General features: G+C 35.6%; 108 protein-coding genes, 2 pseudogenes and 1 riboswitch (1 of these 111 only partly in view). Of the genes and pseudogenes, 48 read left to right on the top strand and 62 right to left on the bottom strand.

What is annotated here, in order from left to right; translation table 11 throughout:
* Nucleotides 1-13, top strand: partial view of an AI-2E family transporter gene (locus tag DFR57_RS03255; protein ID WP_114351715.1) — the 3' portion only. Its footprint begins 1061 nt before the window's first position; only the last 13 of its 1074 coding nucleotides appear in the window; its start codon lies beyond the left edge, outside the window; it ends in the stop codon at nucleotides 11-13.
* Nucleotides 14-334: 321 nt separating this feature from the next.
* Here DFR57_RS03255 and DFR57_RS03250 read toward each other — a convergent pair whose 3' ends face one another.
* The 5 genes from DFR57_RS03250 to glgB are packed head-to-tail and all read right to left on the bottom strand — an operon-like array spanning nucleotide 335 to nucleotide 8408.
* Nucleotides 335-2749, bottom strand: a complete 2415-nt coding sequence (locus DFR57_RS03250) for a glycogen/starch/alpha-glucan phosphorylase (RefSeq protein ID WP_114351714.1) — start codon at nucleotides 2747-2749, stop codon at nucleotides 335-337.
* 45 nt (nucleotides 2750-2794) lie between these two features.
* Nucleotides 2795-4216, bottom strand: coding sequence for a glycogen synthase (locus tag DFR57_RS03245; protein ID WP_114351823.1), 1422 nt, complete (start codon nucleotides 4214-4216; stop codon nucleotides 2795-2797).
* 16 nt (nucleotides 4217-4232) lie between these two features.
* A complete protein-coding gene (gene glgD / locus DFR57_RS03240; protein WP_114351713.1) occupies nucleotides 4233-5339 on the bottom strand; it encodes a glucose-1-phosphate adenylyltransferase subunit GlgD in 1107 nt (368 codons plus the stop codon).
* Between the two features lies 1 nt (nucleotide 5340).
* The gene (locus DFR57_RS03235; RefSeq protein WP_114351712.1) at nucleotides 5341-6492 is read right to left on the bottom strand and encodes a glucose-1-phosphate adenylyltransferase; all 1152 of its coding nucleotides are present in this window, start codon (nucleotides 6490-6492) and stop codon (nucleotides 5341-5343) included.
* Nucleotides 6489-8408: a 1,4-alpha-glucan branching protein GlgB gene (gene glgB / locus DFR57_RS03230; protein ID WP_114351711.1), complete on the bottom strand. Its 1920-nt coding sequence runs from the start codon at nucleotides 8406-8408 to the stop codon at nucleotides 6489-6491. Before glgB ends, DFR57_RS03235 begins: the two co-directional genes overlap by 4 nt.
* Before the next feature lie 161 nt (nucleotides 8409-8569).
* Here glgB and pulA point away from each other — a divergent pair, with 161 nt between their 5' ends.
* Entirely contained in the window at nucleotides 8570-10678 is a 2109-nt protein-coding gene (gene pulA / locus DFR57_RS03225) for a type I pullulanase (protein ID WP_114351710.1), read from the top strand.
* 887 nt (nucleotides 10679-11565) lie between these two features.
* Here the strand turns inward: pulA and DFR57_RS03215 are convergent.
* The 8 genes from DFR57_RS03215 to DFR57_RS03180 form a co-directional block, all read right to left on the bottom strand.
* The gene (locus DFR57_RS03215; RefSeq protein ID WP_114351708.1) at nucleotides 11566-11994 is read right to left on the bottom strand and encodes a hypothetical protein; all 429 of its coding nucleotides are present in this window, start codon (nucleotides 11992-11994) and stop codon (nucleotides 11566-11568) included.
* Nucleotides 11995-12077: 83 nt separating this feature from the next.
* A complete protein-coding gene (locus DFR57_RS03210; protein ID WP_114351707.1) occupies nucleotides 12078-12362 on the bottom strand; it encodes a YesK family protein in 285 nt (94 codons plus the stop codon).
* Between the two features lie 145 nt (nucleotides 12363-12507).
* Nucleotides 12508-12921, bottom strand: coding sequence for a DUF1648 domain-containing protein (locus DFR57_RS03205; RefSeq protein ID WP_170132892.1), 414 nt, complete (start codon nucleotides 12919-12921; stop codon nucleotides 12508-12510).
* Between the two features lie 347 nt (nucleotides 12922-13268).
* Nucleotides 13269-13766 carry a P-loop nucleotide/nucleoside kinase family protein gene (locus DFR57_RS03200; RefSeq protein ID WP_114351705.1) on the bottom strand — a complete coding sequence of 166 codons (498 nt, stop codon included), beginning with the start codon at nucleotides 13764-13766 and terminating at the stop codon, nucleotides 13269-13271.
* Between the two features lie 454 nt (nucleotides 13767-14220).
* Nucleotides 14221-14709 carry a hypothetical protein gene (locus tag DFR57_RS03195; RefSeq protein WP_114351704.1) on the bottom strand — a complete coding sequence of 163 codons (489 nt, stop codon included), beginning with the start codon at nucleotides 14707-14709 and terminating at the stop codon, nucleotides 14221-14223.
* A gap of 96 nt (nucleotides 14710-14805) precedes the next feature.
* Nucleotides 14806-15519: an alpha/beta fold hydrolase gene (locus DFR57_RS03190; RefSeq protein ID WP_114351703.1), complete on the bottom strand. Its 714-nt coding sequence runs from the start codon at nucleotides 15517-15519 to the stop codon at nucleotides 14806-14808.
* A 154-nt stretch (nucleotides 15520-15673) separates the two neighbouring features.
* Nucleotides 15674-16075 (bottom strand): GNAT family N-acetyltransferase, encoded by a 402-nt coding sequence (locus DFR57_RS03185; RefSeq protein WP_245937371.1) that lies wholly within the window; start codon nucleotides 16073-16075, stop codon nucleotides 15674-15676.
* 728 nt (nucleotides 16076-16803) lie between these two features.
* On the bottom strand, nucleotides 16804-17103 hold the full coding sequence (locus tag DFR57_RS03180; protein WP_114351702.1) for a DNA-binding protein: 300 nt from the start codon (nucleotides 17101-17103) through the stop codon (nucleotides 16804-16806).
* A 259-nt stretch (nucleotides 17104-17362) separates the two neighbouring features.
* On the opposite strand from DFR57_RS03180, the gene DFR57_RS03175 reads away from it, so the two are divergent.
* The 5 genes from DFR57_RS03175 (at nucleotide 17363) to DFR57_RS03155 (ending at nucleotide 21940) form a co-directional block, all read left to right on the top strand.
* Nucleotides 17363-17629, top strand: a complete 267-nt coding sequence (locus DFR57_RS03175; protein ID WP_114351701.1) for a type II toxin-antitoxin system Phd/YefM family antitoxin — start codon at nucleotides 17363-17365, stop codon at nucleotides 17627-17629.
* A complete protein-coding gene (locus DFR57_RS03170; RefSeq protein ID WP_114351700.1) occupies nucleotides 17616-17933 on the top strand; it encodes a type II toxin-antitoxin system RelE/ParE family toxin in 318 nt (105 codons plus the stop codon). Before DFR57_RS03175 ends, DFR57_RS03170 begins: the two co-directional genes overlap by 14 nt.
* Nucleotides 17934-18526: 593 nt before the next feature.
* Entirely contained in the window at nucleotides 18527-19285 is a 759-nt protein-coding gene (locus tag DFR57_RS03165; protein ID WP_114351699.1) for a tetratricopeptide repeat protein, read from the top strand.
* Nucleotides 19286-19610: 325 nt separating this feature from the next.
* Nucleotides 19611-20630: an NAD-dependent epimerase/dehydratase family protein gene (locus tag DFR57_RS03160; RefSeq protein ID WP_114351698.1), complete on the top strand. Its 1020-nt coding sequence runs from the start codon at nucleotides 19611-19613 to the stop codon at nucleotides 20628-20630.
* Between the two features lie 77 nt (nucleotides 20631-20707).
* Nucleotides 20708-21940 (top strand): molybdopterin-dependent oxidoreductase, encoded by a 1233-nt coding sequence (locus DFR57_RS03155; protein ID WP_114351697.1) that lies wholly within the window; start codon nucleotides 20708-20710, stop codon nucleotides 21938-21940.
* A 340-nt stretch (nucleotides 21941-22280) separates the two neighbouring features.
* On the opposite strand, the gene DFR57_RS03150 is transcribed toward DFR57_RS03155, so the two are convergent.
* The gene (locus DFR57_RS03150; RefSeq protein WP_114351696.1) at nucleotides 22281-23066 is read right to left on the bottom strand and encodes an SDR family oxidoreductase; all 786 of its coding nucleotides are present in this window, start codon (nucleotides 23064-23066) and stop codon (nucleotides 22281-22283) included.
* Between the two features lie 338 nt (nucleotides 23067-23404).
* On the opposite strand from DFR57_RS03150, the gene DFR57_RS03145 reads away from it, so the two are divergent.
* From DFR57_RS03145 to DFR57_RS03125, 4 genes are all read left to right on the top strand, one after another.
* The gene (locus DFR57_RS03145; RefSeq protein WP_114351695.1) at nucleotides 23405-23707 is read left to right on the top strand and encodes a phasin family protein; all 303 of its coding nucleotides are present in this window, start codon (nucleotides 23405-23407) and stop codon (nucleotides 23705-23707) included.
* Between the two features lie 56 nt (nucleotides 23708-23763).
* On the top strand, nucleotides 23764-25419 hold the full coding sequence (locus DFR57_RS03140) for an ABC1 kinase family protein (protein WP_114351694.1): 1656 nt from the start codon (nucleotides 23764-23766) through the stop codon (nucleotides 25417-25419).
* Between the two features lie 400 nt (nucleotides 25420-25819).
* Nucleotides 25820-27871, top strand: a complete 2052-nt coding sequence (locus DFR57_RS03135) for a catalase (protein ID WP_114351693.1) — start codon at nucleotides 25820-25822, stop codon at nucleotides 27869-27871.
* 998 nt (nucleotides 27872-28869) lie between these two features.
* On the top strand, nucleotides 28870-30414 hold the full coding sequence (locus DFR57_RS03125) for a sensor domain-containing diguanylate cyclase (RefSeq protein WP_114351691.1): 1545 nt from the start codon (nucleotides 28870-28872) through the stop codon (nucleotides 30412-30414).
* A 91-nt stretch (nucleotides 30415-30505) separates the two neighbouring features.
* Here the strand turns inward: DFR57_RS03125 and DFR57_RS03120 are convergent, their stop codons facing one another.
* The 4 genes from DFR57_RS03120 to DFR57_RS03105 form a co-directional block, all read right to left on the bottom strand.
* The gene (locus tag DFR57_RS03120) at nucleotides 30506-31372 is read right to left on the bottom strand and encodes an SDR family oxidoreductase (protein WP_114351690.1); all 867 of its coding nucleotides are present in this window, start codon (nucleotides 31370-31372) and stop codon (nucleotides 30506-30508) included.
* A 27-nt stretch (nucleotides 31373-31399) separates the two neighbouring features.
* Nucleotides 31400-31582: an H-type small acid-soluble spore protein gene (locus DFR57_RS03115; RefSeq protein ID WP_114351689.1), complete on the bottom strand. Its 183-nt coding sequence runs from the start codon at nucleotides 31580-31582 to the stop codon at nucleotides 31400-31402.
* Nucleotides 31583-31760: 178 nt separating this feature from the next.
* Nucleotides 31761-32159: a hypothetical protein gene (locus DFR57_RS03110; protein WP_114351688.1), complete on the bottom strand. Its 399-nt coding sequence runs from the start codon at nucleotides 32157-32159 to the stop codon at nucleotides 31761-31763.
* Between the two features lie 100 nt (nucleotides 32160-32259).
* Nucleotides 32260-32856 carry a TetR/AcrR family transcriptional regulator gene (locus DFR57_RS03105; protein ID WP_170132891.1) on the bottom strand — a complete coding sequence of 199 codons (597 nt, stop codon included), beginning with the start codon at nucleotides 32854-32856 and terminating at the stop codon, nucleotides 32260-32262.
* Nucleotides 32857-33054: 198 nt separating this feature from the next.
* On the opposite strand from DFR57_RS03105, the gene DFR57_RS03100 reads away from it, so the two are divergent.
* Together DFR57_RS03100 and DFR57_RS03095 are read left to right on the top strand one after the other, a co-directional pair.
* Nucleotides 33055-34674 (top strand): FAD-dependent monooxygenase, encoded by a 1620-nt coding sequence (locus DFR57_RS03100; RefSeq protein WP_114351686.1) that lies wholly within the window; start codon nucleotides 33055-33057, stop codon nucleotides 34672-34674.
* Nucleotides 34675-34835: 161 nt separating this feature from the next.
* Nucleotides 34836-35552, top strand: a complete 717-nt coding sequence (locus tag DFR57_RS03095; RefSeq protein WP_114351685.1) for a sulfite exporter TauE/SafE family protein — start codon at nucleotides 34836-34838, stop codon at nucleotides 35550-35552.
* Between the two features lie 154 nt (nucleotides 35553-35706).
* Here DFR57_RS03095 and DFR57_RS03090 read toward each other — a convergent pair whose 3' ends face one another.
* The 5 genes from DFR57_RS03090 to DFR57_RS03070 form a co-directional block, all read right to left on the bottom strand.
* Nucleotides 35707-36090 carry a VOC family protein gene (locus DFR57_RS03090; protein WP_114351684.1) on the bottom strand — a complete coding sequence of 128 codons (384 nt, stop codon included), beginning with the start codon at nucleotides 36088-36090 and terminating at the stop codon, nucleotides 35707-35709.
* An 86-nt stretch (nucleotides 36091-36176) separates the two neighbouring features.
* The gene (locus DFR57_RS03085; protein ID WP_114351683.1) at nucleotides 36177-36551 is read right to left on the bottom strand and encodes a DoxX family protein; all 375 of its coding nucleotides are present in this window, start codon (nucleotides 36549-36551) and stop codon (nucleotides 36177-36179) included.
* A 79-nt stretch (nucleotides 36552-36630) separates the two neighbouring features.
* Complete coding sequence (locus tag DFR57_RS03080; protein ID WP_114351682.1) at nucleotides 36631-37095, bottom strand: GNAT family N-acetyltransferase; 465 nt, start codon at nucleotides 37093-37095, stop codon at nucleotides 36631-36633.
* 80 nt (nucleotides 37096-37175) lie between these two features.
* Nucleotides 37176-37715 (bottom strand): ClbS/DfsB family four-helix bundle protein, encoded by a 540-nt coding sequence (locus DFR57_RS03075; protein WP_114351681.1) that lies wholly within the window; start codon nucleotides 37713-37715, stop codon nucleotides 37176-37178.
* A gap of 206 nt (nucleotides 37716-37921) precedes the next feature.
* Nucleotides 37922-38269 carry a DUF4260 domain-containing protein gene (locus DFR57_RS03070; protein WP_114351680.1) on the bottom strand — a complete coding sequence of 116 codons (348 nt, stop codon included), beginning with the start codon at nucleotides 38267-38269 and terminating at the stop codon, nucleotides 37922-37924.
* A gap of 328 nt (nucleotides 38270-38597) precedes the next feature.
* Here DFR57_RS03070 and DFR57_RS03065 point away from each other — a divergent pair, with 328 nt between their 5' ends.
* Nucleotides 38598-39443 carry a methyl-accepting chemotaxis protein gene (locus DFR57_RS03065; protein ID WP_245937370.1) on the top strand — a complete coding sequence of 282 codons (846 nt, stop codon included), beginning with the start codon at nucleotides 38598-38600 and terminating at the stop codon, nucleotides 39441-39443.
* A 134-nt stretch (nucleotides 39444-39577) separates the two neighbouring features.
* Here the strand turns inward: DFR57_RS03065 and DFR57_RS03060 are convergent, their stop codons facing one another.
* The 5 genes from DFR57_RS03060 to DFR57_RS03040 all read right to left on the bottom strand — a co-directional run bounded on the left by DFR57_RS03060 (nucleotide 39578) and on the right by DFR57_RS03040 (nucleotide 45607).
* Entirely contained in the window at nucleotides 39578-40048 is a 471-nt protein-coding gene (locus DFR57_RS03060; RefSeq protein WP_211315336.1) for a hypothetical protein, read from the bottom strand.
* A gap of 180 nt (nucleotides 40049-40228) precedes the next feature.
* Nucleotides 40229-41380: a mannitol-1-phosphate 5-dehydrogenase gene (locus DFR57_RS03055; protein ID WP_114351679.1), complete on the bottom strand. Its 1152-nt coding sequence runs from the start codon at nucleotides 41378-41380 to the stop codon at nucleotides 40229-40231.
* Nucleotides 41381-41815, bottom strand: coding sequence for a PTS mannitol transporter subunit IIA (locus tag DFR57_RS03050; protein ID WP_114351678.1), 435 nt, complete (start codon nucleotides 41813-41815; stop codon nucleotides 41381-41383). It abuts the gene before it with no gap.
* A 15-nt stretch (nucleotides 41816-41830) separates the two neighbouring features.
* Nucleotides 41831-43936 carry a BglG family transcription antiterminator gene (locus DFR57_RS03045; protein WP_170132890.1) on the bottom strand — a complete coding sequence of 702 codons (2106 nt, stop codon included), beginning with the start codon at nucleotides 43934-43936 and terminating at the stop codon, nucleotides 41831-41833.
* A gap of 264 nt (nucleotides 43937-44200) precedes the next feature.
* Entirely contained in the window at nucleotides 44201-45607 is a 1407-nt protein-coding gene (locus tag DFR57_RS03040; protein WP_114351676.1) for a PTS mannitol transporter subunit IIBC, read from the bottom strand.
* A 211-nt stretch (nucleotides 45608-45818) separates the two neighbouring features.
* Between DFR57_RS03040 and DFR57_RS03035 the strand changes: the two genes are divergently transcribed.
* Nucleotides 45819-46487: a YdeI/OmpD-associated family protein gene (locus DFR57_RS03035; RefSeq protein ID WP_114351675.1), complete on the top strand. Its 669-nt coding sequence runs from the start codon at nucleotides 45819-45821 to the stop codon at nucleotides 46485-46487.
* 39 nt (nucleotides 46488-46526) lie between these two features.
* Nucleotides 46527-47747: a hemolysin family protein gene (locus tag DFR57_RS03030; RefSeq protein WP_114351674.1), complete on the top strand. Its 1221-nt coding sequence runs from the start codon at nucleotides 46527-46529 to the stop codon at nucleotides 47745-47747.
* Between the two features lie 37 nt (nucleotides 47748-47784).
* On the opposite strand, the gene DFR57_RS03025 is transcribed toward DFR57_RS03030, so the two are convergent.
* Together DFR57_RS03025 and DFR57_RS03020 are read right to left on the bottom strand one after the other, a co-directional pair.
* Complete coding sequence (locus tag DFR57_RS03025; protein ID WP_114351673.1) at nucleotides 47785-48939, bottom strand: MFS transporter; 1155 nt, start codon at nucleotides 48937-48939, stop codon at nucleotides 47785-47787.
* A 120-nt stretch (nucleotides 48940-49059) separates the two neighbouring features.
* Nucleotides 49060-49791 (bottom strand): MerR family transcriptional regulator, encoded by a 732-nt coding sequence (locus DFR57_RS03020; protein WP_114351672.1) that lies wholly within the window; start codon nucleotides 49789-49791, stop codon nucleotides 49060-49062.
* Between the two features lie 128 nt (nucleotides 49792-49919).
* Here DFR57_RS03020 and DFR57_RS03015 point away from each other — a divergent pair, with 128 nt between their 5' ends.
* Complete coding sequence (locus DFR57_RS03015) at nucleotides 49920-50660, top strand: EcsC family protein (RefSeq protein ID WP_114351671.1); 741 nt, start codon at nucleotides 49920-49922, stop codon at nucleotides 50658-50660.
* Nucleotides 50661-50700: 40 nt separating this feature from the next.
* Here DFR57_RS03015 and DFR57_RS03010 read toward each other — a convergent pair whose 3' ends face one another.
* Both DFR57_RS03010 and DFR57_RS03005 read right to left on the bottom strand, forming a co-directional pair.
* Entirely contained in the window at nucleotides 50701-52158 is a 1458-nt protein-coding gene (locus tag DFR57_RS03010; RefSeq protein ID WP_114351670.1) for a phospholipase D family protein, read from the bottom strand.
* 98 nt (nucleotides 52159-52256) lie between these two features.
* The gene (locus DFR57_RS03005) at nucleotides 52257-52955 is read right to left on the bottom strand and encodes an HAD family hydrolase (protein ID WP_245937369.1); all 699 of its coding nucleotides are present in this window, start codon (nucleotides 52953-52955) and stop codon (nucleotides 52257-52259) included.
* A gap of 154 nt (nucleotides 52956-53109) precedes the next feature.
* Here DFR57_RS03005 and DFR57_RS03000 point away from each other — a divergent pair, with 154 nt between their 5' ends.
* The 4 genes from DFR57_RS03000 (at nucleotide 53110) to DFR57_RS02980 (ending at nucleotide 57080) form a co-directional block, all read left to right on the top strand.
* On the top strand, nucleotides 53110-54081 hold the full coding sequence (locus tag DFR57_RS03000) for an NAD(P)/FAD-dependent oxidoreductase (RefSeq protein ID WP_170132889.1): 972 nt from the start codon (nucleotides 53110-53112) through the stop codon (nucleotides 54079-54081).
* Nucleotides 54082-54218: 137 nt separating this feature from the next.
* Nucleotides 54219-54572, top strand: a complete 354-nt coding sequence (locus tag DFR57_RS02995; protein WP_170132888.1) for a DUF4181 domain-containing protein — start codon at nucleotides 54219-54221, stop codon at nucleotides 54570-54572.
* A 549-nt stretch (nucleotides 54573-55121) separates the two neighbouring features.
* A riboswitch (ZMP/ZTP riboswitch) is annotated at nucleotides 55122-55201 on the top strand.
* Between the two features lie 56 nt (nucleotides 55202-55257).
* A complete protein-coding gene (gene serC, locus DFR57_RS02985; RefSeq protein WP_114351666.1) occupies nucleotides 55258-56340 on the top strand; it encodes a 3-phosphoserine/phosphohydroxythreonine transaminase in 1083 nt (360 codons plus the stop codon).
* A gap of 266 nt (nucleotides 56341-56606) precedes the next feature.
* Nucleotides 56607-57080, top strand: a complete 474-nt coding sequence (locus DFR57_RS02980) for a DUF7878 domain-containing protein (RefSeq protein ID WP_114351665.1) — start codon at nucleotides 56607-56609, stop codon at nucleotides 57078-57080.
* Between the two features lie 229 nt (nucleotides 57081-57309).
* Here the strand turns inward: DFR57_RS02980 and DFR57_RS02975 are convergent, their stop codons facing one another.
* The 6 genes from DFR57_RS02975 to DFR57_RS02950 all read right to left on the bottom strand — a co-directional run bounded on the left by DFR57_RS02975 (nucleotide 57310) and on the right by DFR57_RS02950 (nucleotide 63162).
* Nucleotides 57310-58350 (bottom strand): sulfate/molybdate ABC transporter ATP-binding protein, encoded by a 1041-nt coding sequence (locus DFR57_RS02975; RefSeq protein WP_114351664.1) that lies wholly within the window; start codon nucleotides 58348-58350, stop codon nucleotides 57310-57312.
* Nucleotides 58351-59031 (bottom strand): molybdate ABC transporter permease subunit, encoded by a 681-nt coding sequence (gene modB / locus DFR57_RS02970; RefSeq protein WP_245937368.1) that lies wholly within the window; start codon nucleotides 59029-59031, stop codon nucleotides 58351-58353. It abuts the gene before it with no gap.
* The gene (modA, locus tag DFR57_RS02965; protein WP_114351662.1) at nucleotides 59021-59824 is read right to left on the bottom strand and encodes a molybdate ABC transporter substrate-binding protein; all 804 of its coding nucleotides are present in this window, start codon (nucleotides 59822-59824) and stop codon (nucleotides 59021-59023) included. The genes modB and modA overlap by 11 nt, the downstream gene beginning before the upstream one ends.
* Before the next feature lie 272 nt (nucleotides 59825-60096).
* The gene (gucD, locus tag DFR57_RS02960; RefSeq protein ID WP_114351661.1) at nucleotides 60097-61542 is read right to left on the bottom strand and encodes an alpha-ketoglutaric semialdehyde dehydrogenase GucD; all 1446 of its coding nucleotides are present in this window, start codon (nucleotides 61540-61542) and stop codon (nucleotides 60097-60099) included.
* A gap of 17 nt (nucleotides 61543-61559) precedes the next feature.
* Nucleotides 61560-62459 (bottom strand): hypothetical protein, encoded by a 900-nt coding sequence (locus tag DFR57_RS02955; RefSeq protein WP_114351660.1) that lies wholly within the window; start codon nucleotides 62457-62459, stop codon nucleotides 61560-61562.
* A 25-nt stretch (nucleotides 62460-62484) separates the two neighbouring features.
* The gene (locus DFR57_RS02950) at nucleotides 62485-63162 is read right to left on the bottom strand and encodes a FadR/GntR family transcriptional regulator (RefSeq protein ID WP_114351659.1); all 678 of its coding nucleotides are present in this window, start codon (nucleotides 63160-63162) and stop codon (nucleotides 62485-62487) included.
* 159 nt (nucleotides 63163-63321) lie between these two features.
* Between DFR57_RS02950 and DFR57_RS02945 the strand changes: the two genes are divergently transcribed.
* Together DFR57_RS02945 and DFR57_RS02940 are read left to right on the top strand one after the other, a co-directional pair.
* Nucleotides 63322-64479: a mandelate racemase/muconate lactonizing enzyme family protein gene (locus tag DFR57_RS02945; RefSeq protein WP_114351658.1), complete on the top strand. Its 1158-nt coding sequence runs from the start codon at nucleotides 63322-63324 to the stop codon at nucleotides 64477-64479.
* Between the two features lie 95 nt (nucleotides 64480-64574).
* Nucleotides 64575-65942 (top strand): ABC transporter substrate-binding protein, encoded by a 1368-nt coding sequence (locus DFR57_RS02940; RefSeq protein ID WP_114351657.1) that lies wholly within the window; start codon nucleotides 64575-64577, stop codon nucleotides 65940-65942.
* 139 nt (nucleotides 65943-66081) lie between these two features.
* Here DFR57_RS02940 and DFR57_RS02935 read toward each other — a convergent pair whose 3' ends face one another.
* On the bottom strand, nucleotides 66082-66705 hold the full coding sequence (locus tag DFR57_RS02935) for a YesL family protein (protein WP_114351656.1): 624 nt from the start codon (nucleotides 66703-66705) through the stop codon (nucleotides 66082-66084).
* Nucleotides 66706-66912: 207 nt separating this feature from the next.
* Here DFR57_RS02935 and DFR57_RS02930 point away from each other — a divergent pair, with 207 nt between their 5' ends.
* The 10 genes from DFR57_RS02930 to DFR57_RS02885 all read left to right on the top strand — a co-directional run bounded on the left by DFR57_RS02930 (nucleotide 66913) and on the right by DFR57_RS02885 (nucleotide 80136).
* Entirely contained in the window at nucleotides 66913-68673 is a 1761-nt protein-coding gene (locus tag DFR57_RS02930; protein ID WP_114351655.1) for a cache domain-containing sensor histidine kinase, read from the top strand.
* 2 nt (nucleotides 68674-68675) lie between these two features.
* A complete protein-coding gene (locus tag DFR57_RS02925) occupies nucleotides 68676-70202 on the top strand; it encodes a response regulator transcription factor (protein ID WP_114351654.1) in 1527 nt (508 codons plus the stop codon).
* A gap of 163 nt (nucleotides 70203-70365) precedes the next feature.
* Complete coding sequence (locus tag DFR57_RS02920; RefSeq protein ID WP_114351653.1) at nucleotides 70366-71328, top strand: ABC transporter permease; 963 nt, start codon at nucleotides 70366-70368, stop codon at nucleotides 71326-71328.
* A 17-nt stretch (nucleotides 71329-71345) separates the two neighbouring features.
* Nucleotides 71346-72254 (top strand): carbohydrate ABC transporter permease, encoded by a 909-nt coding sequence (locus DFR57_RS02915; RefSeq protein ID WP_114351819.1) that lies wholly within the window; start codon nucleotides 71346-71348, stop codon nucleotides 72252-72254.
* Between the two features lie 66 nt (nucleotides 72255-72320).
* A complete protein-coding gene (locus tag DFR57_RS02910) occupies nucleotides 72321-73988 on the top strand; it encodes an ABC transporter substrate-binding protein (protein WP_114351652.1) in 1668 nt (555 codons plus the stop codon).
* A 76-nt stretch (nucleotides 73989-74064) separates the two neighbouring features.
* Nucleotides 74065-75447 carry a glycosyl hydrolase gene (locus tag DFR57_RS02905; protein ID WP_114351651.1) on the top strand — a complete coding sequence of 461 codons (1383 nt, stop codon included), beginning with the start codon at nucleotides 74065-74067 and terminating at the stop codon, nucleotides 75445-75447.
* A gap of 70 nt (nucleotides 75448-75517) precedes the next feature.
* Nucleotides 75518-77248, top strand: a complete 1731-nt coding sequence (locus DFR57_RS02900) for a glycosyl hydrolase (RefSeq protein WP_114351650.1) — start codon at nucleotides 75518-75520, stop codon at nucleotides 77246-77248.
* Nucleotides 77249-77644: 396 nt separating this feature from the next.
* Nucleotides 77645-78220, top strand: coding sequence for an RNA polymerase sigma factor (locus DFR57_RS02895; RefSeq protein WP_114351649.1), 576 nt, complete (start codon nucleotides 77645-77647; stop codon nucleotides 78218-78220).
* The gene (locus DFR57_RS02890) at nucleotides 78201-78986 is read left to right on the top strand and encodes an anti-sigma factor (protein ID WP_114351648.1); all 786 of its coding nucleotides are present in this window, start codon (nucleotides 78201-78203) and stop codon (nucleotides 78984-78986) included. The genes DFR57_RS02895 and DFR57_RS02890 overlap by 20 nt, the downstream gene beginning before the upstream one ends.
* A gap of 280 nt (nucleotides 78987-79266) precedes the next feature.
* Entirely contained in the window at nucleotides 79267-80136 is an 870-nt protein-coding gene (locus tag DFR57_RS02885; RefSeq protein ID WP_114351647.1) for a DMT family transporter, read from the top strand.
* Nucleotides 80137-80526: 390 nt separating this feature from the next.
* Here the strand turns inward: DFR57_RS02885 and DFR57_RS02880 are convergent, their stop codons facing one another.
* From DFR57_RS02880 to DFR57_RS02865, 4 genes are all read right to left on the bottom strand, one after another.
* Nucleotides 80527-80982: a DUF3278 domain-containing protein gene (locus DFR57_RS02880; protein ID WP_114351646.1), complete on the bottom strand. Its 456-nt coding sequence runs from the start codon at nucleotides 80980-80982 to the stop codon at nucleotides 80527-80529.
* Between the two features lie 2 nt (nucleotides 80983-80984).
* On the bottom strand, nucleotides 80985-81179 hold the full coding sequence (locus DFR57_RS02875; protein ID WP_114351645.1) for a helix-turn-helix transcriptional regulator: 195 nt from the start codon (nucleotides 81177-81179) through the stop codon (nucleotides 80985-80987).
* A 358-nt stretch (nucleotides 81180-81537) separates the two neighbouring features.
* A complete protein-coding gene (locus DFR57_RS02870; protein ID WP_114351644.1) occupies nucleotides 81538-82416 on the bottom strand; it encodes an LCP family glycopolymer transferase in 879 nt (292 codons plus the stop codon).
* Nucleotides 82409-82933 carry a sigma-70 family RNA polymerase sigma factor gene (locus tag DFR57_RS02865; RefSeq protein ID WP_114351643.1) on the bottom strand — a complete coding sequence of 175 codons (525 nt, stop codon included), beginning with the start codon at nucleotides 82931-82933 and terminating at the stop codon, nucleotides 82409-82411. Before DFR57_RS02865 ends, DFR57_RS02870 begins: the two co-directional genes overlap by 8 nt.
* A gap of 343 nt (nucleotides 82934-83276) precedes the next feature.
* Between DFR57_RS02865 and DFR57_RS02860 the strand changes: the two genes are divergently transcribed.
* Complete coding sequence (locus DFR57_RS02860; RefSeq protein ID WP_114351642.1) at nucleotides 83277-84623, top strand: copper amine oxidase; 1347 nt, start codon at nucleotides 83277-83279, stop codon at nucleotides 84621-84623.
* Between the two features lie 64 nt (nucleotides 84624-84687).
* A complete protein-coding gene (locus tag DFR57_RS02855) occupies nucleotides 84688-85401 on the top strand; it encodes a class F sortase (protein ID WP_114351641.1) in 714 nt (237 codons plus the stop codon).
* 87 nt (nucleotides 85402-85488) lie between these two features.
* On the opposite strand, the gene DFR57_RS02850 is transcribed toward DFR57_RS02855, so the two are convergent.
* The 9 genes and pseudogenes from DFR57_RS02850 to DFR57_RS02810 all read right to left on the bottom strand — a co-directional run bounded on the left by DFR57_RS02850 (nucleotide 85489) and on the right by DFR57_RS02810 (nucleotide 92075).
* Nucleotides 85489-85998, bottom strand: a complete 510-nt coding sequence (locus DFR57_RS02850) for a GrpB family protein (protein WP_114351640.1) — start codon at nucleotides 85996-85998, stop codon at nucleotides 85489-85491.
* Between the two features lie 2 nt (nucleotides 85999-86000).
* On the bottom strand, nucleotides 86001-86306 hold the full coding sequence (locus DFR57_RS02845) for a hypothetical protein (RefSeq protein WP_114351639.1): 306 nt from the start codon (nucleotides 86304-86306) through the stop codon (nucleotides 86001-86003).
* 228 nt (nucleotides 86307-86534) lie between these two features.
* Nucleotides 86535-87275, bottom strand: coding sequence for a tetratricopeptide repeat protein (locus tag DFR57_RS02840; RefSeq protein WP_170132887.1), 741 nt, complete (start codon nucleotides 87273-87275; stop codon nucleotides 86535-86537).
* 1 nt (nucleotide 87276) lies between these two features.
* Complete coding sequence (locus DFR57_RS02835) at nucleotides 87277-88050, bottom strand: ABC transporter permease (protein WP_114351637.1); 774 nt, start codon at nucleotides 88048-88050, stop codon at nucleotides 87277-87279.
* 20 nt (nucleotides 88051-88070) lie between these two features.
* The gene (locus DFR57_RS02830; RefSeq protein WP_114351636.1) at nucleotides 88071-88937 is read right to left on the bottom strand and encodes an ABC transporter ATP-binding protein; all 867 of its coding nucleotides are present in this window, start codon (nucleotides 88935-88937) and stop codon (nucleotides 88071-88073) included.
* A gap of 763 nt (nucleotides 88938-89700) precedes the next feature.
* Nucleotides 89701-89988 (bottom strand): annotated as a pseudogene (locus DFR57_RS18430) (GNAT family N-acetyltransferase); the annotation flags it as partial.
* Nucleotides 89989-90009: 21 nt separating this feature from the next.
* Nucleotides 90010-90150 (bottom strand): hypothetical protein, encoded by a 141-nt coding sequence (locus DFR57_RS18425; protein ID WP_245937366.1) that lies wholly within the window; start codon nucleotides 90148-90150, stop codon nucleotides 90010-90012.
* Nucleotides 90151-90261: 111 nt separating this feature from the next.
* Nucleotides 90262-91160: pseudogene (locus DFR57_RS02820) on the bottom strand (PhzF family phenazine biosynthesis isomerase).
* Between the two features lie 531 nt (nucleotides 91161-91691).
* On the bottom strand, nucleotides 91692-92075 hold the full coding sequence (locus DFR57_RS02810; RefSeq protein WP_114351634.1) for a VOC family protein: 384 nt from the start codon (nucleotides 92073-92075) through the stop codon (nucleotides 91692-91694).
* A 352-nt stretch (nucleotides 92076-92427) separates the two neighbouring features.
* Between DFR57_RS02810 and DFR57_RS02805 the strand changes: the two genes are divergently transcribed.
* The 10 genes from DFR57_RS02805 (at nucleotide 92428) to DFR57_RS02760 (ending at nucleotide 102650) form a co-directional block, all read left to right on the top strand.
* Nucleotides 92428-93447, top strand: coding sequence for an ABC transporter substrate-binding protein (locus DFR57_RS02805; RefSeq protein ID WP_114351633.1), 1020 nt, complete (start codon nucleotides 92428-92430; stop codon nucleotides 93445-93447).
* Nucleotides 93448-93537: 90 nt separating this feature from the next.
* Entirely contained in the window at nucleotides 93538-94539 is a 1002-nt protein-coding gene (locus DFR57_RS02800; protein ID WP_245937365.1) for a FecCD family ABC transporter permease, read from the top strand.
* A 3-nt stretch (nucleotides 94540-94542) separates the two neighbouring features.
* Nucleotides 94543-95568: a FecCD family ABC transporter permease gene (locus tag DFR57_RS02795; RefSeq protein WP_114351632.1), complete on the top strand. Its 1026-nt coding sequence runs from the start codon at nucleotides 94543-94545 to the stop codon at nucleotides 95566-95568.
* Between the two features lie 10 nt (nucleotides 95569-95578).
* Complete coding sequence (locus DFR57_RS02790; RefSeq protein WP_114351631.1) at nucleotides 95579-96313, top strand: IucA/IucC family C-terminal-domain containing protein; 735 nt, start codon at nucleotides 95579-95581, stop codon at nucleotides 96311-96313.
* A 183-nt stretch (nucleotides 96314-96496) separates the two neighbouring features.
* Nucleotides 96497-98095 (top strand): ABC transporter substrate-binding protein, encoded by a 1599-nt coding sequence (locus DFR57_RS02785; RefSeq protein ID WP_114351630.1) that lies wholly within the window; start codon nucleotides 96497-96499, stop codon nucleotides 98093-98095.
* Nucleotides 98096-98253: 158 nt separating this feature from the next.
* Nucleotides 98254-99204, top strand: a complete 951-nt coding sequence (locus DFR57_RS02780; RefSeq protein WP_114351629.1) for an ABC transporter permease — start codon at nucleotides 98254-98256, stop codon at nucleotides 99202-99204.
* Between the two features lie 17 nt (nucleotides 99205-99221).
* Complete coding sequence (locus tag DFR57_RS02775; protein WP_114351628.1) at nucleotides 99222-100121, top strand: ABC transporter permease; 900 nt, start codon at nucleotides 99222-99224, stop codon at nucleotides 100119-100121.
* An 18-nt stretch (nucleotides 100122-100139) separates the two neighbouring features.
* On the top strand, nucleotides 100140-101120 hold the full coding sequence (locus DFR57_RS02770; protein WP_114351627.1) for an ABC transporter ATP-binding protein: 981 nt from the start codon (nucleotides 100140-100142) through the stop codon (nucleotides 101118-101120).
* Nucleotides 101121-101132: 12 nt separating this feature from the next.
* Nucleotides 101133-102134 carry an ABC transporter ATP-binding protein gene (locus DFR57_RS02765; RefSeq protein WP_114351626.1) on the top strand — a complete coding sequence of 334 codons (1002 nt, stop codon included), beginning with the start codon at nucleotides 101133-101135 and terminating at the stop codon, nucleotides 102132-102134.
* A gap of 21 nt (nucleotides 102135-102155) precedes the next feature.
* Nucleotides 102156-102650: a hypothetical protein gene (locus DFR57_RS02760; protein ID WP_114351625.1), complete on the top strand. Its 495-nt coding sequence runs from the start codon at nucleotides 102156-102158 to the stop codon at nucleotides 102648-102650.
* Between the two features lie 46 nt (nucleotides 102651-102696).
* On the opposite strand, the gene DFR57_RS02755 is transcribed toward DFR57_RS02760, so the two are convergent.
* The 3 genes from DFR57_RS02755 to DFR57_RS02745 form a co-directional block, all read right to left on the bottom strand.
* Nucleotides 102697-103773: an alanine/ornithine racemase family PLP-dependent enzyme gene (locus tag DFR57_RS02755; RefSeq protein WP_114351624.1), complete on the bottom strand. Its 1077-nt coding sequence runs from the start codon at nucleotides 103771-103773 to the stop codon at nucleotides 102697-102699.
* Complete coding sequence (locus DFR57_RS02750; protein ID WP_114351623.1) at nucleotides 103770-104858, bottom strand: N-acetyltransferase DgcN family protein; 1089 nt, start codon at nucleotides 104856-104858, stop codon at nucleotides 103770-103772. The genes DFR57_RS02755 and DFR57_RS02750 overlap by 4 nt, the downstream gene beginning before the upstream one ends.
* A 320-nt stretch (nucleotides 104859-105178) precedes the next feature.
* Nucleotides 105179-106531, bottom strand: coding sequence for a hypothetical protein (locus tag DFR57_RS02745; RefSeq protein ID WP_114351622.1), 1353 nt, complete (start codon nucleotides 106529-106531; stop codon nucleotides 105179-105181).
* A 183-nt stretch (nucleotides 106532-106714) separates the two neighbouring features.
* Between DFR57_RS02745 and DFR57_RS02740 the strand changes: the two genes are divergently transcribed.
* Genes DFR57_RS02740 through DFR57_RS02730 form a run of 3 tightly spaced genes read left to right on the top strand, consistent with a single transcriptional unit; the run spans nucleotide 106715 to nucleotide 110261 of the window.
* The gene (locus DFR57_RS02740) at nucleotides 106715-107461 is read left to right on the top strand and encodes a DeoR/GlpR family DNA-binding transcription regulator (protein WP_114351621.1); all 747 of its coding nucleotides are present in this window, start codon (nucleotides 106715-106717) and stop codon (nucleotides 107459-107461) included.
* A 1-nt stretch (nucleotide 107462) separates the two neighbouring features.
* Nucleotides 107463-108380 (top strand): 1-phosphofructokinase, encoded by a 918-nt coding sequence (pfkB, locus tag DFR57_RS02735; protein ID WP_114351620.1) that lies wholly within the window; start codon nucleotides 107463-107465, stop codon nucleotides 108378-108380.
* A 15-nt stretch (nucleotides 108381-108395) separates the two neighbouring features.
* Nucleotides 108396-110261 carry a PTS fructose transporter subunit IIABC gene (locus DFR57_RS02730; protein WP_114351619.1) on the top strand — a complete coding sequence of 622 codons (1866 nt, stop codon included), beginning with the start codon at nucleotides 108396-108398 and terminating at the stop codon, nucleotides 110259-110261.
* A gap of 49 nt (nucleotides 110262-110310) precedes the next feature.
* Here the strand turns inward: DFR57_RS02730 and DFR57_RS02725 are convergent, their stop codons facing one another.
* The 7 genes from DFR57_RS02725 to DFR57_RS18195 form a co-directional block, all read right to left on the bottom strand.
* On the bottom strand, nucleotides 110311-110787 hold the full coding sequence (locus DFR57_RS02725; RefSeq protein WP_114351618.1) for a glutathione peroxidase: 477 nt from the start codon (nucleotides 110785-110787) through the stop codon (nucleotides 110311-110313).
* 87 nt (nucleotides 110788-110874) lie between these two features.
* Nucleotides 110875-111312 (bottom strand): MarR family winged helix-turn-helix transcriptional regulator, encoded by a 438-nt coding sequence (locus DFR57_RS02720; protein WP_114351617.1) that lies wholly within the window; start codon nucleotides 111310-111312, stop codon nucleotides 110875-110877.
* Nucleotides 111313-111476: 164 nt separating this feature from the next.
* Nucleotides 111477-112418, bottom strand: a complete 942-nt coding sequence (locus tag DFR57_RS02715) for a nuclease-related domain-containing protein (RefSeq protein ID WP_114351616.1) — start codon at nucleotides 112416-112418, stop codon at nucleotides 111477-111479.
* A gap of 224 nt (nucleotides 112419-112642) precedes the next feature.
* Complete coding sequence (gene fosM / locus DFR57_RS02710; protein ID WP_114351615.1) at nucleotides 112643-113065, bottom strand: FosM family fosfomycin resistance protein; 423 nt, start codon at nucleotides 113063-113065, stop codon at nucleotides 112643-112645.
* A 129-nt stretch (nucleotides 113066-113194) separates the two neighbouring features.
* Nucleotides 113195-113944, bottom strand: coding sequence for a class I SAM-dependent methyltransferase (locus DFR57_RS02705; protein ID WP_114351614.1), 750 nt, complete (start codon nucleotides 113942-113944; stop codon nucleotides 113195-113197).
* 363 nt (nucleotides 113945-114307) lie between these two features.
* Complete coding sequence (locus DFR57_RS02700) at nucleotides 114308-114820, bottom strand: D-glycero-alpha-D-manno-heptose-1,7-bisphosphate 7-phosphatase (protein WP_114351613.1); 513 nt, start codon at nucleotides 114818-114820, stop codon at nucleotides 114308-114310.
* A gap of 231 nt (nucleotides 114821-115051) precedes the next feature.
* On the bottom strand, nucleotides 115052-115210 hold the full coding sequence (locus DFR57_RS18195; protein ID WP_170132886.1) for a hypothetical protein: 159 nt from the start codon (nucleotides 115208-115210) through the stop codon (nucleotides 115052-115054).
* Nucleotides 115211-115343 lie beyond the last annotated feature (133 nt).

The raw sequence follows: 115343 nt of genomic DNA, 5'->3' as shown, positions 1-115343 counted from the left end.
GATTCGGCCTTAAAAGAAGTGGGATGGGAAATAGTTTAACTCAAAAAATCATCCAAAGTAGATGGTCTACTTTTGGATGATTTCTGCTTGTGAGACAAAAAATAAAAAATCGTTAATATTACAGTATTCTACTTAGCGTAGGCGTCCACTTCGACTCCTGGTGGATTAGCATGTTCTGAAGATCCACTTTGAAAAGTGCTTTTCTTTTCGAAGTTAGCTGAAGAGCATGCCCACAGGAAAGCGAAGTGGGCATGCCGTAGCGTTTATATTCTACATAAGATTCTAGGTGTGGATTAACTAGGTGATGGCTAACTCCGAAGATTTCCATTTATTCTTACATCTTTTTTATCTTCCAAATACCAGTCGCATATTCCTGAATGGTATGGTCACTGGAAAACTTACCCGAATGGGCAATGTTAATAAGGCTTTTAGCAAGCCATTTTTTGCGATTTCGATAGGCTTGATCTACTAGTTGTTGAGTTTCGACATACGCATCAAAATCCTTCAGGGTAAAGTACGGATCATTGGTCGAGAGGATATGAAAACAGATATCCTTAAATTCCTGATTGCCAACTAGCCCGTCTTTTAATTGATCTAGGATCTGGTGAATTCTTTCATCATTTTGATAGACCTCATTGGCACGATACTCGCCATTATGATAATAATCATAGACCTCTTCTGCTTTTAAACCAAAAATAAAGATATTGGATCTGTTGATCAGGTTTTTAATTTCGATATTTGCTCCGTCTAAAGTGCCGATAGTTAAGGCACCATTCATCATCATCTTCATATTACCTGTACCTGATGCTTCTTTTCCCGCCGTTGATATTTGTTCACTTAGATCGGCTGCTGGAATGATTTTTTCTGCTAGGCTTACATTATAATTTTCAAGGAAGACTACCTTTAACTTTCCCTGTAAACTTTTATCGCCATTTACAACGGTAGCAACAGTATTAATTAATTTAATCACTTCTTTAGCAAAATAGTAGCTAGGTGCTGCTTTAGCGGCAAATATAAAGGTTCTTGGAGTAATATCTAAGTGTGGATTATCCTTTAGTTCATTGTATAAATAGATAACATGGAAGATATTGAGTAGCTGCCGCTTATATTCGTGCAGTCTTTTGATTTGGACATCGAAAATTGATTTTTCATCGACAAGAATACCAGTCAACTTATGGATGAAATTTGCTAATTCTTCTTTATTCTGTTGTTTAATTTGATCGAGTTTTTCTAGTATGGATGGCTCGTTTGTGTGACGAAGTAAATGGGTTAACTCTCTTGGCCGGTTGATCCAAAGTGGACTAATCGTTTCGGAAATCAAGTTTGAAAGACGCGGATTAATCATAACAAGCCAGCGACGGTGCGATATACCGTTTGTTTTATTGTTAAAGCGATGAGGATAAAGGGAACAAAAGTCTTTCATTTCCCGTGTTTTTAAAATTTCGGTGTGTAATTTAGCGACTCCATTTACACTAAAGCTGCCAATGATCGCAAGTCTTGCCATATGAATTTGATTGTCAGCAATCACTGCCATGTCGGGAATTTTCCCGCGGAGCTCTGGGTGGTCGAACCAGATCCCCTGACAGAAGCGCTCATTTATTTCCTCTATAATCATATAAAGGCGAGGCAGGAATTTTTTTATCATATCGACTGGCCATTTTTCTAGAGCCTCACTCATAATGGTGTGATTCGTATAAGCGAAGACCCTAGTGGTGATTCTCCAGGCCTCATTCCAACCGAAGCCTTCTTCATCGACTAAAATCCGCACTAGTTCCGGAATGGCTAAACTAGGATGGGTATCATTGATTTGAATGACAACCTGTTCAGGAAGAAATTTCAAGGAATGACGGATCGTTTTTTTATAATCCCGAATAATATTCTTAAGACTGGCGGCAACGAGAAAATATTGTTGCTTCAAGCGCAATTGCTTTCCTTCTATACTTGAGTCATCGGGATACAAAAACCCAGAAATTTGTTCAAAAGAATGCTGGTGCTCGAGTTGATAGTAGTATGCTTCAGATTTTAATTCATCCTCTGTCGTCGTTGGCTCTGCACTCCACAAACGAAGCGTGTTTACCACCTTATTTTGATAACCGACAACAGGTATATCATACGGGACTGCCAATATTTTTTCGGTATTTGTGTAGGTGAATTCGAGTTTTCCATTGGTTCGTTTATGCATATGGACCTCGCCACCAAATGCGATTTCAATTGCTTCCTCTTTTTTTCTCGTTTCCCAGGGGTACGGGTTTTCTAGCCAATAATCCGGTAATTCTGTTTGGTACCCATTAATCATGCGTTGTTCAAATAATCCATAGCGATAACGAATGCCGTAACCGTGCCCCGGATAGCGCAAGGATGCCATCGAATCTAAGAAACAAGCAGCAAGTCTGCCTAAGCCACCATTACCTAATCCGGGGTCATGCTCCTGTCGGTAGATTTCATCCGGATCAAAACCAAGCTGCATAATTGCCTCATTAGATATATCCAGTAGATTGTGATGCAATAAATTACTTTTTAATAAGGTTCCTATTAGAAACTCCATCGATAAATAGTAGATTTGTTTCGGCTTTTTTCTCGCATAGCTTTCCTTTGTTTTGCTCCAGTTTTGACTGATTTCCTGGTTCACCACTGCGCTGATCGCCTCATAGAGCTCGCGCGCAGTGGTGTTTTCTAATCTTTCATCCGATTGGGCTTTTCGCACTTCCATAATCGCCTCTATAAACGTATCCACGGTCCATGCCTTCATGCTGATGCCCTCCTTTTAAAAGTGGTTCATACCCAATTGAATCTCTCATGCTTGATGTAATTCGTGGTAAAGGTCTGCATAAGCATGAGCAGAGTCATCCCAGCTATAGTAGCTTTTATTGACATTTTTAAGGAGTGCTTGCCATTTTTCTTCGTTTTGATAGATAGAGAGCGAATATTTTAATTGTTCTAGCAGTTCGTGTGCGTTGTAATTTTTAAAGCTGAAGCCATTTCCTTCTAAGCTATACTCGTTAAAAGGGGTCACAGTATCCTTAAGTCCACCTGTTTCTCTTACGATCGGAACAGTTTTATACTGGAGGGCAATGAGTTGCGATAACCCACAAGGTTCAAACAACGAAGGCATTACAAAGAAATCGCCTGATGCATAGATTTGTCTTGCTAATGCTTCGTCAAAACCTAAATAGCTCACTAATTTTTCTTTGTTTCGCTTTTCTGCATGATAAAAGAAGTTTTCAAATTCGTAATCGCCTGTTCCTAATAGGACAAATTGGACATTTTCGTTTAAAAATTCATCTAGAATGGCTTGAACTAGGTGGAGTCCTTTTTGTTCGACCAGGCGTGTAATCATTACATACATCGGTATTTCTGGATCTACTTTTAAACCGAGCTTCTTTTGGAGAATTTCTTTGTTTTCTTTCTTTTTTATCCTGGAGTAGCTGTATTTTGTATTTAGGTGTGGGTCTGTATTTGGATTGTAGTCATTTAGATCAATGCCATTTAAAATGCCGATGACGTCATTTTTCCGCTCTCGGATAATGGAGTCTAACCCTTCCCCGTAAAAAGGGAAAGTGATTTCTTCCGCATAAGTGGGGCTTACAGTTGTGATTTTGTCGGCGTGAAAAATCCCGCTTTTCATACAATTTAAAAGCCCATCCCATTCTAAGCCACCAATATGTTCATCGGAAATATTAAATAAATCCGCATAAGCATCTTTCAATAAAATCCCCTGGTACTTGATATTGTGGATTGTAAAGACAGTTTTCAGTTGTTTAGTTGGTGGCGTGATGTTCGCAAATGCAATAGCTAATCCTGCTTGCCAATCATGGGCATGGAGGATGTCCGCTTCAAAATCGATTACCTTTAATGCCTCCATGACGGCCTGACAAAAAAAGAGATAACGCTCTCCGTCATCCTCATAGCCGTAAACGCCGTGTCTAGAAAAATAATAATCATTTTTTATAAAATAAAAGGGAATCCCCTGATGTGTGGTGTGATAAATAGTTGCGTCATGCTTTCGCCATCCTACGTTAAGTGGAAGGCTGTTAATTTTAGTTAACTGGTTTTGCCAGTTATCCCAAATCTCCTGGTAGAGTGGAAGCATGACGCTGACATCAATATTTTCAGTTTGTTGTAAGGCTTGTGGCAAGGAGCCAATTACGTCTGCAAGACCTCCTGTTTTTACAAATGGTGTGCACTCAGAGGCTACAAATAAAACTTTCTTCCCCATATACAATTTATCCCCTTTATACTGTTTTTCTTTTTGCAATAACAAATGGTTGCTCCTTCGCTCCTTTTAGCACTTGATCCTTGGTCACCGTGACATCCTTATCCAAGATGACATTTTCAAGATGAGCCCCTGCTTCAATTTTGCAATGGGGCATGATGATTGAATTCTTTACAACGGCATCTGTGCTAACATGGACGCCTCGGAATAGAATACTTTTTTCCACGTCACCTTCAATCACACCACCGGTTGCGATCAGGGACTTAGCAACCTTTGCGGTGCCTTTATATTGAGTCGGTGCTTGATTACTGATCTTGGTGAAGACAGGGTCTCCGGTCGGAAAAAGCTGTTGATAGTTTTTATTCTCAAGTAAAGCCAGGTTCTCACGGTAATAGCTATCGATCGAGTTAACGACGGCACTGTAGCCCTGATAATTGTAGGAATGAACGTTTAGTCTCGCTAGATTTGCTTTAATCCCATCTAAAAAGAAATGTGTTTTATGATTGGCAATACAGTCCTCTATCAATTCTAAGAGTAGAGCTTTTCGCAAAACATATACCCCGGAAAAAACATGAGGGTTTTTTAAGTCATTCGTGATGTCTTCTACAACACCCGCTTCGTCTACTTCGACCTTCAGACAGCTATCATGCTCAGGAAGTAAGCGATCATATTTCGTCGTCAGCATGGTGACATCTGCGCCTGACTTTAGGTGGTGGTGGAATAAGTCACGATATAACATATTCGAGATAAACTGACTGCCGCTAATTAAGACATAATTGGATTTACTTCTGTCAAAGTAGTCCCAGTTGTTACGAAAATGTCTGAGATCACCTTTAGAAATATCAGTAGGATCCTCCCAGTGAGGCGGCAGAATAAATAAGCCGCCATGGCGTTTATTTAAATCCCAGTCTGCCCCGGAACCTAAATGTTCGATAAGGGAGCGATACTTACTTTTCGTGAAAATAGCAATCTCACTAATACTCGATTTTGCCATGTTGGAAATCGTAAAATCGATTAATCGATACCGACCTGCAAAAGGTGTTGCTGCCCCGCATCTGAAATAGGTTAATTCCTTCAAAAAATCGTGTTCATGCTCTAAATTAATTAGCCCCATCATTGTCGTCATCTTAATCCTCCTCCCCTAATGAAACATAAGCGATATTGTCGTTTGAAAGGACAACAGGGTCCTCGTCGGGGTGAGCGACAATTCTTGTATTATTGGGGATAGTCACATTTTCTTGCACAATAACCCTTTCTAGCAACACATTATCGCCCACTCGAGCCCCTGGAAGGAGGATGGATTTAATAATGACACTGCCATCACCTATATGCACATTTTCAAATAAGACAGAATGATCAATATTGCCTGAAATAATACAACCATTATTGATTAAGGAATGATGAATAACTGCATTTTCTCCAATAAGCTGTGGGGCAAAATTTGAATCATGTGAATACGTTCGCCAGTTCCGATTGTTTAAGGATAAATGTAGGTTTTCTCGTAGTAAATCCATGTGTGCTTCCCAGTAGCTTTCAATTGTACCAACGTCTTTCCAGTACCCTTCAAATTTATAAGCGTAAAGCTTTCTATGATCTAAAATCATCGCTGGTAGAATATCCTGGCCAAAGTCATGATTAGAGGATTCATTCGTGCTGTCAGCCTCTAAATATTGCTTTAAAATGTCCCAATTAAATATATAAATGCCCATCGAGGCAAGATTGTTTTTTGCGCTAGTTGGTTTTTCCTCAAATTCATAGATTCTTAAATCATCGGTTGTATTCAATATCCCAAAACGAGAGGTCTCTTTCCAAGGAACCTCCAGAGCTGAAATCGTAACATCTGCCTGTTTTTCCTTGTGTTGGTTGAGGAGCTCGTTGTAATCCATGTGATAAATATGGTCACCGGAAAGAACGATTAAATAATTAGGATCGTACTGTTCAATAAAATTGATATTCTTTGTTATGGAATCAGCGGTGCCGAGATACCAATTGCCACCGCTTGTTTCTGTATAAGGGGATAAAATCGTCAGACCATCCTCCATCCGATCTAAATCCCAAGGCTTTCCCACGCCGATATGCTGATGCAGTTTAAGTGGGGAGTATTGGGTTAGCACCCCTACCGTGTACATGTGTGAATTCAAACAATTACTTAATGCAAAATCAATAATGCGATACCTTCCACCAAAGGGTACTGCTGGTTTTGCTAGATTACGAGTTAATAAACCAAGACGCTTTCCAGCACCACCTGCTAGAAGCATCGTCACACATTCTTTTTTCATCGCTGATCCTCCTCTTCGGTTGATTCTTGCAACTGCTTGAAGATACAGATTGCTAGAGGTGGTACCTTTATTTTTAAGTGCTGCGGCTTTCCATGGAAGCTCTCAGAAAAGCTGTAATGGAGACCGCTATTAATTTGATCAGATCCACCAAAGTAGGCAGTGTCCGAGTTAAATATCTCTTGATACGTTCCAGGCCTGCTCACTCCAACTTTGAAATCGTAGTAAACATGTGGGGTAAAGTTACATAAAACAAGCAAATCGTTTTCAGGCTCCGTGCTTTTTCGGTGAAAAATAAGAATGCTTTGCTCGGTATTATCTGCATCAACCCATTCAAATCCAGCCGGATCGTGATCAAGCTGAAATAATGCCGGTTGGTTATGATAAAAATGATTTAATGCTGTAACATACTGATGCACGCCATAATGCATTGGATAATCAAGTAGCAACCAGTCTAATTCGTGCTGGTCACGCCACTCGATGTACTGACCGAATTCTCCGCCCATAAATAAAAGCTTTTTACCCGGATGCGTCATTAAATAGCCATAAAGCAGCCTGAGGTTTGCAAATTGCTGCCACATATCACCTGGCATTTTATCGAGTAAGGATTTTTTTCCGTGCACAACCTCATCATGGGAAAAGGGAAGAACAAAATTTTCGCTATACGCATACATAAGAGAGAAGGTAAGTAGATTATGATGATATTTACGATGGATTGGTTCGTATTTCATATAGCGAAGCACATCATTCATCCAGCCCATATTCCATTTGAAATTAAAGCCTAAGCCGCCCATCCAAGTCGGTTTACTGATGAAAGGCAAATCAGAGCTATCCTCCGCCATCATTAAGGTTGTGGGATAAAGCTTAAAAACAACCTCATTTAATTTTTTTAAAAAGGCGATAGCTTCCAGATTTTCACTGCCACCCAGCCCGTTTACGCGAAGAGGTTCCCCGTCCGGGAGATCAAAATTGAGCGACGTCATACTAGCAACAGCATCGACACGAATCCCATCAAGATGGTACGCTTCTAGCCAAAAAATTGCGTTAGAGATAAGGAAGCTCTGTACTTCCGGTCGTCCGAAATCAAAGGTTAACGTGCCCCATGATCTTTTTTCTGCCTTAGTTGGATCGCTGTATTCATATAAAGGCTCCCCATCAAAAAGGCGCAATCCCTGTTCATCTTTACAAAAGTGACCGGGAACCCAGTCCAAAATCACACCGATGTGATGCTGATGGCATTGATCGATAAAGTACTTGAAGTCGTTTGGCGTTCCATATCTGCTCGTTGGAGCGTAATAGCCTGTGATTTGGTAGCCCCAAGATAGATCAAATGGATGCTCAGTGACAGGAAGTAATTCAATATGGGTATAGCCGAGCCCTTTCACATAGGGGATTAATTCTTTAGCTAGTTCACGGTACGTATAATAGCTGCCATCCTTTTTTTGTTTCCACGTCCCAACATGCATTTCATAAATCAGAATAGGGGAGGTGTATGGATCAAATTCTTTTCTTTTGGCTTCCCATTCTTGATCGTTCCACGTATAGGAAGCAGAGGAAGGTGTCAGAGAAGCGGTCAATGGCCGAAGCTCTGTTTGAAAGGCATATGGATCAGCTTTTAAAAAGTCAGGTCCATTTGCAGGCGTTATCCGGTATTTATAAGGAGAATTTTCTTTGATTGTTGTAAAAAAACCGACCCATAAGCCGGCTTGATTTACGCGCTCTAAGGGAAAATCCTTCCCCGTCCAGTTATTAAAATCACCGCACACTTCTACTGCTTTGGCATGTGGAGCCCACACAGCAAAACGCATACCTGTTTTATTTTCATCTGAAATATAATGGCAACCAAGAAATTGGTAGCTATGATAGTGCGTGCCTTGGTGGAAAAGGTAGATATCATCTTCTGCAATCAGTTTAGACATAGAGACTCCTTTCGGCTTTTAAGAGATATAAAGAACTCTTGTTATTCTATGACCAGCAAAACGTAATATAACCCCGAATTTATGAATAGATTGGTAAGAGTTGAAAAGTTTGATCTTGGCTCAAAAAAAGATTTGATAGGAAAGAAAAGAGGGATCCATCTGTGAAAAAGCGTGTCGCTTGGTTAGATGAAAAAGATACCATCACGATAGAAGTACCAAAAAGCGAATCGTTAGAAGCTTCCTTACCACATGTATATGTGGGAAATAGCCCTTGCATGATAAAATCGGTCGGTTTTTTAGATGAAAACACCGCTCAAATTACTTTAGAAGATCCTTTTTCATTAGAATGTGTAGCTTCTCTTTCTTGGGGGGGAGATGAATGGCAGATCTATCTTCGGAAAGTCGTTCGCAGTGCTTGGTTTGATCAAACCTATGATTGTACGGATGAAAAATTAGGCTGTAGCTATTTTGCAGATAGAAGTGAATTTGCTGTATGGGCACCAACAGCAAGAAAAGTAGAATTAGTTATCGAAACTGAAACTTTTCAAATGGAAAGAAAAGCGAACGGTGTCTGGTATATAGCAGTGGAAGGTGACTGGAAAAATATGCCGTACCACTTTGTCGTGGCGATAAACGGAGAGGTGCAAAAGGTTAATGATCCTTATGCTAAAAGTATGACGGCAAATAGCGAAAGAGGTGTGGTCATCGATCTTCCTGCTACAGATCCGGATAGCTTCCGTGCGGGTTCTTATCCAAAAGTCGAAAAGCAGGATGCTATCATTTACGAACTTCATATCAGGGATGCAACTATTTCTTTGGACAGTGGAGTGAGCCAGAAGGGAAAGTTTCTTGGATTAACCGAAGAGCATACGAAAAATACAGCAGGATATTCTACTGCTTTAAGCTATATAAAAGAACTGGGTTGTACGCATGTTCAACTGCTTCCACTCCAGGATTTTGCGAGAGTAGATGAGCTTAAACCTGAAGACAGCTATAACTGGGGATATGATCCGTTGTATTATCTAACACCGGAAGGCAGTTACGCTACAGATGCGAATAATCCTGAAGTCCGCATCCGAGAGTGCAAACAAATGATTGAGGCAATTCATAAAAACGGGATGTCGGTTATTTTAGATGTGGTGTATAACCATGTATTTGATCAGGCTAATTCCGCATTTGAAAAGTTAGTGCCAGGTTATTATTTCAGATATAGAGAAGATGGCAGTTTAAGTGATGGAAGCGGGACAGGAAATGATATGGCAACGGAGAGAAAAATGGTGAGAAAATTTATTCTCGACGCGATCGATTATTGGTTGGATGAGTATCATGTCGACGGTTTTCGGTTTGATTTAATGGGCTTAATCGATCTCGAAACGATGCAGCAAATCCAGCAGCGTTGTCTAAAAGCGGATCGACCTATTCTTCTTTTAGGGGAAGGATGGGAGCTAGATACAGAACTGGACGCAAAAGAGAGAGCAACAGCTGCTCAATCGATGAAACTCGAAGGAGTTAGCTTTTTTAATGATGTCTTTCGTGATCACATCAAAGGGAAAGTGTTCCTTTCAAGTGATGCAGGGTATATTAATGGATCTGGTAAGTTTTTGGAGCTTTTGCCACAATTGGTGACAGGCTCCTGTGACGAGAGATATGGTCATCCACTTTTTTCTACGCCACTGCAATCAGTCAATTTCGTGGAGTGTCATGATAACCATACATTATGGGACCGTCTCGTGTTATCGAACCATGAGTTAACGGAAGAGAGTCGTAAGAAGGTGCACCAGCTTGCAACAGGACTCACTATTTTGAGTCAAGGTATACCTTTTTTACATGCAGGTCAAGAATTTTTCCGGACAAAAAAAGATGATGGAAATAGTTATATTTCGGCTGACGAGGTAAATCAGTTGGATTGGACATCTCGGGGAAGGGAAGAGGAGAGCATACAGTGGGTGCGGATATTGCTCGGTATTCGCAAAAAATATCGCGTTTTCCGTCTCGATTCCAAAAAAGAAATTCAGAAGCGGGTGCATATCATTCCAGCACCACATCCAGTGTTCGGATACATGTTAATGGGAACCAGTTTGGATTTTGCAATCTTCATTAATCCTACCGCTTCTGTGATGAATATAACGATGCCTAACCAAGGCAGATGGGAAAAGCTAAGCAGCAATCATGCTTGTTCTTTATCTCCCATATCTTGTTTGTTAAGTGCAACAACAGAAATTGGAGCCTATGAATTCAGTGTTTGGAGAAGAAGTAGGGTGAAATTATAAGTAGTTCCGGTACCGTAGAGAAAATCTAAAATAACATACCAAAACACAATATGTATGGAACCATAATAAACAAACAAAAACGCTTGATTTTTTAATACTCAAGCGTTATTTTTATTTTTTTTTATCAATTAAAGCTACCCGTACGCAAGAGCAAACCTTTAATCAGATTTCCTAATAAAATGGAAAGTCAAACTGGATAAGACAAATGAAAGTATAATTATTATAGGTGAAACAAAAATAAGTCCTATTAAATTTGTTTTATAATTCAACGGAACAAATTCTTCCCAAACTTTTCCTGTAATTTTCCAAAACACTATAAAAATTAAAATTGTAAACACAACATAAATTATTTTTTCTATGAATTTCCTCATTTTACCTCCCCATCAAACTAACGCACATCTAAATTTTAAAGAATTTAACTAATGCCCTATAAACAGAAATTTTTCCTATTTCACTAAACTGCTCTCTTGCTTCAATAAGCCTTATCGTGTTAAAAGCCAAATCAGAAAAAGCATTACAGCAATCAGAGCCCAAATAATGGCTTGCCTGTATTTTTTCAAAAGCTTAACCTCCTGATTATTCAAAACCATTTAACTCTTGTGCTAACCAGCGGATGGTTTAGTTGAATAAGAATACAACTCCTTATTAAAGGAAAACGCCCGTTAGTTCAACAGTAAAATCTACTTTTTACTGTTTTCTTTCAATTGATCACGTATTTTTTTAAGTTCCTCGGTCTACTCAAGGATATTATTATTAATTTTCCTTCTTGCATCATATACTCCAAAAATACCAGCAAAAATTAAAATTAAAAACAGTATTTTCATTTCGTTTCCTTCTTTCTATTATTAAAAATTTTACTAACACTCTCGTTAGTAAATAGCATCCTTTTACTCTATTATCTCCCTATCAACTTCAAATATGGTTTCTTCGTTCATTTCTTCATTCCAAATAATATTTATGTCTATTTTGCTCGGCTTTTCTTTGACGGAATAAATGGTTTCCATTCCTAAACTTTTATCAGGTGTTAATTTATTGGTTGATATAGTCGTATTAAAAGATTCATTAGCATTAATTTGCATACTTGCATCTGCAATTGCTTGTTCACCTGTATAAATTGCTTCAAACATATAACCCAAGCCAAATTCACTGTTCTCAACTAATTTCATTGTTACTTTCCAATATTCTAATTCTTTTTCAGCTGAATTTAGTATTAACGCCTTTTCTTCTTGCAGTTCATTAGATGTATTTATATTATTTTGTATGCAGCCACTCAGAATAATAAATAGGAGGACAAGGCCGAATCTTCTTAAAGTCACCTACTTCTCAACTCCTCTAAACTTTTTTCATTTTTTAAACATAAGCACCCCTTTCCTTTAAGTGAATATCTTCACGGTGGTCTTTAAATATCATTTTCTTTGTTATTCTTAATAAACGGGCTAATAGCTGTTCCAATGGCTGTTCCAATAATAGCTGAGAAGGAATAGAAACCAATTGCCATTCCCTCCCAACGACCAATCCCAAATATACTGTATATAAAAGTTCCAACAAGTAATACAAAAAAAGTAGCAGAGACAAAATACAAAACTATTCGTTTTACAAACTTTGCTAATAAACAAATTATTGTAATAACAAAAATACAAACTAATATGATTGGTAACCAACCTTCTAAATAAAGTACATCCATGACAATCTCCTCCTAATTATTGAATTATCTTATTCTAGTAAAGCTAACCGTTTATTGAACAAGGAATATAACACAAATATTCTTAACTAATATTTCAAGGATGCCGCCCAGAACAATAAGTAGAATGGTGCAATAAAACAAATAGCTAAAAGGACAAGTGCAATTGAAAAAGGTAAAATCGACTCCCCATTTCAACCGAATTTCTTAGAAGTGCTTCATTAGCAAATATAAAGGCTATAGAGCCCAGGTATTGAATTAGTAAAGTCACTTTTTCAGCTTTAGAATATTGTATTTCTTTGTTTTCTTCTGTGAGATTGATATAATTCAACTTCTCTGGATTTTTGACTAATAACCCCATAAGATACCAAATTAAAACACTTACAGCGGGCATTATAAATAAAATAAATTTCGAACCCCAATTATCAGGCTTTCCACTACTAAAATGAATAGCTATTTGATTTGGAATATCTGACCAAAGATAAAGTAAATGGAAAGCATGATATAAGAAAATAGCAGTTGAGATTATTATAAGTGTTGATTTTAAAGATTTAGTTTTCATTTTAACCTCCACTTTTTTTATATCATAAAGAATACCTCCCAGAACAGAAGGTACTTTATACAAAAGAATCATCTCATTTTATTTTTTCTAACTAGTAGTGAAAAACACTCAACAAGTGTTCTGGCTGTGGAGTGATACTTAACTGCTTAATTATTTTGCTCATGCTAAGTGTTTTTTGTTGGGAAAGGGGGTCATGGATTTAACCATTTGAAAAAATAATCTATCCTTAAAATATAAGGTTTAAGTCTTTGGAGTTGATAGAATGAAAAGGCTTATTTAGAAGGTGGATTTCTCCGTTGCAAATGAGTTTTTCTTCTGGTTTTTATATCGCTGTGTTGAACTATTTGTTATTCTTTTCCACTAAATTCTAAAATATTTAAACCTTCGGATGCTTTTGGTTCTTCAAAGTATTTAGTAACATGAATAAATACCGCTTCCGTGTCAAAAGCTGCTCTTTCTGGCTGTTCGTTACGTCTTTGTGCAATTTGACGCAAGCATTGCTCATTATTTAGATTAAGGAAAATTAGTTGATGGCTTGCATTGACTTCTGAAGCGATATCCAAAAACCACTTTCGTAGTTTTTGAGTGTTAGCTGGAAAATCCATCACTACATCTGTACCGATACTTAATATATTTTGAACATGGTTTTTCACCAACGGCTTGAGCTGCGCTGAGAATTTTAGATAGTCCTCAAATGATGCGATCTGATTGGGGTAAAGATATGAAAGCCATTCATCCTCAGACAACAGTACCGCATGATTATCTAACGCCAATTGTTTTGATTTAATTGATTTTCCTGCGCCCATTTTTCCACAAAAAAAGTATAGTGTCCCCGATTGTTTCATATCTTTTAACCCCTGCGCTTATTTTAGTGGTTGTTGCCCTTATTTAATTTTAACATAAAAATACTCGAAACATTCGCTAATCTGCTCGTTAACAGTATAAATTCTAGAAAAAAAGCACTTCTCTTTCTTTAAGAATAACCTATTACCTTTTTTTATTTAGTCTTATCTTTTTTAAATAACCCTATTAAAATAATCACAAAACCAATTACTAAGATAAAGGACTCTTTATCTCGTTTTAATATTCCTTCGACTTTTGCTATATTCACAATATCTATCTTTTTGTTTAACTCAAACTCCGGTAAAAGTCATTTATTAAACTTTACCTTCAAATTTTATCAATTCCTCCACTAATTTTTACTTCTCATTATTATATTTTCAATTTAAATAATTACTTCTACATTTACTATATTGAAGATAAGCACACGTCACTTTAAGTACAATAATTCACAAAGGATTATGTTGCAAAAATTAAGTCTCCTAAATCATTAGGTTCCTCTTCTGTAATTTTCATTTCTATAACTGCTCCCGCTTTAATAGAAATGCACAAGTCATCAAGTTCTAGAACAAAGGAGGATAAAGTCATCTCATTGTTACTATTCTTAAAACCGTATCCACTTACCTTTTTTATTAAATTGGGTTCAACTGAAAAACTGGAACCCATAATGATATGTTTCTGATAGGGGGCATCTATTAGTTCGTATTTAATTGGTTCAGGAGTTTTCTGTTCTTTCAGTAACAGAATGTCATCACCTGTGTCGTCTTCAATCCAGTCCAATTTCCAATACTTTATGTCAGATGAATTGGTTTTTCTAATGTACAGTAAAGGTTGATACGAATGCAGTATAAGTTCCTTATTTACTCGGTATGTATCAAGCTGATTCGTAAAAATCCCTTCTAAAAGGGACCCTTTAACTGTCTTAAATCTTTCCCATACTTGTTTCAATTTAGCCTGCTCCTTTCTTTTATAATCCTCCCCGTTAACGCCACAACAGTAGCAATAGCTTATTCCACTAACTACCCTTTAGTTCAACAAAAAGTTTTAATTGTTAACCTTGTTAATAAACTTTTCTAATATTTTCGTATATATATCTGGTTGTTCAGAATGCACTAAGTGTGATGCGAAAGGAATGATAGAAACGTGGACATCATCTTTTATTGAAGGGTAAAATAATGCACCTTTAGTTTCAGTTTTATTACCCTCACCCACCATAAATAGAATAGGAGAAGTAATATCTTCCAAATCTTTTGTGATTTCAAATGGATACCAATTTTCATCTTTTGCAATCTCAAGGGATTCTTTCCAATTTGACTTATGTAAATTATTAAAAAAACCAACAATTTCATCATTCTTCATTAACTGCTCTTGACGTTCCATATCCTGCTTGTGTAGTTCTAACCAATTATTTGGTTTTTCGAACATAACACCGGAAATAGTCAGACTCTTAGTTTTCTTAGTGAATCTTTTTGCAAAAGACAAACCCACTAAAGCCCCTAATGAACATCCTACAATATGGGCAGAATCCACTTCTAAATTGTTAAGAGTATCTGCTATATCTTTTGCTGAATCTTCAAAGAAGTTGGTCAGGTCATCTGTTATTGACTCTCCATGTCCACGTAAATCAGGCAGAATAACTTTATATTTATCTTTAAAATAATCTCTCTGACTTTCAAAATCAGTTAAACCAGTTTGTAATCCAGTATGAAGAAATACAATTGGTTCTCCATCCCCCAAAACTTCAGTATGTAAAATCATTTAATCCCTCCTCTCTTGTTTTCTTTTGCAGAATATTCAATTCTCTTCTTTCATTAACTTGCGTCGTTAGTTTAATAAAAATGCTTACTGTTTCTTCAACAATTGCACCCTTTACTTTAAGTGTAATTGTTCACATTAATTAATTTTTCACAGTTTATTTATTTTCTAGTTCTTTTACTCTTTTTTCCAATTGTTCTATTTTTGAAAATGCAAACAATGCAATGCTTAAAGCTCCTGCCGCAACAGAAAACGCAAAAATTACCACAGTATCCATAACCATTTCACCTCGTATTCTTCCAATTGTGTTTTCCTTTTCTACATCCATATAAAATTCTCTTATGCCATCTATACGTCGATTGCCTTCTTTTAACAAGGCTGTTCCTATTCCCTTACGATAGTTTGAATAAAGATATATTGCTCTTAATTCTACTTCTCCATGGCTATATGGTGAGAAGTTAGCAAAACCTACAATATTATTGTGTGTTTCTGCAACAAATAGAAAAGATCCACACAGACGTTTTTTAATTATCTCATCGCTGTATGCTACGTTTAACATTTTTTTGTATCCCTTTTGGAATTATTCCTTCATACGTTTCATTCCAGCTTTTTTAGCTACATCTTGAACCTGCTCAGTATCTTCTTTTACCATTTCACGGATTTCAAAACTCATATATACCATGCCTCCAGCAAATACATTAATTTAGTATCGAATTATCTAATTAAACTTTTCTGTTGCGTTAGCTTGTTAGCTTAATAGTAATCCTCCACAAACTCTACAATAATTTTAACATAAAATTACAATTACCTATTTGGTCTTTTAAAAATCAAGATAGTAAATATCATACAAATTACATCGTAATTAGAAGTTGCTAACTGCTACTTTTATTATGTTATTGCGATTACAATTTTGCATGCCAATTCAAGTGAAAATAGCCAATAATTGCTGTTTTATAAGGTGAAAACAAAAGACCAAATCATATGCGATTTGGTCTGCTAATTAGTATGCTATTTCGTATCTTTCTTTACGGGAACGGAACAACTTAGTGTAATTCTCGTGCTTTTATTCTGTTTGCCGGAATTTATAAAATTTGTGCTTTTGGATAAAGTAAGCGCTAGTAACCTTGCCCACTTTAGTACCAAAAACTAGGTAACTTCTGAGGATGCGTCCTAAGATAAGTTAACAGTGGTTCGTTAGCTCTCCCTAGTTCCTATATCTCAGTTACTACGGTCCGGTTGTTACGTTTTTAACCGGCGGTCTGCGTTTATATTTTCCCCATGAATAATTTATTCACCAATCTGTTCCATCCATTTACGTAATTTTTCTTTAGGATAGTACTTATTATTGTTAACCGTAATATGCGGGATATCTGGGTATTTCTCAGTAAAAGCTTTAATATCTTCTTTTGCAATTCCTATATAATAATGAAGATACTTTTCCTTAATTAATTCAAATTCATCATCTTCGTCATCAAACTCATCTAGAATGCTGTCCGCTTCGGGATTTTTAAAATGCTTTAACCCTTCCCCAATAAAATAGCCTGCAGCTGCAAGCCCAATCGCGATCCAGAAAAAATCAAATTCCATTTTATCCCTCCTTGAAATTAGTTTACACTCTTTATACGAATCAAAGCTATAAAAGTTCTAAAAAAATTTTTTTAGTCGATTAGCTTATTTTAAAAGCGTGTTATAACTAATCAATTTTTGTGCAGTGTCAAAAGGGTTACCCTCCTTAGGATTTTTAATTAGGTATGAGGTTGAAGAATGAAATTTAATGGCAGATAATTGATAATAGACATAATAATGCTATAATTAAGACATAATAATGTGAAGAGGAGTTGAAATAATGCCAAAAATTCGTCCTATTAAGGATTTACGAAATACAACGGAAATTTCTGAACTTTGCCACCAAATAAAGGAACCTCTATTTATTACAAAGAACGGATATGGAGATATGGTTATCATGAGTATGGAGACATATGAGAATTCTTTAGCTAAGTTAGAGTTATATCAAAATTTAGCTCAAGCAGAAGCCCAATTAAATAACAAGGATGAGCTTTTAGATGGAGAAGAAGTCTTTAAGGATTTAAAGAAAAAATATGGCCATGAATAAATATACGATTAAAATCACGCCTATTGCTTATAAAGATTTAGAGGAAATATACCGTTATATCTTTAGTGATCTAAAAAATGAAGGTGCAGCGGATAACCTTTTGGAGAAGATAGAAAAAAGTATTATGAATCTAAAAGAATTTCCATTTTCCTGTAGCTTTGTAAAGGATGAAATTTTAAAAAATAAAGGTTATCGAAAGCTCATTATTGAAAATTATATTGCGTTTTATATAGTTGAAGAAGAAAAACATGTAGTAGTCATGCGTGTACTTTATGGAGGCCAAAAATATCAAGATCTTATTTAGTAGAAAATAAAAGGTAGCATGACTTGTTTCATTGCAAAGCTGTGCGAGGCTGTAAATTTAATCAAGCATCAGCGACAAGTTTACACTTAACGATATTAGCACGAATTTACGCTATTGCCTTATCGGGAGAAATTACTACTTTTCCACACGACCCATTTGTAGCCTGTGCCTTAATTATTAATTCATTCCTAAGTATCAATCATTCTATTTGTACTATTAAAGTTTAATTATACAAGCTGAAAATTAGCATAGGCTTGCTTTTTTATTGCGCATTCAAATTAGTTCAGTAGAGCTTAATCATACCCATCTAATCCATTATATTTTTATTTATCAGCTTATACTTTTGATAAAGTTAGGTAAGTCTTTAACATTTAAATTTTGTAATTCTCTCTCAAAATAACACCACAAAAAACCAAAATTTTCTTTTTTTTACATATATTTGTGATAATATGTAACTATCAAAAATGCTAATAGTTTTCTATTAAAACTCCTATTACTCTTCCTAGAATCTATCTGTCTCTTTTACCTATTCATTATTTTGACAATCTGCTCTCTAAGAATTAAAAATTTAGAATTAAAGGATGGTGCATAAGGTGAATAAAAAAAAGTGGATTGTATTTATCCTCATCTGTCTTTTCCTTATAGCAAGTATAATACTAATAAATTTTATCCAAGATCGAAATACCGCCCTCTCACAAAAAAGCACCTCTAATGAAGATCAAAAAGAGATTGAAAATATTAAAAATTATATAGATGAAAACGAAGAAGATACCTCTGCGCATCTAGAATTAGGAGTGAGGTATTTTCTAGAAGAACAATATGAAGATGCGATTATTGAATATCAAAAGGTAATTGAACGGGAGCCTGAAAACTCTTTGGCTTGGCACAGGTTAACGCTTGTAAATATCTTTCAAAACGACTTTAAAGAAGCTTATGAAAATCGAAAAAAAACAATAGAGCTTGATCCAAAAGCTGCATTTTATATTAGTATTGCTTCTTTAGAAGTTATATTAGATAAACCAACATTAGCACTAGAAAATGCAAAAAAAGCACTGGAGCTTGCGAAAAAAGCAAAAGAAGAAAATATTGAACATTATCAAGAATGGGTTGATCAAATAGAACAATTTAATGCAGAATACACTAAAGGTAATATATCCGAAAGTTATTTAGGTATGATTAAGAGTAATCTTTATTTTGATAAACCTATTTTTGTTGAGATGATTGAAATGGGCTTAGCAGCTGAAGATATTACTAAAGAACAAAAGCAAGAATTGATAGAGTTAAAGGAAAAGGTAAAATCCCATGATAATATAGTGATAAAATATGAAGATTTAAGTAGTGTCGAGCAATAATACACTTTTGTGCTGTATATAGACGTAAGCAGCGGAAATCATGTTTGGTATTTGTAATATGCGTTTGGTGTATATCTAAATATGTTAAAAATAATCTATACCTAAGTGTTAGTTGTGGATTTTTTTCTTTGGCTAGAGAAATCTTCATCTGATTTAAATTAAAAAGACTCTTTTGCTAATGCGGTTATTGGCAAAAGGGCCTTTGCTTATATGTTTCCATAATTACACGCTCTCATAATCCAGTAAATACTCAGGTCTCGAAAATTTACTAATACCCTTTAAATTGGTATGCTAAAGACACTTAACTAGAGGGGTGTTGCATAAAATGAAGGTGTTATTTATCGGTGGTACCGGCCTAATAAGCTCTGCTGCTTCGAAGCTAGCAGTTGAAAAAGGTCACGAGCTGTACCTTTTAAATAGAGGAAAAAGAAATGCATTTGTGCCAGAAGGCGCACACGTAATTCAAGGTGACATTCATAACAGACAGGAAATGAAAGCGCTTTTAGATGATGCGTATTTTGATGTTGTCGTTAACTGGATTAACTTTACACAAGAAGACGTTGAGCGAGATATCGCGTATTTCACTGGTAAAACCAATCAATATATCTTTATTAGTACTGTCGCTACCTATCAACGACCACCCGCTTATTATATCTTAGACGAATCCACGCCACAGCATAATCCAGGCTGGGACTATGCCACCAATAAAATTGCAGCAGAAGAGAGATTAAGGAAGGAATACCGCGAAAATGATTTTCCGGTAACGATTGTTCGCCCATCGCACACCTACGGGAAAACGGCAATTCCGTTTGCTGTAAATAGCCCAACACATCCGTGGACATTGATCGATCGCATGCAAAAGGGAAAGAAAATTATCGTTCCAGGTGACGGGACATCGCTTTGGAGCCTTACCCATAATACTGATTTCGCAAAAGGATTAGTTGGATTATTAGGGAATATCCAAACACTCGGACATGGCTTTCATATTACCTCAGACGAAGTGAAAACTTGGGACCAATACCTTAAAGTAATTGGCCAAGCAGTCGGAATTGAACCCAAAATCATTCATATGACGTCAGAGACCATTTCCAAATTTATACCCGAATTAGAAGGACCATTGTTTGGTGATCTAAGCAATAGCTATGTCGTCGATAACACAAAAATTAAGACATTTGTACCCGAGTACCAAGCAACCACAAACTTTGAGAACGGCATCAGACAATCAATTGCATACTTTGAAGCAAATCCAGAACTACAAAGAATTGACGTCGCTTTTAATAAGAAAATGGACAAAGCGATTGAAGTCTACGAAACCTTTTTAAAAAGTATTGATGGGGAAGGATAATCAACTAAGCACGACGCCCAGGTAAACGACCCAGGAAAAAGACGCGACAGCACGATACGAGAGAGAGGGGCAAAAGCATGGATATAAAGGTGTTCTTTCAGCGCAACTTAAATGTCGGGAAAAAATTAGTGCGACTCCACCATTCGAATGCCATCCTTTTTTTTCTGCTTAGTTTAACAGGACTTCTTTTATTGTCAGCAGCTTTTCGGTCTACTTTTCCCGCAACACGTGTGTGGATAAAGGATATTCATATTTGGATCGGCGTCATTAGTGTACTTCCGCTACTTTTTTATCTGCCGAAGCGGAAAAAGCACCAGCTGACGATTCGAAAGGCAAAATATAAACAGCTTAATTTAAAGCTTGTTATCTCTATTTTGCTTGTGCTAATGGTTTCAGGATTCCTATTAACTTTCCATAGACAATTTCCGCCAACTGTTAGTTCGTGGGCGCTCATTATTCATGACCTTGCCACATGGGTCGGACTTCCTTACGTGATTTACCATAGCCTAACGCGAACGCAAACATTTAAAAAACTAGAAAAACGCTTCCGTAAAAAGAGCTTGGTCGAAAAACCAATGGAGATAGAAGACGGTAATCCTGTCTACAAGCGCCGGTCTTTTTTACGCATTCTTCTTGGAGGATTTATTGTCCTAGTTTCGTCACATTATTTTATTAAATGGGTCGCGCCCTATCTTAATTTACCAACCAATACAGCATCTAATCCGGGTGCCAATCAATTTTCGCCGCTTCCCGAACCAAATGCGGATTCACTTCCACCAATCGGTGGGGGAAAGGAAGGTCAATTCAGGTACTATACGGTAACAGAAATGCCTATCCTTACGAATGAAAATTGGAATTTTACCATTGACGGGCTTGTCGATAGCCCTGCTCAATATAATTGGGATCAATTCTTAAATCTGCAACGAAAAGTACAGGTGAGTGATTTTCATTGTGTAACCGGTTGGAGTGTCTATAAAGGAACATGGGAAGGCATTCCGTTGAAGCAATTTTTAGATAATGCAGGAATAAAAAATAATGCGAAATATGTGAAATTCTATTCTGCTGATGGCGTTTATACGGATACGCTAACGATTGATCAAGCAATGATGGAGGATGTGATGGTAGCAACCTTATTAGACGGAGAATTACTCACCCAAGAAAATGGTGGGCCAGTCAGACTTCTAGTACCTCAAATGTATGCTTATAAATCGGTGAAGTGGTTAAACCGAATCGAATTGATTGAAGAAGAACATATCGGCTACTGGGAAGAACGTGGCTATGATACCGATGCATGGGTTGAAAATGTATAATGAGTTTTACATTCTAAAAATGGTTAGTTGATATATAGGAAAATCCGAACTGAACACCTGAATCAGTTCGGATTTTTTTATGAGAAATAGGTACAATCATCGCTCCATCAAAATACTTCGCTTTCCTGCGAGGTCTGTATGCACTTTAGTTACAGGCGGTCGCTTTCCACGGGGCACGGCCTCAGCTTACTTGGAAAAGAAGAACACTTTCCCAAGTGGATCTTCGGACACGTGCTGATCCCGCTGGAGTCGACGTCTTTCACTTCCGTTTTCTCTTAGTTTACAAGCTGTTCTAAAATCATTCTTTATATTTTAACAACACTAAATCTCTTATTCTGCGTTATAGCAGGGATTCTGCACCGTCGAAATACAGCTCTGTCCCACTGATATGACTCGCTGCATCAGAGGCGAGGAAGCTTACTAACTCTGCCACTTGCTCTGGTTTGGCCGTTTCATCTAGTGGTTTATCTCCTTCAGGATATTCTACAGGGATATCAATTTTTTCAAGCTCAGGTGTTTTCTTGGTATTTTTACCGATGTTCGTTTCAATCGCACCAGGGCAGATGATGTTGACCCTGATTTTATATTTAGCTAGTTCAAGTGCTGCCATTTTACCGAATGCCATTTGGCCGGCTTTTGAAGTACTATAAGCGGACATCCCAAAATTTGAAAATGTACGATTTCCATTAACAGAACTCGTAATAATCACACTACCGCCATTTTCCTTCATATGAGGAATCGAATATTTAAGCGTATGGAAGGTTCCTTTTAGATTCGTATTAATCGTTTGATCCCAGTCCTCTGGTTTAAAGTCTTCAATTGGTGCAAGGACACCATTGATGCCGCCATTTGCAAAAACAATATCTAGCCTGCCCCATTCGTTGATGACTTCATTGATGCCAGCTTCTACTCTATCGTGTTTAGAAAGGTCGACATCGACTACCATTGCTTCTCCGCCAAAATCTTCAATTTCCTGCTTTACCTTATCGGCATTTTCTTCTTTAATATCAATCAAACCAACTTTTGCTCCTTGCTTTGCTAGCATAATAGCAGAAGCACGGCCAATCCCTGAGCTACCTCCTGTAACAATCGCAACCCTACCTGCAAACTTTTGCTTCTCATCCATTGTGTTTTCCTCCTAAAGGTTTTATCCAGCTGTCTTCTGTTTATAATGGTTATCTTTTGTTATTTTTACGTAGTTAAAACATGGATAAACTTCCCGATTTTTAAAAAAGTAAACGCTGTCCTTCACACAAGAAAAAGCCAATTGATCTTATGAAGAAATTAATCGGCTTTAAAGAAAGGTAAAGGATTTTATTTAACCGTTGAGTGTATGCATGGAGTTTTTCAAACAGATGTATATGCTTTTGAAATTAATTTTCGTTTTTTAGCTAGTGATAAAGGGTAAAGGAAACTAATAAACCATAGAGCAAGAATAACAAAAAATGAATGGAGGTTATCAAAATGAAAGACACATTTAAAAAAGGAATCACCTTAGGTCTGGGACTGGCAGCCACTAGTAAAGAGCATGCAGAAAAAGTAATCGACGAATTGATGAAAAAAGGTGAACTTTCTCAAGGAGAGTCAGATGATTTATTCAGTGAAATTAGGAAAAAAGGAGAAGAAAGTCAAAGCCAAATGGATCAAAAAATTCAGCTTAAATTAAAGAAAATGCTAGAGGATTTGGACGTTGCCACAAAAGAAGATTTACGAGCAATAGAGCAGCGCCTGGATTACTTGGAAAAACAACATAAGGATGACCTTTAATATTAGCAGGAATAAGGGAAGGGGGGATTATTATTTTTAGAGCGAGAATGCGCCATATGCAACGCTATCGAGAGATTGCTGTTGCCTTTTCACGCAATGGATTTGGTTATGTAGTCAAGGAGTTAGGCCTTGATCAACTCTTTCCTTTACCAAAAAGAGCACTTATAAATAAAGAACAACAAAAGCATCGGAAAACAGTTGGAGAGCGAATTCGTCTCATTTTAGAGGAGCTTGGCCCGACATTTATAAAAATGGGGCAAATGGCAAGCATGCGTCCAGATATTATCCCAAAGGACGTGATTAAAGAGTTAGAATTACTCCAGGATCAGCTCTCGCCTTTTTCCTATCCAGATGTTGAAGCAATGATCGAACAGGAATTAGGAGCGCCGGTTCACGAACTTTTCCAATCCTTCGATAAAGAACCCTTAGGAGTGGCTTCGATTGGGCAGGTTCATAAAGCTGTGCTTCATTCCGGGGAAGAAGTAGCGGTAAAGGTACAGCGACCAAATGTTGATAAACAAATTCGAACTGATTTAGAAATTTTACATGAATTAGCAGAACGAGCGGAGCATCGATTATATCGGTTAAGAAAATATCAGTTAAAAAATATAGTAGAGGAATTTTCTAAGGCTATTCTTGATGAATTAGACTTTGTCACTGAGGGCAGAAATGCAGATATTATGAGCAAACAATTCAGAGAGAATAAGCATATCGCTATCCCGAAAATTTTTTGGGATTATAGCTCTAAAAAAGTGTTAACGATGGAACATATCGAGGGTGTGAAATTAAATGCGCTTGAGGAGTTAGATGAAAGAGGGTATGATCGTGAATTAATCGCAGAACGTTTCTCAGATGCAATCCTTTTTCAAATTTTCAAGGATGGATTTTTCCATGCAGATCCACATATGGGAAACATGCTTGCTTTACCGGGTGAAAAAATTGCATTATTAGATTTTGGGATGGTAGGAAGATTGTCCCCTGAAATGCAAACACATTTTGCCTCGTTAATTATCGCTATGGTCAGACAGAAGCCGGATGCAATTATTAAAGCGATCAGTAAAATGGGTGTCGTACCGGAAGAGGTTAATCAACATGAACTAAGAGGTGATATTGAACAGTTCATGATTAAATATTATGATGTATCACTTAGCGAAGTGAGCTTGGGAGAGTCGGTTACCGATTTATTCTCTATTGCACACGAGCACAAGATTTCCATTCCGACCGATTTAACCTTAGTCGGAAAAGCGCTTATAACAATGGAAAGTGTAATCGAACCACTGCACCCTGATTTAAGTGTGATGGAAGTGGCCGAGCCATTCGGGCGGGCACTGATCAAGGAACGATATAATCCTAAAAATATAGCAGAAAATATTTATGATCAGCTCGATGATTATGGTGACGTGCTCCATGATATGCCAAAAATTGTTCAGGAACTATCTGCTATCGTAAAAAAACGTAAAGTGCCAGTAGAAATATCCATTCCAGCAGCAGATTCTTTTTTTGCAAAATTAGACCGTGTTAGCAATCGTCTATCTTTTAGTATCGTATTATTAGCATTTAGTTTGATTATGGTTGGTCTAATTATAGGCTCAGCACTCGGCAGACAAACCTCTATGCTATGGAATATTCCAGCGATTGAAATTGGCTTTGTTATTGCAATCTTAATGTTCGCTTGGATGATGTTTTCTATTTTTAGATCTGGACGATTTTGACCCAAACGCAAGAAAGCAAATCGATTTATTTCGATTTGCTTTTTTACTGGAAAGAAGAGGAGTTACCTGCCGTTTGAATAATTTGCATAGAATTAGAAGTAGGGAAATTTGATATTACATACATGTAGGAAGGCTTCACGCACACATTGGGACGTTTTACGCACACTTTTAGGAATTTCACGCACACATTAGAAGTGTTTACGTACACTTCGATAAGTTTCACGTACACTTCAACAAATGTCACGAACAAATCTGAAAGTTTCACACTCAAGTACAAGGTTTACAAATGCATTTAAAATAGACAATTCCAATTTCTGAAAAAAGTGTTTGTATAATGAATTAGCGGGTAATTAACTACTATGTTAAATTTTTCAATATTAACAAGGGAGGAAAACACTACATGAGTGATGAACACAACGTTAATGGCGGAAGCAGCAAGAAGGAACAATTGGAGAAGTTTACATCAGACGATCGCGGCAAGAAAATGACGACGAACCAAGGACTAAAAGTGTCAGAGGATGAGTTTTCATTAAAAGCAGGTGAGCGCGGACCGACCTTAATGGAAGACTTTCATTTTCGTGAAAAAATGACGCATTTTGACCATGAGAGAATTCCGGAGCGGATTGTTCATGCTCGAGGCTTTGCTGCCCACGGTGAATTTCAAGTATATGAATCGATGAAAGAATATACGAAAGCAGGATTTTTGCAAGATCCATCGAAAAAAACACCTGTATTTGTCCGTTTTTCAACGGTAGCCGGAAATCGTGGGTCAGGTGAATTAGCTCGAGATGCTCGTGGATTTTCCACTAAATTTTATACAGAAGAAGGAAACTATGACCTAGTAGGTAATAACATACCGGTATTTTTCATTCAGGATGCTATTAAGTTTCCTGACTTAGTACATGCATTAAAACCTGAACCACATAACGAAATGCCACAAGCTGCATCAGCGCATGACACCTTCTGGGATTTCATTGCGAATAACCAGGAGTCGGCGCACATGGTAATGTGGGCAATGTCAGATAGAGCAATACCGCGAAGCTTTCGAATGATGGAAGGCTTTGGAGTGCATACATTTAGATTTGTAAATGAAGAAGGGAAGTCGCACTTTATTAAGTTCCACTGGAAGCCGGTTTTAGGTACACACTCTGTTGTATGGGATGAGGCGCAAAAAATTAATGGGAAGGACCCAGACTTTCATCGGAGAGATCTTTGGGATTCGATTGAAAATGGTGATTATCCAGAATATGAACTTGGCGTACAAATAATAGCAGAAGAAGATGAGTTCGCATTTGATTTTGATATTTTAGACCCCACTAAACTATGGCCGGAAGAGGATGTGCCTGTAAAAATTATTGGTAAAATGACGCTAAATCGAAATGTTGATAATGTGTTTGCAGAAACCGAGCAAGTAGCATTTCATCCAGGTCATGTTGTACCTGGAATTAATTTTTCCAATGATCCATTACTGCAAGGGCGGTTGTTCTCTTATACCGACACGCAGCTGATCCGTTTAGGCGGACCGAATTTTCATGAGCTGCCGATAAATCGCCCGGTTTGCCCTTTCCACAATAATCAGCGTGATGGATATGGTAGACAAACGATTAATCGAGGACAAGTAAGCTATCACAAAAATTCTCTTGCGGAAAATACACCGGAAACATCCACGGAAAAAGAAGGTGGCTATACGCACTATCACGAAAAAATTGATGCGCATAAGGTGCGAGCAAGAAGTGAAAGCTTTAAAGATCATTTCTCACAAGCTACTTTATTTTGGAATAGTATGAGTGATGCAGAGAAGGAGCATTTAATAAATGCTTTTAGTTTTGAGTTGGGAAAAGTAGAAAGTGCATCAGTTCAAAACCAAGTAGTGGAAATGTTTGCGAATGTCAGTCATGAATTAGCAACAGGCTTTGCTGAAGCGATTGGTATTACACCACCTGCAGAGCAGGAAAATAAAGTGACTAAAGCTTCACCAGCACTTAGTCAAGAGAATACGACTAAAACTCCAGTAACACGAAAAGTTGCTGTACTCCTTGGTAAGGATTTTCAGGACAAAGAGGTTAATACGGTATTAGAAACGTTAAAAGAAGCGGGTGTCCAGCCTGAAATCTTAAGTGATAAGCTAGGTAAAGTGAAAGGAGTAGAAGGCACAGAACTAGAAGTCGATCACACTTTCTTAACTGCAGATTCTGTTTTATTTGATGCGGTGTATGCAGTTGGAGGAAGTGAGGAAGATAAAGCCTTTTATAAAAAGTCTGCATTATTTGTCCACGAAGCATTTTCTCACTTCAAGCCAATAGGTGCAACAGAAGAAGGGATAAAGCTTCTTCAGGTAGATGAAATGAAAAACAGCAAGGGTGTTGTATATGGTGGAGAGGCTAAGAAATTTGCCCGAGAATTCATTGAAGCCATTGCTGCTCATAGACACTGGGATCGTAATGTCGTATAAATGATTAAAGGGGAGATCTATCTCCTCTTTTTTTTTTAATGATGATTATAATCATATAATATGAAGGATCAATAAAAAACGCAAAAAGCATAGACTCTAGTAAAAACTAAGTCTATGCTTTCTTCCTTTTCACTTCTAGATATGCGATTAAAAAAATTATGTCTTTGATTTTACTTTTTTCAGCAAGCCTACTTTTCCAGTACCTTCACATGTTGCACATGCAATTTCTCCCTCACCTACGCAATTTTCACACTTATGAATCCTATAGTCAATTCCTTCACCCGAGCAATCTGGACAACGAAGTAAACCCTCACCGTTACAGCTTTTACACCTCACAGATAATTCCTCCTTTTAAATTTTTGGAGCAATAAGACAGGCTAATATGATGCATAGAGATTGTGTGAAAAGCTAGCTTATCTTTATCAAGCTCCTTGTGCATTAAATATATATAAATAACTTACTTAATGCCTAATTCAGGAACAGATTAATGGAGAGGACAAAATTTGTATGCGCTAACAAAGTTGTGGAAGAAAAGGTTTTATCGAATTTGTACCCATCCATTATACCATGTCCAGTGGAACTTTAACAAAAGGAATCTCACCATCCAAAGTTTTCTGTTAAAAAAATCTCTCGTTAATATTATTTATGCGTCATCATAAAAACTAATTACTTATTACATACCACAGGATAAGTATTTTAATCCTTAAAAGCGCCAATAAGCACAATTACAATAAAAATGTAATGGTACTGTAATAGAATAGATATCTTGGACACAATAAATTCCGTTTAAAGGATAAAGAGGGAATTTGACAAAATATAGGCATTTATAATTAATACACAGGCGAAACAAGCTGTAAATATTGCTTAAAAGCATTTATATGGTAAAATAGTATCATAAAATAAAAAAGGAATAAGGAACAAAAAGATATGATATTTTCAAGATAGTATATTATTCTATGATGAAATAAAGACTCTATTAAGAGAAGAGGAGAAGCGCTATGAGTTATACATTTGTCTTTATCATTCATATTATACCAGCCTTCTTCTCTTTCTATCTAGGGACGACTACCTTAACTAAAAATATAAACAATGTAGCGCATAAGTTAACAGCCATGATCCTATTTGGCTTTTCCTTAATTTTTATACTGTTATTATTAGAGTACAATTTAGCTCCAGAGAGCAAGCAATTTCTTTTAACATGGGTAGAATTTCCTGTCTATTCTCTTTTGCATATCTTGTTAATGACACTATTTGCAAAGATTACTCTGTTTTTTGGCAAGCAGAAATTACCAATGTGGTATTATGTGATGTTACTTGTTCCATTAATTTATCATTTAACTACAGCTTCGATTGATGGATGGTTTATAAAAGAAATGCTAGTAGTGGATAAGAGGGCCGTTGTGATATTTGGTCCTGGTTTTCATGTTGGCTTATTGATGCAATGGTTATATTTATTTCTTGTTTTAAGGATGGTTTATAAATTTCATAGATCAGAAGCTGGAAAGAAAAATGAGAAATTCCTACCTATATTAATGATTGGACTTGTATTGATGGTGATTTGGGTATTAGTGACAAATATTTTTTATGCGAATTCTCCAGCTTTTCGAGAACTGCCTCCACTTCAAATCTTTGGAACTATTTTCTTTGTCATTGCACTTTATTTAGCGATAAAAAACTTTGATTTCTTACCACATTTTGAGAAAAGATACCGACTGTTATTTGATTTATCACCTTCTGGTATTATTTTATTAAATAAAAATTTAGAAATACAAGACATTAACCCGTTTGCTTCTAAAATGTTTAATATAAGCATAGACAAGTTAAAAGATTCGGATATGAGCAATTATTTTCCATCACAACAGAGAGAATTATTAAAACAACAGATTGAGACCATGTTTACGGAGAAACAAGCACTCAGAAATACAGATATTAGTATCATCGATGATAATGGACAAAGAGCAGAATTATTAGTGGACACAGATTTAATTACGGTAGAAGGGGAAGAACTTGCTATCTTTTTAATGCGTGATGTTACAGAGCAAAAAAAACAGCAAGAAGAAATTACGTTTTTGGCTTATCATGATGCTTTGACGGGTCTGCCGAATAGATTAGCTTTTATGAATAAATTTCCAGAGATCCTTGCAAATGCGAAAAAGAGAGAAGCATCTTTCGCATTTTTAGTATTGGATCTGAACAAGTTTAAGCAGATTAACGACAATTATGGCCATTTCATTGGTGATAAAGCGTTGCAACATTTTTCTTCGGAATTAACAAGAATTTTCTCACTTGATGCGCATGTTTTCAGGATGGGTGGAGATGAGTTTATTGTGTTGCTAGAGCACATAAACGAACCTCAGCAAGCAGAAGAAGAAATTACTTATTTTTTAACTGAGATGATTGATACGTTTGTTTATCATCAAAAAAACATTACGATAAATACCAGCGGTGGTTATAGTATCTACCCTAAAGACGGTGAAGAGTTAAAGCATCTTTATAAGAAAGCAGATAAAGCAATGTATGCTTCTAAAAGAAAAGCTAAATAAAAACTCTTTCCATTGTAGTCGGGATTGAAAAGTATAACGTAAACTAAAAAAGTTGAATTGGAAGGGGGATCCAATTCAACTTTTTTCTAATTTAAGATGAAGTCCAAGATCCACCATTTACATGGATGGCTTGTCCTGTCATATACGATGATTCGTCTGAAGCTAGCATGACATATGGCCAAGCATGCTCAGAAGGTTGACCTGGTCTACCCATTAATCCATCTTGACCAAACTCTTCCACTTCCTCTTCACTAAAGGAAGCTGGGATTAGTGGTGTCCAGACAGGTCCTGGTGCTACAGAATTTGCACGAATGCCTTTACTTGCCAGGCTTTGTGCAATACTTCTTGTAAATGCAGTAATAGCACCCTTGGTCGCTGTATAATCCATCAGTTTGCCATTTCCTTTATACGCATTGATCGATGACGTACTAATAATGGCGTCACCAGAATTCATATGGCGGACAGCTGCTTTGGTGAGATAAAATTGTGAAAAGAAATTTGTTTGGAATACTTCTTCAAATTGCTCATTTGAAATATCCAATACATCCTCTTTTACATATTGAATGGCTGCATTGTTGACCAATATATTGATAGCGCCAAATGCATCCACTGTTTTCTTAACCAATTCATCACAATGAGAAGATTCTTTGATATCACCAGGAAGGAGGATACATTTTACGCCCTCCGCTTCCACCATCTTCTTAGTAGCTTCAGCATCTTCATGCTCGTCAAGATACGAAATAGCAACGTTAGCACCTTCTTTCGCATAGACAATAGCTACTGCTCGTCCAATTCCACTATCGCCACCTGTAATTAAAGCAGATTTTCCTTTTAACTTATCAGAGCCTTTATACTCGGTAGGCTGATGTGGTAAAGGATTCATTTCTGATTCAATACCAGGCTGTCTATTTTGTTTTTGTCGCGGTGTACTTCCTTTTTGCATATCGCTTGGGTTCATGTTGCTGCTTCCTCCTGTAGTCTTATCTTAATTTTCTTCGTATAAATTTGTTACGTCTACTTCAAATGCATCCTCTGATTCTTTTGTATAGTTCACGAGTGCAATTTGTCGATCATCATCTACAGATTGAATGTAGACATATTCTCCGTTATATATAACATCCTGCATAACTGGATCATCTTTGATTTCTTTTGCTCGCATAAGATTCATGTATATCGCCTCCATAAAATGTTGTTGATTTTTTTACTTATGCATTTAATTACTTACGTAAATAAAATAACCTAATCGAATGAATCTTAAACATTTTTTGGGAAAATGAAATGAAATTGTAAAATGAAAAATGAGAAAAAAGTGCGTATCCCGGGAGGCGGATACGCACTTTTTCTGTCTAGTAATATGGATATGGATTGTTGTACGCCAGTGGTGCAATAAAAGGTAAAAGTGTTAATGCTGCTAACGCACCTAGCGGGAAATTACGTCTTCTATATCTCCGTACCCTTCTTGGAGGATATCCATAGGGACCATAACCCCCACCACCATAAGGGCCATAACCTCCGCCGCCATATGGATTAAAGACTTGGCGTGATTGATCTGGTGTGTTATCTTCGCGGTCCATAACATCTTCTCCAACTAAAATGATGACATTTTCAGCATCTACATTTTCAATAATACCATCAAACGTTGTACCGTCTTTTAAGGAAACCGTGACATGATAATACTTCAGTTGCTCACATGTGTCATGTAAGTTTTGCGGATACTGTTGATGCCCATAATTTTCATGATTCATTTGCTTATCCTCTCCTCTCTGTAATAGGGTATTCACCTAGAGAAAGGATGTGCCTATTTTTTTAGTAAAATTTTGGGCAGCTAATATTTATTTTTGTTAATTAGTGTGTTCCGAGTGCAGCGTTTATGGGACCAATTTTCTCAAGTAAAGCGAGTTGTTTTGCCATATATCTCGGGGAATACTGCATATCGGTTTCGATCCAATAGGTTATTAAACCAATACTTGCAGCAGTAACGTAATGTACGATAATCTCCTTTGGTACCTTTCGTTCGTGAACGGTTAAGGTAAGCTCCTCTATCGTTTCCGATACAAATTGCTGTACCGTTTTTGACATGCGATATTGAAAGGTAGGAACACCATTTTCCCCAAACATCGTTGTAAAGAAAATCCGATGATCATAAACAAATTGAAAAAGATTAAGAAAAACAACACTAGGCTCATCTTTTTTAGCAATTAAATCTTCTCGAGATTCCGGTGATACGTTTTGAATCAGGTTTTGGAGCATGTCCTCTATTGTCTTTTCTAATAAATCATACTTATCTTGATAATGCTGATAAAAAGTTACGCGATTGATCTCAGCTTTTGCACTTATATCTTGAATGGTAATAGCATCAAACCCCTTTTCGCCGATAAGCTCTACGAACGCGCTCTTCAATGATCTTCGTGTCTTTTTCACTCTAGGGTCTATTTTTTTCACAACAATTATCGCTCCTTTGTAAAATATCTCCTTCTTAACATACAATCCTTTAAATCCTGTTGTTTAAACGACAAATCGTTAAAAATCATCTGTTGTAAGATATTTCAAACTAAATATAATGTTAAGTATAAACTACATTATGTAGTTTAAATATACAACTTGTAAATAATATAGATTTATACCGAAGGAGGAGGAGTTATGGTCGAAAGAGTAAAAACAGACGTGATGATTATTGGTGCGGGACCAACTGGATTAATCGCAGCGAATGCATTAAATAAAAGTGGGATAGATTACATTTGTATTGAAAAAAGGAAGGACCGTTCGCCTTTTTCAAAAGCCATTGGTATTCATGCAAGAACCTTGGAGGTATTTGACGTGTTGGGGATTGCTGAGAAATTTGTGGGGGCTGGTTATCCAGGGCATCGGGCAAAAATCACCTTTGATAGTGGGAAGGCCTCCTTATTGAAATTTTATCAATTAGAAAGTAGATTTCCTTATCTGTTAACCATTCCCCAAAATGAAACAGAGGATATATTAGAAGAGCATTTGAGGGAAGGAGGCGGAAAAGTAGATAAGGAGCACGAATTAGTATCACTTGTTCAGGAAAGAGACCATGTTTTAGTAACCGTTAATCATAACGGAGCATGCTTAGAATATGAAGCAAAGTATGTATTAGCATGTGATGGTGTTCATAGTAAAGTGAGGGAGCTGTTAGATGTTGATTTTAAAGGAGAGAAAGAAGGAAAGACTTTCTTTCTCGCAGATAGTCACATTGCTGATTTAGATCCTGCTTATATTACTGTCTATATCAGTAAAAAAGGTGCAGCAGTTTTTTTCCCATACCGCGATGGGACCTTCCGTGTGCTTTGTCTAGACCTCACCATTCAACACCTGCCACATAAAGATAACCTGACAGAAGCGGATGTACAAGAAAGCGTGGCTCGTCTTGTTCCATTCCCTCTTAAGATAGGAAAAACGACGTGGGTCTCCAATTTCGGAACATCACATAGACAAGTGGAAAATTATAGACATGATCGCGTATTTTTTGTCGGTGATGCAGCACATATTCATAATCCATTAGGGGGGCAAGGGATGAATCTTGGCCTACAGGATGCTGTTAATGTGACGTGGAAGTTAAGTGCAGTCCTAAAAGGATATGCGAGTGATCGTTATTTAGATACGTATCAAGAAGAGAGATGGCCAGTGGCAGAGAATATTATCCAGCAAACAAGCAGGACATTACGGATGATTTCGATGAAGGGGGCACAAGCTCAATTAAGAAACTGGATAGGGAGAAGTGCTTTGAGTAGTGATGCGTTACAAAAAAAGATGGCAGAAAGCTTATCACATGTAAAATATAACTATCGTGATACCGAGAAAAATAAAAAGCTAGTGGATTCAAGACGTTCATCTAAATCCCTTCAAGCGGGTGATCGAGTTCCTGATATTAAAATGTTATTAAACGATGCACCGGATATCCGGCTATATGAGCTATTAAAGAGATATGGTTTTCTTTGTTTCATGTATATTGATGCAGAGGATAAAGAGATGGTAAAAAGTACACAGACTTTAGCAAAAAAGTTGGAAGCGGAATTTGAGGGTCTTATTACACCATTTTTAATTGTAAAAGGCGGAAATTCCTATATCATGGAAAACAAACTACCGCTCATGTATGACGTCTATCGAGAAATGGAAAGCCGAATTGGAATGGAAGTTGGAAGTACTCTTTTCATAAGACCGGACACACATGTAGCTTTTCATATGAAAAGTATCGAGGCTGAAAAAGCGGTTAACTTACTTCACATGCTTTTTAAATAGATCTTATCCAAGCGATAATTATTTTAGGCTTATCGCTAGATCTGTTAATAAGTGAGATTGATAAGCTTGGGAAGCTATTACTTGCTGAAGCTGTTTAAATGATCATTGCACCCGAAAGTATCTATGTCATAATAAAAAGTAGAAATCTGAAGGAGAAATCTATGGATATTTTACTTTTTATAATAATTATTTTATTAGCATCGATTCTTCAAACAAGCACCGGATTTGGTTTTTCTATTATCGCAACACCATTTTTGTTGCTCTTATTTGAACCAAAAGAAGCGATCCAGATTAATTTACTGCTATCTCTTGTCATTTCACTCGCTTTGATCTTTAAAATTAAAAAGGATGTTGACTTTGGAATTTTAAAAAGGTTTATTCTGGGGAGTGTGTTTGGTTTACCAGCTGGTATTCTTATCTTTCTAATGGTTAGCGTAAAAGAATTAAAGCTGATAGTGGGAATTATTTTGCTTGTTTTAACGGTCTTACTACTTTTACGGTATCGCATTATGAAAACCGGGAAGCGGGATCTCGCGGTGGGAGGATTATCGGGTCTATTCACAACAAGTATTGGTATGCCTGGACCTCCATTACTCATCTATTTTGCAGGGTCCAATACAACAAAGCACACCTTACGCGCAACGACGCTTGCCTTTTATTTGTTTATTTATTTTTTGAGTATGCTTATTCAGGTGTTTTTTGCTGGTACTACAAAGCTCGTTTGGACGCATAGTTTGGCAGCATTACCACTTGTGGTTCTTGGCCTTTTTGTAGGGCAGCTGATTTTTAAGTATATTTCTTCAAAGTTATTTCAGATTTTCATCTATATTATCTTATTATTTACTGGAGTTTACTTATTGTGGGAAGGAATTTTTTAAACAAAAGATATTGAGGAAGTTGTTACATCTCTAATTTTTATTACACTTTATGCTAACCCTGACAGAAAGAATACAGGATTAGCATAAAGGTTTTCTGTAATGAGAATTAAATCGCCAGAATACAAAAAGTTAAGGCTACTAATTAATTATAGTGTTATTTCTGTATGATCTGAATAAGGTTGCCACATGTGTCGTCGAGGATTGCAAATGTAAATTCGTTCATATTTGTCGGTTCCATCGTAAATTTCACGCCGTGCTTCACTAATCTTTCATACTCTTTCTGAACATCTGTAACTTCAAACATGGTTGCTGGTATACCATCTTCATAGATTTTCTTTTGATATGCTTGGGCAGCTGGATGGTTATTAGGTTCGAGCAAAAGCTCTGTACCTCCTTCATCTCCAGGCGAAACGAGTGTTATCCACCTATATTCTCCTGCTGGCTCGTCATGCTTTTTAACAAAACCCAGGATTTCGGAATAAAACTTTAGTGCCTTTTCTTGATCATCTACAAATAGACTGGTAACAACGATTTTCATAATTTTTGCCTCCTAAGATTAATCGTTTTTGTTGCTCCGCGGATAATCTGGCTGCAAGAAAAATATACCACACATTCGTTAAAAAATTACTTGCTATCCTTTTTTCCTAGCTTTAAAGCACCAATAATTAGAGGTATCTGAAGAGGTAAACGGAGCCATAGAAGCCAAGGACTTATTGGTTTTTCCGGATTAAATGATATTTTATTCACTGTCATATAAATATTTGCTGGAAAAATAGCAACCATAAAGAAAGCTAAAAGTTTTCGAGTGATATCTTGTCCTTTTTTCACCCAAAGCAATACAGAAAAGATCATTTCAAAAACACCCGTAATAAGTACAATCGCTTTACGAAAGGGAAGTATTGGAGGAACAATTTTGCGGAAGCTTCTTTCATGAATAAAATGAAAGATGCCGGCTCCAAGTAAGAGTATCGAATAAAGTGTACGGAAGAATATTTTCATTTGTATGCCACCTTTCCTATGTACTCTTTGCATAACCCTTTCAACGTGTATTGAAACATTTTAAAACTTTTTATCTGCTTTAACATTTATATTCCATTTTCAAGAATTCAAACGTACTTCCATTTGTATCTTGTAAGAATGACTCTACTTCTTTAAATCCTACTTTTTTGTATAATTTTATTGCTCGTTTATTAAAAGTTGCAACTGATAATTTGATCGTTTCAAGCTTATACGATGATTTAATAAAGGTAATGCAAGCTCTTACGAATTCAAATCCATTGCCTTTTCCTGTTAGATCGGGTCTCATTCCTAAACCAATCTCAATCGTTTTTCTGTCAACTTCACTTATACTAAAAAAAGCAACCAATTCATTATTTTTTGTTGCAGCAAATGTTGAATTCCCTCGTTCGTCTGGGTCTATAAATTCATTTAAATCTTCTGTATCAGCCTCCATATCATAAAAAGAGTAGTCACCATCGTAATGCCAATTAAAAGCAATATCTTCTGCTTGTTTCTGGGTTATCACACTAAACGTATATGACAACTTTATCACGCACTCCTTTCCTTTGAAGGCCTATTCTTTTTAAAATAACTAATATCTAACTAATTCAATAAATAGAAAAACTATTGGTGATTTATCATTTGTCCCTTGTTCTCTTCTTTAATGTACTTTGCAATTACCTCACATTTTTTTATAGCCCAACTGTAATGCTTGAAGGTATTTTCCGCAAAATAAGTGTGCAGATTGGTTGTTTTTGTCCACTTATAATATTTTTTCGTGATGATTTCCTCATTGGAATGTGAATTAATTAGTTCCATAACTCTTTCATGGCTTAGCTTCAATTTTTTAATAGCCTGATTCAACGTTACATCTTGATAGTTTTCCCAAATTAGTATGTTAAGTTGCTTAATAGACCTCCATTTATAGCCGGGAGCTGGCATAAAAGGAATATCTCCATCCATCCCTTCTCTATACCATCTCTCGAGCATTGCATGCCATTCATAAAGATGCATTAATACATCACGAAAATTCTTATCTCTTTCTTGAGTTTCAATCGAATTTTTTCTCTTCTTGCTAGGAACGGCTTGAATTATCTTAAGCAATGATTTGAAATTTTCTTCATTATTCTGTAGCAACAGTTCCTTTTCGTTTTTTACTTCCATGGTAAATTTCTCCTTTTTCAATAAAGCATATCATAGGAGAATATGTTCTTGTAAAAAAATTAAAGAAAAATTATTAGGTTGCTAATTTGAGTTAATTTTAAAATGGAAAGTTGCGGACAATTTAATTTTTTCCATGCTTTTTTATATTGTTCTTAGCGAGAGAGTGGTTGTGTTTTAAAGAATTTCGCCTGTTAATTGAATTATAATCAGATGCGATTAAGATGCGTATCTTGAAATTTTGTCGGATATTTCAATCCATAGCCAAACATTCTATCCATCCCGATATGCGCTATCCAAATTAAGATAATCATTAACAAAGTATCATTCGGAATCAAATTACTGTAGATGATTATTGCTAAGGGAAGACTATATGTGTGGAATAGGTTATAAATTATCGAACCTACCTTGTTATTTTTTAAGTATCCAAGTGCTGATAGATCGGGTGCGAGTAATAAAATTATAAATATAATCCAACTAAATTGCAGATAAAAGTAAAAATAAATACATAATAGCAGTACCACAAACCCTTCAATGTGCAATAAAATTTTATTCAAAAAACCTTCACCACTTCCTAGATTTTAACCTAATGATAAATTAGAATTTCCCTAATTTGATTTTTTACATTCTCATACTCTTTGTTAGTCCTTTAATACCACTAATTATAATTTATGATTAAAATAATCATGGACAATCGACAAAAATAGTCAGGATTAGCATGAAAAATATAAAAATAGATATAAAGATAGATCCATATAGGACAAAAAGATTAATATATAGTTCGAAATACTTTGTAAAAGGTGATCGCTTACATTATAATTAAAATAAGTGTTGATCATCATTTCAATATTTACGTAATCTAAAAACGATAAGTGAGGTAACATAATGACTTCCATCTCAACTAAAGAAATGACTGAACAATCAAGTGCTTTACAACCCTTCATTCAAGTAATTCCAGTCTTACATCGCATGCTACCTGACATGGGTATTGGTTTAACAAACACAGAACAGTGGTTGATGTATTATCCAGGTAGGAAAATAGACTTAAAAGTAGAAGCTGGAACATTAATAAATCCAGAAGAACCATTAGCTGAATGCATTAATTTTAAGAGAGAAATAAGACAAGAGGTACCAGCAGAATTTTTCGGCTTTCCTTTCACTGGACTTGCTTTTCCTATCATAGAGGATGGCGAAGTAGTTGGAGCTATTGCGATTCAAGTGCAAGAACAAAATGAGAGACAATTAAAACACATATCTGATGAAATTTTCTCCTCTTTAACTCAAGCCAATACTAGAATTACTGATATTTCCAATGGGGCTGAAGGTCTTTCTAAGATTAGTGAGACGCTTTTAGAAGAATCGAATCATGCTGCTGAGGGTATGAAGAATACAGATGAAGTAATTCGTTTTATTAAAAATATTGCTAATCAGACTAATATTCTTGGTTTAAATGCCTCCATTGAAGCTGCAAGGGCAGGGGAAATGGGTAAAGGTTTTAACGTGGTAGCGAAGGAAATACGAAAGTTATCCAATGAAACCGTGAATTCTACAGAAAAAATAAGTAATACCTTAACAGAGATGCAAAGTTCGATAACTGAAATCCAGTCTTTGGTAGAAAAAGTAGTTGCTGTTGGTAAAGAACAAGCTTTATCTACAGAAGAAGTTTCTTCCTTCATTGATGAGATTGAAGCGATGAGTAAAGAATTAAAGCAGTATGCACTCGAGTTATAATATAAATCAACCTAACAGATAGTTTTGCTATTTGTTAGGTTTTTTTGATAAATTACTGTGGAAATTCTAACTTCTGTGCAAAAAAACCTATGAAGCAATTTTTGGTGATAGAAAATCTCTTTTTCTCTAAATTTTCACATAATATAATTTATGATTCCATATATAAGGTGCAAGATAGTATAGGTTATCGCAAACATGACTACAACCCAATTTTTCCTGTCAATGGCATAGAACAAAAACGCCAAACTGGGAAATAAAGATAGCGATAAGATAATAACAGGTTGTATAATTCCTTGGTAATAGATAATCCACGCTACATAATAAGCTAAACAACAAATTAACACCATCACTATCCAATTAGAGTTAAATCGGAATATTGTGGCTTTCTTGTTTCTGATGAAGGCTAAGCCAAATATCATTAGTATTTGGGTGATGGTAGCAATTGTATCTATGATTGGTGTTACAGAGTCACTCTTTAGAATGTCATTGGGTGCCGAAACAATGAACCAATAAAAATTTGGTATCATAATGATGAAAAATATTAATAAGGCCATTCTATTAAAGCTAAAGGTGTACCCTTTAAAAAGTTCCCAATTCCGATTCATAAGTCACACTCTATTCAATAGAATTTTATAATTCAATTGCGCCACAATAAAATTAGGGTTTAGTTAATTCATAGTTTTAATACCATTATAGGATTAGAAGGAGATAAACTCTATACTTATTTTATTAAAAAAGCCAAGATCACTCTTATAACACAAGAGCATCTTGGCTTAATTGCTTGATTATGCTTGAATTTTTTCAACTTCCTGCAAAACTTGCTTGGTCAACGGATGCGTTGAGTCTAATTCAGATACTTCTTTAAGTGCTCCTTCATACCCTTTTTCCTTTATTAAGGTTTGCAGTTTCACAGCTTCTTCGTCTTGATCGTAGTCAAAGACAAGGGCAGCGGCAATCGCCTTAGATAGATTTTCAGGAGCTTTACTAAATTGTTCCGTATACAAGGATGCCGGACGAATAAAACGATCTTTCGCTCCTAATTTACGTAGTGGACCACGTGCTACTCGAGTGACTTCATCCGAGATATACGGATTTAAAAAGCGAGTTAGAATTTTATCAATATAGTTTTGATGGATGCTTTTATCAAATCCGTACAGCTTAATTAACACATCGCCTGTTTCACTAAGTGCATTTCGTACTATCTCTTTTACTTCATTTGCTTCCATTGCAGCTTGAATCGTTGGATAACCGAAATGGTAACCTGTATAAGCAGCTACTGCGTGTCCCGTATTAACGGTAAATAGTTTACGCTCAATGTAGGGTAATAGGTCGTCGACATACGTGATACCAGTAATTTCTGGCTTTTCGCCTTTTATTTTTGATGCATCTACTACCCATTCATAATAGGGTTCAACCGATACAGTTAATAATTCTTCGTTCGTTTGATTCGGCACGATACGATCTACTGCGGAATCAGGGAACCCAAATGATTGCTCAAAAAGCACTTTTTCATCTTCATTTAGATGATCAAAAATTTTCTCTTTTAGTAATGTACTACCACCGATCATATTTTCACATGCGATAATGTTGACGGGTTCAGCATTGCTTATAAGTCTCCTGCGCAGACCATTCGTTAAAAGTTCTGCAATAAACGGTAAAATATGTGGACCAACAGCGGTTGAAATAATATCCGCTTCGACTATCGCTTCGATGACTTTCTCCGGATCATCACTACTGACAATACCTGATATATTCTTTACAATTTGCTCCTGCTTATTTTCATCAGCTAGGATAACACGATAGTTTATCTTTTCATTAATCTCATCAATTATCGTCTTATTTACATCTACAAAGGTGGTATGATAACCGGATTGATCTAATAATGCACCAATAAATCCTCTGCCAATATTTCCTGCTCCAAAGTGTACAGCGCGCATTTAGTTTACGCCTCCTAGAATTTCAAGTACATCGTCTTTCGATTCTGCTTCAATTAATTTTTGAATATTTTCTTCCTCGGCACAAACCAATGCAATTTTTGATAAAATCTCTAGGTGCTCATCACCTTTACCCGCAATTCCGATTAAAATGTTTACGGTATTCCCGTTGAAATCTACGCCTTCTGGGGTGATAACAACAGATAATCCAGTTTCCTGCACGGCTTTTTTGGCATCCTCTGTACCATGTGGAATCGCTACTTGGTTTCCGATATAGGTGGAAGTTACTTCTTCTCTTTCTAGCATTTTTTCTACATATGCTGCTTCCACATATCCATTATCCTTTAAAATGTTTCCGGTAAAACGAATTGCTTCTTCTTTGTTTGATAATTGTGCACCTAATACGATATTATCCTTCGTTAAAATTTCTTTTGCCATGATCATGCACTCCTTTTAATTAATTTTTTCATGTAAAAACACATGTAATTGTTCCGCTAAATAATCTCGAATTTTTTCTTCGTCTTGGGTCTGAAATAGTACCATATTGTCTTCGTCTTTTATCAGTAAACCACTTATAAAACTTAGGATTTCTAGTGTTGCTTCATCTGCTTCGACTGGTGAAATCATTAATAATAAATTTTTCATCTCCATTTGACTCCCATCCATGCCATCAATGAGGATGGCTTGTTTTAGGGGGTGAATGGAAAAGTGAGCTTTCTTTACTTGATTGCTTCGTGTATGAAATAAAGCAAGTGATGTACCAGGAATTCCCAATCCACCAATGTCAGCTCTTTTTATCAGCTGTGTGACTAATTCCTGTTTATCTGTAATTAATTCTTGCTGATGTAGCAGTTCACAGGAATGGGATAAAGCACTTTCTAACTGTATATTTTCTTGTGGTGGGTAAACCTTAAATTGGTCGAAAATAGATAAGATGGCGGTCGAATACTGCTTCATGTTTATCAGCTTTTTGATAAATTCCTGTTTATTTAAAGCAGGTATGGTTTTCTCTTTTACTAATTCTTTTCTTTGTATGGTATTTGTCATTTTAATTTTTCTTATGGTGCGTTTAATATGGTGGATATCCGTTTTCGTCAAAATAGGGGAAGCAAGGATATATTTCCCCTCCATATTTTTGATCGGTACAGTAGAGACAATTAAATCATAACTGGATTTATCTAATGACTCTAATTCAAATAAAGAATAATTGTCTACTGCGGTGATTTCCTGAAATTGCTGACTAATTTTTGAAGCTAGCATCTTAGAGGTTCCAATCCCGCTTGAGCAAATCACCAATGCTTTTAATGAAATATCTTCTTCTAGTTTCAATAAAGCGGAAGCAAAATGCAAAACTAGAAATGCTACCTCTTCTCTTGGGAAGTAGACGCCTGGAAAGGTCTCCGCTACAGCCTCTTCGATAATCGTAAATAGCTCCACGTAATCCGTTTCAATTTCTTCTGCTAAGGGATTTTTTATATTCATTCCTTGTTGCAGTCGATAAATTGCCGGCTTTAAGTGTGCAACCAAATCATTCATGATATATTCCTGATAAAACAGGTCTTTATCTAGTTTTATACTCACATATTCGATCAGTGCTTTTGCTTTATAAGCGATGTCCATCGATGATTCTTCGAGTAAATAGCCATGGTCATATCGTAATTTTGCTCCAAGTAAGTGCATGGTGATATAGCCAATTTCATCTTCTGGAATTTCGATTTGAAACACTTGCTCTAGTTCTTTTAGGATATCTGCGGCAATATCGTACTCTTTATTGCCTTCTAATTCTACTAAATAGGTGGGATCAAATTGAATATTTTCACCCTTATGCAACCTTTCTAGTGCTAGAGCTAAATGGACCACTAACCCGACGTATGCGCTATCTGCTAATTCATATGGTAACTTTTTTCTTACCCTGTCGATCGTTTGTTCAATGACTGCTAATTTGCTTTGGTCTACAAGTCCCAACAAGCGATTGGAAATGGTATCTGTCTGTTGTTGGGATTGTTTTTCAATATTTCGTTTAATCAGGGTGATGACATCTGATTCGCTCACATGCTTGGAGATTAAATAGCTGATAGCGGACCGTTTATTTGATTCCGCTCCTTCAATTTTAACCCCGTATCCCCGTTTTCTAACCAGATTTAATTTGTACTTAGCAAGCAAATTTTCTAAGCCATCGAGGTCGTTACTCACTGTTGCAATCGTAACAGTTAAATCATCTGCCAATGCGTATAGTTTTATAGGTTCTTTTGCTTCAAGTAAAGTAGAGAGAATTAACGCTTGTCTTTCTAACGGTGTATAATCCGTATGTTCGACATGAAAAATGGCTAGCTTAAGCTGTTGTTTTTTCTCGCTTTCGCCAACAAGCTGGATTCCAACGCCGGACCTTTTCTCGATAGCCAATTCATAATCATGCAAAATCTCTTCTGCGTTTTTCAAGTCTCGATGGACGGTTCGTTCACTAACATCTAACTCTGTTGCTAGTTGTCGAATTGTAATGGCATCTGTTTGGGCTAGAAGTGTTTCGATTATCTTTCTTTCTCTTCCGGATATATACAAGCATTCCACCTCCTCATCTCTTGAGTCAAAAGTAAGCCTGTTTCTATTGTTGACAAAATTAAAATAAAACTTTCTATACTCTTATTCTAACGGTTGATAAACCTATAAAGCAATTAGAGGTTGATGTAATTTCGGCAAAGGAGTAGTTGACATCATTTTAGAAGGACTTACTTTTACTTATTCTAAAGTCCGGTAGTTTTTTAACCTTTCTTATTAGTTAAAAAAGCTACCTCCCTGCCTTAGCAAAGAGATAGCTCATTGTTCTTACTTAGTCTTTAAAGATTCTACTAATTCTTCATATTTCGGGCTGTTCAAGAAATTTTCTACTGAAATATGCTGCGCAGCTGGAAGCTTTGCTTTTGCACGATCCGTTAAGTCTTTGTGCGTAATAACAATGTCGGCGTCGTTTGGTAAATCATTGATTGCCTTATTGGTAACGTCAATATTAATATCCGCTTTTTTAAACTTATCGCGAAGTAATGAGGCGCCCATTGCACTAGAACCCATTCCAGCATCGCAAGCGAAGACTACTTTATTTACTTCACCAGCTGGTTTCGCTGCTTCTTCGTTACTTAATGCTCCAGACACAGAACTTTTCTTCCCTTTCATAGCTTCCATTTTACTTGTAGCATCTGTTAAATCTTCTTCCTCTTGCTTGCCAGTTTTCAAAATGAACGATGCGATTAAGAAAGAGACTGCAGTAGCAACGATTACACCTAAGAGAACACCGATATGATCGCCTCTAGGAGTCATCGCCATTAAAGCGAAAATACTACCAGGAGAAGGTGTAGCAGATAAACCTACGTTAAAGATTGTAAACGTGAATACTCCACTCACACCACCACCAATTGCAGCTAAAATAAGTGCAGGCTTCATCAAGATGTACGGGAAGTAAATTTCATGTATACCACCTAAGAAGTGGATAATACTTGCACCAGACGCAGAGCTTCTTGCCATACCTTTTCCAAACACCATGAACGCAAGTAGGATACCAAAGCCAGGTCCTGGATTAGTTTCTAATAAGAAAAGAATTGACTTTCCTGCTTCAGAGGCTTGCTCTACTCCGATAGGGCTTAGAATACCATGGTTAATTGCATTGTTTAAGAATAAAATTTTCGCAGGTTCAATGATAATATTCGCAAGTGGTAATAAGCCAGCGTTAATCATAGCTTCTACACCTGCTGCTAAAACTTCATTTAATCCAGATACAATTGGACCAATGATTTTTAGTGCAATAGCAGCTAGGATAGCTCCTAAAATACCTGCTGAGAAATTGTTGTAAAGCATCTCGAAACCAGAACGAATTCTATGTTGAAATAAGCCATCCACTTTTTTCATTAGGTAACCACCAAGTGGTCCCATCAACATAGCTCCTAAGAACATTGGGATATCAGTTCCAACGATAACCCCCATTGTAGCTGTTGCACCAACGACACCACCACGTATGTCGTGCACCATTCGTCCACCAGTAAAACCAATTAATAGTGGTAATAGATATGTGATCATTGGACCAACTAGCTCAGCAAAACTTTCGTTTGGCCACCAACCAGTTGGTATAAAGAGGGCAGTGATTAACCCCCAAGCGATAAATGCTGCGATATTTGGCATGATCATGCCACTCAAGTAACTTCCAAAGCGTTGGACTTTTGCGCGGAAACCGGAATTTGCCATTTTGTTTTTCCCCTTTCGTATTGTAAAGTAAAAATAAATTATTGCTTAATTAAAATATATAGCGTTTACAACGTAGATACAATCTAATCAAAATGCCAATTTGTCAAAGTTCCTGTTGACATTTTTATAGTTAAAGGTATTTTTACTTCGAATTACTTGAAGCCCCTATGAAAGATAGGTGATAATACAGAGTAGGATGGTGATTTGAAAAATGGCAAAGTCCATTGTTGAAAAGTTGAAATTGGATCAATATGAAAAGGTTGTCATACTCAATCAACCTAAAAATATAGACTATTTTGATTCATTAGAAGATGTTGATGACCACTTTAAAGGTGATAACTACAATCTTGTCATTGGCTTTGTTTATACGCTTGATGAATTAGTGACACAATTAGATGAGGTCATCAATAAAGATGTTATGATAGAAGCTGGTTATATTTATCTAGCCTATCCGAAAAAGGGCAATAAAAAATATGACAGCTTTATCCACCGTGATCAATTACTTCCTAGATTGAATGCGAATAATGAAGGGTACATAGGAGAGAGTACGATAAAATTCGCTAGAATGGTTTCCCTTGATGATACGTATACCATGGTAGGTTTTAAGAAGGATGCGAGGAGTAAAGGGAAAGTTTCAAAAAAGGCAAGCCAATTAGTCGGAGATTATGTAGATAAAGTGAGTTGGATTGAACAAGACCTAGTGAATACTCCGGACCTTCTTCTTTTTTATCAAAACTTAACGCCTGGTTACAAAAAAGATTGGGCTCGCTACGTCTATAGTGCTAAAAGAGAAGAGACAAGGGAGAAGAGAAAGACAGAAATGCGAATGATACTTGAAAAAGGCTATAAAAGTCGTGATTTATATAAAAAGGATAATTAAATACTCTATAGTAAGCTATAAATTTAGGAGGAAGTTATTTTGACGATAGCAATCTTTGTACTAATATTTGTTTCCCTATTCTTTTCTGGTAGCGAAACGGCACTAACCGCTACAAATAAAATGAGATTACAAACACACGCTAATAGTGGCGATCAGAAAGCAGCAAAGTTATTAAAATTAATATCTAAGCCAAGTGAATTTATTACCACTATTTTAATAGGGAATAACATAGCAAACATATTATTGCCAACACTTGTGACGATGGTGGCTTTGGAGTATGGGTTTAGCGTAGGTCTGGCATCTGCTATTCTAACAGTTACCATTATTGTGGTAGCAGAAGTTATTCCGAAATCCGTAGCAGCAACCTTCCCAGATCGAATTGCTTTATTGGTTTCTCCGATTATTCGTTTCTTTGTGATTGTATTTAAGCCTATTACGATAGTGCTAAATGCATTGACGGGTTATATCACCAATGCCCTTTCAAAAGGCGAAGTAAACAATATATCGATTTCCAAAGAAGAATTCCGTACCATGGTTGATATAGCAGACCAAGAAGGGACATTTAAAAAGGATGAATTTCACCGTTTAAAAGGTGTGCTTGAATTTCATGATTTAAATGTCAAGGATGTACTGAAAACGCCACGAGTGGATCTTATAGCATTCCCCAAAACTGCAAGCTATGATGAGGTAAGGGATATCGTAATACAAAGTCCCTTTACACGATATCCTATTTATGATGAGGATATTGACCATATTGTTGGTGTATTTCATTCCAAATATTTGATTCAATGGTCGATTGAGCAGGATACAACACTTCTGGATTTCAGTGACAGCGATCCATTATTGGTGCATGAATTTCACTCGATTGAATGGGTATTCTATCGAATGACTAAAGAGAAAAAGCATATGGCCATTGTGTTGGATGAGTATGGCGGTACAGAGGGTGTATTAACACATGAAGACGTTATTGAGTCGATGCTTGGGTTAGAAATAGAGGACGAAAGTGACGTTGCCAATGATGTGATGGTAGACAAAATTACTGATGCTGAAATCATTTGTGATGGTAAAATGACGCTTCATCGCTTAAATTCAGTTTTTTATACCGATATTCCGGAGGACGAGGATGTACTCGCTGGTTATCTGTTAAAAGAGTTCAATGATTTTCCAAAGCAGGGAGAAGTATTAGAAAGAGATAATTTAACCTTCAAGATATTACAAATTGAGGATAGACAAATAAAAAAAGTGCAAATTGTGAAATAGAGACTTTCTAAAAAGAGAGTCTCTTTTTTTCTCTCAATCAATGATCGATCAAGGTTGGGTTTTTTCTCGTTGCTATGACGAAAAATAATACTCCGGCGATACATAAAACACCCATTGCCCCAAATACAACTCCGTAACCAAGAAGTCCAGCGCTGAATCCGCCAGCTATACCACCTAAGATTTGACCTGCTCCCTGCAAGATAATTGCATTCATCATTTGTCCGCTAACCTTTAGTTCCTTTTGAACATAGCGATGCACATATTCAGCTATAGACAGGTAAACTAGAATAAAAGATCCACCATGGAGGAGCCATAAAAACAGGATGGAGACAGAATTGAGCCAGTAAGCATACAGTAACCATCTAATGGCATTAAAAATACCTGCAACAATAATGATATTGCGAATGCCAAATTTACGATAGAGTTTATCAAAAAAGAGCATAAATGGAAATTGGCTGAAGGAACCGAGCATGACACCTACGCCTAATAATCCTACTGAAATACCTTCTTGTACGCTGTAGAGTGCATGGAAAGCTCCAAAGAAACCGAAGCTTGTGCTTAATACTAAAACATAGAGGTAAATTTTTTTAAGAGAGGGGCTTTTTAATACCTGAAAAAAATTTATGTTGGCGGCCTCTTTTTGATAGCCACTGATTTGCGGAAGTCTTAGTAAAACAAAAAAAGAAGCGGTAATGAGTAAGGTATAGATGATAAATATCGCATTAATATGGATTTCAATCATCATACCAGCAACCATTGACATGATCGCAAAGCCTAAGGATCCTGCAGTGCGGACTTTTGAGAATTGGAAATTTTCCTTTGTTGCTAATTCAAGTGATATTGCATCACTTAAGGGGTTAATCGCAGATCTAAAAAAAGAAAAAATAATCATTGCTAATAAAAGCAGGAAGAAGTTTTTCCCGAAAAGGGGCAATAGCCAAATAACGGCTGCTGAAAGCAGTAAACAAATAGCTAGGACATTATTTTTACTATTTGCACGGTCCCCTCTTATACCCCAAAATGGGCTGGCAATAATTCCGACTACAGCTCCAATAGAAGTGAGAATACCTATTTGTGTGTCGGTTTGATTCATTGCAGCAAAGAATAATGACATATATGCCGCTAAACCAGATGTCGCCATAAAAATAAAAGAGTAATAAAAGCAGGTTTGAACAAAAGCTTTGTTTTTCATGGAATACCCTTCTTTAATAAGGATTTGAAAGCGCTTAATATTAATCTTAATTATAGCGAAGATACCGTAAAATAACAAAAAAGATAAGGGCAGTTCTCTGCCACTTATCTTTTTTGTTATTTATTTCTTTAATCTTTTTCCAAACTCATTCATGGCTTCACTCATAAATTGTGCTAAACCACTTCCAAACTGATCAATATTTTTAGTGAAGCGTTCATCTGCCATATACATCATGCCTAGGCCTTGAAATGCCTCAGGTGAATACGTGCTGAAATTATCTTGTAAAAAATTATACCATTTTTTAATGGCCAGCTGTGCTTTTTCTGACGTTGGATCAGTGTCTTTTATTGCTGCAAGCTCTCGATAAATTTCATTCATTTCCTCTTGGTTTTCTTCAGTCATGTTCTCCACCTTGTTAGTCGCTTCGTCTACTTTTTGATCGCCATATTTTTCTCTCGCTTCTTTTTCATACGGATTGATGCGAAAATCAAATCCTTTAAATTTTTCTTCATTCGCCATTTTTTCTCCTCCTTTTTCTTTTTGGATTGTTTTTTCGATGGTAGCTAGCATCAGATCTAACTTTTCTCGTTTTTGAAGTAACAGCTCTTGATGCGTTTGTAAGGTTTCTAACCGGTTAAATTTCTCATCACTGATCAGTTCTTTAATTTTTTTCAGAGGGAAGCCAAGTTCTTTGAAAAATAGTATCTGTTGAAGTTTCGAAAGATCTTCGTCACTATAGTTTCTATAACCGCTATTTGTTACCTTTTCTGGTCTTAATAAACCAATGGCATCATAATGATGAAGTGTGCGCACACTTATTCCACTTAATGCTGCAACATCTTTTACTTTCAATTGGAATGCCCCCTTCTATTTCAATATAAAGGATAACGTAACGTTAGAGTCAAGTGAAATTTGAAACTTTACGATAACGTTTATCGTATACTAGGAAACAGGAATCTTTTAAAGGATTGGTGAACAGCATGCGAGATTATTACGCTAAAGTAGAAGAAGAAGTGTTGGATTGGAAATTAAGCTTATTAAAACAAGGGAAACTATGGAATCGCTTATCAAAGGGTGCCCAAAATAAAATAAATCAGCTTGTACCAGAAAAAGCACATAAAGTCGTAACGGAAAGTGTTAAGAAAATGGTGGAGGCAACATTAGTTGGTTCCGGTTTAACAACCAAGGACTATCAAACCGATGAGCGTAGCTTTGAAGAAAAAGAAATTCTCGTAAAAGAAAGAATGGTTGCTTTTAGAAAGACGGCAACTATTGAAGGTGCAGGAACAGGGGCAGGGGGAATCTTTTTAGGATTAGCGGATTTTCCGTTGTTGTTATCAATTAAAATGAAATTCCTATATGAAACAGCTTCGATTTATGGCTATGATGTGAGTAAGTATGAAGAAAGGTTGTTCCTGCTACACGTCTTTCAATTGGCTTTTTCTAATGAAAATCGAAAAAGAGAAGTACTTTATTATATAGAAAACTGGGAACAAGAGAAGGATCACTTAATGGATATGGATTGGCGCGTGTTTCAACAGGAATATCGAGATTACATTGATGTGGTGAAACTGTTTCAAATGATTCCGGGCCTTGGCGCTATTATTGGTGCTTATGCTAACTATAACCTTCTAGACCAATTAGGAGAAACTGCCATGAATTGCTATAGGATACGTGTGTTAGATTTGTCGCATCCAGAAAGATATATAGAAGATAAATAAGAAGCCACCCGGCGAGGATGGCTTCTTATTTTTAAGATTTTTAAAAAGTCGTAAACATCGTTAATTTTTGCAGAGTATACCCAATTCGTTTCAAAATAGGCAAAGACTCTTGTGAATCATATGGAAGCGTAAATGTAATCTCTTCATTATTCCAAATTCGTTTAAAGTAGCTATCAACCTCTTGTATGGTTTGTTCATCAGATGAACCTGCGATCACAAGATTTGTTTCTAAATTATAATCATCCACATTTCTTGATGTGTAATTTGCGGAGCCACCAATAACGGTACTTTCCGATCCGTAATTAGCATACAAAATCTTGGTGTGGAATTGTTCTTTATCCACGTTGAACCACTTTACTTGAACATGCTCATGTCCATCCTCTAAAAGCTCGTCTCCCATAGGAATATTTGGTATCCCCATTTTTTGCTGACCAAAGGCATTCGTATTTGGATCTAATACAAAGCGTATTTCTACTCCGCGAGCACCTGCTTCTTCTAGTGCCGTTATAATAGTTCGATCTGCAATATAAAACATTCCAATCCACAGCTGGTCGCCTTCCTTAGCTTTATTAATCGCATCTACTACCGCTTTTTCAATTTTTTGCTCGGTAACAAGTGTCACGTTTAAATCTTCAGAAGCATTAGTAGATGTGTTTAACTGATTTATTTCCTTTTCCGTTGGGAATGCATCCAAATTTCCTCCTGAGAATTTAGCAACTGCTTTTTCACTTTCGATAATATCCTTTAATATTTCACCCTTTACCTTAAAACCGATATTCGAATGAAAACCACTAGCATCATGCGGGTTAGCGGAGAGGATTAACCCTTCATTTTCTGTTACTAACACTTTTCTATGATTTGCCTTAATATTTAACGTTTTTAAATAGGAGCGAATCGTGACTTCAGGACCTGGTTCCCCAAACGGGTTTTTCACCCAGCCATTCCCTTCTTGACCAAACCACTGGAAAAACATTCTCCAAATTCCTGAATATAATGGATTCGGATCTCTTAGACGTTCCAAGTCTGTATAAACAAGCTCCACACCTAAGTCTTCTAAGGGAGCTAAGTGCTTTGCTTCGTGGGAATAATAAGTAGTATTAATAGGATCAGAAATAACCACTACTTTTAAATCAGGGAATTTTTCTATTTGAGCAGTGATTTTATCCGTTAAATCTTTACTGATTTCAGGAAAATCTCTTGCTTCTGAAGAAAATTCATTGATCATAAACATATCGAGAATGATGAATTCCTCAGCATTTTCAATAGATTGATAGACAGTATCAAAAATCTCTTGCTCATATTTCTCTTTTCCATTCTCTTGATACGTTAAATCGTGAAGAAATTCAATATCCTCTGAGGCAACCTGATGTGTATCTCCTTGGTAGGAAACACCTTCTGGAAGCGGCTTGAACTGATTATAAAGAATAACACTGGTATAAATAATTGCGAATAAAAGGAAAGCGTATCGCTTTTTTAGAAACCATTTTTTCTTTTTCATAGTTGTACTCCTTAAAAATAGGGTAAAAGATAGTTACGTAATCTTTTACCCTAAACCCATGATTATTAAGCTTATATAAAAAAGGTATCTCAGGAATTTTATTCAAAAATATTCAAAACTTCAGAAGATTCGCTGATGGTATAGTCTGCTTGAAAGGCATTGGTAGGAACAGGGTGCTGCCTGCGATTTAACCAAATTGCTTTCCATCCGGCATTTTTGGCACCTACTACATCATTTTCAAAGCTATCCCCGATAAACATAGTCTTTTCTTTGTTCAAGTTTAATTTATTTTCTAAATGATTAAATATTTCTATTGTTGGTTTCGCGTGTCCCACGCTACCTGAAATAAATAAATTTTCTTCTGGAAACCATCTATTTAAGCGCAATTGCTTAATTTTCATCATTTGATGATTCGATTCACCATTGGTTAAGACAGCAAGTTGCTTGCCTTGGGCTAGGAATTTATCGAGTAGCTTCACCATCACTGGATCTACTTCTATTTCTTTTTGAGCACCAACATAGGTTTGTTGAAATTCCATTGCTTTTTCGTCATCAATTGTAAAGCCGAATTCACGGCAAGCTTCTTTTACACGATAGATTTGTAAATCTCTTTGTGTGATTTCTCCTCGGACAGCACGGTCAAAGGCTATGTCACTATATTTTCTATTACTTAAATAAAACTTAGGAATGTGCCCTTCTTTTATCTGCTCAGGAAAAAGCTTCAGAGTAGCAGTGCGAAATGGACCTAGCTGGTCGTACAATGTATCATCAACATCAAACACAATTGTTTCTATCATTCATCTTGTCCCCCTATACGTGTTATCATTATGATTCTATCATATAATTAATGTACTGGAAGAACTTCGTCAACGAGAATTGGTATTTTCGGTAGGTTTCCATCTAAAAATAGATTAAACTAATAGTATCAGAAAAGGATTGGAGCGATATGTTTTGAAAATCATTATTGTTGGTGCGGGATTATCCGGTATTATCGCAGCAAATGAAATAGATTCAGCCAAGCATGAGGTAATGCTTCTTGAAAAAAGTAGAAGTGTAGGAGGAAGACTGGCTACTCGCAGAATAGGGGAAGGAAAAGCGGATCATGGCGCTCAATTTTTCACAACAAGAACAGATATTTTTAAAGAGATAACACGAGAATGGCAGAAAAGAGGACTTGTGAAGGAATGGTTTGTTGATCATTACCCGCGCTATATGGCTATTAATGGCATGAATGCTTTAATGAAAGCAGAAGCAGAAGAAATGAACGTGGTTCTTAATCAACGCGTGAGTCAATTTGAAAAAAAGAATCAAAAAATGCTTGTGCATACAGAAGCCGGTTCCGTATATGAAGGAGATACCATTATTTATACCGCACCGCTTCCTCAGGCGGTAGAAGTATTAGAACAATCAGATCTAGAGATTAGTAATGAATTTATGACAAATGCAAAAAGTGTCCAATATCAAAAATGTCTCATAGCACTGGTTAGTTTGGATAAGTCAATTCGTGTAGGAGAAAACGGTATCGTTACAGAAGACCTACCAAACGGAATTGAAAAAATTATTAATAATCAGCAAAAAGGTGTTTCTAATACACCAATATTAACCGTTGTCATGGATGGTGATTGGAGCGAGAAGCGGTACGATTTAGAAGATGAAGCAATATGGGAAGAAATATTAGAAAGCTTTTTCGAATGGATAGTAGAAAAAGATGCGATTCGTTCTTATCAAATAAAAAGATGGCGCTATGCCCAAGCTACTTCTACGATAGAAGGTGGATTTATTCAAGTAGATGGCCTACCTATATATTTAGCGGGAGATTCATTTATAGCCCCTGAAGATCATGCGACACATACGCGGATAGAAAGTGCCGTATTATCTGGGAAAAGTATTGCTGATCATATCAATAAATTAGATAACGAATAAGGGGTATGGCGTAAAAATATCAGTGATTCGACGATTGCTTTAATAGTTCCCTTATGAGGAATCTGTAAGGTTTTTTCAAGGTGTAATTTCTTTTTTTAAAACAACTTAAATAAGAGGTGGCCTATGCGGAATTTATAGTGATTGTGATCGCTCTGCTCATCTTGTTGATCGTGGTAGAAAAAATAGCAAATAAAATTCTTTCTGTTGAAAAGATAAAAATGTCGGAAACATCCGGTAAAATTATAAATCGCTGGGGTCAAACGATTTTATTTATTATCTTTTTAGTGCAGCTATGGTTAATGGTAGATAGTTCGGATATGCAAAGAATGTTTTACTTCACCATCTATTTAGCATTATTATTTGGGTATCAGGCATTAATGGAATTTATATTTATAAAAAAATCAAAGCAATATATTAGTACAGCAATATTGCTTAGCATTGTTCTTATTATTATTAATTTAGAAAGTTTTCCTTTTATGGTAAAAAGTTAGTGTATAGTATAAAAACAAAAAAAGGCCGACTCCTAGTTTATAATGAGTCCTAGACCAATTATGATAATAGATGAACCGCCCCGTTTTTAAAAAGATAAATCTCTCCTTTGTTTTTAATTTGCTTTGATTTTGATATATTGTATATAGCATTTACAATTCTAAAATCTTGAGGATGTTCCCAATGAACAAAAGAGATAAGATTTCTATTATATCCTGGGCTGTAGTGGGTTTAATGGTTCTAGCAGCTCTATTAAAAAATCTATTATTCCAAGATATAGCTTTTGTTGATATTCGTAATTTGACGCTTTTCACTTTTTTTCTTGGTAGTATAATTCAATTATCATATATAATTAAAAAAAACCAGAACTAATTTTTTAGTTCAAATATCGTCTTGATTAGTATAAAAAATTCTACTTATTCAAAAGGTAAGGGTATAAAATAATTGTCATCATTTAAAAATCTTCAAGCACTCGCCAAACAATTGACATAATTTTAAGAATATTTACATTGAAATAATAACAAAAGATTGATAAACTTATCACAAAGATTCAACCTATGTGTAACTGGCGAAGCGCGGATAACCGCAAGGGAGCACATAGTATACATAGCCGTTCGCCTGGGCAAGGGTAAGGATAATGGTCCTTACCTGTTTCTATTTTTAAATTAATTATAGGAGTGTGGTTAAATGAAACGCGTATACAATTTTTCAGCAGGACCATCTATCTTGCCTTTACCCGTGCTAGAAGAGGCACAAAAAGAGCTAACAAACTATCATGACTCTGGCATGTCTGTCATGGAGCTTAGTCACAGATCTGGAGCATTTACCGAAATTATTACCCAAGCAGAAGCATTATTAAGAGATTTAATGCAAATTCCTGAGAATTATAAGGTTTTATTTCTTCAAGGCGGTGCCTCTCAGCAATTTGCGATGGTACCAATGAACTTGTTTGGTGAAAATGGCAAAGCGGATTATGTGAATACTGGTTCTTGGTCTAAAAAAGCAATTAAAGAAGCGAAGAAATATGGTGAAGTTAATGTGATCGCTTCATCTGAAGAGGATAACTATACCTTTATTCCTACCTTGAACAAAGAGCTGTTCTCTAGTGATGCGGATTACGTCCACATTACTACGAACAATACAATTGAAGGGACTTCTATTCGTGAATTTCCTGATACAGGAGATATTCCATTAGTTGCTGATATGTCTTCTAATATTTTATCTGAACCAGTTGATGTATCTAAATTCGGCATTATATATGCAGGAGCTCAAAAGAATATTGCACCTGCAGGGTTAACACTTGTTATCATTCGTGAAGACCTTATTGGTCATGCTTCTGATATGGTACCTACCATGTTAGATTATAAAACACATAGTGAAACTGGATCACTTCATAATACACCACCAACATTTGCGATTTATATTGCTAAGCTTGTATTTGAATGGTTAAAAAATCTAGGTGGACTTGAAGCAATGAAGGAAATCAACGAGAGCAAGGCTAACTTATTGTATAACTATATCGAGCAATCTGATTTTTATGCTTCTCCTGTTCAAAAGGACAGTCGCTCTATTATGAATATTCCTTTTGTTATTCCAAATCATGATGTAGATGCGGAATTCGTGAAGGAAGCGAAAAAAGAAGGATTAGAAACATTAAAAGGTCACCGTTCTGTAGGTGGAATGAGAGCAAGTATCTATAATGCAATGCCGCTTGAAGGGGTAGAAGCATTGGTTGATTTCATGAAACGTTTTGAAGAAAAGCATAAATAAAAATGAGAACCCAACAAAGCTGAGCTAAAGCTTAAAGTTGGGTTCTTTTTTCGTATTGTTTATTTAAAATTGATATCTTATAATTATCTTGTTTTAATTTATAAGTTAATATCTAAACTAATAAAATTGTGACTTCAGTTATTGAAGCAACAGTGAACAGCGAAATTGATGGAGAAGCTATCGTTTAAATTTGACCCTATATTTCGGGAATAATTTGAAATAAAGGATGAAAAAATTAGAATAGGGATAGGAAATGGTGAATAAATATGGGCAGCATCCCCAGAAACATAAATTTTGAATATATTTTTGCAAGTGATAAAGGAATTATTTCAAATAAGAATAAAAAAGATGTTCCTACCATATTAGCTGTAGAGGCTACACTTACAATAAAGATTAATAACGAATTATACTTTGAAGCAGAACTTGCTATCCTTGAATTCTATAAATCTTTGTATAAATGGAAAGAAAAGAATACGAAGGATAAAATACCAGAATTCCATTATTATACTATTGAATATGATGATTATGAAGATGGGGCGATCCTGTCATTAATTCCATTCTCAAATAGGGCAAGATTGAAATCAATATGGGCAGAGTCAGAAATTAATGACGTATTTGACTTAAACTATATTGCAGATCAATTTTTAGCCTTGGAGAAAAAACTGAGAAATGATATTGAGGAATATTATGATATAAAACTCAAAAGTTTTATAAACCATATTCCACATCGTCTGATTTGAATATTAAATCAATAAAGATTATTTTTTTTCAATTTTTTCAAGTATATTAATAATTTCTTGATTCTGCTTTCTTAGCTTTGCCATGTCGAAAAGCAAAACGATAGCTACTACAATAAAAAAAGCTGCAAGCATCATTTATCCCTCCCAAATCCATGAAAATACTAATATAATTAATCATAGTTAAGTGTAAACCTTAAAGGTTTTCTTTATTAAGAATCAATCTTTAGCTTTACGAAAGCAAAAACAAATGTGCAGGATCTAAATACACTTTATTTGTATCGCTACTTAATTTTTCCGCTTCATGATTAGGGATAGAAACGTTTAGAGTAAGTGCTTTTTCAACCCTGATAACGAGCTGACTTTGATGTAATCCTTTAATGCATTCTACTACTTCAAAAGAGAAAGTGTTGGTAAGTGTGCTTTCTTTATCCACAAAGGTGATATGTTGTGCATAAATCCCAATATAATGTGGTTCCTCACGTAATGTATATTTACAGTTTAGCGGAACACCATTCACTTCGTAGGTATCGCTACCTTCACTTTTATTTATTGGAAAAATGTTTTTACACCCAATGATTTCAGCAGCACGTTTTACCCTTGGCTGATAGAAAACAGTATCCCGCTCGCCGCTTTGTAGGATCTTCCCCTCATCCATAATAATTAAATGATCTGATAGTCGGTAGGCTTCTTCCATATTATGTGTCACCAATAAAACAATACCGTGAAAGTTTTCCTTAATAATCGTTAAGAGCTCTTTTTCTAGTTTATATTTCACGTGATGATCTAATGCTGAAAATGGTTCATCTAATAATAAAAGGTCAGGCTCTGTTACTAACGTTCGGGCTAAAGCAACTCGTTGCTGTTGTCCTCCCGATAGTTCATGTGGATAACGGTTTTTATATGCACTTAACTCTACTTTCGCAAGGATATCTTCCACTCGTTTATTTTTATCTTCTTTAGACAAATGCTGTAATCCATAGCCAATATTCTTTTCTACCGTCAAATGCGGGAATAGGGCGTAATTTTGAAAGACATAGCCAATTCTTCTTACTCGCGGTTTTCTGTTTATCTTTTTTTCTTCAGAATATAATATTTCATTATTTAAGTTGATTTCTCCATGCTCTGGTTTTTCTAGTCCGGATATACATTGTAGTGTCATACTTTTTCCGGAACCGGATGGGCCAATGATGGCTGTTATTCCTTTATTAGCTTTAAAATTAAGCTCAAGTGAAAAGTGGGAAAGGATTTTTCTAAGCTTCACATCTAACATTTATATCACCCGGTTTCTTTTTCCAACATACTTTTCTAATCGATTGATCGCAAAGAGTAGTAAAAGAGCTACCACTGTCATGATCAGAACCAATATGTTTGCTAATTCACGGTCACCAGCCAAAAGTGCATCGTATATGGCGAGTGGCATGGTTTGTGTTTGGTTAGGAATACTACCAGCCACCATTAATGTAGCTCCAAAATCTCCGATTGCTCTTGCAAAAGCTAACGTAATCCCTGCGAGCATCCCTCTCCAAGCTAACGGCATCAATATTGTGAAGAAGATATTCCATTCGGTTCTTCCTAGAAGTCTAGCGGATTGGACCATCATAGGATCAATATTACCAAAAGCGGTTGTTGCAGATTTTATCATAAATGGAATGGACACAATTAAAGCTGCTATCACTGCTCCTGTTGGTGTGAAAACAAGACTAATGCCAAATGTATTTTCTAGAAATTCTCCGATGTAACTCTGCCTACCGAGTAAAACGAGTAAATAGTAGCCAAGCACGGTAGGAGGTAAGATAATCGGTAAGGTGACAAGGGTTTCGAGTATACTAGCGAATCTGCTTTTTGATCTTTGCAAATAAAGTGCAATAGGTACCCCGATTATAAAAGCAAAAAAGGTTGCAGTTAAAGCAACTCTAAGTGACAAGAAAAGAGGAAATAGATTAACTTCCATTAGCTTTATCCTCCTCTGGGATATCAAATCCATAAGATTTTAATACGTCTTTTCCTATAGAACCTTCTAAGAAGGATAGGAAGGATGCTGCCAATTTTTGCTTTTCAGATTGGGTGACAATAGCTGCTGTTTGTCTTATCGGTTCATAAAGCGTTGAATCGATTAATTGAAATTCGACTTCACCTTCTTGATACAAGGACTCTGAGATAATTGCTGCTTCGACGTTACCAGATTCTAAGTAGGAAAGGGTATCTGCGATATTTCTTGCATAGACTAGTTTTTCGTCTATTCTCTCGAGAAGCCCAGTATTTTTTAGTGCTTGTTCAGCGGCCGTCCCAAATGGAGCATGTGCGGGATTTGCTATGGCAATTTTTTTAATAGACGGATCTAAAAGGTCTTCTAGATCTGTTATAGAAAAACCTCCACTAGTTGCAGTAGCAATGCCGATTTTACCATAGGCAAAATCGATGGTGCTTTCAGAAATGATAGCTTCTTTTTCCTGTAGCTCTTTTAAGAATAAAGGATTAGCGGCTACAAAAATATCAAAAGGTGCGCCATTTTCGATCTGTTCTGCTAACTGGCCAGTTGATCCAAAAGAATAGGTGATATTTATCCCTGTTTCCTCTTCAAAAAGAGGAGCGATTTCTTTGAAAGCAAGCGTTAAATTAGAAGCTGCTGCTATTTGCAAGGACTCCTGCTCTTCAGAACTCTCCTCCGCACTATCTGCGCAAGCGGAAAGAGTGAACAAACACAAAAAAAGAATAACGATATATGTTAATGGAAAACTTCGCATAGATGTAATCTCCTGATTAATTATGTAATAGTATGAAAAATGACGTGGAAAAAGCGAAAATAAATAGCTTGTTTCTTCATGATATAAAAGATTTTAAGAATAGGCAATGTAAGCGGGTGGTAGAAGGGAGGATCTGTAATATAATCTGATATCTTTATGTATAAAAAAATTGCGCTCAAAGAGGTGAGGAAGTTTCCTTTTACGAACTGTTTTTGGTGAAAAATAAAGACGAACAAAGATCACCTTTGTCCGCCTTACCTTCTACTATAATTTTATCCTTTTACAAATACCGTTTTAATAGAAGTGAAGAATTCTTTTGCTGCTTGCCCTTGCTCGCGTGAATGCGAGCTAGATTTCTTCATTCCGCCGAATGGTGCTTGTAATTCTACACCAGCACTTTCTGCGTTCACTCGTACAAGGCCTGCTTCCATATCGTCAATAAAGGTAAGCATATTTTGAATATTTGTTGTGAAAATAGAAGCACTTAATCCAAATTCCACATCGTTCGCTATTTTTATGCCTTCTTCTAAGTCCTTTACTTTTATTAAGGCGAGCACAGGGCCGAATATTTCTTCTTGGGCAATGGTCATAGCAGAATTTACATCTTCAAATATTGTTGGTTGTACGAAGAAGCCATTCTCTAAGCCAGAGGAGGTTATTCTTTCGCCGCCATGTATAAGCGTAGCGCCTTCTTTTTTACCAATATCAATATAAGAAAGAACCGTGTTTAATTGTTTCTCACTCACACAAGGGCCCATCCATGTGTCTTCCTGCATCCCATCGCCAACTTTAATATCTTTCACTTTTTCGACTAGTTTTTCTTTGAAGCTATCATAGATCGATGCATCAATAATGACCCGGCTAGTAGCTGTACATTTTTGACCAGTAGAGCGAAGACCCCCACTTATGGTTGCTTCTACAGCTTTATCAATGTCGGCATCTTTTGTTACGATTACAGGGTTTTTACCACCCATTTCTAATTGGTATTTAGCGCCTCTTCCTAGAGCAGTTTGACCAACGACTTTACCAACCTTATCTGAGCCGGTAAACGTAATACCGTTAATATCAGGGTTTTCGGTAATGCGCTCACCAATGACAGCACCATCACCATTTACCATATTTAATACGCCTTTTGGAAATTCTGCTTCGTGCAAGCATTCGAAGACTTTAGCTGCAGTAACAGATGCTTCTAGTGCAGGCTTAAATACTACTGTATTTCCATAAATAAGTGCAGGAGCCATCTTCCAAATTGGAATAGCAACAGGGAAGTTCCATGGTGTAATAACCCCTACAACACCAAGTGGAGATCGCTTTGTATACATGAAAGCATCCGGATCTGTGGAAGGTATAACATCTCCTTCTTCGCGCATGCCTTCTCCAGCGTAATACCTGAGAATCGCAACACCACGCGCTGTTTCACCTTTAGCTTCTGGATAAGTTTTACCCATTTCGAGTGTCATTAATTTGGCGACATCTTCTAAGTTCTCCTCTAAAACATCAGCAGCTTTATACAAGTATTGTCCTCTAGCAGCGCCGGATAACTTTTTCCAAGCAAGTGAAGCACTTTTTGCACTTTCAACCGCTTTATCTAAGTCGTTAATAGTAGATTGATCGACCGATCCTACCACACTTTGGTCTACTGGGTTAATACTTTCGTATTTTTCATTGCTCTCACTTTTTTCCCAATTGCCGTTTATATAATTATTAAAATGTACCATATTCCTGATCCTCTCCCTTACTTATATGTGATCGATAAAGATTGTTTGTATGCATGATCTTTTAATTGTTTTAAGCCGATTGCGGCACGGTTCACTTTTTCTCTTGCTTGTGTGATCGACACGTTTTCTAAATGTTTTCCTGAAGGATAAATTCCTGCTGCATTTCTTAAGCCGAATTTTAGAATGATTGGTGAAGCAATGCGAACCAATTCCGGTATTTCATAATAGCGAATGAATCCACCAAGGTTGTCAGGGGATTCCACATACATATCAATGGTATGATCAATTACTTGTCGAAATGTTGCGATTTTGTCTAACGATAAGTCCCCTGGAATGTTAAGTGTTGTACCGCCCATATCCGCAAAAAGCTTAGCCGTTACAGGGTTTGGTGGACTCATCAGTGCAGAGACCTTAATGATCAGATCATTTGGAAGGTCACCAGATTTTTTTGCTTCGTTTAAAATGTGAAGTAACCCTTCATCAGCGACTAGGATACTTCGAAGACCAAGCTCTGTTCCTCGGTATACATCTTCAAGGGCGTATTTTAATTGATCCATTCCCGCATGTCTCCAGCCAAGCGAGGGATTCACATGACCACTTGCTCCAATATCAAAGTTCATGCGTGGTCCAATGAATAAGCAAACTTCGATATTTTCTTTCCTTCCCATTTCTACCATCGCTGTTATTTCTGCATCACTTAATAACATAATGCCGCTTCCCTGGGAGACGCGATTTACCGTTACATCTAATTCCTTCGCTTCTTTAATGACAGCTTCCATCGTTGCTGGTCCTTCAACAGAAGGTATTTCAACACGATAGTGCCCGCCATCGTCAAATGTCTGCTGTGACGTAGGAAGCTCGCGAAGATCTCCTGTAGGGAAATTAAATTTTTCTAATAATTTCTCAGCTCGGTGCATCTAAATTCCACCCCTTCTGTTTTGCTTACTTTATCGGTTTACTTTTTAAATCCTCTAATAAATCTAAAATGTGTGAACGCATTAAGTCTCTTGCTTGTGATGGATTCTTTTGATTAATTGCCTGCGCGATTAATATGTGATAATTTGCCGCTTTTTCATTTTGATTCTTTATTTTCATCGAATGACGCCTGCTTTCGAATAACAAATCACTAATGATGGTCATCATTTTAAGCAACACTTCATTATTTGTTGATCTAGCAATTAAATAATGAAATTCGATATCTTCATCTAAAAAATCAATATTCTGGATGAATTTTTTTTGCATGACACGAGCACATTGTAATATTTTTGCGATATCTTCTTCTTTTCCATCTGAAGCAACCATCGCAGCAAGTTCTGGTTCAATAACAAGGCGAGCTTCAGTTAGTTGTTCGATGGATGAATTCTCTAGAAAATCAAAAGCTTCTCCTGGTTTATCTCCAAGCTTTGTTTCCACATATGTTCCACTTCCTTGTTCTACCCGCAATATTTTCTGTTGGCTTAAAATCTTAATAGCTTCTCTAACAGAAGAAATTCCAACATCTAGTTGCTTGGAGAGTGCTTGCACCGTTGGGATTTTATCCCCAGCCTTCCAATTTCCCTCCCGAATATTTTTCTTAATTTCGTCATACACCACTTCATAAACCAGCTTCTTTTTTTTCATTGTCCTGTCCCCTATAAACCATCTAAATTTTCTAAAAATTAAAAAAATATTAATGAAACTGTTTACATTTTAACTTATTTATCATATGATTTCAATAACAAACAAAAGTCATCAGATGAATTATTGTTATATTTTTCAAGAGGATGGGGAGGACTACCAATGAAAATAACAGATGTAAATACGCACATCGTCGGAAATGGATGGAAAAACTGGGTCTTTGTCCAGGTCGATACGGATGAAGGTGTCCACGGAATTGGTGAAGCAACATTAAATGGATTTGGAAAAACAGTAGAAGCGGCGATTCATGAATTAAAACCATATGTAATTGGAAAAAATCCGTTTGACGTAGAAAAGCATTCGTTAAGTATGTTTCGAGATGTTTTCTCAGATGGCGGTCAAATTCAGGGAGCTGCACTCTCTGGTATTGAATTTGCATGCTGGGACATTATGGGGAAAGTGCTGAATCAACCTGTTTATAATTTATTAGGTGGGAAAAGTCATGACCAGCTTCGCGTTTATGCGAATGGGTGGTATACTAGTGGCGAGAGAACACCTGAAAACTTTTATAATATGGCTAAGAAAGTAGTGGAAAAAGGATATACTGCTTTAAAGTTTGATCCCTTTGGTTCTTCGTGGCGAGTAGTCGACCGACAGGATTTCGCTTTAGCGATTGATTTGATTGGGGCAGTTAGAGAAGCAGTCGGTAAAGATGTGGACATTTTAATAGAGGGACATAACCGCTTTAGCGTGCACACAGCACTTCGTTTTGCTGAAGAGATGGCACAGTTTGATCCAACATGGTTTGAAGCGCCAGTCCCACCGCAAAGTGTTTCATCGATGATTGAGGTTGCTAAGCGCAGCCCTGTACCAATCGCATGTGGAGAGGATTACTATTGCAAGGAACAATTTGCTGAATTACTCTCTCATAACCAAGTCCACATTATTCAACTTGAACCACAGTTTATGGGACTTACTGCGGCTAAACAGGTAGCGGGTATGACAAATGCGTTTAATGGTGTTATTGCACCACACAGTGCGCAAGGTCCATTGTGCTCGATTGTATGTGCACATTTAAATACTGCTACACCAAATTTCTTTATTCACGAAATTTTTGATGATTTTAATGAGCCATGGACGCAAGATATCCTGACCAATACATTAGAAGTAAAGGATGGCTATATCGAGGTAAGTGATCGACCAGGCTGGGGAACGGACCTTAATTTGCATGAAATTAAAAAGCATCCATACCGTCGTGAAAACTTCTTACCACTATTTAGAGACGGATGGGAAAAACGAGCACCTGTAGAAGGATTTTAATAGCTGAATATGAAAGAGAAGGGTGATGGGGATTACCTTTCTCTTTTATAGATAAATGTAAGCGTTAACAAAAATGCGGAAAAGGTGGGGTTTAAATGAGGAAGAGAATTTTTCAATTAGGGATTTTTGCCTTCTTACTACTATTTATTGTTGCTTGTAGTGGAGATGATACAAGTAATAGTGATGCAGACACAGATACAGATGAAGCTACAGAAGCAAATGGAGAACAAGATGCTGCTGAAACATTTGGTGGGGATAGTGAAGATGCAACTGAATTAACGTTTTGGACCTTCCAAGAGCTTCATTTAGGAATATTTGAACATTCGGTAGACAGATGGAATGAGGAATTTCCGGATCGCCAAATTAAGTTAAATGCTGAAGCCTATCCTTATGATAATTTGCATAATAATTTATTACTAGCTTTACAATCAGGAACAGGCGCGCCAGATATTGCAGATATTGAGTTAAGTCGTTTCCCTAACTTTATGCAAGGGGAACCACAATTACTTCCTATGAATGATCACGTAGAACCAGTAATTGATGATTTTATAGAGTCTCGTTTTGATATCTATTCTAAAGACGGCAATTATTACGGAATGCCATTCCACGTAGGTGCTACAGTTGCTTACTACAACACAGAGATAATGGATGCAGCAGGTGTAGATATTGATTCGATTGAAACGTGGGATGATTATGAAGAGGCTGGTAAAAAGGTAGCTGAAAGTACAGATGCTGTTATGCTTACGTTTGAAACAGGCGCTGACTGGACTTTCTGGCCAATTATTCGTCAACAAGGCTCAGACTATTTTGATGAAAATGGTGAAGTTACAATTAATAATGAAACAAACGTAAACACACTACAATTAATGCATGATTGGATCTATGAAGACGAAATTGCAGATTTAACACCAGGTGGAGAAGTTCACTCTGAAGAGTTTTATGGATTTATGAATGATGGTGGTCAAGCGTCTATTTTAATGCCAATGTGGTATATGGGTCGTTTCACAGATTACATGCCAGACCTAGAAGGTAAAATGGTTATTCGCCCAATGCCTCGCTGGACAGAGGATGGTAACCGCTCTGCCGGTGCAGGTGGTACTGGGACAGTTGTTACAAATCAAACAGAGCATGAAGAGTTAGCGAAAGAATTTTTAGCTTATACGAAATTAAGTGAAGAAGGAAATATTGCATTCTGGGAAGTTCTAGGGTTTGACCCACCAATGTGGACTGTTTGGGAATCAGAAGCAATGCGCGAAGATAATAAGTTCTATCAGTATTTCGGGGATGATATTTTTGACACCCTATTAGAAGTACGTGATGAAATTGATTCCATCAATATTACAGAAAACAATCCTGATATGCAGCAAGAGTTGAATACGAATGTATTTAACAGTGTGTTGCGACAGCAATCTCAAACAGCCAAGGAAGCTTTAGATCAAGCAGCCGAAACTGTAGGGAATTAATCAGTTAGTGGTTTAAAAATAAAACAAAATTATAATCCTCTGCCTTAACTAGGTAGGGGATTATTTTTTAGTTTTTTCATGAATGTTAAGCAAACTGATTAGATTATAGTAGCTGAGTCTACCAATTTTCCCAATAGTATTATTGATTCACCTTCTGGAATCTAGAAACCTTGTTGAAAGCAAAGTTACAAGACCACATAATTATATAAGAAAAGAGACTTGCAGCAAAAAATGGTGTGAGACCTGGCAAAAATTCCATGATAAAATAAACGAAAACAAGTCCTGTCATGAGCATAATAGTAATAAAAGGGCTCATTATCATCAGTAAAACGGAATTTTTTAATACATGGATAAGTTTCGTATCATAGTGAACATATACTGGAAATACATAGAGTAGGGACAATATATAGATTACTATAAGGATAATCAAAGGATAGTAAGTCAATTGAATAAAAAAACCTTCTTGTTCGCTTACATAAGAGAAATCTAAGTATAAAAGGCCTCCTACTGCAATAACTATCAAACCTAGTATATTGCTTTTAATTATTTCCTTTTTATACGTACTCCAAAATGTCTGGAAAATAGGAATATCCCTTTTTCCCAAAACCCATTTTCGAATTACAGTAAACATGGAAGTTGTAGCAGGGAATAAACCGAAAATCACAATTCCAACTAATGTAAAAGCAATCCATAGAATGTTTAAATATGCAATATTCAAGACCCATTCAGCGACCTTATAAAAACCTCTCATTTGTCCATTCATCTCTTTTTCCTCCTTTTAGTGACTAAAACCACATAACGATGAGTCTAGTTGCAGTATGATTAGAATGAAAATTAGTTTATGTATTAAGTAACTAATATGATAAAATAAAGTAAATTTAAAGTAAACAGTCATTTTTACATATTTCAGAAGTGTTAGGTTTTAAAAGAAGGAGGGGTCCCTGTAATAATTTCTAGTATAAAGAAAAAAATGAATGATATAAAACTTAAAAATAAATTATTTCTTTCATTTGTATTCGTTGTTTTTGTTCCAATTATTATGATTGGAGGTTACCTGACTAATCAATTAAAACAAGTTGCACTGGAGGAAGCGATTGAACAGGCAGAGTTAGATATGGAACGCGTACAAAAAAGAACAGCAGAGTTATTAAAAGTACCGATATTTATCTCCAATAATATACAATACGATAGGCAGTTGGAGGAAATCATCAATACAGACTACCAAGAATTATTTGATGTAGTTAATGATTATCGTAATTATAAAACCTTCCTAAATCTAGTTACTATGTATGAGGAAATTAACAATATTCGTTTTTATGTTGAAAATCCAACCTTGTTAAATAACTGGGATATAATCCCTGCGAATGAGAAAATTAAAAATTCAAGCTGGTATCTAAAAGCTAAGAATGAAAAGGGGATATATAGATGGCGTTATTTAGAGGATGAGACATATGATTCTCAAAAATTTCTAAGCTTAATAAGACGGATAGATTTTGTTGACTATAACACAGAAGGTATCTTAGTAGTTAGCATAAATGAAGATAGTTTAAATTGGATTTTGACACAAGAATCTGAAGCAATGATGCTAGTGAATGGCGATAATTATATATACGCAGCCAATAGACCGAACTATATAGGGAAAAAACTCCAGAATATTGTAAATGCAAAAGAGATTGAAGAAAGTAAACTAGGTAATTTCCGAGGAGTAGTAGAGGGAGAAGAATCTCAAGTATTTATAGGAGATATTCAGGTTGGACAAGTTGAAAGCAACTTAAGAGTTGTTTCCGTTATTTCAGAAGATAGCATTGTGAAAAATGCTAATCATTTTAAAAGATTAGGATTTATCATTGTCCTTATTAGTGTAGCTGTTTCTTTAACATTGATTTACTATTTTTCAAAATTACTAACGAATCGTTTAGCTATTTTAATAAGACAAATTAATCTAGTAGGAAAAGGTGATTTTGACACCACTATGGTGATTGATGGAAAAGACGAGCTTGGAATACTTTCTAAGCACTTAGATAGTATGGTCGCAAATACAAAAAGTCTAATCAATGAAGTAGTGGAATCCAATCATCAAAAAACATTAATGGAAAGAAAGCAGAATGAGATTAAATTTAAAATGATGGCCAGTCAAATTAATCCGCATTTTCTATTTAATGTCCTGGAATCTATTCGCATGGAAGCTTATGTAAAAGGTGAAAAAGAAATAGCATCTGTGATTAAAACACTTGGAAAATTAATGAGGAAGAATCTCGAAGTTGGATCGGGTAAAGTAGAACTGAGCAGAGAAATAGAAATAGTAAAAAGTTATTTAGAAATCCAAAAATTTAGGCATGAGGATAGATTAAGCTATGATATTCTCGTTTCTCCTCTTGCTGAAAAGGTCTTAATTCCTCCATTAATTATTCAACCATTAGTAGAAAATGCTGTTGTTCATGGATTGGAAAAGCAAGAAAATCCAGTAGAAATAAATGTTATCGTAAAAAAGGTCAATAACAAATTGATTGCTCAAGTAATAGATAATGGAATTGGCATCTCAGAAGAAAAACAAAATGAGATACATTCTTTTTTAAATGAAATAGAAGATAACGATGGAGATCGCATTGGATTAAGAAATGTTCATCAAAGACTTCGACTAACATATGGGGAAAATGCGGGGCTTGTTATCGAGAGCAAACAAGGAATAGGCACAAAGGTTTGTTTTAGTGTACTTGTTCAGGAGGAGTAAAGATGTTTAAAGTGATGATTGTGGATGATGAATCTAGAACATGTAATGGACTAGTCAAAATAATTCCTTGGGATATCTATGGATTTGTAGTTGTTGGCACGGCTAAAAATGGGCATGATGCTTTGGAGAAGTTTAATACACTATTACCAGATGTATTAATTGTAGATATAAAAATGCCTAACATGTCGGGTTTAGAATTGATAGAGCGAATAAGAAGTAAGAGTCCATCAACACGTTTTATAATTTTAAGTGGTTACGCTGACTTTGCATATGCAAAAAAGGCAATTTTGCTTAATGTAGAGGGTTACTTACTAAAGCCTGTTGATGAAGACGAATTAATATATTTCTTGAATAGCATGAAGGAAAAGTTCAACAAAGAATTGAACTATACCCAAGCAAAACAAAGGATAGATGAAGAAAAAAAAGAGAAGGTTATTCATGCCGCGTTATCAGGTGATTATAGCAAAGTGAAGCCTTACAAACATTATTTTAACTTTCCATCTTATAGAGTCCTTTTAATTAAAAAAAATAGTGAAATTAGAGAGGGACTAGAACTAATCAAAGAATTGTTTGGCAAGCATAACGATGGAATTGTATTTAACACGACACCCTATACAGGTGTAATTGTGAATAATCAACAGAGTCTTCCTATTCTCAAACAGAAAATAGAGAAGCTTTTGTTAACAGGGTTACCTAAACAATCTGATTTTTTTGCTGTTCTGGGAGGAGCCATCGTTAATATTGAGGATTTACCTAAATCCTATAACGATGCGCTTGACCTAATGGAAAAGCGTTTTTTTCTTAAGGAGGAAAGGATCTTAAGTAGTGACTCCACATCGGTTTTCATTAACGATAATGACATTGATAAGATGTATGAAAAACCTATAGAACTTAATAGTATAACGGATAAGTTATTCTACTCGATAGAAATAGAAGATAAAGATGCACTTGAAAGGATCTGTGTAGAAACTTTAGCCCAAATGGTTGCACTTAACTATTCAGAAGTAACAATTAAGAGAAGCTGCATCGAATTACTCTCTAATATACAAAATAAGGTTCTTCATTCATATAATGATAGAGAAGTCATTAATTATGTATATACATCTAAAATAATTAATATTGAAAAACAAGAAAATATTGAAAAAGTGTTAAGATTTATGCAGGATTTGCTTCTAGAAATATTAAAAAATGTTGATATGGATACTAGTGATAACCTTGTGAAGAAAATGGTAAATCTCATTGAACGAAATTATTCTCAAAATATTAAACTAGATACGATAGCAGAAGTACTCAATTACAACTCAGCTTATATTGGACAATTATTTAAAGATCATACAGGGGATTATTTTAACACGTATTTAGATAAAGTTAGGATAGAAAATGCTAAAAAATTATTGTTAGAAGAAATGAAAATATATAAAGTAGCAGAGAAAATTGGTTACTCCAATGTTGATTATTTTCATTCGAAATTTAAAAAGTATGAAGGCGTATCGCCTTCTGTTTTCAGAAAAAATAATAGAAAAGACTAATTATAAAGGTGATAGCGAAAACTCGTTATCACCTTATTTTTATTGATTTGAACCACTAAAGGAAAGCGCATTCAAGAATACTACATGATTTTTCATTAAATTATTACGGTATTTTTAACCAGCTAATTAATCTAAAATAAAATTACTGAAAGGAAGGGGTTACATGGAAATCACCAGGAAAGCGTATTCAAAATCTTCGGCTATCCAAAAAAAGAAAAAAACCTTTTGGAAAGCTGCTAAGAATCAAAAAATGTTATATGCAATGTCACTTCCCTTTGTTATATGGGTATTTGTTTTTAATTACCTACCTGTTTGGGGTTGGACAATGGCTTTTCAGAATTTCACACCTGGTATATCATTTTTTGAGCAAGAATGGGTTGGGCTCGATCATTTTATAGCATTATTTCAAGATGAAAGGTTCTATTTAACGCTAAGAAATACATTAGCAATGAGTTTTCTAGGTTTACTATTTGGTTTCACTATTCCTATTATCTTTGCAATATTGTTAAACGAAGTTCGACATTCTTTGTTTAAGAGAACGATACAAACCATAACGTATCTGCCTCACTTTGTTTCATGGGTAGTTGTTGCAGGGATTGTAACGAAAATGCTATCTACTGATGGCGGGGTAGTAAATGATATTTTAATGGGCATGGGTATTATCGATCAACCATTTCAATTTATGGCAAAAGAAAATTGGTTTTGGGGAATAGTCACCGTTTCAGACATATGGAAGGAAATGGGATGGAATGCAATTATTTTTTTAGCGGCTATTGCAGGACTTGACCCACAGCTGTATGAAGCAGCAAAAGTTGATGGTGCAAATAGGTTTAGAAGAATGTGGCATATTACTTTACCTGGAATAAGGCCAACTATCTTAGTTGTACTTATCTTAAATATAGGTCATCTTATTCAAATAGGATTTGAAAAGCAGATGTTATTAGGTAACTCACTTGTAGTTGATTATTCTGAAGTGTTGGAATTATACGCTCTAAATTATGGGATTGGATTAGGAGAGTTCTCATACGGAACTGCGATCGGTATTTTTAACTCGGTAGTAAGTATCTTTTTATTATTCCTCGCTAATGGTATATTCAAGCGTTATTCAAATCAAAGTGTTATGTAGGAGGAGTACTAGTGGCAATGAAAAAAGGAATTAGAAAACTATCTTTCAAAAATCACGTTTTCGATATTATAAATTATAGCTTTTTAATAATGGTAATGGTTGTAACAATCTATCCATTTTTAAATGTTTTAGCCATTTCGTTAAACGAATCAGTAGATACAATTAGAGGTGGAATTTATTTATGGCCTAGAGAGTTTACGCTTAATAATTACTTTGAAATCTCAAAATATGACAATTTAATAACTGGTTTTTCAAACTCTGTACTACGAACGGTAATTGGGACTGTTTTGGGTGTTTTTATCCAAGCTATGGTAGCGTTCACATTAAGTCGTCCTGATTTTCAGGGGAGAAAATTTGTCTCTACTGTAATTGTTCTAACCATGTACTTCTCTGGTGGGTTAATTCCTGGATACATGTTGATTAGAGATTTGGGATTAATGAATTCCTTTTGGGTATATATCTTACCTGGTTTAATAAGTGCATTTAACATTATTATTATTCGCTCCTTCATGGATGGTTTACCAATGTCTCTTCAAGAGTCAGCAAAAATGGATGGAGCAAATGATTTTACTATCTTTTATAAGATCATTTTGCCACTATGTAAACCGGTATTAGCCACAATTGCATTATTTATTGCTGTTGGGCAATGGAATCAATGGTTTGATACCTATCTTTTTAACAGTATGAATGAAAGTTTAACCACGTTACAGTATGAGCTTATGAAAATATTAGATAATACCTCAATGGGTGGGGGACAGGATGCAAATTTAATGCGGTCTACTAATGAGCAACAAAATAACCTTGTTTCACCTGAATCAATAAAGATGGCGATCACAATGGTAACCGTGGTACCAATTATTGTTGTCTATCCGCTTGTACAAAGATATTTTATTCAAGGTATGACATTAGGTGCAGTAAAACAATAATTCTTGGTATCTAGCAGGAAATCCTGCTACTACAATAAATTTATTTAGAAAAGGGAGGAAACATTAGTGAAAGAATTAAAGAAGATTTTTAGCTTGATCTTTATCGTAGCACTTTTATCTTTTATGGTAGCTTGTCAAGATAACGAAGAGGATGTTGCATCAGATTCTGGTGATGACGATGGGACAATTGAACTTACGGTTTTTGACTCGGATACAAATTCTGATTGGGAAGAAATGAAAAGCCCTGTTGGTCAAAAAATAGTAGAGGACACTGGGGTCACACTTAAACCAGAATTTGATATTGAAGGCGGGCAAACAAAAATTCCATTAATGATTGCTAGTGGGGAATATCCAGATATGATTCTATCAAAAGGGGGAGGTCAGCTTGTTGAAGCGGAAGCTTTAATAGACTTGGCTCCTTTAATCGAAGAACATGCACCAAATATTAAGAAAATGCTTGGTGAGGAATTAAATCGTTTAAAATGGAGTAAGGAAGATCCTTCGATTTATGTATTGACCAATGCTGCAGTGGAAAATCAGGCAATGTCACCTAACTTTGGTGCATGGGTGCAGCACGCCGTAGTAAAGGAACTCGGATATCCAAAAATAAGAACACTAGAAGACTTAGAAAGCGTAATTAGAGAATACAAAGAATTGCATCCAACAATAGATGGTCAAAAAACTATTGGCTTATCCATGAATACAGATGAATGGAGAATACAATCAGCATTTTTAAATAGTGGTTTCATGATGACTGGTGGTAGTGATGACGGAGAATATTTTATTGATCCAGAAACATTTGATGCAACGTTGCACTATCGTCGTCCAATCGAAAAAAAGGTTTTTGAATGGTATAACAAAATGAATGCAGAGGGGCTATTAGACTCTGAAACATTTGTACAAAAGCATGATCAATATACTGCAAAGTTAGCATCGGGCAGAGTACTCGCTACAATAGGACCTGACTACTTAATGTATGAAGGGCAAAGCGCTCTACGCGAAGCGGGAATGGAAGAAAGAATGTATGGACAATATCCGGTGACGTTAAATGAAGATTATGTAAGTCATGCCTACCATAGTAATGGTTTACAAGCAGGATGGGGTATCAGTATCACTAAGGATTGTAAAGATCCAGTCCGTGCTATAAAATTTTTGGATTATTTAGCATCTGAAGAAACACAAATAATGCTTAACTGGGGTATTGAAGGCGAACACTACGAGATTGTCGATGGGAAGCGGGTTATCCCAGAAGAAGAGCGGGAAAAACGAAATAACGATAAAGATTATCTCAAGAAAACTGGAATTGGTTATAATTTTTTGCGCTATGTTCCTCATTGGGGTGATGGTGTAGTAGATTCTACTGGTCAAACCATTACAGTCAATACGCGTGAAGAAGCCATTAAAAATCAAACAGATATAGAAAAAGAAGTACTTGCTGCATATGATGTGGAGCTATGGAAAGACTTATATCCAGCTATGGAAGAATTCCCAGTCAAAGCTTGGGGCGCCGCTTATAATATTTCTATACCTGCAAGTTCTGACCTGAAAGTCTTAAATCAACGTGCATTAGACGTTACGAAAAAACTTGTACCAGAAGCTGTTCTTACAAGTCCGGATCAATTTGATGAGATTTGGAGTAAATTTATGACCAACCTAGAGAAAAATAATATTGAAAAAGCTGAAGAAGAATATACGCAGCTAATAAAAGATAGAGTTGAATTATGGAATAATTAAACTCAATGAGAGGGGGCCATGTAAATGGCCCTTTTCCTTAAAAGAATTTTATACAAGGAATGGTGGAGTTAATAATATGACCAATAGAATGAAGAAAGAACAGAAAACAAATAATCAACTAGTACTAGAAGCAAATGAAGGCAAGTTATCAGGTACTCGCGTGTCAACATCTTTAAAGGGGTTTTCTGGTAGTGGATATGTAACCGGACTGGATGAGGATAATAATTTTTTAGAGGTTAAAGGATTTATTTCTTGCGACAGCAATATCGATCTTTTTATTCGGTATGCTGCGTTAAATGGTGTTAGAAGGAATATTTTATATATCAACGATGACTGTTATGGGGAATTTATCACCGAACAATCAAATAATTTTGTTGAGTTAAAGATTTGCAATCTATCATTAAAACAAGGGCCAGTAAAAATTAAGGTTGTAAAAGGTTGGGGTGGAATTGAAGTGGATAGCTTCTTGTTGAAGCCTTCTCCTGAACGTAGTAGTGAAAGTCCTGACTTTCAATTATCAAATCCTTTTGCTTCAAAGGAATGTCATACTATCTTAGGTTATTTGAAAAATATCTATGGTAAGAAAATAATTACTGGTCAGCATACTGCGGCTGCTAGTGGACCGGAACTAGACCATATTAAGGAGATAACTGGTAAACTACCTGCTTTAAGAGGATTTGACTTTCTTAGCTATTCGTTGAAAACAGACACAGTAGAAGCGACCCCACATAAAATTGAAGAAATTAATGAGAATAAAGGCTCAACTGAAAAGGCAATAGAATGGGGTAACTTGCATAAAGGTTTGGTGACTTTTTGTTGGCATTGGTATGCTCCAACTGGTGGTAAGGATAAAGCTTTTTATACAGAAAATACAGATTTTGATTTAAATAAAGCTTTGATTCCAGATTCAACAGAATACAAAGCATTATTAGCTGATATGGATGAGATAGCAAAACAATTAAAACGATTAAGAGATGAAAATATACCTGTATTTTGGCGCCCGCTTCATGAAGCAGATGGAGGTTGGTTTTGGTGGGGAGCGAAAGGACCTGAACCTTATAAAAAACTGTATGTTTGGATGTATAAACGTTTTACCGAATACCATCAGCTAAATAACTTAATATGGGTTTGGAATGCACCAAATACTGATTGGTATCCAGGTGATGATTATGTTGACATTTCTGGAGTAGATACGTATGCACCAAGCGGTGAGTATGGCCCATTAAAGTGTCATTTTGATTATTGCCAAGAACTTATTCAAAATCGGAAACCTATTGCTTTGACAGAGAACGGGCCAATACCTGATCCAGAAAAATTAATAGAAAGTAAGACTCCTTGGCTATGGTATATGCCGTGGTATGGCGAATTTGTTTTTGGTAACAGCACGAGTGAATACCAATTAAAAAAAGCTTACGATCATCCTTATTGTATAACACTAGATGATCTGCCGAATAGATAGCGAAGGGTCCAAAGGTGATGGATCTAGGAGGATGACGAGGTAAATTATAAAATTCGAGGGAGGAAGAAGTATGAAAAATGAGGGAATAAAATTATTAGTAAAAAACTCAATTCTTGTTACAAGTATTTTTATGCTGAGTTTTTCCTTAATTATAACAACGGGAAGTATAGCTAATGCTGAAACAGAGGTGAGAAAATTCGAAGCAGAAGATGCTTCTTTGAATGAACTAAGTGTTAAAAAGGATGAAGAAGGATATTCTGGTTCTGGATATGTAGGAGATTTTGAAAATAGTTCACAGAAGGTTACGTTTCATGTGGAGGTGAATGAAACCGCTTTATACAATCTAAATATTGGATATGGAGCTATTTATGGTAGTGGAAAAGTAGCAAATGTTACCGTTAATGAACAACCGCTAAGTTCATTTACAATGGGAAGTGGGTTTGGAGAAGCATCGGCAGGTAATATTTTACTTAAATCGGGTGAGAATACAATTACAATTTCTCCAAATTGGACTTGGTTTGCAATTGATTACATTGAAATTAAGCCTGTATCTGCACCTGAAGAGCCTGACATTGAAAAGGAATTAATTAATCCAAATGCAACGAATGAAACTAAATCTTTAATTAGCTTTCTTGTTGATAACTTTGGTGAAAAGATCCTTGCTGGACAACAAGATTATCCAAGCACTCGACCAGGGGATTTAGAATATATCTATCAAACTACTGGCAAATACCCTGCTGTATTAGGTTTGGATTTTATCGATAATAGTCCTTCTAGAGTGGAACATGGAGCCTCAGCTGATGAAACCCCTATAGCTATTGACTGGTGGAATAAGGGTGGAATTGTTGCCTTTACATGGCACTGGAATGCGCCAAAAGATTTAATCAATGAGCCGGGCAATGAGTGGTGGAGTGGTTTTTATACAAGAGCAACAACTTTTGACGTAGAATATGCGTTAAATCATCCTGAATCAGAAGACTACAAGCTTCTAATACGTGATATTGATGTGATAGCAGATGAATTAATAAAATTACAGGAAGCGGGTGTTCCTGTGTTATGGAGACCGCTTCATGAGGCAGAAGGTGGTTGGTTCTGGTGGGGTGCAAAAGGTCCAGAGCCTACAAAGGAACTATGGAGATTAATGTATGATAGAATGACAAACTACCATAACTTAAATAATTTAATTTGGGTATGGAACTCCATTGAAGAGGATTGGTATCCTGGAGATGAGTATGTGGACATTGTTAGCTTTGATTCGTATCCTGGTGACTTTAATTATAGTCCAATGAGCAGTCAGCATGAAGCGTTAAAGGAGTTGTCTAGCAACAAAAAAATCATTGCAATTGCAGAAAATGGACCGATACCTGATCCTGATTTATTACCACTTTACCATGCTAATTATAGCTGGTTTTCTACTTGGAATGGAGATGTGTTAAGGAACCAAAATAGCGAAGAACACCTAAAGAAAGTATATAACCATGATTATGTTATAACACTAGATGAAATGCCTAAGCTAAAATTATATAGGGAAAACTCACTACTAACAAAACTATCTAATTTGATTCATGAAAATCAAGAAAAGGGCGAATTGACAGGACCTTTATTAAAGCAATCAAAAAATAGACTGCTAAGAATACAAGATCATTTCGATAAAAAACAATATAAGCAGGTAATTCAACATTTAGATCAGTTTGAAAAGAGTCTAAATAACAAAGCACTTCAAGATAATGTAACAGAAAAAACAAAAGCTGAACTAATTGATACTTTGGATGAGTTTAGGGCAATACTAAAGGAAAGATAAGATTTTAGCGTTTATGTTAAATTAATATAAATGATCAGCCTATGAAGGGTAGATCCAAAATCGTCTCTTTGCATATAACTAACAGTGGTCAATCCCAAGTTATATAAAAAAAGAGGCGATTTTTTTGTGACTCCTCAGCTTTTTCTACTATTTTACTCTAAGTATAGTTTCTCTATAATAAATGAATGTTGATAAAAAATTATCTCAGTGAAAGTGATCCAATCCCCTCAAATATACGTTTACTTAGTAAAGGAGCATGTGCATTTTACCTTTATATCCTTAAATATGCTAATATGATTTAGATAGGGATAAAATCTTATTTTTAGGGGAATAAGTTGATAGTTAAGTCAAAAGGACTAATTAATCAATTTATAATAGGGGTAAAGGGAGGTTTCTATGAGCAGTCATGATTTAGAATTATATTCTCAGATTCAGGCTGGCGATCAACGAGCATTAGAACAATTATATGATCGTTACGAAAAGCTTGTCTATTCATTCGCATATCGTATGGTAAAGCAAGAAGCACTTGCGGAAGAAATTGTTCAGGAAGTCTTTATGAAGATATGGACAAAAAAAGGCGTTTATCAGGAGAAAAAAGGTAAGTTATCTTCATGGATTTTGACTATCACCCGCAATACTAGTATTGATATCATTCGTAAAAATAAAATAACTACGCATACCTTTGAAGAATGGGATTCGTTAAAAAGTGATCAAACTGAGACGGAAGATATTGTATTATGGAAAGAAAAGAAAGAGAAGCTCAAAATCGCTGTAAGAGAATTAAGCGAGGATCAGCAACAAATCGTTCAATTATTTTATTTTAAAGGGTTCTCACAGCAAAAAATTGCTAATACATGCAGTATCCCTTTAGGAACAGTAAAAGGCCGGATCCGGCTAGCCTTGAAACATTTAAAAGAAACCATGAAAAATATAGATGAAAGGGGGGTTAACGATGAGACAAGAGGCGTGTAATTTATTAATTGATTATTTTAATAATCAACTCAGTAAAGAAGATAAAGAGATTTTCGAACAACACTTAGAATCCTGTGAATCATGTCAAGAAGAACTAAAAGAATTAGAAGAATTCACAGAGGATCTGCCGTATATGTCGGAATCTATAACCCCGCCAGAAGATATGAAGGCTCGAGTGCTTACGAATATTTTTGCTTCAGAAAAAGAAGAAGACGCAACTGTAGACCAAAATAAAAAAGCGGAACCAGAACAAGGATCAAATGTTTCATCTTTTCCATTAGAAAAAAGAAAGAGTAAAAATAAAAATTGGTTAACCCCATTATTAGCAGCAGGCTTACTAGTTTCTGTTTTAGGAAATGGAATATTAGTAATGAACCAATCAGAGGATACGGCGGAAAGTCCGGAGATTGAACAAGAAGAAAGCTTAGATAGAACGCAACTAAGTGCACAGCTTGCACCTTCAGAAGGAATTGAAGCATCTGCGACTGCCACGATGGTTGAGAAGCAAAACAGCTTAAATTTAATGATTCAAGCAAATAATTTGTCGGCTTTAGAAGGCGATCAAACGTATCAGGTATGGGTGTTAGAAGGAGAAAAACCATATCGTGCAGGTACCTTTGTACCGAATGAAGAAGGATTTGGAGCCGTTTCGTTTGAAATGGATCAGTTAGGTGATCATGACTGGGATGTGATCGCAATTACAAAAGAACCTAATGCAACAAGCGAAACACCTCAGGGCGATATAATTTTAAGTACAGAACTATAGGAAGAAACAAAAGGGACATCTAAACTTTTAGGTGTCCTTTTTTTTTCTATTAGAGCTTTTATTGGGAATTACTCATGATACAAAAAATAAGTGTAACTATCCACCAAACTAATAAATCTAAAAATAAATTAATTTATCCTCTGTATTACAACTTAACTAAGTATTTTAATCACAGCAAAAAAAGCAATTAACTTAAATAAAATTATGTTTAATTATTCGTTACAAATGGAATAGTCCCTAGATAGCAATTCAAAAAAGTATCGTTAACTGGAGGTCAACAATGAGATATGGTGGAATAGGTTTGATTATGTTGGCAGCTATACTTTGGGGTGTTACCGGAGGAATCGCAGATATATTAATGAACAAAGGCTGGAATCCTACAATTATTTCATTTTATCGTGGAGCAATAGGGTTTGTATGTATCTTTTCATGGTTTCTTTTTCAGGGCAAACAAAATTGGTCTAGCTCCTTAGCGGTGTACATATGGTCTATCCTTGCAGGAGTTGGTGTAGCTGGAAATTTCACCTTTTATTTTCTGAGTATTGAAGCATCTAGCGTAGCAATTGCAGCTACATTAATGTACACTGCACCACTTTTTGTGCTATTAATTTCGTTTCTATTTAAGTTAGAGCGCTCCACTTGGCTAAAATGGGGATGTATCGCTTTAGTATTAGTGGGAATTTTCTTACTTACAGGTGCTTATAAGTCGGGATCATCCTCTGTTACTCTACTAGGAGCAGCTGCAGGACTTGGTGCCGGTTTATCGTACGCATTGTTTATTTTCAGTTTTAAAAAGACCGCTACTTTAGCAAAGCCACAGTTAACATTGACCATTGCTTTCTTAGCATTTGGTTTAATACTTCTACTGTTTATCGATTATAAAGAAGCACTTTCTGTCATAACTTCGGGTGATTTAGGGTGGTTTATTCTGTTAGGACTTGTCGGAGCCGGGGTGTCGTTTGTTTTCTATGTAGTCGGTATTAAATGGACTGCACCTTCAACTGCTTCGATGATCGCTATGGTAGAGCCTGTTACAGCATCCTTGTTTGGTGTTTTAGTCCTTAAAGATAGTCTGACCATTGTTCAAATTATAGGTATGCTCTTTATTTTAGTCACTATCACTTTCTTAAGTGTGAAACAGACTCACTAAAAATTCTTCAGTTATTGCAGAAGGTTTATCATAAATGGTTAAGCTCCTTTAGGTTGGAGTTAAGCCAATATCTTTTACACAAAAAGTTAATTTTCTAACTGAATAATGCAGTAGGATTAGTTGGCTTGACAAGGAGCCTCTGTGAGAAAGATTTCTTTGTCAGGTAGCTAGCATCCTTTAATGAATATGGTCAGACAAGACAATTAGGAACAAATAAATAAGTATCTCATGCTACTGTGAAATATGTTATAAAAAGATGTGCATTGAAAAACACGCTTATATTTGGAGGGAATTAGCTATAATATTTCTTAAACTCTAAAACAAGACTGCTGAACAAATAATTGAATTTATTATGTTATGCACTAACGGGCTGTGAATGGAATATCCACTTTATAATAGCTCTTTATTTTTTTTATAAGAACTCCTCAATGAAATAAAGTTTGAAGAGAACATAACAATACTTATACCTAATAATAAACCTGCTCCATCAATCCATTCATTTCTATTACCAGGGACTCCGGTAAAGACTAAACTCGCCAACAAAAACAATCCAATAAAAGTAGATATTCTAACAAGAATGACTTTTAATTCTTTTCTGTAAGACTTTTTGGTTGAGACCTCTGTATATTCAATACCTGATATTATATATCTTCCATACACATAAAAAAGAAAAATAGCAATGGAAGTTAATAAAACTACTTCGATGGTGAAATTAAAATATCTATTTAAAAAAAGCATAGCTATCAAGTAAACAAATAGGATTATCGCTCCTTCTGAAATAAAATGAAGCACCTTTTTTTCCTTATATTCATCTTCTGGCAATAAAAAAGATATCCATGTTTTCATTATTACTCCACCTCCCAAAATAATTCATCTAATGTTTTATTCAGTTCTATTGCTATCGAAATACAAAGCTTTAAGGATGGATTATATTCACCTTTTTCTATGAGTCCAATTGTTTGTCGAGTTACTCCAACCTTTTTTGCTAATTGTTCTTGGTTAATTGAAGACTTTATTCTCGAAATTTTTACGTTATTTCTCATAAGTTCACCCACTTAATGTTACATATATATTACATATGCAATTTATATATTACATAATAAATATAAAAGAGTCAACTTTCTTCTACAATTAACCAAATTGTAGAATGAAAAAACGTTATTTAATGAATAGTATCAAATACGTATCCACCCTTAAGGTGTTCACTACAGTTTTGAATTAATCTAGTGTACGTATACTAAAAGATACTTTTCACCAGACTAAAAAAATAATTAAGTCGTACAAATAAACAAAGACTAAATCAATAATAGATCTTGATCGACAGGGACATAAAAAATGCCAGGATATATTATTAAAAGTTAATATCCTGACATTCAATCTGTGACAGTTAGCTTCACAAAGCTATTTCTGATTTAAGTGCTGTTTTAAATCATTAGATATAGTTTCTAGAAAATCTTCTTTAAATTCTACGTAATAGATTTCATTTATCAATTTCTCTTCCAACCCATCCTTCATATCGATAACGTTTATTGATTTAGAGCTTTCACTCAATTCAATTTGATTATTTATGTCACGTGGAATATTAGTTTCACTTTTTTCAAGTAGACTTTTAAATTTGGAGATAGATAATCGTTCTTTTATCAAGTTTCCAATTTCATTTTTTTGAATAATATCGACTTTTTCACTATCTTTTGTGATTCCTAGTACTGTGTAAATTTCTTCTATTGGTATAACGGAATAATAATCAATAGGAAGATCGAATAAGTTTGATACAGTGGCCAATACTGGTTCAGGCTCTAAATTAATAGCACTAGCATGGAGCAGTTTATCCTTAGCTACTACTTTTCCTACAGGATTAAAAATATCAACATACGTATCAGGAGGAATAGATATTAAATTGATCAAATCATTATTACTATTATAAGTGATTAATATATTTAAATCACTTCCACGATTACCTGAATCTTTGCTCATTAATAATGCTGAAAACGAAATGTCCTCTTGTTCAGTCGCTTGTTGTTTGTCCGTATTTTCTTGGCTTATTTCATTAGTAGTATTTAAATTAGGTAAAAGTAAGCCGATTGCTATGATCAAAGCTATTGCAGTACCTAATATCGGAGCTAAATAACCTTTTTTAATACGAATGAAAGTATTGTTACTGTGTTTTCTCTTCTTTTTTTCCTGAATTTTGTTGATTGTTTTCTTTCTGTCCTCTTTACTAAAGATTAACTCTTCCTCATCCATATATGAAAATAACTCCTTTTTAAAATTGTTATCCATATATATTTGCCTCCTCCATTATGATTTTCAACCTTTGCTTAGCTCTAGTTAACCTTGTTTTAACAGTATTAATTTTTTGATCAGTTACTGTGGCTATTTCACTAATGGATAGAGATTCGTAGTAATAAAGAAAAATAACTTCTCGATACTTTTCAGGCAGAGAAAATATAATTTTTTTAATTTCTTCGTGCTCTGAATTTTTTACTACTTTCTCTTCTGTGGAAGGAAACATGGACTTAACAGCATTCCCAAAAAAACTTTTCGCATGAACTTTTCTATAGTTCCAGCTTTTCAAATAATCTTTGCACTGATTAACTGTGATTCTATACAACCATGTTTTAATTGCTGATTCGAAACGAAAGTTATCTAAGTTCTCGTAACATTTGATGAACGTATTTTGAACCATATCCTTTGCAGTCTCTTTGTCTTTTACGTAGTTAAATGCCAACCTAACCAAATCACTCCCATGCTCTATCATAATTTGTTCTAGTAAATCTTCTTTCTCACTGATCTCCATAACTGCCCTCTTTTCTACTCTACATTTCAATAATTCGACCCTTAGACGATAGTCGATTTAATATTGTTTCAGAATTTGTTTGGATTATTTTTAAATCTTATCCGTAATTTTAATAAACTTATATACTTTTTTAGAGAGAAACGAAGGAAAAATTTCTATATGTGTAGAAATTATATAAATTCATAAAACACTGTAGAAGCCTATTATACCAATCGATAAGCTAATACCTTTAGATGGAATTTCATAAAAAAATAAAAAAGTTTTTAAAAAAAGTGATCCATTTTGGAAAACACTCCGTTAGCTAAGTAGAAAACAAAATAAAAAAATTAAAAGGAGTGTTTTCATGAATTTGAAAAAGACAGCAATAGCCATTACGTTGAGTGTACCATTACTCATCCCGACGACAGCAGGAGTTGTACAAGCAGAAACAGCAACAGAAACACCTACAGTAAAAACAGCGGCGGTGGATTTACGCTCTGATTTAGGACATCTGTTAAGTGAACACGCATTTTTAGCAATTGAAGCAATGCGTAACGGATCAGAAGGTACTGCAGATTTTGAAGGTTCTGTTGCAGCACTAAATGCGAATACAGAGGATTTATCAGGAGCTATCTCATCTGTATACGGTGAAGAAGCAGGAAATGCATTTAATGATATGTGGAGTGAACACATTGGTTATTTCGTAGATTACGTTAATGCAACAGCAGAAGAAGATGAAGCAGCAAAACAAGCAGCATTAGATGAATTATCGGAATATAGAGAAGATTTCTCTCAATTTTTAGAGAGTGCAACGGAAGAAAGATTAGAAGCTGATTCTCTAGCGGAAGGTTTACAAATGCACGTAGATCAATTAATCGGAGCTTTTGACAGCTATGTAGCTGGAGATTATGAAAAAGCTTATACGTATGAAAGAGAAGCAATTGGTCATATGCATATGGTAGCAAAAGGTTTATCATCTGCCATTGTTGATCAGTTCCCTGAAGAATTTAATAATACCAAAGCAGTTACACCAGCTGGAGATTTAAGAGCAGACTTAAATCACCTAATGTCAGAACACGCTGGCATAGCTACAATTGCTATGCAAAATGGTATTGATGGGTCAGAAGATTTCGAAGCATCTGTACAAGCTTTAAGCATGAATACAGACGACCTTAGTGCAGCAATTGCTTCCGTATATGGTGAAGAAGCAGGAGAGCAATTTAAACAAATGTGGTCAGATCACATTGGTTACTTCGTTCAATATGTAGAGGCAACTGGTGCTGAAGATGAAGCAGCAAAAGAAGCGGCACTTGAAGAGTTAGCACAGTATCGTGACGACTTCTCTTCCTTTATTGCAACAGCTACTGAAGGAGAAGTTCCACAAGAAGGTTTAGCAGAAGGACTACAAATGCACGTAGATCAATTGATTGCAGCTTTCGATAGCTATGTAGCAGAAGATTACGATGAAGCATTTTCAAGTATTCGCGAAGCTTATGGTCATATGTACGGTGCATCTGAGACGCTTTCTGGTGGGATTGTAATGCAATTCCCTGATAAATTCCAATCAGAAATGCCATCTGATATGCCTAAAACAGGTCTAGGTGGAGCAAGTAATGATTCAATGTCATGGGCTTGGGCAAGCTTAAGTGGCTTCATGGTTCTTATTACAGCAATGGTTTTCCTTCGTCAGAGAAGAGAAACTGACAAGTAAAACATTTTTTGCCCCATCTAGTATTAATGGATGGGGCATTACTTGTCTATAGGAGTGGTGAAGAATGAAAAGGATATGTTGGATTATATTAATCTTCTTACTTTTTCTAACAGCTTGTGCTAGTTCCGGTGATGAACAAGCATCTGTAGATAGTCAGGAAGTTAACGCAAAGGAAACGGCAGAAGAAAAGCCCGAAGTGGACAAAGCAAAGAGCGAACAATTAGAAACAGAAGATAAAAAAGAAAATGAAAATGAAAAAGAACAAGAGCAAGAGAAAGTAAAGACTGTTGATACGAGTGATATTCCTATTTTAAAAGATGAGAATTTAGGAATTGATCCTATGCGAATTGAAATACCATCTATAAGTGTAGATGCTCATATTGAAAAAGTGGGTAGAATTGAGAATGGTCAAATGGGTGTGCCAGAAAATGTAGACAATACAGGTTGGTTTGAACCTGGCACGAAACCTGGTGATAGGGGCAGTGCAGTAATAGCAGGACACGTAGATGATAGAACGGGTCCATCTGTATTTTATGAGTTAGATAGTCTTGAGGTTGGCGATGAAGTTATCATTAAAGACGAAAATGATAAAAAAATAACATTTGAAGTGGTTGGAATGGAATCCTTCCAAAGAAATGGTGCACCAGTATCTGAAATTTTCGGTTACACTTCTCGCCGAATGCTCAACTTAATCACTTGTACTGGTGATTTCGATAAGGCAGCTGGTACACATGAGGAAAGATTGGTAGTTTATACAGAGTTAGTAAGTAGCCAATAATAATTAGAATTAAATAAGAGTGATAAATAAGCTTATATCTTATGATATAGGCTTGTTTTTTTGGCAATTACGAGAACGCAGACGAATTCAGTCTTTAGCTATTTGAATTATTTCTTTAATAAACGGTTCCTTTTCTTTCGTGTAAGTTGGTCGATCATATTTATATTTAGAAGCAAGTTCACTTTTTAGCAAAGCATAATCTTTGGCCACTTTAGGGTTTTCTCTTAGATAATCTCGAAATAATAGTTTCTCAGTCCATTCATAACTATTCATTTTACAAATATGCAAATGACAAATGCTCGTCTCTCCAGAATCCTTTTTAAAAAAATATCTATCTTTTAATTCGGGTTTTGGAATGTATTCAAATTCAATTTCGCTTAGAGCAGTAATAAAAGTTGATACAAGGTTTAGATCATCAACACCTATCATAATATCTATGATTGGTTTAGCTAATAATCCCTTAATGGAAGTACTCCCGATATGTTCAATATCTTTTATTTTATCACCTATAACACCTATAATTTGCTTTTTTTCAAAATCAAATAGTTTTTCCCAATCAGAATTATAATCACTTAAATGTACAACCGGATTTGACATTATTACCCCCACCACATAGCTAAAACAAATAATGACCAACATGAAGTGAGCAAACCAATTCCTAAAATTACAGGTAAATATAAATCTATCTTATCTTTTTCAATTCTTTTTTTCTTGTAAAGAAGGTATGTATACACAAATGAACTTAAATATAAGAATACGCTTGTAAATGTCAAAATAGTTAAATAAAAAATCGGAGAGATTTTAATGAAATTTTCATTCAAAAAATCCGCTACGCTTTGACCATATATGCCAAGGTAAGTTGCGATAATTAAATTTCCAAATATTATAGTAGTAGCATTTCTCATATATAGCACCTCAAATCAAAAGTAAGAAAACCGTAAGAAATATAATCCTTAAAGTAAAAGTTGGTGTTTTAACAATGAGGATATTTATCGTTCTAGAATACTATAATACAATTAAATACCTTATACTATTACTCGCTGTATAATAACTTTGACTTCAAAGTTATTAATAATCTTTCTGAATAATTAACCGTAATTTAGATTGTTTATTTAATAGTGTTGCATAATCGTTCAACCACTTGATAAGTCAGAATAGTCTAAGATATTAGATTGATAAGAATGTATTTTTCCTCTTAATTCAACTAATTCGTTTTCTGTTTCTTTATTTACATCAGCATTTAATGCTCTACCGATATATTCTAATAACAAGGTTTTTTCTAAGCTAATTTCACTTTTAATTAGAGTAATAAAACCTTCGCTAATATCACCGCTTTTTTGTTGTTTATCAAATTGTTGTAAAGCATCATGCCACATTTTAAAATAATCTATATTATCTTCTTTCGACTTTTCTGCTAAATCTAGTGCGATTTTAGCATGTTTGAGAGCAGTCGAAGGTTCAAATAATACGTCTAATGTTGACAGATTAAGGTATGAAGTAGCGTCTGCTTCGAGTTCGACCACTTTTTGTCTCACGTTAAAGGCTTTTTGAAAGTCTTCCTGAAGAACGTGGGTATTTGCTAATCTATGCCAAGCAAGGGCGTTATCTGGTTCAAGTTCTATTACTTTTTTATACTTAGAAATTGCTTTTTTATATTGTTGATCGTGGTAATATCGTAATCCTAAATTTAGATTAGCTGTCGGATCTTCCTCATTTTCTTTTAAATAGATTTCTAGTTTTTCTATTTGAGATTCATTCGACCTTGCACCTTGTTGATAAATTTTATCTTTTCCTTGAAAGAGATTTATAGTGATTATTCCTGAGATTATAATAATAGAAATTACAATAAATGTAAGTGTGCTTTTTTTAGTCATTTTATGAACCATCCTTTAATTCAAACCTGTTAAAAAAAATCGTGCTACAAATAATAAAAGTCAGTAAATACAAGATACACACTAGAACTGTTTTTATAGCTTCAAGATAAGGGATCTCAAGAAAAGAAAATGCAGTATAAAACATTACCCCCTTACCAATAAAAATATAGTCTGTAAGCCAATCTGGAGAAGGAATTAGTATATAGAACATTAATAAACCTATAGCAATTAGCATGGTCAAACCTTGGTTTCGAACTATTAAAGCAACTAAAAATGCAAAAGAACCAAACGATATTAAAAATACTAATGTGGATAATGTAATTAACATCATCCGGCCAAATACATTCAACGTACCTAGTTGTTCATAATCAATATAGATAATGGAACTGATAGGAAGTAAATATGCTATGAAGAAAGCTGTCAAAACTGTAATCAAAAAAGCAACAGAGAAAACAATGCTTGATGCTAAAAATTTACCAATAATTATATTTTGTCTTGTATAAACAGATCCAATTACCATTTTTATAGTTTTATCTTGAAATTCTTTCGTAATAATGGAAGAAAAAAACGCGATAGAAACTGTTGGAAAGAATATATCTGAATTAAAGGCAAATACCTGATATATCAAAGAAAATAAATTGATTTCATTTGGATCTCTATTATAGAACATAAATAATAGTGCAACTATAATAAATAAAAATAACGAAACAACTAAAAATATGTATTGTTTAGATTTTATGATCTTATAAAGTTCTATTTTCATTACCTCTATCAAACTATTCACCTTCTTTTGTTTTATAAAAAATTCTCAAATGAAAGTTCAACTTTTTCAATATCGGAAATATGAATATTATTATCCATTATAAATTTCAACGTACTATTTAAGTCGGTATGTGAAATCTCTATCGATATACACTCTTTTGATTTGTGTAGCGGATAATAGGGTTCCAATTTGTTTTGTGTTTCTGGTGTTTCTTTAAAGTAAATTAGATATTGTTGAGATTTTGCAGTAGATAGTGAATCAGTATTTATCAATTCTCCGTTTTCAATCATAATATAGTGATCACAGATATTTTTGATTTCCTGCAATAAATGACTGGAGACAATAACAAGCTTTCCTTGACTTTTGAGTTGTAGAATGAACTTTTTAATTAAATTTATTCCCTTAATATCGATAGAGTTAGTAGGTTCATCTAAAATAACGATATCAGGATTATGGATAACTGCGCATGCAATTCCTAATTTTTGTTTCATTCCCATGGAATAATTCTTAGTTTTTTTATGTAAAAAAGGGGTGATGTCTAACATAGTAGCGAGACTGTTTATTTGCTTATCATTTATAGGTTTACCATGTAATTTCAAAGCCAAATGAAGGTGCTCTTTTGCGGTTAAATATGGATATAAAACCGGTTCTTCGATTAGGTAACCAATTTCGTTTGCTACCTGTTGAAAATTATCATGTACATTTATATTATTTATTAGTACTTCACCTTCAGAGGGTTTTAATAAATTACTGATAATTTTTAAAAGTGTACTCTTACCAGCACCATTTGAGCCGATTAATCCAATGATTTCTCCAGTATTCATTTTTAAGTTAATACCAGTTAATATTTTGTGGCTTTTAATGTTTTTATGGATATCGATTAGTTCAAGAACTTCCAATTCTATTCTTCCTTTCGTTATAACAACTGGAGATAGAGGTTTTCTAGTTCCAATTATACCTTATATTTACAATTAATCCAGTTGTGATTTAATTGGTAATTATGTTGAAAGTTTTTCTAATTAATATTTTTCGATTATGATATGATTTTGACGCTTTATCTGGTAAATAAAATCGATAGTTTATAATCTTCCGAATTTAAATAAGATTTAAAAAAACTTTCACCATGCAGCAAATGTATCAATTGCTGTATGGTGAAGACTATTTGCTTATATATTTTTTTAGTGTAGTGGTCCGACACATGAGAATATTGTTAAATTAAAAGGGAATTAAAGGAATAATATAGAAGGTTTATAGTGAGGGCTGAATCAATATTATAAGTGAAGTGGAAAGCTTTCAATTATCTATTCGCGTTCGTAAACTAGGATTCTAATAAGATAAAAGATGGGTGAGTATGAATGAAAAAGTTTGTTAAAAACAATATACTAAGGATTATAACAACTCTATTGCTAATAATAATTTTTTGTTTACCCGCGTTAAATTATATTTCAAGCTATTTAGCTACAGCATTGGGAATAGTTACGTTAATAATATATTTTATAATTGAGCATTATGAAAAGAAAGCGTAATTGAGCCTTACCAGATAACAAAGACTGAATAATTTTAAAAAAAGAATCAAATTTAGTTATTACCAGTAGTTTAAGGTATTGAATAAAAATGGTAGCCGTATATCGATGGAATAACTTCTATTACTTTAATGGAAAATTATCGACTCTTTTCAAAAAAAGTTAGCGAAATTTGATCATTTACTGTGACTTCTCTTGTTTTTTCAAATCCATTCTTTATGTAAAAATTAACTGCTGGAGTATTTTTAGAGCCTGTTGCTACTTGTATAGTTCTAAAGTCAAAGGTGCTTTCGAGAAGATTCAAAAGTGCTTGAGCCATTCCTTTCCCGAAATGATTTGGGTGAACAATTAACCGATGAATATCAACCACCTTATTGTCTAGTTTTATTGAAATTACTGCGCAAAGTTCATTATTCAAATAATAACCATAAAAATTTTCGTTGCATTGTTACAATGTATCCACGGTATCTTTTAGTAGAGGTATGTCATAAGAACCGATCAATTCAGCTTCTACTCTATAGGCTGGAATTTGGATGCCTAACACTTGTTCAGCATTCTTTCTTTCACTTATACAAATCTCTTTAATCAAGCTAACCCCTCATTTATTCTCTTTTTTCTACCGCAAAACTGCTTAGTTCATATACTAATGGTGAGATCCTTAATTTTGGGAAAATGCTATCGTGCACAAATTCATAAACTATTAATCCTCTAACAGAATATTAAATTGCTCCACATAAACTGCATTTCCAGTAATTCTCACATCAAAAAGTTCCTTATTTTTTGAAACTTGGACAACCACCTGACCATTTTTCCAATTTCATGGCCTTGTTCCACTGTAAGGATTAATGGTTCTTTCCTATTGTTTTTAATGTAAGTTGCATAAAAAGCGGCCATCACTCCTGAAGCGGTTCCGGTTACCGCATCTTCGATAGTTCCTGAATAAGGGGAGGAGAAGTGTCTGGCATGCATATCAGCATTAGTATCATAGGTTTCAAGACAAAATGGGTGAACCGAGGCGTGAGGCATTTCTTTTAAAATTGCCGGAAATTGTTTATTATGTGGGTTCATTTTTTGAAAACTGTTAAGTCGTTTAATCGGTACGAGCAAAGTCCAAGTGCCTGTGCTTCCATAAAGAAGAGGTAACTCAGGATGAAGATCTGACTCTTTTAACCCAATTGCGTTCGCTAAATCTCCTTTTGAACCTCTGAATTCCTTGAATTGGGGAGAAGCCTGTTTCATCGTTATAGATATTTCACCACCAATAGATTTATTAATTTCAATTGGAAGAATCCCAGCATTTGTTTCAATTGTTAACTCATGTTTATCTCCTAATAGTCCTTTTGTTGTTAAAGCAAACACAGTAGCGATTGTTGCATGTCCGCATAAATCCATTTCATGCCCCGGTGTGAAAAATCTAATTCTTAGATCCGCTACCTCTGATTCAATAGGAAAAGCTGTTTCATTAAATCCAACTTTGAAAGCAATCTTCTGCATTTCTGCTACTGTTAAGTCACTACCATTCAACACTACTCCTGCAGGATTTCCTTTATTAGGCTCTTTACTAAAAGCATCATAATGATAAACCAATACTGATTTCATAATCTATCCCCCAATTTTTAATAGAATTTTAATTATTTAGCATGAATTTTCGGCAAACTTCTCTGGTCTATATTTAAATTAAAAGATGATTACCTTTTGTTCAGCAATTACTTCAGATTATAGTTTGCAATGTATTAAGATATTTTTTTATTTTTCCAATAGTTGTCGATAACATATACAAGAAAACATGAAGTGCCAATTAAAAGAAAAACTCCAACAAAACTGACAGAAAATCCATTCTTGTGTGGAGTTATAGCATTTAATATATCAGTATTTAACAAATAACCAATAAAATAATATATACCGTAAGTAGATAACATAACTAACCAGGTTAGGTATATTAAATTTCTCTTTCTAAGCTTTGACGCCATTATATATTTCACCTCAAATCGCAGTATTACCAGAAAATATGTTTCATAGTTTAAGGCTTAATGTTTTAAAAGTCATTGCATTTCCGATTTAGTATTCTCTCTATATTTCTGCAGTAATAACAACTTTTTTTCATTAGTTTTTTAAATTATACTTCTGTTCTCACGCTTCTTTAATCCCAAAGGCTATCCATCTCCGGTCAATATCTTCAACTACAAATTCTTTATTATTATAATCAGTATTATGTAGAGACCGAACTATCGTCACTTTAGATTTGACCAACTGTTCTTGAAGTTCCTCTTGATTTTTGGTGATAAAGTAAGCATCGTAGCCGGAGCCATATAATTCCCTATTCGGAATTACCTTCTGTCCGTTCGTTTCTATTAAAATAATCTCTACTGCATCAAGGTATAAACAAATATGAGGTTCGCTACTATTCAAATAATGAACAGCCTTAAATCCTATTTTATGCTCATAAAAGTTTGCGGTTTGAATTATATCTGGTGTTGGAAAGATACAGTGAGAGTCTATGAAGAGGTTTTTCATTTTCTTTCTCCTTAAATGTTGCGCAGCTTCTTAAATGCTTCTTTTGCGAGCCTATTTTCACTATAAAAGTCGCTGGCAAGATTGGTTTTTTATAAAATGAATTATACCTTATATTGTTAATTAATTCAGCAGTGATAAGAAAGGGAGTTACTGTTCATCTGTTTAAGGAGATAAAAATTTATACTTAAAAAAAGAGGTTTCTTCTATCTTATATTTTTATGCGTTTGATTAGATAGACTTTTCCTTTTATTATAAAAATTTCTAAAAACCTCTTGCAAAGTAAATAATAATTGATATATACTAATTTGTATTGATAATGATTATCATTATTATTACTAGGAGGTGAGAAAAGATGACTAAATTTTTGTTTCGAAAAAATATTTTTAATATTTTGACGATTTTATTACTTTCCATGCTGCTACTTGCTGCTTGTGGAAATGAAGATAATGAATCTCAAGCGAACGAAGAGGAAGAAAATGACACGGTAGCAACTGATTCAAATGAAGAAGAGGAAACAGCTAATACACGGGAAGTAGAGCATGCAATGGGTACCACTACTATCGAAGGAAAACCTGAAAGAATTGTCACGTTGTATCAAGGTGCAACTGATGCCGCTGTTGCTTTTGGTATCACACCAGTTGGTGCAGTAGAGTCGTGGTTGCAACAGCCATTTTATGATTATCTTAAGGACGATTTAACTGATGTTACGGTTGTAGGACAGGAAACACAACCAAATTTAGAGGAAATTGCAAACCTGAAGCCCGATTTAATTATTGCTTCTAATATCCGCCATGAAGAAATTTATGATCAGCTTTCAGCTATCGCTCCAACAGTGTCACATGAGACTGTTTATGCGTTTAAGGAGACTGTCTCCTTGATGGGTGAAGCGATGGGGGAAGAAGAGAAAGCTACTGAAATCCTAGATGACTGGAATAATAGAGTAGAAGACTTTAAAGGCAAAGTCGAAGAGAAGTACCAAGACGAGTGGCCGTTTCATGCATCTGTATTAAATTTCAGGGCTGATCACGCTAGAATCTATGTAACTGGTTTTGCTGGTTCAATTTTAAGTGAATTAGGATTTAAGGGACCAAAGCAATTATCAGACGATTCGCAGGATGTATTAAAGCTAACGGATAAAGAAAGTATTACTGAAATGAATGCAGATGTATTTTATCTGTTTATGGAGGATGATCCAGCAGTGGAGTCTACATATAAAGAATGGACAGAGCATCCACTGTGGAAGGATTTAGATGCTGTTAAAAATGATGAAGTGCATCAAGTAGATGAGATTATTTGGAACATGGCCGGTGGGATTAAAGCTGCTAATTTGATGTTAGATGATTTATACGACCGATTTGATTTAGAAAAATAAATAGATTATCACAAGGTAGGATGAGCAACTTTCTCCTACCTTTATCTTTTTGAATAGGAATATGACGTATGAAAAGGGTGTTCACTACTAATGAATCCTTTATTTAGAAAAAAATATAAATGGATAGGACTTATAATCAGTTTTCTTATTTTTTTATTTGCCTTTATGTTAAGCCTTTCGCTTGGCCAAACATCGATCTCTGTGTCTATGACCTTAGATGCTATTTTTCATTATGATGAGACGGTGACGGAACATATTATTGTCATGACTTCGCGTTTAACCAGAGCTATCGTCGCTACGATAATCGGTTGTAGTCTAGCTATCGCTGGTGCAATGATGCAAGCTTTAACCAGAAATCCTCTTGCTGCACCTGATATATTTGGAATCAATGCTGGTGCGATTTTTTTCATTGTTTTTGCAGCTACTTTTTTTTCAGTAAATTCACTCGTTCATTATATGTGGATTGCCTTTATAGGCGCTGGAATTGCAGCTATTTCTGTATATGTTTTAGGCTCTTTAGGTAGTGGTGGTCTTGCTCCTATCAAAGTAGTCCTTGCTGGGGCAGCTATTTCTGCGTTATTTGTGTCTTTTACACAAGGTTTATTAGTCATAGATGAACAAAGGATTCAAAGCATCCTATTTTGGTTAGCAGGATCTGTTGCAGGTAGAAATTTGGACATGGTCTTACCAGTTTTGCCTTTTATACTGGCAGGGATAGTGCTAGCTATGCTACTGGGTAGTTCGATAAATGTTCTTTTATCGGGTGAGGATGTAGCAAAGGGACTTGGTCAAAAAATCATTGTACTCAAAATAATGATTGGAATAATCGTCGTTTTCCTTGCCGGGGGATCGGTAGCGATTGGTGGTTCGATTGGATTTGTCGGCTTAATTGTTCCGCATATGGTGCGTGGCTTAATTGGGCCAGATTATCGCTGGGTATTACCGTATAGCGCATTGTTTGGAGCTAGTTTACTGTTATTTGCGGATGTGGCAGCACGTTTTATCATTATGCCGCAAGAAGTACCCATTGGTGTTATGACGGCTTTTATTGGTACACCATTTTTTATATACATTGCTAGAAGGAGGTTGTAGCTTATGAAAAAAGAGCAATCTCAACCTTTATTTCATCTTTTTAAAAATAGAATAACATGGATTATTTTAAGTTTATTAGCATGCTTATTTATGGTTACAATCGTGAGTCTTTCAGTGGGAAGCACCTACATTTCACCAATAGAAATCTGGGGGCACTTTCTAGGTCAAGGTGGCGGAGAGTATGATTTTACCATCAATATGCTTCGATTACCGCGCTTAATTTTAGCATTTTTAGTTGGAGCGGCTTTAAGTGTTTCCGGACTAATTTTACAATCGATTATTCGTAATCCGTTAGCATCACCAGATATTATTGGAATTACAGCAGGAGCGTCAGTAGGTGCGATCACCTTTATAGTGTTCTTTGCAGGCACCATTAGTATATCTTGGTTACCTTTAGTTTCCATGTCCGGGGCATTGGTTGTAGCTGTTCTGGTTTACCTTTTAGCATGGAAGCAGGGTGTGACTCCGATTCGACTCGTGTTGGTTGGTATTGGAATCGCCGCTGCCATGAAAGCATTTGTAATGATGATGATTGTCGTAAGTGAGACAGCAGTCACTACGAAATCTTATTTGTGGTTAACTGGAAGCTTATATGGTGCAACGATGAAGGATGTAATTGGGATCCTGCCATGGGTGGTAGTGTTTATCCCATTAGCATTTTTACTTGCTAGAACAATCAGAGTACTAGAGTTAGGTGATGAACTTGCTACTAGCTTGGGTGTAAATGTTCAAGTAATTCGATTCTCCTTACTATTTGTCAGTGTGGTATTGGCAGGTTCTGCAGTAGCTTTTGCTGGAGGTATTGGATTCGTAGGATTGATAGCGCCCCATATAGCTAAAAAGCTAGCACCGAATGTATTTCATCTATTAGTTCCGATCGCCGGGTTAATTGGAGGACTAATGGTGATGGTGTCAGATTTGATCGCACGAACTGCCTTTTTACCATTAGATATTCCTGCTGGTGTTTTCACTGCCGGAATTGGTGCTCCATTTTTTATCTATTTACTATATCGTAATCGTCATATGTGATGTTATCTTAATGTTTAACAAGGGACTGAGTGAATTGAGGGAAGACTTAAGACAAGAATTAAAAGCATTCCAATTAGATTTTGAGCGTGGAGAAGGATTGGTGATGAAGCATTTGTTAGAAAGGGATATCTGTGTATCTTTTTTGAAAGAACAAATGGTGAATTGGGGTGCTCCCAATATCGTTGTCGCTGCCTCCATGTTTTCTAAACGATATGCGCTAATGGTTGCTTCTTCTAGCCTTTATACATTAGCGCTACATAACAAGGCAATGCACCTCCCAATACATAAAGTGAGTTGGAACAGTGAGGGGAAACTATATCTATCAAACAGTGCTAGAATAGTGCAAGATTTAAAGGATCAAGATAGAACAGAATCACGATATGAACTTTTCTACACTCTTTTTTCAGAAAATATCACTCCCATGATAGCGAACTTACAGGAGGTTTCACGTATAAAATCAGCTATACTTTGGGAAAATATAGCTGTACGAATTAATTCCATTTATAGAAAAATGCTAGCGCGTGATCTAGATGCAGCTACAATAGAACGGATCTACCAGGATTTTGAATACCTGAAGTATGCAGACGGTGCTTTATTTCATTTAAACACGAATCCGCTGACATCGTTTTTAAAAATAGGAATAGACTTAGAAGAAAATCCGCTACGAAAAACCTGTTGCCTTTTCCATCAATTGGATAAAAACAGGCCTGAAAAGAAGTGCTGTCTCAATTGTCCGCTTATATAATTAGAAAAATAGTGTTCAAAATTCCCAATTCTATATTTATCGCAAATTAACTTGTCATCTTCTGTCGAAAAACCCAGATTATTTCTTTGACATCGAGATAAATATAGGCTACTATTTTTATAACAGTAAATCCGACAAAAGAACTAAGGATTTAACAAGAAATATATTTTAGGGGGCAATTTTATGAGAAAGCGTTGGTTTGGAATGATAAGCTTAATGATCGTACTTTCTCTCGTATTAATCGCATGTAGCGATGATTCAGAAGAGACAAAGACAAATGAATCTAATAATACGGAAGAAACAGAAGAGAAAGCGAGTGAAGGTGCAACGGGCGGTGAGTTAAGTATTGCAATTCCTGCACAACCACCAACATTGGATGCGCAAATGACAGTTTCTACTGCGGCATTAAATATTGCGCGACATATCTATGAAACATTAGTCACGTTAAATGAAAATTATGAACCGGTACCTATGCTAGCAGAATCGGTGGATATGAGTGATGACGGAACAACTTATACATTCACGCTACGTGAGGGAATTACTTTTCATAATGGAGAAGAATTAACAACTGAAGACGTTGTAGCTTCTATGAACCGTTGGTTAGAGACTTCTTCTCGTGCTAAATTATTACTAGAAGAAGCTAGCTTTGAAGAAAGTGGAGAAAATGAAGTTACGTTGCAGCTACAAGAACGCGCGGCTGATGTACTCGATATTATGGCTGGTCAAAGTGAATTCCCGGCAATTATGCCAAAAGAAGTAATTGAATCAGCAGACGAAACTGGGGTAACAGAATATATCGGAACAGGACCATTCCAATTTGAGGAGTGGAGACAAGATCAATATGTTCACCTGTCAAAATTTGAAGATTATCAAGCTTTAGAATCGGAAAGAAGCGGACTATCAGGTAAAAAAGAAGCTTTGGTTGATGATATTTACTTTGAAATCGTGACTGATCCTTCTACACGTGTAGCTGGTCTGCAGACTGGCACGTATGATATAGCGGATGAAATTCCGTTTGAAACCTATGAGCAGGTAGAATCTATGGAAGGTGTTAACACACATCTATACTTTAACCGTACATTAACATGGTTTTATAACACCAATGAAGGTGTAATGGCGGATCAAAAAATGCGTGAAGCAATAAATACCGCTTTAAATATTGATGAAATTATGCAAGCAAGCTATATGAATGAAGATGTGTATGAATTAAACCCGGGACATATGAATTTAAATCAAGTGAACTGGGCGAGTGAAGCTGGCATGGATAGTTACAATATTAATGATACAGAAAAAGCACAAGAATTATTGGATGAAGCAGGTTATGACGGTGAACAAATTACGATTATTACCACAAGAGATTATGGTTATATGTATAACGCTGCGATTGTAGTCCAAGAACAACTGAACCAGCTCGGAATGAATGTAGAGGTAGAAAATTATGATTTAGCTACATTCCTAGAACTTAAAAATCAACCATCTGAGTGGGATATGTTTGCTGCAGGTACAGGCTACGTAACAATCCCTGCACAGCTATTAGCATTAAACCCTGGATTTGCTGGGCTAGATGATCCAACGGCGCAGGAGATGCTTGCTGAAGTTCGAACAGCAGAAACACCAGAAGATGCTTATGCAAATTGGGATGAATTACAGGGTTATTTATATGACTCTTTATCAACCACTGTATTTGGTCACCAAAAAGACATTATTGCTACTTCAGATAACGTACAAGGCTTTGAACCTTTCCAAGCACCAATCCTTTGGGATACAACGGTTAGTGAATAAAAAAGTGTGATAACTGAATAATGAAATGACTGAAATGGCATTGCGTAAAAGACAGAAGGGAATAATGGTTAATTCTATTATTCTTCTGTTTTTCTACCTCTGCCATTTCTATTATATTTAAGGGTTGTGCTAAACTGTTAGAAAGGAGGTTGTCACCTTTGTTTGCTTATATTATTAAAAGAATATTATCACTCATACCGGTCTTATTTGTGGTATCTGTCGTTATTTTTTCCATCATACATATTACACCAGGAGATCCTGCTGCAATTATATTAGGGCAAGAAGCGACACAAGAACAAATTGAATCCTTAAGTGAGCAGCTTGGTTTGAATGAACCGATTATAGAGCAATATACAAATTGGGTTATGGGCGCTTTAACTGGTGACTTGGGAACGTCTTATTTTATGCGAGAAACGGTGGAAGAAGCTATTATAAATCATTTAGGACCTACCCTGTCATTAGCTATTTTCGCTGAAATTTTTGCGTTAATCATTGCTATACCGATCGGAATTATTGCAGCTTACAGGCGTGGATCATGGTTAGATCAGTCCTTGATGGGTATTTCGCTTTTAGGTATGGCTGTTCCTAGCTTTATCTTAGGGTTACTATTAATGCTTTTTGTAGGTGTACAATTGCAATGGTTACCAATAGGGGGCTATGCTCCTTTAAGCGATGGACTCTTTACACATTTAAAGTTTCTAATTTTACCAGCCATTTCTCTAGGTGCGATTCAAGCAGCTTTAGTCGCAAGAATGACTCGGGCATCGATGCTAGAGGTGTTAAATAGTAATTATATAAAAACCGCTCGAGCAAAAGGGGTTGTAGAACGTCGTGTAATTTTAAAGCATGCCTTTAGAAATGCTTTTTTACCTATTTTAACTGTTATCGGACAATCATTTGGAACTCTTATTGTTGGGGCTGTAGTAACAGAGACGATTTTTAACATTCCAGGTATTGGGCAATTAATTATTAATTCCGTGGAGCGTCGTGATTACCCGGTGATCCAGGGTGTTGTTCTGATTGTTACTTTTATCTATGTATTTATAAATTTAATTGTAGATTTACTATATGGAGTCATTGATCCGAGAGTGCGTCTAGATAAAAAATAGAGAGGGGGATTAGATGCATGGCTTTACTTAAAAAAGAAGCTTCTTTCACGCAGGAAATGAGAAGCTTTCGCCAACGACAGAAAAAATTACTATTACGCCGATTTTCATCAAGCTCCCTCTTTGTAACTGGAGCAATCATCTTCTTTCTTCTTCTCGTATTAGCATTTATTGGACCACTCGTTATTCCATATGGACCAGTAGAGATGGAAGTCGCGAATCGTTTACAAGCTCCTAGTATGAGTCACTTACTTGGTACAGATGAATTTGGACGAGATTTATTATCGCGTATTGCTCATGGGGCTCAAGTTTCTTTATGGGTGGGTCTAGCAGTTACCGTTATTACTTCTTTTTTAGGCTTAGTTATTGGACTATATTCCAGCTATTATCGTGTGCTAGATCATGTATTAATGCGTATATCAGATGGCCTTATGTCTATTCCTGGTGTGTTATTAGCGATTGCTTTAATGGCAGCATTAGGACCTTCTACTACGAATGTAATTATCGCGCTGAGTATCGTCTTTACTCCGAATATTGCCAGAGTGGTGCGTTCTTCTGCACTTGTTATTAAAGAACAAACGTATATTGAAGCGATGCATGCACAGGGTGCAAGTAGTTTTCGGATTATTTGGAAACATATTGCACCTAACACCATATCACCTTTGATTGTCCAAGCTACCTTTATTTTTGCAGAAACAATCATTACAGAAGCGGCATTGAGCTTTTTAGGCGTTGGAATTCCAGCCCCTGATCCAAGCTGGGGAAATATTTTGTATGACGGGAAATTACTCGTCTTTCAAGCATGGTGGATGGTTGTTTTTCCAGGTATCATGATTGTTTTATCTGTTTTAGGTTTGAATTTATTAGGGGACGGACTACGTGATGTGATAGATCCACACGCAACAAAAGGAAAAAAATAACGAGAGGAGGTTCCTTGTATGACTAACCCTTTATTAGAAGTTAAAAATTTACGCACGCATTTTCATACCGAAAGAGGTAGAGTCACAGCAGTTGACGATGTTAGCTTTTCCATAGCTCCTGGTGAAATTGTTGGGGTTGTAGGAGAATCAGGTTGTGGTAAAAGTGTAACCTCGCAATCTATTATGCGACTTTTCGATGAAAAACGCTTGGTGGAATATGAAGGAGATATTTTGTTTAATAATGAGAGCATTTTACATATGCCGCAGAAGCGCATGCAAAAAATCCGTGGTAATGATATGTCCATGATCTTTCAGGACCCGATAAGTTCTTTAAATCCGGTTTATACTGTCGGGGATCAGATAGCAGAAACCATTCGATTGCATCAAAAAGTAACGAAAAAACAAGCACATCAAAAGGCTGTAGAGATGCTCAGGTTAACTGGAATTCCAGCGCCAGAAAAACGTGTAAATGAATTTCCGCATCAGCTTTCAGGAGGTATGCAACAGCGGGTAATGATTGCGATGGCATTATCCTGTCAGCCATCATTATTGATCGCTGATGAGCCTACGACTGCACTCGATGTAACCATTCAAGCACAAATTTTAGACTTAATTCGTGATTTAAATAAGGATATGGGCATGGCGGTTATGTTTATTACACACGACTTAGGTGTTGTTTCAGAGCTATGTAGTAAAGTAATTGTGATGTATCTAGGTGAAATTGTGGAAATAACTGATACAGAAAGCTTATTTACGAATCCACTTCATCCTTATACAAAAGGATTAATTCAATCAATTCCACAATTAGACGGAGATCGCAAGGATTCCTTACCTGTTATTGAAGGAACCGTTCCTAGTTTAGATCAAGTGCCAAATGCTTGTCGCTTTTCAACGAGATGTCCATTTGCAGATGAGCTATGTAAACAAGAGCATCCTGTACTCGAGCATGATCGTGATGAAAAACATGTACGTTGCTGGCATTATAAAAAGATTGGTTAGAGGAGTGTAAGCATGACCGAAATGAATACGGAAACAACATCAAAGCCTCTATTAGAAGTGCGAAATCTTAAAAAATACTTTCCCGTCAGAGGGGCATTTGGTAGACTTGGTAAAACGCTTGCAGAAGTGAAAGCTGTCGATGATATTTCCTTTAACCTGTATAAAGGAGAAACATATGGGTTGGTAGGAGAATCGGGCTGTGGTAAAAGTACTGCAGGACGATCGATATTGCATCTAACTGAACCAACAAGTGGTCACGTTTTTTATAATGACAAAGATATCTTTTCTTTGTCAGATAATGAAATGCGAAAGCTACGGACAGAATTGCAAATGGTTTTTCAAGATCCATTCTCTTCTTTAAATCCACGAAAAAGAATTGGGGATATTTTAGAAGAGCCGTTAGCTATTCATGATCGTGGGTCAAAGGCGGAGCGTAGAAATCTTGTCTTAGAAATGCTTGAAAAAGTAGGAATGCAAAGGGAACATTACTACCGGTATCCGCATGAATTTTCGGGTGGACAACGGCAACGAATTGGTATTGCACGCGCATTAATTTTAAATCCAAATGTTTTAATATTAGATGAACCAGTATCAGCACTTGATGTATCGATTCAATCACAAATGCTTAATTTACTGAAGGATTTACAAAAAGAATATCAATTAACATACCTGTTTATTGCCCATGATATGAGCGTTGTTCGGCACATTTCAGATCGAATTGGTGTGATGTATTTAGGTCATTTAGTAGAAGAGGCAAATACCGATCAGCTGTTTGATTCGCCGCTTCATCCATATACAGAAGCACTACTATCAGCGGTACCAGTTGCTGATAATAAGAAAAAGAAGGATCGAATTGTAATAAAGGGCGAGGTGCCCTCTCCAATGGATCCTCCTTCTGGGTGTGTCTTTCATACGAGATGTCCATATGTGATGGACATTTGCAAGACGGTTACTCCTAAAAAAAGAGAAAAAGACGAAGGTCATTTTGTAGCATGTCATTTATATGAGGAATAAAGATTAGTAAGGAGCGATTTTTTGGGGATTAATTACTGCAAGTATTGCGGAGAACAACGAGTAGGGAAAGGGAATTTTTGTGCGAATTGCGGTGCATCTTTTACGAAGGCTACGAGTCAAAATAGCTTTCTTTCCATGTTTCAAAATAAGAATAGAAATATCATTATAATCCTTGTGCTCGTCATAGGCGCTTATGTAATATTTGATTTTAATAAGGAAGATCGCGAAGCAGAAGCACTAGCAGTGGCACAGGAGTTTTTTGAATCAGAGTGCATGGAAAGAGGCTGTGAATTTGATTCATTTTACGATATTGAAATGAAGTTAAAACAAAAAGAAGATCAGGAACTAGAGCAGCCTGGGGAATATCGAATAAGTGGTGGCGTCGTGTTAAATGATCCGGAAGGTGATATGCAAGAATATTATTGGTTTGGCATGAATGTGGAATTTTATGAGGGAGAATATGCTAGAGCTGGCTGGCCTTCAATTGAATCGGATGATTATTATGATGAAAGATAAAAAATGAACCCTAACCTAGCGCTAAAACGCTGGCAGGGCTCATTTTTTAGTTGACTAAATAATTTTTATAAACATAAGGAGACGTCATTGCCATTAGTAAAGCGCCATAATTAAGAAAAAACGATACTTCATCGCCAACTGCTAAAATTTCTTGTTTTACATCTAATACAATGTGATCACTACTTGCCCCTAAAATTTCTATCGCTTCTATGGGCATCAATTCATCTACTAAAATATCCTGACGTCCTACAGATAGGATCGCTCTTCTGATTCTACCAATATCTTTAAAAATTGGTGTTTCTCCAAATGCATTTTGACTCATTTCCCCATTAGGATAACTAGGTTTTGTTTTTAATTCGATTATTTCAGATGTGAATGTAAATGCATCTGTATAAAGGTCGGGAATTTTTTGACGATGAATTGTTTCCCGACCAAGAAGAATCGATTCGCCTATTCGAATATTATTAACTAACCCTGGATTGTCGGTGTTTGAAATCCACCAAAAATTAGCTGAATTTCCACCTGAAACAAGTGAGAATTGAAGGGAAAAGGTTTGTTGTGTATGTGCTACAAGCGCAGAAAACTCTTGCATTTTTGCTTCAGTTGGGATGACGCCGCCAAAGCAGGCGTAGTTCGTTCCCATACCGATTAATTCAATGCCAGATAAAGAAAGAACTTCAGGAATGAAGGTTGCTAAATCCTCAGGCATAATCCCTTCACGTAAGTCACCCATTTCAATCATTAACATGATTTTTTGTTTCTGATTGCGAGAGATGGCTTCTTCTGATAATTTACGAATGACAGAAATTTCGGTATTGAAGCTGATATCAGCATACGTAATTACATCTTCAACCTGACTGAAAGAAGGAGTTCTTAAAAGTATAAAAGTGGCCTCTACACCCGCTTCTTTCATTTTGCGTAAGTTAACAATCTTAGAATCTGCTAAATGGGTTATCCCACTATTTATTAGTGTTTGTGCAATTGCAGGACTAGCACACACCCCTTTTACAACACCCATAACTTCAATACCCTTATCTTGATAGAGTGCTTTTATTTTTAGCGCGTTATGGGCAATCTTCTTTAGGTCGATATTAATTCTCGGCGTTTGTAAGGTATTGCTCAATTAAGTGCCGACTGCTTTGATTTTTCCTGTAAAGCTGGAAAGGTAGTTAGGATTTTGTTAATTATTTTATCGCTGCCAAAGGTAAGAATATCGGTGACAGGTAATTGTAAATCTAATTCAGCACGTGTTATTTCTTCCTCTAATTCTTCTTTACTCATATTCTCATGATTCAATGTAACAGCAATTACCTTAGTACTCCCAAATAATTCAATTAAGTCGATTTCACTTTTAATGGTAGGCATTTTTATAAATGGAAAATCACCTAAGAATTCACGTTTTGGAGGGTGTTGTACAATGACAGCATTAGGTTTGGAACCTTTTAAGATCCCTGTGGAGCTTACATAGGCTGGGTGGCTGAGAGCACCTTGTCCTTCGATTAAAAAGAGGTCAGGCTTTTCTTCATTATTTGCTTTTATGATTTGATTTTCTAATTCACCAATGGCGAATTGAAGGGGTAGTGCATCGATTGCAATAGCATACTTTGCACCTTGAATTAATCCTGTTTGACCAGTGCCGATAAATACTGCATTAATTCCAATTTCCTTTAATTTTTCAACAATGATCATGGCTGTCGTTCTTTTTCCAACAGCACTATCTGTGCCGAGTATTGCAATTCTTGGTGGTGTTATTTTTAAAATTTCACCTGAAAATATATGAAGTTCATTTTGTTTTGGGTATTTTCTAACGTCTTTAATCGTAACGCCAAATTTATTTGCGTGTGCCATACAGTCTTCATCTTCTGTTAAAAATTCCTGTAAAGGATTAACAATGTTCATCCCTTTTTCCATTGCTTGCTTTAATATATTTCGTTCTTCTTTACGTAAGACTGCATCTGCAGGAGCAAGACCGAAGATAAATTCCTCTGGTTTTACTGGTAGCTTAGTAAGTGCCTCATCTAAATTCTTGAAAACGGGAATCCCATTTTCCTGTTTATTGATTAATTCACCAGCATCCCAGCCGGTTTTCGTGCTATCTATAACACCTAGTATTTGATAAATCTCAGAATTTCTAATTAGCCCATTGGCTGTTTTTCCGTCCATCTCACCGAAATTCTTTTCACAATAAATAATGGCTGTTTTCTTCATTTTCCTTATTCCTCCTAAAGGTATCAAACAGAAATCATGGAAAATGATAAAACTGCTCCAAAAATAGACTTGTATATACCAAGTCAAAAGATTTGAATAGAATTATATTCCACCTGATGAAAAATTTACCACTAAAGATAACAAAAAAGACTTTGTTACAATCGCACAAAGTCTAAACTGAAAGCGATCAAGATCGCTCACCCTATTACCAAAATATGGTTTCCCCTTACCGCATATTATAGCACAGTTTTGTTGAAACACCTAACGCATTTACAGGATCGGCACCTCACAGTAAGCGCTACCCGAAAATGAGGACAATACTATAATGCTAACCATGCAACGAAAATTCCGACAGCTCCGAATACCGCCGAATAGATTAAGTTGTAGTACGTAATTTTATAAGGGCTTTTCTTTAGGTTCATAGAGGTTAGTGTAACCACTAGTCCATAGGTTCCAATAGGTACTGTTGCAACTCCGCTTGTTGTCAAAATAATTGCTAAACTGAGTGGATTTAAAATTTCTAATAATAACGTGCTTAACCCACCTAGAATACCAATTGTAGCAATCGGATGAATCCCAAACATACTCATAATTACAAATAACAGCTGGACCATTATTAATATAACTACAGGGTAGTCCGCTACCATTAAAATGGGCTGTTGAATGATTGTTTGTGCTGGTGAAGCATTTAAGCTGTTTGCAAAAAATGCGAGCGTCACAAACAACACAATAAAGTTATGCATATTATTGGTGGTATGTTTAAACTTGTCCCATCCGATTACCCAAAAGCTTTTCAGCCTTCCAATTAAAAGAGCCCAGATAAATGCAAATGGAAAAACGAGCATCGTAACAACAAAGATAAATTCATAATCAAAAATATTTCCAATCAAAATAACACATGCTAAAAAAGTGATAAGCGCTAAGGCGAGTTGAGCTATTTTCTTTTTGGAATGATTCGTTAGTTGGTTGTTACCCATTCTAGATGCCGGGTATTTATATTTTCCAAAGTAAATTCTACCCCAAATACTGTCAACGATATACATGAATATCGTAATGCTAAGCATCCATGGTAATAATGCTCCGAACTGAACACCGGTAATAAAGATTGAAATAGCGATTAATACTTCTAATGGACTCCATAATAAAGCAAGAGAATATCCTCTTAACGTAGCCATCATGACAAACTTATCTGCCACATCTTTTTTAATCGGTTTTAAATTATCTACTAAGACGTCCTGTGCAATCGTTGCAGCAGAGACATTTAAAAAAGCGGTTAAAGACATCATTGCTGTAGTACTCCGTTGATATAGAGTACCGAGATCCTTTACATTTCCCCGTAGCAGCTTTTGCATTAAGGTATCGAATCTTCCAGCTCGAACAACACTATTCATCCACGGTAAAACCGCAAGTAAGGTAAGTAAGGATAAATTTGTGCCAAGAAGCGGTGGAATGTCTCTCGTTTGTATATCTGTTGTGATAAACAAGAAAAAACCAGCTATTAAAAAAGCACTGCCTAATATTTTAAAAAGACGATTTGCGAGTGGAAAGCTAATGATAAGCATAATAAAGGATAAAATGCCAAGTATATAAATTAAAATATTATTTGTGTAAAATTCCGTAAAAATATGTAGTAAAAAAATGAAAGAAAAAAAGAGATATAAATAATTCCGCATGTTGCTGACCTTCTTTCTAGTGCTGATGCTACCTATATTATCATATTTAACAGGAATTAGAGATTTCGTTGCTTACTTGGGATTTGACTGATAATGACTGTTATTGATCATTTATGATTGACTTTGATCGTAAATGATTGTATGATATATGTAAGCGGTTAATATGAAAGGTTTGGGATGCAGATGTTAACAGTTGAACGGCAAGAGATAATTCTTGATTCCTTAAAGCAAAAGGAAGTCGTTTCCGTACGAGAAATGGTGGAACAAACTGGTGCTTCAGAATCGACAATAAGAAGAGATTTAACCGAAATGGAAAGTGCCCAAAAAATAAAACGCGTGCACGGTGGAGCCTCTCTTTTAAGAAAAAAGACAGAGGAACCAAGTCTTTCAGAGAAAACGTCACTTTTTCAAGAGGAAAAAACGAGAATAGCAAAATATGCTGCAGAAAAAATAGAAAACGGTGATTGCATTTATCTTGATGCAGGAACTACCACGATGCATATGATTCCTTTTTTACCTCCTAATATTATTGTAGTTACAAATGGTATTCCACATATTCAGACATTATTGGACCAAGGCATTGAAACATACGTAGTTGGCGGGAAACTAAAACAGGGGACAGCAGCTTTAATTGGTGCGAAAGCAATTGAATCGATTCAATCCTTTCGTTTTGATAAGTGCTTTTTAGGCATAAACGGTATTCATCTAGATTATGGCTATACCACTCCTGACCCAGAAGAAGCTGCCGTGAAACAAACGGCTATCGCACAAGCAAAGGAAAACTTTGTAGTAGCAGATGATACCAAATTTGGAGATGTTTCTTTTGCACATGTAGCTAATTTAGAACAAGCCCAAATCATCACAAGTAAAGGCATTTCTTCTGATATGGAGGAAAACATTACAAATAAAACACGATTGGAGGTGGTCTAAAATGATCTACACCATAACTTGTAACCCGGCAGTAGATTATGTTGTACAGCTAGAGCATTTTCAGCCCGGTCAGATTAATAGAAGTAAGAGAGATTTAAAGGAAGCTGGCGGTAAAGGTATCAATGTTTCAAGGGTTCTTGAGATCTTTGGGGAGAAAAGTATTGCTTTAGGCTTTGTTGGTGGCTTCACTGGAAAATTTATTGAAGACGCCTTAAATGAAGCGAAAATAGAACATGATTTTGTTTCTTTAAAAGAGGATACCAGAATCAATGTGAAATTAAAGGCAGCTACAGAGGAAACAGAAATTAACGGAACATCTCCAACGATAGAAGAAAAAGATTATGCCCAACTGGTGGAGAAATTAAGTAAGCTCTCAGCAGATGATGTAGTGGTGCTGGCAGGAAGTTTACCAAGCTCTTTACCAAAGGAAACCTACAGATCGCTTGTTTCCTTGCTAAATGAAAAAGGGATAAAATCGATTTTAGATACAAGTGGGGTACCACTAAAAGAGGCCATTCAAGCTTCTCCTGCCTTTATCAAACCGAATCATATAGAACTTGCTGAGCTATTTGGGGAAGAAGTTCAAAATGATCAGGATATTGTTCGCCTTGCAAAAAGGTTAAATGAGGAATACAACATTGACCATGTATTAATTTCCATGGCAAAAGATGGCGCGATTTATGTGGGACAAGATCAAATTATTCGTTTACGTGCACCAAAAGGAAAAGCCGTAAATTCTGTTGGGGCTGGAGATTCAGCAGTAGCTGGATTTTTATATAAATGGCAAGAAACGAAAGATGCAAAAAAAGCAGCGCAATTTGCTGTTGCAGCGGGTAGCGCTACTGCATTTTCAGCAATCCTTTGTACAAAGGAAGAAGTAGATACATTGTTGCACCATGTGGAAGTACAAACACTATAAGAGAGGATGAAAAAAATGAATATTACAGAATTGCTCAAGCAGGACACGATGATTTTAGATTTAAAAGCAACTTCTAAAGATGCAGCTTTATCAGAACTAGCAGACAGACTAGATAGTAGTGGGCGTCTATCCGATAAAGAGAAATTTTTAGAAGCAATTCACGAAAGGGAAGGTCAAAGTAGTACTGGTGTGGGAGACGGAGTGGCTATTCCGCATGCGAAAACAAGTGCTGTTAAAACACCTGCCATTGCTTTTGCGCGTTCCCATAAAGGGATTGATTTTGATTCCTTAGATCAACAACCAGCTCACCTTTTCTTTATGATTGCTGCAAGTGAAGGAGCAAATAATGATCACTTACAGACTTTATCACGTTTGTCGACTTTATTAATGGATGATGATTTCCGAAGACAGCTATTAAAAGCAACGTCAAAAGAAGAAATATTATCGATTGTAGATCAAAAAGAAAAAGAAAAGTTAGGTAAGGAAGAGGAAACGACTACTGCAAGTGATGGTCCTGAAATACTTGCTGTTACAGGATGTCCTACTGGGATAGCTCATACGTATATGGCAGCAGATGCGTTAAAAGAAAAAGCAAAAGAATTAGGCGTTAGTATAAAAGTAGAGACAAACGGTTCAGATGGGGTCAAAAATAGATTAACAGACGAAGATATTAAAAATGCAAAAGCAATTATAATTGCTGCGGATACGAAAGTAGAAACAGACCGTTTTGCAGGAAAGAAAGTTCTAAATCGCGGTGTACAAGAAGGTATGAGAAAGCCAGAAGAATTAATTAATCAAGCCTTAAAAGGTGACGCACCTATTCATCAAGCGTCAGGCGAAGGTAGCAGTTCTTCTAGCAGTAGTGGAAGAAGCGGCTTTTATAAGCACCTTATGAATGGTGTATCAAACATGCTTCCGTTTGTTGTTGGTGGTGGGGTTTTAATCGCTATTTCCTTCTTCTTTGGTATTAATTCAGCGAATCCTGATCACGAATCGTATAATGCCTTTTCAGGAGCGCTAAGTGTTATCGGTGGGGAGCATGCATTTGGATTAATGGTAGCTGTTCTTGCTGGTTTCATCGGGATGAGTATTGCGGATAGGCCTGGTTTTGCTCCTGCGATGGTCGGTGGTTTCATGGCTGCAACTGGCGGTGCTGGTTTCTTAGGGGGATTAATTGCCGGTTTCCTAGGTGGTTACATTGTATTATTACTCAAGAAAATATTTAAAAATTTACCGCAATCATTAGATGGTATTAAAACGATTTTATTTTATCCGGTATTAGGTCTATTTATCACAGGCATGCTGATGCACTTTGTTATTATCGAACCAATTTCATTATTAATGACGTTCCTAGAGAATTGGTTAGGCGGAATGACTACTACAAATGCGATTATCCTAGGTGTTATCTTAGGTGGAATGATGGCAGTAGATATGGGTGGTCCAATTAATAAAACAGCATTTACATTTGGTATTGCTATGATTGATGCTGGTAACTTTGGTCCACATGCTGCCGTAATGGCTGGTGGAATGGTTCCACCACTTGGTTTAGCATTAGCAACAACTCTTTTTAAAAGCAAGTTTACAAAGGAAGAGCGCGATGCTGGTAAGACAAGTTATGTGCTAGGTTCCTTCTTTATTACAGAAGGTGCGATTCCTTTTGCTGCAGCTGATCCAGGACGAGTAATTCCTTCTATAATTGTAGGTTCTGCCATTGCAGGTGGATTATCGCTATTATTTGGTGTAGGTTTACCGGCACCACACGGAGGCATCTTTGTTATCTTTGGTGTACAAGGAAGTGCTTTACTCTATATTTTAGCCATTCTAATAGGCGCAATAGTTTCAGCACTGATGGTTGGATTCTGGAAAAAACCATTAAAATAATGGAAACAAAGAAGAGCCGCATATCAATGAGATATGCGGCTCTGAATTATTATCCAACCATTTTTTCAATTTGCTTTTCAATTTCTTTCGGCTCTATCTTTGGCCCAAATCTTTCTACCACATTACCATCTTGATCAACTAAAAACTTCGTGAAATTCCACTTTATTTTACTTGTTAATACACCTTTTTGTTGTTCTTTCAAATATTGAAATAATGGGTGTGCATCATTCCCATTCACATTAATTTTCTCATGAATAGGAAAAGTAACTCCGAAGTTTATACGACAAGCTTCTTCTGCGTCTTCTGAAGACCCAGGTTCTTGATTGGCAAATTGGTTACTTGGAAAACCAAGGACAGCTACACCTTTATCCTTGTATTTTTGGTGGATTTCCTCTAAGCCATCGAATTGTCCGTTCAGTCCACATTTACTAGCGGTATTTACGATTAACATGATCTTACCTTTATATTCATCTAATTTATAAGTTTCTCCATTTGCTTTTGTCACATCAAAATCATAGATTTGCATCTTAGTTGCCTCCTTGTCAAAAATATATCGTGCGCGATATATTAAGTATATCAAATAGGCATATAAATGCGAATATAACGCTTGCAATTATAACGTGTGTTGTAGCTTATCATTTAATTGTTTCATCTGATTCATCAATAAAATAGTATCTTGATCGATAAGGTCGCAAGAGGTTATTTTATCCTCTATCGCTTTTTTGATGCTAGTTTTTGAGGACTTTGCTTTACCTGTCAAAAATAGATGGTAACTACGTTTGTCTGTATCTGACTGCTTTTTTTCTATCCAATCATTATTAATCATTCTAGTCAGGATTGGATTTAATGTACCAATCCCAATCCCTAGGCGAGCACTAATATCCTTCGCTAAAATAGGCTGCTTCTCATATAAAGCAAGAAGCACAAGATATTGCGGGAAGGTTAGTGCATAAGGCTTTAATATTTCAGTATAAAGCCTTTGAAAATTGCTGGCAGCTTTGTACACTTCAAAGCATAATTGTTGATCTAAGATGTTATCGAACTTTTCCATTTTTGTTCACTCCAATGATTATCTTATATAGTATTTTAATAGATTCGCGGATATAAATCTATAGTTACTGATATATTAGGAATTTCGCGGATATATGAAAAAAAGCGCGGATATATGAAAAAATTCGCGGATATAAAAATTTTATCGCGGATATAATGCCTCCACTAATTTATTAATGAATTCAAATAATAGATTCTGCCTTTATTAGAACCTTGAACTGAGCACGGGATATGATTAAGCAATCGGTAGCAAATATCGGGAGAAGAAACTTTCAAAAAATATTGCGCATCTTTATTTCTTATTGCGGGACCAAAAATATGAGCGTAATCTTTCAATGCTTCTAGATGCGCATGTCTGTCCAATGTATTACAAATAGAGCACTTCCATGATTGATGCATTCTTTCCATACTAAAATTATTGCAATTCCTACAGCGGACTCCGCGGATAATATGCTCTATTTCCAAATTATACTTTAGCATAAGGTTCTCTTTGTTAGGACAATGCCTTTCTAAGATTATATTGTAGATCTTGCTGATTTCGTAATGTTCATTATTTTTATACAAATTATTGATTACTTTAATATGGTTGGGGAGTCTTTGAAGAGGTATCATATCAACCGTGGCCGAGGGAAAGTTAAGAATAGCAGTAGGGTGAGTGAAAACAACGTATGGATGAATTGGAATATCAGCACACCCAAGTTGTCGGAGTGTTTTCTTAAGCTTATAGGCTTGTGTTTTTGCTTGGATTAATGGATTAGGAAAGACTTCTGTTTGGTTGGAAGACGCGCGTAATAGTTGTTCCATTGAATTTAGGGAAAGTTCGCCTTTAATATGCTTCACTTCAATTAGATGAATCACATGGGGAGTTAGAAGAAGGCAATCTATTTGGAAAAAGTAATCATCTTCTTTAAGTCGAACTCCAAAGATAATTTCGTGTCCTTCTAATGGAGCGAGATGAAAATAATAAGAAAGACTGTTTTCACCGATTGAACCAGCTATTAGTTTTCCTGATAGTTGATCGAGATAATTATAACTTGGATGTGTATCTGTTAAACGGGGCATTAAGGCTTGAAGTTGCTTTTGCATTTGGTTATTTAAAATAATCATGAAAGCCTCCTATCAGTTTTTGGTATTGTAGCGCAAATAATGAAACTTGTCTAAACAAGAAAAGAGGAGAAGTTATGTAAAAATAGGAGTGAAAAGTTAATTTTGTAGCTACTAAAACTTGCATAAGACCAGAGAAAGCTCGTTAAAAATATAGGATTATTATAGTAAAATAAAAGATCGTCAGGATTGACAATCTTCTGCAGCTAATTGAAATAATAAATTCTTTAATCAAAAAAAGTCATATGTGTCTTCTTATCTCTGTAGTAATCCATTCTATCTTGTAATGTTCCAGTGTGAAATTCAAATTTATGACCATCTGGATCACTAAAATATATCGACTTTTTATCCCTTTCATCCCTTATACGACCTGGCAAGATGTTTACATTCAATCTTTTTAGTTTATCGTACTTTTTATCAAAGTCAGCTTCTTCAATGGAAAAAGCTATATGTGTGTACGATTGGTGTATTTCATTTCGTGGAATATCTTTCTCCTCATTGAGAGCCAACCACATTCCATTTAAATCAAAGTATGCAGTATTTCTCCCTTTTACCAACAACTTGGCATCAAATACATTTTTGTAAAACTCAATAGAAGTATCTAAATTAGATACTGAAAACAAAAAATGATTAAAACCATTTATCGACACTATATCACCTCAATCTAAAAGATTCCTTTAGTTAAAGATACACTCAATATAATTTAACATTCCACTTAAACAAAGACGTGCAAATTATAGCACGTCTTTTCAATTGATATTTTTAAACGGAAATACGTTTTACTTTTTAGCTATGATAAGAAACCTCTTAGAATTTGTACGAATACCTTTCTCTGTTTGATTCTTTTCAATGAAATCATTTAATATTTCAAAGTCTTCTCTATTTTGCCCAAAATTAGGGATGATGGGTGTATGCTTAAGCAAGAATATGAGATCTTTCGGTCCTTTAAAATATTCACTAGCATTATATTCAAAAGAGTGGATGTCAGAAAAACCAGCCTCACTTAATTCCTTAATATATTGTTTCTTTAATGATCCATCCGTTTCGTTAAAAGCTTGTCCTCGACCAAATGCCTCTTTTAAATTTGATTTATCTGCTTCGCTTACTTGCTGTGTAAGAAACAAACCTCCACTTTTTAATACTCTACTAACTTCGCTTGAAGAAAAAGGGGCGTGACAGCTGGAAGCGACATCAAAAAATCCAGTAGGGAATTTTAAATCATCAGAAGACATTTGAAAAAATCTGATATTTGAAGCGCTTGATTTTTCCTGATTAGATAAAGCCGTTTCCAACATACTTTTAGATAAATCAATTCCAATTAAGAAAGATAATTGAGGAGCGATTTTGATTATCTTTTCTCCGCCACCGGTACCGATATCTAGAAGAACATCAGTTTTTTTGCACTTTTTAATTACTTCTTCGTAAAAATCCCAGCTAACTCCTTCAGAGGAAGACTGTATTTTACTAAAATCCCAACCATTTGTTTTTCCAACCTTATCATAAAATTCTTCGTAATCTAATTTTTCCATTTTGCTCCGCCTTTCAAATGCAGTGTCTTGTAATTAATAGTATTATAGATGCTTACCACCACTGTTCAGCATACGGATTTCGAAAAAAGGACATACTTATTCCTTTTTAGCTGGTACGCGTTTTTTTCCAGCCCGAAAACCTAGATACTTCGAACAATACGGTAAGACATTCCATTCACCCCAATTGAAAGATTAGATTAAGTATAACTAAAGTGAAAAGCAATTGTAAACGTTAACTTATGCAAAACTATATCAATTGCATTGAGAGTTCAATACTTACTGAATATTATTTATCTATAAGTGATTTTCGGGGAATTTAACATTTTTCCTTATACAAACTTATCAGATTAGTCCAGTGAAAGATTATATATAATTAATCAAGTCTTTAATTTCATGAAGCTGAATGATATTCTTTTCTTGATAAGCATCTCCAACTCCTAACCCAAAGCCCTTCATCTTCATATTTAAAGCTAATTCCACATCGACTGTAGAATCACCTACTATAAATGATTGCTCAATTTTTATGGATGGATACTTTACTAACGCTTCTTTAATCATCCCTGTTTTTGGTTTTATACAATTACATCCTTCAGTTCTGCTATGTGGGCAATAGAATATATCAAATATTTGAATATTGTGCTTGGTTAGTTCATTTATCATTTTTTCAGTAATGACCTCATACTGTCCTAAAGTAATAAATCCTTCATTTATAAGATATTGGTTCGTAATGATGATAATTTCATATCCTGATTGTTGAATATTCTTTAATATTTGAATAGAGTTTGGAAGAAAGGCAGGAGATGTTATACGAGTCCATTTCTCATCTGGATAGTCTTCAATAATTGTCCCGTCCCTATCAAAGAATGCAACTTTCATAATCTGTTTCCACCTTTTTCTGCAATTTGTTATTTATCTCAGCATAACTCACAGAATAGCACCGCCATTAAACGAGAGCGTTTATATAAATTCTAGTCTAGTACACTAAACTTTATATTTGAAGAGTGTAACCTCTGCTGAGGGATTATTAATTGGATCCAAGGGAAAGAGTCGCGCTTGTTTGCATGAGTCTCCCAATAAAAAAAGGAAGCCTTAGAAGCTTCCCTTTCGTTATGTGCTTTCATTTTTAAATTGTTTGATTAATTCAATCAATACTAATAAAGCTACAATACTCATAACAGCACCATATATATATCTGTTCTCAAAAAAATTAATTGATGCTACTACAGTTGATAAAATAATCGCAGCCAAAAGTGATAATTTACTCAAAAGCATCACCCCTAGATTGTTTTTTCTTTTTTTAGATTATAGCATAGGCAACCCCTGAGCAATATAACCATAAGTAGTAGCAACCCAACTACTCCTAAACTATAAATCGATATTAACATAAAATAACAATTAT

Source organism: Saliterribacillus persicus (genome assembly GCF_003337485.1).
Taxonomy (GTDB): Bacteria; Bacillota; Bacilli; order Bacillales; family Amphibacillaceae; genus Saliterribacillus; species Saliterribacillus persicus.
Note: the sequence above shows the minus strand (reverse complement) of the source record. Positions and strands in the feature narration are given on the sequence as shown.

Excerpts from the sequence above, each read along its gene's own strand:
- DFR57_RS03250 (WP_114351714.1), bottom strand. The coding sequence starts at position 2,749 with ATGAAGGCATGGACCGTGGATACGTTTATAGAGGCGATTATGGAAGTG.
- DFR57_RS03245 (WP_114351823.1), bottom strand. The coding sequence starts at position 4,216 with ATGGGGAAGAAAGTTTTATTTGTAGCCTCTGAGTGCACACCATTTGTA.
- glgD (WP_114351713.1), bottom strand. The coding sequence starts at position 5,339 with ATGACGACAATGATGGGGCTAATTAATTTAGAGCATGAACACGATTTT.
- DFR57_RS03235 (WP_114351712.1), bottom strand. The coding sequence starts at position 6,492 with ATGAAAAAAGAATGTGTGACGATGCTTCTAGCAGGTGGTGCTGGAAAG.
- glgB (WP_114351711.1), bottom strand. The coding sequence starts at position 8,408 with ATGTCTAAACTGATTGCAGAAGATGATATCTACCTTTTCCACCAAGGC.
- DFR57_RS03210 (WP_114351707.1), bottom strand. The coding sequence starts at position 12,362 with ATGGATGTACTTTATTTAGAAGGTTGGTTACCAATCATATTAGTTTGT.
- DFR57_RS03205 (WP_170132892.1), bottom strand. The coding sequence starts at position 12,921 with ATGAAAACTAAATCTTTAAAATCAACACTTATAATAATCTCAACTGCT.
- DFR57_RS03200 (WP_114351705.1), bottom strand. The coding sequence starts at position 13,766 with ATGAAACAATCGGGGACACTATACTTTTTTTGTGGAAAAATGGGCGCA.
- DFR57_RS03190 (WP_114351703.1), bottom strand. The coding sequence starts at position 15,519 with ATGATTTTACATACTGAAGTTTTGGGGGATGGAGAACCAATTGTATTT.
- DFR57_RS03185 (WP_245937371.1), bottom strand. The coding sequence starts at position 16,075 with ATGTTAAACGTAGCATACAGCGATGAGATAATTAAAAAACGTCTGTGT.
- DFR57_RS03180 (WP_114351702.1), bottom strand. The coding sequence starts at position 17,103 with ATGGAATTTGATTTTTTCTGGATCGCGATTGGGCTTGCAGCTGCAGGC.
- DFR57_RS03175 (WP_114351701.1), top strand. The coding sequence starts at position 17,363 with ATGCCAAAAATTCGTCCTATTAAGGATTTACGAAATACAACGGAAATT.
- DFR57_RS03170 (WP_114351700.1), top strand. The coding sequence starts at position 17,616 with ATGGCCATGAATAAATATACGATTAAAATCACGCCTATTGCTTATAAA.
- DFR57_RS03160 (WP_114351698.1), top strand. The coding sequence starts at position 19,611 with ATGAAGGTGTTATTTATCGGTGGTACCGGCCTAATAAGCTCTGCTGCT.
- DFR57_RS03155 (WP_114351697.1), top strand. The coding sequence starts at position 20,708 with ATGGATATAAAGGTGTTCTTTCAGCGCAACTTAAATGTCGGGAAAAAA.
- DFR57_RS03150 (WP_114351696.1), bottom strand. The coding sequence starts at position 23,066 with ATGGATGAGAAGCAAAAGTTTGCAGGTAGGGTTGCGATTGTTACAGGA.
- DFR57_RS03145 (WP_114351695.1), top strand. The coding sequence starts at position 23,405 with ATGAAAGACACATTTAAAAAAGGAATCACCTTAGGTCTGGGACTGGCA.
- DFR57_RS03140 (WP_114351694.1), top strand. The coding sequence starts at position 23,764 with ATGCAACGCTATCGAGAGATTGCTGTTGCCTTTTCACGCAATGGATTT.
- DFR57_RS03135 (WP_114351693.1), top strand. The coding sequence starts at position 25,820 with ATGAGTGATGAACACAACGTTAATGGCGGAAGCAGCAAGAAGGAACAA.
- DFR57_RS03125 (WP_114351691.1), top strand. The coding sequence starts at position 28,870 with ATGAGTTATACATTTGTCTTTATCATTCATATTATACCAGCCTTCTTC.
- DFR57_RS03120 (WP_114351690.1), bottom strand. The coding sequence starts at position 31,372 with ATGAACCCAAGCGATATGCAAAAAGGAAGTACACCGCGACAAAAACAA.
- DFR57_RS03115 (WP_114351689.1), bottom strand. The coding sequence starts at position 31,582 with ATGAATCTTATGCGAGCAAAAGAAATCAAAGATGATCCAGTTATGCAG.
- DFR57_RS03110 (WP_114351688.1), bottom strand. The coding sequence starts at position 32,159 with ATGAATCATGAAAATTATGGGCATCAACAGTATCCGCAAAACTTACAT.
- DFR57_RS03100 (WP_114351686.1), top strand. The coding sequence starts at position 33,055 with ATGGTCGAAAGAGTAAAAACAGACGTGATGATTATTGGTGCGGGACCA.
- DFR57_RS03095 (WP_114351685.1), top strand. The coding sequence starts at position 34,836 with ATGGATATTTTACTTTTTATAATAATTATTTTATTAGCATCGATTCTT.
- DFR57_RS03090 (WP_114351684.1), bottom strand. The coding sequence starts at position 36,090 with ATGAAAATCGTTGTTACCAGTCTATTTGTAGATGATCAAGAAAAGGCA.
- DFR57_RS03085 (WP_114351683.1), bottom strand. The coding sequence starts at position 36,551 with ATGAAAATATTCTTCCGTACACTTTATTCGATACTCTTACTTGGAGCC.
- DFR57_RS03075 (WP_114351681.1), bottom strand. The coding sequence starts at position 37,715 with ATGGAAGTAAAAAACGAAAAGGAACTGTTGCTACAGAATAATGAAGAA.
- DFR57_RS03065 (WP_245937370.1), top strand. The coding sequence starts at position 38,598 with ATGACTTCCATCTCAACTAAAGAAATGACTGAACAATCAAGTGCTTTA.
- DFR57_RS03060 (WP_211315336.1), bottom strand. The coding sequence starts at position 40,048 with ATGAATCGGAATTGGGAACTTTTTAAAGGGTACACCTTTAGCTTTAAT.
- DFR57_RS03055 (WP_114351679.1), bottom strand. The coding sequence starts at position 41,380 with ATGCGCGCTGTACACTTTGGAGCAGGAAATATTGGCAGAGGATTTATT.
- DFR57_RS03050 (WP_114351678.1), bottom strand. The coding sequence starts at position 41,815 with ATGGCAAAAGAAATTTTAACGAAGGATAATATCGTATTAGGTGCACAA.
- DFR57_RS03040 (WP_114351676.1), bottom strand. The coding sequence starts at position 45,607 with ATGGCAAATTCCGGTTTCCGCGCAAAAGTCCAACGCTTTGGAAGTTAC.
- DFR57_RS03035 (WP_114351675.1), top strand. The coding sequence starts at position 45,819 with ATGGCAAAGTCCATTGTTGAAAAGTTGAAATTGGATCAATATGAAAAG.
- DFR57_RS03025 (WP_114351673.1), bottom strand. The coding sequence starts at position 48,939 with ATGAAAAACAAAGCTTTTGTTCAAACCTGCTTTTATTACTCTTTTATT.
- DFR57_RS03015 (WP_114351671.1), top strand. The coding sequence starts at position 49,920 with ATGCGAGATTATTACGCTAAAGTAGAAGAAGAAGTGTTGGATTGGAAA.
- DFR57_RS03010 (WP_114351670.1), bottom strand. The coding sequence starts at position 52,158 with ATGAAAAAGAAAAAATGGTTTCTAAAAAAGCGATACGCTTTCCTTTTA.
- DFR57_RS03005 (WP_245937369.1), bottom strand. The coding sequence starts at position 52,955 with ATGATAGAAACAATTGTGTTTGATGTTGATGATACATTGTACGACCAG.
- serC (WP_114351666.1), top strand. The coding sequence starts at position 55,258 with ATGAAACGCGTATACAATTTTTCAGCAGGACCATCTATCTTGCCTTTA.
- DFR57_RS02980 (WP_114351665.1), top strand. The coding sequence starts at position 56,607 with ATGGGCAGCATCCCCAGAAACATAAATTTTGAATATATTTTTGCAAGT.
- DFR57_RS02975 (WP_114351664.1), bottom strand. The coding sequence starts at position 58,350 with ATGTTAGATGTGAAGCTTAGAAAAATCCTTTCCCACTTTTCACTTGAG.
- modB (WP_245937368.1), bottom strand. The coding sequence starts at position 59,031 with ATGGAAGTTAATCTATTTCCTCTTTTCTTGTCACTTAGAGTTGCTTTA.
- modA (WP_114351662.1), bottom strand. The coding sequence starts at position 59,824 with ATGCGAAGTTTTCCATTAACATATATCGTTATTCTTTTTTTGTGTTTG.
- gucD (WP_114351661.1), bottom strand. The coding sequence starts at position 61,542 with ATGGTACATTTTAATAATTATATAAACGGCAATTGGGAAAAAAGTGAG.
- DFR57_RS02955 (WP_114351660.1), bottom strand. The coding sequence starts at position 62,459 with ATGCACCGAGCTGAGAAATTATTAGAAAAATTTAATTTCCCTACAGGA.
- DFR57_RS02950 (WP_114351659.1), bottom strand. The coding sequence starts at position 63,162 with ATGAAAAAAAAGAAGCTGGTTTATGAAGTGGTGTATGACGAAATTAAG.
- DFR57_RS02945 (WP_114351658.1), top strand. The coding sequence starts at position 63,322 with ATGAAAATAACAGATGTAAATACGCACATCGTCGGAAATGGATGGAAA.
- DFR57_RS02940 (WP_114351657.1), top strand. The coding sequence starts at position 64,575 with ATGAGGAAGAGAATTTTTCAATTAGGGATTTTTGCCTTCTTACTACTA.
- DFR57_RS02935 (WP_114351656.1), bottom strand. The coding sequence starts at position 66,705 with ATGAATGGACAAATGAGAGGTTTTTATAAGGTCGCTGAATGGGTCTTG.
- DFR57_RS02930 (WP_114351655.1), top strand. The coding sequence starts at position 66,913 with ATGAATGATATAAAACTTAAAAATAAATTATTTCTTTCATTTGTATTC.
- DFR57_RS02925 (WP_114351654.1), top strand. The coding sequence starts at position 68,676 with ATGTTTAAAGTGATGATTGTGGATGATGAATCTAGAACATGTAATGGA.
- DFR57_RS02920 (WP_114351653.1), top strand. The coding sequence starts at position 70,366 with ATGGAAATCACCAGGAAAGCGTATTCAAAATCTTCGGCTATCCAAAAA.
- DFR57_RS02915 (WP_114351819.1), top strand. The coding sequence starts at position 71,346 with ATGAAAAAAGGAATTAGAAAACTATCTTTCAAAAATCACGTTTTCGAT.
- DFR57_RS02905 (WP_114351651.1), top strand. The coding sequence starts at position 74,065 with ATGACCAATAGAATGAAGAAAGAACAGAAAACAAATAATCAACTAGTA.
- DFR57_RS02900 (WP_114351650.1), top strand. The coding sequence starts at position 75,518 with ATGAAAAATGAGGGAATAAAATTATTAGTAAAAAACTCAATTCTTGTT.
- DFR57_RS02895 (WP_114351649.1), top strand. The coding sequence starts at position 77,645 with ATGAGCAGTCATGATTTAGAATTATATTCTCAGATTCAGGCTGGCGAT.
- DFR57_RS02890 (WP_114351648.1), top strand. The coding sequence starts at position 78,201 with ATGAGACAAGAGGCGTGTAATTTATTAATTGATTATTTTAATAATCAA.
- DFR57_RS02885 (WP_114351647.1), top strand. The coding sequence starts at position 79,267 with ATGAGATATGGTGGAATAGGTTTGATTATGTTGGCAGCTATACTTTGG.
- DFR57_RS02880 (WP_114351646.1), bottom strand. The coding sequence starts at position 80,982 with ATGAAAACATGGATATCTTTTTTATTGCCAGAAGATGAATATAAGGAA.
- DFR57_RS02875 (WP_114351645.1), bottom strand. The coding sequence starts at position 81,179 with ATGAGAAATAACGTAAAAATTTCGAGAATAAAGTCTTCAATTAACCAA.
- DFR57_RS02870 (WP_114351644.1), bottom strand. The coding sequence starts at position 82,416 with ATGGATAACAATTTTAAAAAGGAGTTATTTTCATATATGGATGAGGAA.
- DFR57_RS02865 (WP_114351643.1), bottom strand. The coding sequence starts at position 82,933 with ATGGAGATCAGTGAGAAAGAAGATTTACTAGAACAAATTATGATAGAG.
- DFR57_RS02860 (WP_114351642.1), top strand. The coding sequence starts at position 83,277 with ATGAATTTGAAAAAGACAGCAATAGCCATTACGTTGAGTGTACCATTA.
- DFR57_RS02855 (WP_114351641.1), top strand. The coding sequence starts at position 84,688 with ATGAAAAGGATATGTTGGATTATATTAATCTTCTTACTTTTTCTAACA.
- DFR57_RS02850 (WP_114351640.1), bottom strand. The coding sequence starts at position 85,998 with ATGTCAAATCCGGTTGTACATTTAAGTGATTATAATTCTGATTGGGAA.
- DFR57_RS02845 (WP_114351639.1), bottom strand. The coding sequence starts at position 86,306 with ATGAGAAATGCTACTACTATAATATTTGGAAATTTAATTATCGCAACT.
- DFR57_RS02840 (WP_170132887.1), bottom strand. The coding sequence starts at position 87,275 with ATGACTAAAAAAAGCACACTTACATTTATTGTAATTTCTATTATTATA.
- DFR57_RS02810 (WP_114351634.1), bottom strand. The coding sequence starts at position 92,075 with ATGAAAAACCTCTTCATAGACTCTCACTGTATCTTTCCAACACCAGAT.
- DFR57_RS02805 (WP_114351633.1), top strand. The coding sequence starts at position 92,428 with ATGACTAAATTTTTGTTTCGAAAAAATATTTTTAATATTTTGACGATT.
- DFR57_RS02800 (WP_245937365.1), top strand. The coding sequence starts at position 93,538 with ATGAATCCTTTATTTAGAAAAAAATATAAATGGATAGGACTTATAATC.
- DFR57_RS02795 (WP_114351632.1), top strand. The coding sequence starts at position 94,543 with ATGAAAAAAGAGCAATCTCAACCTTTATTTCATCTTTTTAAAAATAGA.
- DFR57_RS02790 (WP_114351631.1), top strand. The coding sequence starts at position 95,579 with ATGTTTAACAAGGGACTGAGTGAATTGAGGGAAGACTTAAGACAAGAA.
- DFR57_RS02785 (WP_114351630.1), top strand. The coding sequence starts at position 96,497 with ATGAGAAAGCGTTGGTTTGGAATGATAAGCTTAATGATCGTACTTTCT.
- DFR57_RS02775 (WP_114351628.1), top strand. The coding sequence starts at position 99,222 with ATGGCTTTACTTAAAAAAGAAGCTTCTTTCACGCAGGAAATGAGAAGC.
- DFR57_RS02770 (WP_114351627.1), top strand. The coding sequence starts at position 100,140 with ATGACTAACCCTTTATTAGAAGTTAAAAATTTACGCACGCATTTTCAT.
- DFR57_RS02765 (WP_114351626.1), top strand. The coding sequence starts at position 101,133 with ATGACCGAAATGAATACGGAAACAACATCAAAGCCTCTATTAGAAGTG.
- DFR57_RS02750 (WP_114351623.1), bottom strand. The coding sequence starts at position 104,858 with ATGAAGAAAACAGCCATTATTTATTGTGAAAAGAATTTCGGTGAGATG.
- DFR57_RS02745 (WP_114351622.1), bottom strand. The coding sequence starts at position 106,531 with ATGCGGAATTATTTATATCTCTTTTTTTCTTTCATTTTTTTACTACAT.
- DFR57_RS02740 (WP_114351621.1), top strand. The coding sequence starts at position 106,715 with ATGTTAACAGTTGAACGGCAAGAGATAATTCTTGATTCCTTAAAGCAA.
- pfkB (WP_114351620.1), top strand. The coding sequence starts at position 107,463 with ATGATCTACACCATAACTTGTAACCCGGCAGTAGATTATGTTGTACAG.
- DFR57_RS02730 (WP_114351619.1), top strand. The coding sequence starts at position 108,396 with ATGAATATTACAGAATTGCTCAAGCAGGACACGATGATTTTAGATTTA.
- DFR57_RS02725 (WP_114351618.1), bottom strand. The coding sequence starts at position 110,787 with ATGCAAATCTATGATTTTGATGTGACAAAAGCAAATGGAGAAACTTAT.
- DFR57_RS02720 (WP_114351617.1), bottom strand. The coding sequence starts at position 111,312 with ATGGAAAAGTTCGATAACATCTTAGATCAACAATTATGCTTTGAAGTG.
- DFR57_RS02715 (WP_114351616.1), bottom strand. The coding sequence starts at position 112,418 with ATGATTATTTTAAATAACCAAATGCAAAAGCAACTTCAAGCCTTAATG.
- DFR57_RS02705 (WP_114351614.1), bottom strand. The coding sequence starts at position 113,944 with ATGGAAAAATTAGATTACGAAGAATTTTATGATAAGGTTGGAAAAACA.
- DFR57_RS02700 (WP_114351613.1), bottom strand. The coding sequence starts at position 114,820 with ATGAAAGTTGCATTCTTTGATAGGGACGGGACAATTATTGAAGACTAT.